We start from the raw sequence: 100,319 nt of genomic DNA, 5'->3' as shown, positions 1-100,319 counted from the left end.
AATACATCGAGTACTACAATACCAAACGTATAAAAGTGAAACTAAAAGGCCTGACTCCGATAGAATATCGAACTCAGGCCTTGAAAGCCGCTTAACAGAAATGTCCAACTTTACGGGGTCACTTCATGATTAGGGGCTTTGAACAAATATCATTGAGTCACTTTCGAGCTTATAGCTGCGCTATCAAGGTTATAGCTAAGCTATCAAGGTTATAGCTAAGCTATCAAGGTTATAGCTAAGCTATCAAGGTTATTGCTCGGCTATCAAGATTATAATTCGGCTATCAAAGTTATTGCTCAGTTTCTCCGATAAGCTCTTGCACCGGAGATGCTGGTTTGTTTTGAGCAAAACCGCGCAGGCCAACAACATGTACGTGTTCGTGGTCTTTGAAGACCTTACGAACCAGTTTGTAGGTTGTACCTTTCTCTGGGCTAATGTTTTCAGGTGCTGCAATCAGAAGTTGCATACCCAAACGGTCACACAGTTCAAACAGCGTAGAGATCGACTTAGAATCCAAACGTGCAGCTTCATCAAGGAACAACAAACGACATGGAACGATGTCTTTACTGCGAAGTCGACGAGATTCCTCTTCCCAGCTCTGAATAACCATCAATAGGATTGACTGACCCGTACCGATCGCCTCACCCGTAGACAATGCGCCCGATTCAGCTTGTAACCAACCGTCTGAACCACGGTTAACTTCAACACTCAGCTCTAGGTAGTTACGGTAATCCAGTAGCTCTTCACCAAGAACTTGTGGAGAACGTTGACCCATATCGATATGCGGGTTCACTCGTTGGAACAACTTCGCCATCGCTTCTGAGAAGGTAAAGCGCGTTGATTCAAACAAGTCTTTGTGTTGCTCTTGTTGAGTCGCTAGCCCTGATAGCAAGATCTCGTGGCTTTCACGGATCTTAACGTTCAGACGTACGCCTTTAACCTGACCAAAGTAAATGTTAGACAAACCTTGGTTCAGCATTCGAATACGGTTCTGCTCGCGCTGAATCGTTTTCTTGATGATGCTTGCTACTGACTCAGAGCTGATTGCCAGGCGATTTTCACGCTGCGTCAATTCTTCTGTTAGTCGAGCTAGCTCAACTTCCATCTCTTCGATTGCTTCAACCGGATCATCCGTGTGAATGATGTCTTGGCGAATACGCTCACGAAGGTGTTGGTAAACAGCAATGTAGAACAGAACTTTACGCTCTGGATGCGCGTTGTCTTCAGATAAACGCAGCGAATCACGCAGGTCGTCATTGTCGGCTACCGCCAGACGTAGCGCACCCAGTGATTTATCCGACATAGAGCGAAGCTCGCCCGCCGTTAGATAAGCCAGTTCACGTTTGTGTAGACGACGTTCAACGTCATTCTCACGAGCTAAGCGAAGTACTGAACACCAGCCTGCTTTCGCTGCAACAACGAAGGTACGAAGCTCTGTGTACTCTTTCTGAACTTTCTTAAGACGCTTAGCCAAGGCTTTCATCTCAAGTTCAGTTGACGTAATCGTACGCTCGTATTCGCTCTTACGGCTGCGAGATGTGTGCAAACGCTCTTGAAGCTCGTCACGACGACGTACAGCACGCTCTTCAGCGCCTTCATCAGCATTGACACCAAACTCTTGTAGCTCTTGCTTGAACTCTTGAACCGTTTCTTGCTTCGCTTGATGTGAGCTCTTCAGTGCTGCCAATACTTGGTTGTATTGGTTCATCTGTTCGCGAGCTTGCTTGAAGCCATCACGGCCTTTAGTTCGAGCTTGTTCAGCTTGAACCAATTTCGCTTTTAATTGCTCGCTCAGTTCGCTGCTCTTGTTTAGAAGATCAACAGAATCCGCATAGGCAAAGTAGTGACGACGTTCAATCAAGTCAGACAGAGCAAACACTTTACCTTTCAGGCTTTGTAGAGCTTGGTCAGCTTGTTGGTATTGTGCTTCTAGTGTCTCGAACTGTTCAGGGTCTGCGTCTAGTGCAGAAACAATCTGCTCTAACGAAGCAAGTGCTTTGCCATGGTTGTTCAAGTACGACTTAGCTTCGCTCAAGCGCTCTAGTTGCGCTTCTAATTCAGCGAGGCGTTCAGCCAATGTTTCGTCTTCTAAAATACGAACCATTGGGGCTAATTTGTCTAGCGCACCCAACGCTTGTTTACTCTGTTGTAGCTGACTACGTTGCTGTTGCTCTTTAGAATTTAATTCAGCCAAAGAACGTACAATCTGGTTACGCTTGTCACGAATAGACACTAGTGCCTGTTCAGGGTCAGCGTTAAATGCAACGTGTAGGTACTTAGCAACAAAGCTATTGAATGCTTGGTATAGGCGATTCAGCTTTTGTGCATCAAACGCCGCTTTCGCGTGGTTTTCCACAACAACATCACGCTCTTCACGCAATTTCTCTAATCGTTGTTCACGAGCCGCACGGCCAAACAGAGGAATCTCAGGGAAACGAGAGTAACGCATTTGGCGATCGTTCAGCTGAACACACACCGCGCCCTCTAACTCATCAGCATTGAATGAGCTGTCATCAAATGCATCGACATCGCCTTCAAGGATGTAAAGGTCATCTGGACAATCATCAAGATCCACCAGCTTCTCTTTAATACCATCAAGATCTGACACAACAATCGCATGACGAGCCGGGCCGTACATCGCACTGAAATACGGTGCATCACCAATGGTAATGTCGTCATATATTTCAGAAAGCAGAACGCCACCAAGCGTATCCGCTAAACCTTTCAAACGAGGATCGTTAGAGCCACCCGGAGAAGCTAAGCGTTCAATCTCTTGCTCAAGTTCAGAACGACGCGTCGCCAATTGATCTTTCGCTACCGCTTGAGACTTTTCGTCTTCAAGCACTTGCTGCATTTGAGTCATTACTGCTTGGCTATCTTCTAGCTCAGCATCTGTTTGATCTCTTAGGGCTTCAAGTGCGTCGTTCGCTGTGATCCACGCTGGAGCAATAGACTCAAGTTTTTGAATCTCTTGGTCGTGGTTTTGTTGCACACGACGTTGCTCACTCTTCGCTTCACGCAGCTCTTCTTGAGCGTACTCAAGAGACTCGATCTGCATTGCATGGCGTTCACGTTCTTCATCGAAAACCGCTTCGTCAGTCAGTGAGATGTTGTGTTGCTTTTGGTATTCAGTCGCAAGCTCTTTTGCTTGACGCTGCTGCGCCACATCACGAGCCATGTCGCGGTGCTGAGCACGCCACTGTTGTTCGTTTTCAACAACGTGTTTTGCGTTACGGCCTTTTTCTAACGCTTGCTTAGCACTGTTAGACGCTTCTTTACGCTCAACGTCACCAACGATGCTTTTAACAAGAGCGAGCGCTTTGTCGAACTGCGCAGACGCAGCAGAAGACATGTCTAGTTTATGCTTAGTCGACAGTAAAGTTTGAGTGCTTGATTCTTCTTGTGCTTTTAGCTCAGAAACCAGAGTTAATGCGCTTTCTGCAGTAATAGACTCATCACCAAGTAGCTGCTTAGTTTTCTCTAATGCTTGAACCGCTTGCTGGTATTGAAGTGCACGAGTCTGCTGAACATCCAACGCTTGTTGGTAGTCAGCAAGCTGAGTTTTCAGGCTATCCACTTCTTCTTCAGTAATGGTTGCCTGCTCTTCAGCAAGAAGTACTCGCTCTTGAGCTTCTTCAACTACCATCATCTGTTCTTCTAGACGCTCATTAAGCTCTTCTAAATCTTCACTGTAGCGAGCAATTTTCTCTTGCTGACGCAGTGCAGTTTGAACCAATTGAAGATGATCCGAAGCCGCTTGATAATCTTGCTCTAGTGCCGATTCTTGATCGACCAACAGCTCTAGTTCTTCTTGAACGCGGTTCAACAAGTTGTTTTGATCAAGCAAGGTTTCGCGAGAACCAAACAGTTCACCACGGAATTTCATAGTTTGATCAAGCTTGTTGCGACGATCGTTGGCATGGCGCATGTAATCTGCTGCCACGTAGTTCGTAGATTCAGTGATCAAGTGCTTGAACAAGTCACGATCCGACTGGGTCGTTTTGATCGCTTCTAGCGTCATGCGGTTTTCGCGTAGTGCTGATTCCATGTCTTGGAATGCTTTCTTCACGCCACCATTTTGCGGTAGAAGGTAATCACGCAGAGAACGCGTAATCGCACTAGAAATACCACCGTAAAGTGATGCTTCAATTAAGCGGTAGAACTTAGAACGGTCGCTGCTGTTACGCAATTTCTTCGGTACTACACCGTATTCAAACATCTGTGAGTGGTAATCAACAATCGAAGAAAACGCTTTAAAGTGCGCGCCTTCGTATTGTGCAACCGCCGCTTTTACGTCGTTTAACTGACACACGCGAGCATGGCTGTCTGAAACGTTCTGAATCAACACATCCGTTGGTTTTACATGGCTTGGAAGGCCTTGGATTACGAACGGTTTGATGTCTACTTTCTTATCACGACCCGCTACTTGCTGCAGTTTTACTGCGAACAATAGACGCTGATTACGAGAGTTCACAACATCTAGCGCGGCATAACATGCGCCCGGCTGAAGCTTACCGTAAAGGCCTTTATCACGAGATGACTGTGAACTGCCCGCTTCCGTTGTGTTACGGAAATGCAGAAGGCTTTGGTCAGGGATCAGCGCTGTGATGAATGCCGCCATTGTGGTCGACTTACCTGCACCGTTACCGCCAGAAAGCGTTGTAACCAACCCATCAATATCAAAAGTACGCGCAAAAAAGCCGTTCCAGTTGATCATGGTTAATGATTGATACTTACCTCTTTCAATCATGCTTCACCTTCTACTTTTGTTTGTTCGCCATCGTTTGACTCAAGGTCAAAGCCGGCTTGATCGTTAAAAATGTCTTGTTGACCGTTTTCATCTACGTCTAGGTCTAGTTCTGATACAGCTTCCGCTTGTTCTTCATTCAACAAACTACCTTGATTAGGCTCTTGGGTATGAACCACAGCTTCACCATCACGGATAAGACGTAATTGCGCTTCTTTCATGTCGTCGCCAACACGAACGTCAGCGCCAAAGCGGAATACCGCTTCGCTGATACGGAACTTGCCGGTTTCACCAATCGCAATCAGCATGCCGATACGGCGTAAACGACGCAAAGAAGTACGTACTTTTTCAAAGAGCTTTTCTTTGTCTAAGTCAGAACCAGATGCGCGGTTCGTTGCTAGCTTCATGAGCTTTTTCTCATCCGCTAACGACATCAATTCATCAAACAGTTCTTGATTGGTGAAGATACCTTCATGAGCAAGACGTTCTGGGCTTAGGTATAAGAAACACAACACCTTACCAACCAGCATGTCTAGCTCAGACAACACACTACGGCCAATCAGAGACGTAGAACGCGGACGCAGGTAGAAGAAACCCTCCGGCGCTTTTACCAGTTCCGTATTGTAGCGTTGGTAAAAATGCTGAAGTTCCACTTCGAAATCAGAAAGCAACGCGTGGTTGTCTAGATCTTCTGTTGAAACATGCTTACCTGAACGCAGCATGCTATCTAGCGCAGGGAACAACGGGTTCGCTATCGCTTTTACCAGTTTCTCTGGCATGTAATCATCAGTACTTGTTAATGACATTTGCTTGTACCTTTGCACCGAAATCGTTGATTGCCTGCCAATCCGGCTGAATAGCCTGATAGTCAGACGCTGAGTAACCTAAGCGCACGGCTTGGTCGACAACAATTCTGGCTAAATCAAAATGGTGTGTGCGAGGGTGTGCTGCGAGGTAATCGCGTAACACAAGGCCAAGGTCAATTGGCGCGCCTTGCTGTTTGTGAGCTTTTAACATCTCTGCAATTCGTTCTGAAAGCAGATCATTCACTTGCTCAAATTCTTCGTACTCAACGTCGATTGGCGCTTGTCCCATCACTTCATCATCACGAAGCACGAGCGCTTCATCACGAAGATCGGTCAGCTTCTCAGCATCGGCGTAAGTCAATAACCAAGGCGCATCAAAGTAGTCTGTGACTGACTGACGCAAGCGCTGGCTAAAGGCACGGTTTTTATCCATATCGATAGCGGTACGGATAAATTTGTGAACGTGGCGGTCATAGCCGATCCACAAGTCGATTGCTTGCTGACCCCAACTGGTGATTCGGTCAAGCTTCATTTGCAAACCGAACAGGGTTTCGCCAACGAACTCGAGTTCATCGTCACCGTAAACAATTTCTTGAATATCGAGGATCTGTGTTTGCAGTTCATCACCCGCCGCTTGCAAGGTATCTTGCAATTCTTTTAGCGTCGCAGAAGTTTCAGATAGCAAAGCTTCACAGTTATTAATCGCTTCTCGCCAGTCCTTATTTAAAAGGTCGGCAATTTGCTGCTTAACGGTTTGTTGCTGCTCATCCATAACACGTTGGTTAAGATCAATCTGATCGAAAATTTCACCAACTGAATATTTGAGCACGCCGTAAACGTTCTTTTTCCAATGCCCTGGTGTTCCGCCCTTCTGCGCAGCTTCAATGGCTTTTGCCATCTCATCGGCAACCATAGAAAGCTGAATAGACAGTTTTAATTTAGAGAACTGACGGTGACGTAAGTAATAATCCGAGATACCAACGGCCAACGGTGATAAGCGGTAGATGCTCGCACCATCGGTGATTTCACTGGTAAAGCGGCTGATCAACTTCTGTTTAACTAGCTCATTGATGGCATTGTTGGCACGAAACGCAGACGCTTCGCCAGTATCTTCAAACAGTCGAGTGACAATGGTAAATGCATCGTGCAGTTCACCTTCGCCCAACTCTTCATCGAACCTTTCATTGCTTAGTACTGCGATAGCAATCAAAAATGCTAAGCGCTCTGGTGGCAAGTTTAATGAAAAATCATGCTGCTTGACCCAGCCCACCAACTCATCAATTGGCTGCTCTTCGGCAGTTTGAGTCATTTCACTCATTGTGGTTCCTGTTACTGTTCTTCGTCATATCGAACGTATTAGATATGACGCCTATTTCTTTATGACGCGGGCTTATTACGATTGCATAGCGCATGTTGTGGCTTCTTTTACCACATTCACCGCTGTTATTGCGCAGGTTTTTGAGCCCAAACGTGAATATAACGGCCTAGCGACAGATATGGCTCTTGGCGACATAGCTGTTTTTCTAGTTCCAATACATCTTCAAATTGGTAATCGCCCATGTACTCCATATTACCTATGTAGTCACTGAAGGAACGAATGCCTGATTTACCACAGATTTCTAGACCGGCGTCTTCTATCCATTGATAAACCTCTTCTGGCTTCAAGCCTTTTTGTGGTTGCAGCTTAAACCGTTTTCGATGTGGCATCCCATTCAATACATGAGGAATGTTGCCACAAATCACATTTTTCAGGACTAATCCGTGGTGGTTGTAAAACATTATCGAGGCAACACCACCGGGTTTTACTTGTTCCAGTAATAAATCAAGCGCCTCTTTAGGATCTGCGAGCCATTCCATTACCGCATGAAACATCACAAAATCGACTTTTTCATCGAGATGTTCTGCGACTTTTTGTACCGGAGAATGGATGAATCGATACTGATCTAACAAACCCGCCTCGCTGATACTTTCTTCTGCTAGCTTCAGCATTTCAGAAGAGAGGTCACAAAGAGAAACGTTATGCCCAAGCGACGCAATTTTTTGCGACATCTGCGCAAGGCCGCCTCCAGCATCAAGCACATGCAGCGGCGAAGCTGATTGCTCAAATTTGCTCAAAGCTTGTTCTAAATCTTCCCATACGATGCTCTGACGGATCTCTCCTTTGTCAGAGCCGTAAATATTTTTTGCAAATTTGTGGGCAATATCGTCGAAATTACGGTCTTCAGTCACGGCTACTTGAGTTATTATGTCCTATCGTGCCTGCTATTCTGTCACAGGAATTTCAGGAATAAAGAGGCGATGTCTCTTTTTACTACTAAGTGATGTTTTTTCGGACTATTCGGATATGTTTGAGCTGAAAAAAGTAGTGTCTTCGTTACTGATGCCACTGCCAGCAATGTTAATTCTCGCTTTTCTGGGTTTAGCCCTAGTGATGTTTACTACCAAAAGGAAGACGGGTTGCCTAATCACCCTTTCAGCCCTATGTGGTATTTTCCTAATCGCTTTCCAGCCAGTTTCTAGTCAACTTTTAATGCCAATGGAAAGGCAACACACCGCTTTTTTACCTGTCGATGAAACCGTCGATTACGTGATGGTTCTCGGAAGTGGTCACGTCGTAGACGACCAAATCCCACCAACATCAGAGCTTAGTCGCACCGGTCTAATGCGTTTAAGTGAAGGGATTCGTATTCTACGCCTTTACCCTGGTGCAAAACTCATTTTGTCTGGCTATGGCGCAGGCACTGAAGTGAGCAACGCAAGGATGATGGCTAAAGTGGCTCTAGCTCTTGGTGTAGCAAAGCCCGATATCATCCTGCTTGAAACAGCCAAAGACACCTGGGAAGAAGCACGACAAGCGGCAGCGTTTGTTAAGAATAAAAGAATGGTACTGGTAACTTCCGCTAGCCATATGACTCGCGCATTGAATGAATTCCATGCAGCTGGCATGAAGCCATTACCAGCCCCAACCAATTACCTTGCACAAGAAGGGATTGTTGAACCTTGGAATAAGTACATGCCTAAAGCTCTTTACCTTGAGCAAACTGAGCGTTACTGGCACGAAACAATGGGGTTGATGTGGCAAAGCCTGCGTGATTGGCTTGATACAAGCAATGACACCGTTGAAGAACCCATTGTTGTTCCTGAAACATCTCGCTTAGTTGAAGATGACGGTGGTATTTCTGCGGCGCAGCCTCAATAAACTCAACCGAATCAGTAAACTGAATTTTATCAGTAGACATAGTCTTACCTGTAGAAATAGTCTTATCTGTAGACTCGGCCAGAGAGGCAAGACTGATTAACCAAGTAATTTGCAGGTTTCCAGTTCATAAACAATAAAAGCTAAGCAATAAAAAAGCCGAGACATCAATGATGTCTCGGCTTTTTACGTTTAAATATCGTTGTTGACTGGTCATCCCGAAGGAAATCAATCACCAGCGAACATGTAACCTTCACCGTGAACCGTTACAAAAATTTGTGGATTCTTAGGGTCAAACTCCATCTTCGCACGCATACGACGGATTAACACATCGATAGTTCGATCGTTTGGAGCATCCACTCGGTGACTGATCATATTCAGAATACGTTCACGACTTAATACCTGGTTAGGATAAGAAGAGAGCGCAACCAACAGTTCATATTCAGCTTTAGTCAGTTTTACCGGTTCGCCGTTTTTGCTTAGCGCACGACGAGGGATATCAAACGTCCACTCACCAAAACGAACCACAGATTCGTCTTCAGTCTCTTCAACCTTACCTGCTGCTGTTTTACGAGCGGCAGAAATGCGCCAAAGTAGGTTTTTAACTCGAACCAATAACTCGCGAAGTTCGAAGGGTTTAGTAACGTAATCGTCAGCGCCCATTTCAAGGCCAACGATTTTGTCGATGCTATCCGTGCGTCCAGTAACTAAAATAATTCCAATGTCTGATTGACTGCGTAATTCGCGAGTTAGCATCAATCCATCTTCGCCTGGTAAGTTGATGTCCAGCATAATGAGGTCAACGTTGTTTTCTTCTAACACGTTTCTCATTTGAGCGCCGCTTTCTGCTTCGCTTACTGTGTAACCTTCGTTCTGGAAGTATCCGACCAGTTTACTGCGGGTTACCACATCATCTTCTACGACTAATACGTGATAGCTCATCTACACCACTTTTCTTATTTAATAGTTTCAGTGACTATTCTATTCATAACTCGTAACAATTCTAGTGGTACACAAGATAAAAGCCAGAAACATGGATCTTTTTTGATACAAGACAATCTTAAACCTTGCTATTTATCGTCCATCGCAATTCAATATAGGCATTACTACTAACGAGTAACTTTGCGTTTCGCAAATAACCTTGTTATTCAGCCTTGGTGTGCTTATACACTAGTGACTTCAAGATGCATATAAGTAACACCACAAGACTAAATCAGGATCTAAGAAATGAAAGATACGAAAGCGTTCAACGAGCAAAGAGCAGAAATATACTGGTGGCTATCAAGCTTATTCGCTAAAGAGATCACTCAAGAAGAACTCGATCACTACCACTCTGTTGAAATTCGTTCTTTCCTAACTGGTTTAGGCGAAAATGAAACACTAAAGCCAGCGATCGATAGCCTAGTGGATGCGCTAAACCGCCTACAAACGCGTGAAGATGCTCAACTAGAATTGTCTGCAGACTTCTGTGACTTATTCTTAAAAACAGATAAGCATGGCGCACTTCCTTACGCTTCTATGTATATCGGTGAGACTGGCCTTTTGAATGATAAGCCAGCAAAAGATATGGAAGAGATCATGGCTAAGCACAACTTAGTGGTGAACCAAGACCTAAAAGAACCAGCTGACCATATCGCTATCGAACTCGACTTCCTTGGCAATTTGATCATCCGTTCTAATGAAACGGAACTTGAAGAAGAGCTAGAAAAATCGTTCATTGTTCAACAGCAATTTATCGAGCAACAACTTCTTACTTGGGTACCAAAGTTCAACGTTAAATGTCATGACGTTGACGAATTCGGTTTCTACGCATCAGTCTCATCTCTGCTACTTGCATTCTGCAAATTGGACACCCAATACCTCGCTGGTGAATAAGCTTATTGGATGACTCGTTAAATAAATTCAGAAGAATGTGACAATTCACCCGGATTTCCGGGTGAATTTTATTGCGAGTAATTTCTAGTCAGTCTAAAATTGTGACCGCAAACGATAAAATATGAAACATTCACGAAATGCTATGCTTATTATAGTTTTGAGCATTTCGGTGTTAAGACAAGCCGCTCAATAGCGGTTTTTTGTTTTTTAGCACTTTAGTACCCAAAGAGCCCTACAAATTTAAGCTCTTAGTTAGGTAGCTTAACGGCTACTTCATTCCGTACTTTGGGAAAGTAGCTTCTAATAGGATAAAACCATGGCCACTATAAAAGATGTCGCTCGCTTAGCAGGCGTATCAACAACAACCGTTTCTCACGTAATCAACAAAACTCGCTTTGTTGCAGAAGCGACGCAAGAAAAAGTAAATAAAGCCGTAGACGAACTGAACTATGCACCAAGTGCCGTTGCTCGTAGTTTGAAGTGCAATACAACCCGCACTATCGGCATGCTAGTTACTCAATCAACTAACCTATTCTTCTCTGAAGTTATCGATGGTGTTGAAAGCTACTGCTACCGTCAAGGTTACACTTTGATCCTGTGTAATACGGGCGGTATCTATGAGAAGCAACGTGACTACATTCGAATGCTTGCAGAGAAACGTGTAGATGGCATCTTAGTTATGTGTTCTGACCTAACTGAAGAACTGAGAGGCATGTTAGACCGTCACGCTGACATCCCTAAAGTGATTATGGATTGGGGCCCTGAGAGTTCTCAAGCAGATAAGATCATCGACAACTCTGAGGAAGGTGGTTACCTAGCGACCAAATACCTCATTGATCACGGTCACTCCAAGATTGCTTGTTTAAGTGGCCACTTAGACAAAGCGGCATGTGTTGAACGCATCGCGGGTTACAAACGCGCACTCAACGAAGCTAAGATTGCTGCCGATGATAACATGATCATTGAAGGTAACTTCGAGTGTGATACTGCGGTTCTTGCGGCAGAGAAAATCATTAAGATGGTAGATCGCCCAACGGCAGTATTCTGTTTTAACGACACGATGGCACTCGGCCTAATGAGCAGACTGCAAGAGAAAGGAATTCGTATCCCTGAAGATATTTCAGTGATCGGCTATGACAACATCGAGTTGGCTGAATACTTCTCTCCGCCGTTAACAACGGTTCACCAACCCAAACGTCGTGTTGGTAAGAACGCTTTCGAAATTTTGTTAGAACGCATTAAAGATAAAGACCATGAAAAGCGTGTGTTCGAAATGCATCCTGAAATTGTTGAGCGAAGCACAGTTAAAACGTTAAATTAATTGATAAATTCAGTTTAATATAATTAAGCGCACCTTTAGGTGCGCTTTTTTTATCAACAACATGAATGAACCTGGTATCATACTGGAAAGATCATTAATTGAAGCAATATCACATTTTGAAATAACAAGTGTGAGCCTCATTCAACAAAAACTTTATTCTATTCAATCAGTCACGCACAGGGCAAATCACTTGAAAGAGTGAGACGCAAAGCTTCCGGCCTAAACCACTCGTTGGTATGGTAGCGGGGTTACCGATGGCAAAATGCAGTAACTACTAATAATTTAGTAATTTACGGCTAATTGACAATTTAATTGCAACATTTTGCTAATCTCTCGGACCTGCTTATTTGGTGGCGTAGTTCAAATACACCGAGATAAATAACATGGATAAACCGATACTAAAGGATTCAATGAAATTATTTGAATCCCTAGGAAAAATAAAATCACGCTCGATGTTTGGTGGCTTCGGTCTTTTTGCTGATGACACTATGTTTGCTCTGGTTGTAAATGACCAGTTGCACATACGAGCAGACAAATGCACAACGAAACAGTTCGAACAACAAGGGTTTCAACCGTACGTCTACAAAAAACGTGGTTTCCCTGTCGTTACTAAATATTTCGCTTTACCCGAAGGCCTGTGGCAAGACCAAGAGAAAATCTTGCAGCTTGCAACGACGTCTCTGGGTTTTGCTAAAGAAGAAAAAGCTGAGCAATCTTCAGCTAAGCCTACTCGACTCAAAGATCTGCCCAACCTTCGACTCGCCACTGAGCGTATGTTGAAAAAAGCAGGGATCGATTCCGTAGAACGTTTATATGAATCTGGCTCTGTAAACGCATTTAACGCCATCAAAGAATCACATGCGTCTTCTGTCAGTATTGAACTACTTTGGGCGTTAGAAGGCGCGATCAATGGCACACATTGGTCTGTTATACCGCAGCAGCGTCGTGAAGAGCTTATCAATCGCGTCAATTAACATTGTCAGTGCAAATTATCTATATAACTAAGCCGCATTTACTGCGGCTTTTTTTATATCTGCTGAAAGTTAATCTATGCTTTGCCTGTCTATCTATACTAATGGTATACATTGAAAATTTAGAGGAAGTATCAATGAGTAAGAAAATGATATTGGGTATTGTGTTGGTCGTAACCATCGTCTTGTTAGGCGTCAATTTCGGCCAATACCTAACGCTTGAAAATGCCAAGGCCCAACAAGCCGTTTTAAATGACTACATTGATAGCAACTTCATTGCTGCCGCTGCTATCTATTTTATCGCGTATGTAATGATTACTGCTTTCTCAATTCCTGGTGCTGCTGTTGTGACCCTGTTAGGGGCCGCGCTATTTGGCTTCTGGAACAGCTTGCTGCTGGTCTCTTTCGCCAGTGCCATTGGTGCAACCCTCGCATTTCTAAGTAGCCGTTATCTGTTACGTGACTGGATTCAAACCAAGTTTGGTGACAAATTAGCAACGATTAACAAGGGCGTTGAAAAAGACGGAGCATTTTACTTATTTTCTCTGCGTCTGATTCCTGTCTTCCCGTTTTTCCTTATCAATCTGTTGATGGGTCTAACACCGATGTCAGTGAGTCGTTACTACATTACGAGTCAAATAGGGATGTTACCGGGTACTGCTGTTTTCTTGAATGCTGGTACTCAACTCGCGGAAATTGATTCACTTTCGGGTATCGTGTCCCCTTCAGTACTATTGTCATTTGCCTTACTGGGTGTATTCCCAATCATTGCTAAATGGTTGATGAATAAATTTCGCTCAGCACCTGTGGCTGAATAACGTATATCACTGAATAACGTATACTTATAATAGCTAAATAACGCATATAGCCAGATAAGGTTCTATCTCAATGAAAATCTTCAGTGCATCGAATCCGACAGAAGCCCACATCATCTGTGGATTACTAGAAAGTGTGAATATTGCGTGTGAAGTTCGTGGTGAAGGGTTGTTCGGATTGAAAGGGGAAATCCCATTCACTGAAGAAACTGACCCTTACGTATGGTTATATGAGCCAGAATTGGCCAGTAAAGCTCGCATGCTCGTAAATGACTACCAAAAGCAGCAAGATTCGATCATCTATGAAGAGTGGCGTTGTGGTGAGTGTCATGAAGTCAACGAAGCGCAATTCGGCTCTTGCTGGCAGTGCGGTGCTGCTTCACCTGAATAGCAAGGTTTCAGTGACCTTATAGAACGATTCGGTCAGATACCTCCTCCAAATAAAAACGGGAAGCTAAAGTTAGCTTCCCGTTTTTATTTCAATTCGATTAAATCATCATCTTTGATTTCACGCCTAGAAAATCACTGAATTTGTTTTTGAATAAACGCAATCGAACGCTGGTTAAACTCTTCAGGGTTTTCCACGTTACATACGTGCCCACAATTCGGAATCTCTACTAGCTCGCTCGACTCATGCGCTGCGACCATTTCTTTTACAGGCTTAATAAACATGTAGTCGCGTTCGCCCATCAAATACAAAGTCGGTATTGGTAGCTCTCTATCTTTAAAACATTTCATCAAGGGGTTTACATCAGCCGTTAAGATAAACCAGCGTTTAAACTCTTTTTGGCACAGCTTTTTGGCTTCGCGGATAAACAGGTGACGTGATTCTTTTTGGCTTTTTTGTGGCATCACAACGTAAGCAAAAAGGCTGTATAACCACATATAAGGAATGATGTGCTTACTCAAGTTACCCAACTTGATTAAGACTTGAGAGCGAGTGTTGAGTTTGGTCACGGCACCACCCAGTACCATTGAACGTACTCGGCCAGCCGCTAGCTCGGCAACATTACGCACAATAATCGTGCCCAAAGACATGCCAACGAAATGTGCAGAACGGATCTTAAGATGGTCTAACACTTTAAGAATATCAAGCGTCACCGATTTGAACGTATAACGATTCGAAATCAGCCCTTTAAGTATATTGTCTGATTTACCGTGCCCTCTCAGATCAATGAGAAGCAAGTTGAAGTGCTGTTTATACGCTTTGATCTGCTTAAACCAAATGGAGGAACTGCCTCCTGCGCCATGCACAAATACAACCCACTCATCGCTCGTAGGGTGAGTAAATGTTTTATGAAATAGTAAACTCTCAGACATACCTATCGCTTTAATTATTGGAATGGAGCTCTGCCTCATCACAAGGCGATGGCTAAGGATATCACGCAATCAAGAAATTTAAGTGATAATAGTGTCAAACCTAACATTAGTCATGTGAATACCTACCCCACCTTTTCTACCTGACTAAAATGAGTTTGCAAGTTTTCTCTTCCTAAACGTGATGTGATCTGACCAGAAAACAAAAAGGCACTCTACTATCAGAGCGCCTTCTACTATTAAGTTCAGTTGTTATACATCAGCTTATTTTACAGCTAATTCAGCACGTTAAAATGCAGAATGGTACATCGTAAGATATTCTTTTGCCGCATCTTCCCAACTAAAATCTTGTTGCATCGCGTAAAGTTGAACACGTTTAATTTCAGCGGGATTTTGTGCATAAAGTAGTAATGAACGATGCAATACTGCCAGTAACGCTTGCGGTGTTGGCTCTTCAAAAGCAAAGCCGGTCGCTATCTCGGGATCCTGATCGTAATCATTCACACTGTCTTTTAAACCGCCCACAGAGCGAACAATCGGTAACGTACCGTAAGCCATGCTGTAGATTTGGTTTAAGCCACAAGGTTCGAACTCCGAAGGCATCAAGAAGAAATCAGAACCCGCTTCAACTAAGTGCGCAAGCTCATTATTATACGCTTCTACAAACGAGAACTTATCTGAGTGAAGTGCCGACAGCTCTTTCAGCTGGCTAGCTAAAACTGGATCACCAGTACCGACAATCACGATCTGAAGATCGTTTTTCAAAAACTGTTCGATGATAGGCAGTAAGTAATGAACACCTTTCTGATTAGTCAAACGACAAACCATGCCATAAACCGCACAATCGGTGACGGGGAGGCCAACATCTTGTTGCAGTTTTTGCTTACAAGCTGACTTCCCACGAACCATGCTGTGCTTTGTCGATTTGAATTTACGAGGGAGGAAAGCGTCCGTTTCCGGGTTCCAAGCTCCGTAATCACAACCATTCAAAATGCCAAAAAGATCCGCGGATCTGTACTGGAATTCTGCTGCCATACCATGACTGCCTAATTCCGTTTTCAACTCCTCGGCATACGTTGGACTGACTGCGTTCACCTTATCAGCACACATCACGCCGGCTCTCAGCATTGTGACATGCGTGTCACTCACTGAAGCTTCAGGCACATTGTAGCTATGCATTTCTGGTAGAAATTGCAGTTCATCGTATGCAAACACACCTTTGAAAACTGCGTTGTGAATTGAGATAACACTGCGCGTATTTTCAAAGAAATCATGTTGTTGATAACGTGATTTAAGCAAAAAAGGAACAAAGCCTGTATGCCAGTCATTTGCATGAATGATATCAGGTTGGAAGCCAAGCTTAGGAAGCATATCAAGGCAGGCTGCACTGAAGAACGAGAAACGCTCTCCGTTATCTGCGTAAGCTTGATTATTTTCTGCGTACATTTCTGGACGGTCGAAATATTTGGCACATTCGATACCAAAAACTTGAACACCTTCTACACTCAGTTTTTTGACTTGGTAAGCGGTATGAGGCCAATGATCGAGCTCGGTCGATAAAATGACTTCGGCTGCAACAATGTTTGGAATGTTTCTATACGCGGGGATAGTCACTCGAACGTCCTGTTCGAGTGTTTGTAACGCTTTCGGCAGTGCCTTGGCTACATCAGCCAAGCCACCACTTTTAATCAAGCCTTCAACTTCAGACGCTACAAAAAGTACCGAGAGAGTTTTAGTAACCAACTCGTGCTCCTTTAGAAATAACAACTACACCATCGTCAGATACGTGGTAATGCTTTTTGTCTTCTGTCAGGTTTACACCAATTTGAGTGCCTGGTGCGATGTCTGCATCTTTATCAATGATAACGCGACGAAGTATACAACCCTCGCCCACCTTCACATCACCTAATAAAATACTCTCACTAATATCACACGCTGATGCGATATTGCTGCGGAAGCCTAATACACTCTTTTCAATACGCGAACCACGTACGTAACTACCGCTACACACAAGGCTATCAATGATCTGAATTCGACCATTAGCCGAGTCAGTAAATGTAGCTGGTGGTAGTGGCGGATAGTAAGTGTGTAGAGGCCATTTACGGTTGTATAGCGAGAATGGTGCATCTTTCTTAAGAAGGTCCATATGTGCTTGCCAGTACGCATCAATCGTACCTACATCGCGCCAGTAAACTTCTTCTTTCTCACCAGTAATACGGTTGGTGCTGAAATCATAAACAAACACATCACCACGTGGGAACATGTTTGGAATAATGTCTTTCCCGAAGTCATGTGAAGATTCAGGTTTATCTGCATCTTCCGTGAGTTCAGCAAAAAGTTCTTTCGCTTCAAACACGTAGTTGCCCATTGAAACGAGCGCTGACTCTGGGTCTCCCGGAATCGACTTAGGATTTGCAGGCTTCTCTTCAAAGCCAATCATGCGGCCTTCAGCATCAACCTCGATAACACCGAATTCTGATGCTTCAGCAAGCGGCATACGCAGTGCAGAAACAGTTAATGCTGCTTTCTTTTCTTTATGGAAATCAAGCATTTGTTTGATGTCCATTTTATAGATATGGTCAGAACCAAAAATACAGACTTGATCAGGTTCTTCCAGCTCCATAAAACCCATATTTTGGTAGATAGCATCTGCTGTGCCTTCATACCAACGCTTTCCTTTACGCATTTGCGCAGGAATTGGGTCGATAAAACGATCTGTGATGCCACTGATATTCCAACCTTTTTTCATGTGGTGGAACAGAGATTGTGATTTAAATTGTGTTAATACGTAGATCTTCATAAGATCAGCATTAACGAAGTTGTTCAAAGCGAAATCAATTAAGCGGTAACTACCACCGAAAGGAACCGAGGGTTTGCTGCGAGATTCAGTCAAAGGTCTTAAGCGAGAGCCTTCACCACCAGCAAGAATCATTCCCAATACACCAGCCATTTTATTCTCCATATATCTATAGCTTGTCGATGTCAGTACTCGTAGAGGTGTCTTCCTCTGGGGGATGAGCACTAACACTTATTTCGGTACTTAACGAATATTCATTCACATACAGTGACAATATCCTAAGCCAAACGTTGTTATGCGCGCACTATTCTTTGCACTTGGTTTTATATACGTTATCGACTTTTCGGTCGATTTCAATTTTTAATACGCCATTCTGTGCTATGTAAGCTGATTGCTTTCCTAAGACTTAAAGCAGCTCACACTACACCGTGCGGGCGAAACATTACATTAACACCCGTCACACATCAGGTATACAACTAAACACTGATCTTTGAGTTACAATATTTGAATTAAGTTACATTCTCGTTAAAGTTGCATAAGAAGATATAATTAATCATCTCCATTTATTTTATCCTGTGAATTTAAGATATTCTCGCAATCGACACACCAAATCAACCAGTTGCATAATTAGTCGTATTTTGGTCAAAAAAAAACAGCCTAATGGCTGTTTTTTTCAAATAACGTTCAGTTACTTCTCTTTAGGCTTTTTACGTTTATCCGTAATTTCCCACTTACCATCGATGTACAACGCAGTCCAACCAGATGGTTTGCCATCCGCTTCAGTACGAACGTAGTTCTCTTTTGTCTTACGACTAAAACGAACGACTGTCGGCTTGCCATCAGGATCAGCAACTGGTGCTGATGTCAGGTATTGGAATTTAGGTGAAATACGGTCTTTAAAACGCACCAGCTCTTCCACTAATGGCGCACGTGTTTCACGTGATTTAGGAAAGTTGCTCGCTGCCATAAATAGACCAGAAGCACCGTCACGAAGTACGAAGTACGCATCTGAGTTTTCACATGGAAGTTCAGGGAAATGCACTGGGTCTTCTTTAGGTGGCGCTACTTCGCCATTTCTCAGAATCTTACGAGTGTTCTTACAATCTTCACTCGTACAGTCCATGTATTTACCGAAACGACCGTTCTTCAGAACCATGTCAGAACCACATTTGTCACACTCAACAAGTGGACCATCGTAGCCTTTGACTTTGAATTCGCCATGTTCAACCACATAACCTTCACAGTTAGGGTTGTTACCACACACGTGCATCTTACGCTTATCATCAATCAGATAAGCATCCATTGCCGTTTCACAAATAGGACAACGCTTTTTCGCTCGAAGTGCTGCTGTTTCAACGTCTTCCTCAAGAACGTTGATAATACCTTCTTCATCACCAAGGTTGATTGTTGTCTTACAACGCTCTTTTGGTGGAAGTGCATAACCAGAACAACCTAGGAATACGCCTGTCGAAGCCGTACGAATACCCATTTTACGGCTACAAGTTGGACACTCAATATCGGTCTCTACGATATGATTTGGCTTCATGCCACCAGCGTCTTCGTCTAAATCCGCTTTTTCCAAATCGCCAGTAAAGTCTTCGAAGAAGTTATCTAGCACGCCTTTCCAGCTTGCTTCGCCTTCTGCAATTTGGTCTAACTTCTGCTCCATACGAGCAGTAAAGTCATAGTTCATTAGATCATTGAAACTGCCATCTAGACGGTCAGTAACAATTTCACCCATCTTCTCAGCATAGAAACGGCGCTGTTCAACTTTTACATAACCGCGATCTTGAATCGTCGAGATGATTGATGCGTAAGTTGAAGGACGACCAATACCGCGCTTCTCAAGCTCTTTAACCAGCGCAGCTTCAGTGAAACGTGCTGGTGGCTTAGTGAAGTGCTGTTTAGGGTCGAGTGCGATTAAGTCTAGCTTTTCACCAACTTGTACAGCAGGAAGAATAGTATCTTCATTTTTGCCCATTGGACGTTGAACGCGAGTCCAACCGTCAAACTTAAGAATACGGCCTTTCGCTTTTAGCGTGTACTCATCCGCTTTAACGCTTACTGTCGTTGAATCGTATTGCGCAGGTGTCATTTGACAAGCAACGAATTGATTCCAAATCAGTGAATATAGCTTGTGTGCGTCTGCGTCTACGCCGTTTAAGTCTTCCGACTTAACATCTACACTTGAAGGACGAATCGCTTCGTGGGCCTCTTGAGCGCCCTCCTTGCTGCCGTATACAAGTGCTTTAGGTGGAAGATATTGCTCGCCGTACTCAGAACCAATGTATTCACGAGCGGCTTCAACAGCTTCTGAACTCAAGTTGGTTGAGTCAGTACGCATATAAGTGATGTAACCCGCTTCATACAAACGTTGAGCCAACATCATGGTTTTCTTCACGCCGTAACCAAGACGCGTACTCGCCGCTTGTTGCAGCGTAGACGTGATGTAAGGGGCAGACGGCTTACTCTTAGTTGGGCGGTCTTCACGTTTACATACTTCGTATTGAGCTTTTTCTAAAACGCTAACTGCAGCTTGTGTTTGCGCTTCATTATCAGGTTTAAACGCAACACCGTCTTTCTGAGCGACTTGCAGTCTGAAATCTGTTTTCTCTGCTGTTTTGGTATCAGCATGCACATCCCAGAACTCTTCGGGGATAAAAGCGTTGATCTCGCGCTCGCGCTCAACCAGTAGTTTTACAGCGACTGATTGAACACGGCCAGCGGATAGGCCTCGTGCTACTTTCTTCCAAAGCAGTGGCGACACCATAAAGCCAACAACACGGTCCATAAAACGTCGTGCTTGTTGTGCGTTTACGCCATCAATGTTTAGCTCACCTGGAGTTTCAAAAGCTTGTTGGATAGCATTTTTGGTAATTTCGTTAAAAACCACTCGCTTGTATCGCGTTTCATCACCACCGATGATCTCACGAAGGTGCCATGCGATAGCTTCTCCTTCGCGATCCAAATCGGTTGCGAGATAAACATGGTCTGCGTTCTCAGCCAGTTTTTGCAATTCAGCAACGACTTTTTCTTTACCAGGTAAAATTTGGTAGTTCGCTTCCCACTCTTGATATGGGTTGATACCCATCTTTTTAATGAGAGCTTTGCGATCTTTTTCTTTCTTGATACGAGCTTTATCTTCTGGGCTCATACCCTTGGTTGAAACTGCAGCAGCCTTTTGACCAGTACTTTGACCCGCCGTTGGTAAATCACGTACGTGACCTACACTCGACTTAACGACAAAGTCTTTGCCAAGATATTTATTGATAGTTTTAGCCTTGGCTGGCGACTCCACTATAACGAGCGATTTACCCATATTGACTCTAACGTCCTTAATCACGATGCTTCAGCACCAACAATTTAGCTTGTGGGCTTTTACGCATGATATTCTAAATTCATTGCTTCTTTTTTTACTATTGTGCGAGATTACTAGAAGATCAACCGCTTTTTTCAAAATTGGATCTGATCGCTCGACAATTCGACGACTCATAGAGAAAAGGGGCACAATATAAAGAAGCTATAAAGTACTCACTAAGAATACTTGCAAGAGCCTATTCATCAGGCATTACGTCTAAACGGGCTCATACTAAGCTTGTCCGCGAATCTAACGCGAGCCCCATTCAATTATTTTTGCCGTAAATCACAAAATAAATTGTGGATGTTTGAAAAGACTCTCTTAATCGGTTGTGAAATCATTGAATTTCTAGTTCGACACCATAAACTCAACGTTATATTCAGTTATCAGAGATAAACTCATGACAAAGAAAGTAATAGCAGAATTTGATTTACTGCTTATCGCAAACCAAATTATCCAATCACATGATGACTACATTGAAGGCATGCGCGCAAACAGCGTAGTAGAAAAAGACGATGTCCTCATCTTCAAAGGTGAATACTTCTTAGACAGCAATGGAATGCCGACAGAGAATACAACCGCAGTGTTTAACATGTTTAAATACTTAGCGCACCATCTTTCAAAAGAATTTACGCTTCAGCAATAACGAAAAAGCTTGCCATTTAGGCAAGCTTTTTTACTTCCTGGACCGTTATATGTTTAGCATTTTTATTGACTCAGCATTTTCAGCTTGTCGAAGTAGTCAGGGAAAGTCTTTGAAGTACAACCTGGATCATTAATTGTCACAGGAGTATCGCTCAAGGCAACCAGCGAGAAACACATTGCCATACGGTGATCATCATAGGTATCGATCGCCGCATGTGTCAGTTGAGCAACAGGATTAACAATGATGTAGTCTTCACCTTCTTCGACCTCTGCGCCGACTTTACGTAACTCTGTGGCCATAGCCGCTAAGCGATCTGTCTCTTTCACACGCCAGTTGTAAACATTACGGATTGCCGTTGTACCTTTAGCAAACAGGGCTGTTGTTGCGATAGTCATCGCTGCGTCTGGGATATGGTTGTAATCCATATCGATGCCTTTCAGCTCACCACAACGAGAGATAACGTAGTCGTCACCCCATTCGATTTCGGCACCCATTTTCTCAAGCGCATTAGCGAATTGGATATCACCTTGGATACTGTTTTTACCAATACCCGTTACTTTAATCTCACCGCCTTTAATCGCTGCGGCAGCAAGGAAGTATGACGCAGATGACGCATCACCCTCAACCAAGAAATCACCCGGTGCTGAGTAAGATTGCCCAGTCGGAATTACGAACTCTTGGTAATCGTTGTTGATCACATCCACACCAAATTGTTTCATAATGTGTAGCGTGATATCGATGTAAGGTTTAGAAACCAATTCACCCTCAATTTTGATTGTTACCTCACCTTCAGCTAAAGGCGCAGCCATCAAAAATGCCGTCAAAAATTGGCTAGAGATAGAACCATCGATTGAAACCGTACCGCTTTTAAGGCCAGTACCCGTGATCTTCAATGGTGGGTAATTTTCGTTTTCTAGGTATTCAACGTCGGCGCCGGCTTCTTGCAGTGCAGTCACTAAGTGACCGATTGGTCGCTCTTTCATGCGAGGCTCGCCAGTCAGAACATATTCACCACGCCCCAAACAAAGTGCAGCAGCCAGCGGGCGCATCGCCGTACCCGCATTGCCTAAGAAAAGCTCTAGGGCTTTGTCACTTGAGAATGCACCACCCACACCCGTCACTTCACAGACGGTTTTATCTGCAGACAGCTGATAATCAACGCCTAATTGCGTCAAAGCATTCAGCATATGGCGAATATCATCACTGTCTAGTAAGTTTGTTAGGCGCGTGGTTCCAGTTGAAAGTGCTGCTAAAAGAAGCGCACGGTTGGAAACACTTTTTGAGCCAGGTAAGTTAACTTCCCCGCTCACTTTTTGAATTGGTTGTAACGTAAGGCTTTCCATTAAATCTTATAGTCCTTGTACCACCCGAAGTCACTGGCGCGTATTTATTTTCGGGTGATGAATAATTCTTCGTACTTGCAGACTAACGAACTTTTCCAATGAACTCCAGAGCTAATCCCCTCGATAAAGGCGATTAATTAGCCAACTAAACACATTTACATACTAGTACACTAGATCAACTCGAACGCCATCTGAAAAATAGAGAATTCGCACATCATCGCCTCGGTTAAACAACATCGAGTTATCGACGTCTTGAATGATGTTAACCAACTTATCATCTTTAGTTTTGACCAATAACTCGACGAGCTTATATTCCACTTTGTATTGTGTGTTACCTCGATTGCGAGCAATCCCGGCGCCCGCCACAGCACCAACGGCCGTTGCGACTTCTTTGCCGGTACCGCCACCAAATTGATTACCAATCAAGCCACCAATAGCCGCACCTAACAAGGTTTCCCAACCATTCGCTTTCGACTCTACGATCTCTTGTTGGGTAATGTATCTGACCGTGTCAATCTCACCATAAACGACCTCATTGACTGGTCGAGCTTGGTTTCTGTTGTAAGCTGCATTTGCCAACATGGGCAAAACAAGTAAAATCCAAAGCAACTTTTTCATGGTAAAACTCCTAAAGACCTCTTGGTCAGTGATTAATCTGTAACGCGGTACTTATGACTATATACCTAACCGAACTTGATACTACTAGTATAGAGTTTCCTTCGCCTTTCGACGCGCTTGATGAACCTAACGGTCTGCTCGCCTTCGGTGGTGATTTGTCACCCATGCGAATTTTAAACGCTTATAGCCAAGGTATATTTCCATGGTATGGCCCAGGGGAGCCTATACTTTGGTGGAGCCCAGCACCACGAGCGGTATTTAATCCTAAGACATTCGAACCGTCAAAAAGTCTTAAAAAGTTTCAAAAAAAGCATAATTACCGTGTCAGCATCAACCAAGCGACAGACAAAGTGATTGGCTACTGCTCCTCGCTAAGATCCGAAGAAGAAACTTGGCTAAACGGTGACATGCAGTCAGCGTACCGCGAACTTTCTTCATTAGGCTTCTGCCACTCCGTTGAGGTTTGGCAAGGAGACGAGCTTATCGGCGGACTTTACGGTTTACAAAGAGGCCAAGTCTTTTGTGGTGAATCGATGTTTAGTCTGAAGACCAATGCGTCTAAAATTGCACTGTGGTACTTTTGTGAACACTTTACACGATTCGGAGGAAAGCTCATCGATTGCCAAGTCATGAACCCTCATTTGGAATCCTTGGGCGCTATCGAAGTAGAAAGAGATGAGTTCCTTAGTGCTTTGAAAATACTTAAAGAAAATCAACTTAGCGATGGATGTTTTAAATCACAATGGCTAGAGGGAACGCCTTCATGAGTTCAGATTTACAACAAATCAGAATTGGATTGACCGATAACCATGCTTGCAGCTACCTGCCACATCTTCAAGAAAGAGTGGCGGTCACGCTTGATGAACACATGCATACTTCAGATAATTATGAAGTCCTGCTCGCCAACGGATTTCGCCGCAGTGGAGCGACCATTTATAAGCCACATTGCGATAATTGCTCTGCGTGCCAAGCTATTCGCCTCTCGATTCCCGAGGTCAAGTTTTCCAAAAGCCAACGACGAATCCTCAACAAAGCCAAATCACTACGTTGGGAGTTGAAAGACGAGATGGATGACAACTGGTTTGACTTATATAGTCGCTATATAACCGCTCGTCACCGTTCGGGAACCATGTATCCCCCCCAAAAAAAAGAGTTTCTACAATTCTCTAAAAATGAATGGCTTGCCACAAAGTTCATGCACATCTATGATGATAGCCAGTTAGTCGGCATCGCCGTCACTGATGTGATGTCTCACTGCACAAGCGCATTTTATACCTTCTTCGATCCTGATATCGACATCTCTATGGGAACACTAGGTGTTCTGTTTCAAATCCAGCACGCCCAGAAAGAACAGAAACAGTGGTTATATTTGGGTTATCAAATCGATGAATGTCCTGCGATGAACTATAAAGTACGATTTCAACGTCATCAAAGGCTAGTAAATCAGCGGTGGCAAGGGTAGAATACGCGACAACTTTACATATTTTGATTTTAACGGCACAATCAAGCCGTTGAAAACCGCCAAATTTCGAAAGAGGATTAGATGGCTAAAGAAGACGTAATCGAGATGCAAGGCACGGTCCTTGATACTCTACCAAACACGATGTTCCGTGTTGAGCTTGAAAACGGTCACGTAGTGACAGCACACATCTCTGGTAAAATGCGTAAAAACTACATCCGTATTCTTACTGGTGATAAAGTAACTGTTGAGATGACTCCATACGACCTTTCTAAAGGCCGCATCGTCTTCCGTGCTCGTTAATTTTTAATTACCGAATACGATAAGAAGCGGAGCTTGATGCTCCGTTTTTTATCGACCAAACAAATACTAAAGAAACACCTGGTTAGCTCTCCAAGAGCCCCAACAATACCTTCAGTCTCTCGTAACATTCCCCTGCAATACACTTTTCCCTAATAACTGTATCACCAATAACAGTGTCACCAATCGCTGTTTGTATATGCGTAGGTTAGCCAGCATAAACGGTTTATGGTCAAACAGTGCCACAACCCCAATCCACAGCTTTCTCTTTGTTTCAGCCACTCTATAACTAAAAAAAAACGCACAACCGAAGTCATGCGTTTATTATCGTGATTAGCTGTACCGCGCTCTCAATAAGCAGTCAGCAACAGCTTAAGCTGTTAAGAAATAGGCTTAATGCATAACCTCTTCTTTAGCACCAACATAGATGAAATCTAGATCGTCTTTAATCAGGGATACTTTAACCGTACCGCCGTCAACCAAACTACCAAACAGCAACTCATTAGCAAGAGGCTTTTTAAGCTTCTCTTGAATCACTCGTCCCATAGGACGCGCACCCATAGTCTTGTCATAACCTCTTTCAGCTAACCAATGACGAGCATCCTCAGAAACTTCTAAAGACACGCCTCGAGCGTCCAGTTGAACCTGAAGCTCAACAATGAACTTGTCGACAACTTGGTTAATCACACTTGGATCAAGGCTGTTGAACCAAATGACATTATCAAGACGGTTACGGAACTCAGGTGTAAATACCTTTTTGATTTCACCCATCGCGTCTGGCGCATGATCTTGTTGGATCAAACCGATCGATTTCTTCTCAGTTTCAGCAACACCAGCATTGGTCGTCATCACAAGGATCACGTTACGGAAATCCGCTTTACGACCGTTGTTGTCAGTTAGTGTGCCGTTGTCCATCACCTGTAGTAACAAGTTAAAGATATCTGGGTGAGCCTTCTCTATCTCATCAAGTAACACTACAGAGTGTGGATTCTTGATTACAGCATCAGTGAGCAGACCACCTTGGTCATAACCAACATAACCAGGAGGAGCACCGATCAAACGGCTCACAGAGTGACGCTCACCATACTCAGACATGTCAAAGCGCAACAGTTCAATACCCATCAACTTAGACAGCTGTACAGTCACCTCTGTTTTACCTACACCAGTAGGACCAGCGAATAGGAATGAACCAACAGGTTTATTGTCTGCACCCAATCCTGCACGAGTCAGCTTAATCGCTTCGCTCAATACATCGATCGCTGGGTCTTGTCCGAATACCAACATTTTCATGCGGTCATCCAGTTTCTGTAACGTATCTTTGTCTGAAGATGATACTGACTTCTCAGGAATACGAGCCATTTTCGCGACCATTGACTCAATATCAGCCACGCTTACCGTTTTCTTACGACGGCTTGCTGGTGCCAAACGACTACGAGCGCCGGCTTCATCAATCACGTCAATTGCCTTATCTGGAAGGTGACGTTCATTAATGTATTTAGCTGACAACTCCACAGCGGCACGCAACGCTTTGTTGGTGTAACGCACTTCGTGGTGAGCTTCGTATTTTGGCTTCAAACCGATCAGAATCTTGGTTGTGTCATCTAACGATGGTTCAATAATATCAATTTTCTGGAAGCGACGAGCTAAAGCACGCTCCTTCTCAAAAATGCTGCTGTACTCTTGGTATGTCGTTGAGCCGATGCAACGTAATTTACCGCTGCTTAGTAGTGGTTTAATTAAGTTTGCCGCATCAACTTGACCACCCGATGCTGCACCTGCACCAATAATGGTGTGGATCTCATCAATGAATAGGATTGCGTCTTCTTCTTTCTCTAATTGCTTAAGAATCGATTTAAAACGTTTCTCAAAGTCGCCACGATATTTAGTCCCAGCTAGAAGTGAACCAATATCTAAAGAATAAATCACACTACTCTGAATGATTTCAGGTACTTGACCTTCAACAATACGCCAAGCAAGACCTTCAGCGATTGCGGTCTTACCCACACCCGCTTCACCCACTAACAAAGGGTTGTTTTTACGACGACGACATAGAACTTGAACCGTACGCTCAAGCTCTTTATCACGCCCGATAAGCGGGTCGATATTACCTTGTTTCGCCACTTCGTTAAGGTTAGTTGCAAAGTTTTCTAGACGATCTTCAGAGTTAGCTTCTTCTGCATTCTCTGCACCACCAAATGAATCAGACGGTGATGAACTATCACCTTCGTTACTGGCTTTGGTAATGCCATGAGAAATAAAGTTAACAATATCTAAGCGACTAATGTCGTTTTTCTTAAGTAAATATGCCGCATGAGATTCTTGCTCACTGAAAATAGCCACAAGTACATTTGCACCTGTAACTTCGCTACGACCTGAAGACTGAACATGAAAAACAGCGCGTTGAAGTACTCGTTGGAAGCTCAGTGTAGGCTGAGTCTCACGAGTCTCGTCACTTTCTGGGATAAGTGGGGTTGTTTGATCGATAAAAATATCGAGCTCATTGCGAAGAGCATCGAGATCAGCCTGACAAGCTTGGAGCGCTTCCTTGGCCGCATCATTTTCTAATAATGCTAGTAGGAGGTGTTCGACAGTCATGAATTCATGTCGCTTGTCTCGCGCACGAGCAAATGCACCATTTAAACTCGTCTCTAATTCTTTATTTAGCATAAGTACCTCCTAAGGGAACAACAGTGTTGTTCGAGCAATTTATACTTGCTCCATTGTACATAGTAGCGGATGCTCATTTTCCTTTGAGTACATCTTTACTTGCGCTACCTTTGTTTCCGCTATTTCAGCACTGTATGTGCCGCATATAGCTTTACCTTCATAATGAACCTTGAGCATCACTTCCGTTGCTTGTTCGATATCTAGTGAGAAGAATCGCTCTAGGATCTCGATTACAAAGTCCATAGGCGTGTAGTCATCGTTATTCAATACAACGTTATACATCGCCGGTGGCTTTACTTTTGTCTCTTCTTTCTCCAGTAAATCTGAGCCTGGAGATGCCCATTCAAAGTTTCTGCTCATATCGCTTTGCTAAGAGTTATTTTTCGGAAGTCGTGAGTGTTACGTCATTCAAATTTACCACATTCACGCATTACGGTGTACTAAGAAACTGCACCGAGAAACAGTACCAAAAAATATTCCTCTATACTGAGCCTAATCCACCATTTCCATCGCTGCAAATAAAAGATCTCTATTAACAGGATTAACATATGTGATTGATTAAAAAGACACCATAACTATTGATGCTAACGATAATATTACCGCTAAGTTACTATTTAGTTAATAGTTTGCAGTTAATCTCGAATGTGATTTGTTATTAAAATTGATCACTTTTATACCAATTTACTATTGACTGCGCTCAATCATTAGCTACATTGGAGCTAAAAGGTTTTTCTGATACAACTTTATAACAAGATTCGAAATCGAGTAATACGCGTTAAGAATGACCAATAAGGAATAATTACGCAGGGTAGCGTTAATTTCCGTAAGCAATGTATGAGATTCAAGCTATCAGCTGAAATTCTTTAGTTGGTAGGAATGATATCAATCGCACTTACAACAATTGATATAACAACGTTAGTAACAAAATGCATGAGGGATGTATAGCATGGCTACAGGTACAGTAAAATGGTTTAACAATGCCAAAGGGTTTGGCTTTATTTGTCCAGAAGGTGAAGACGGCGATATTTTCGCGCACTACTCCACAATACAGATGGAAGGTTATCGAACCTTAAAGGCAGGTCAGCAGGTCGACTATGAAGTAGAAAGTGGACCTAAAGGCTCGCACGCTAGCTCTGTTGTTCCTGTAGAAGGCAGCGCCGCTAAATAGGCGATGGCCAAATCATGTTGACCTCCATCAGTCCTAATTAACGGCTGACAGGTAAGCAGAATATTGAAACCGCTCATTTGATACCTCTAATACAGGATTAAATGAGCGGTTTTTCGATCTAGAAGCTATAACGTTGCTCACAGTACAATTCGCTCGAGCGATGTTTGCCCCTAGGTCTAGGTCTAGGTCTAGGTCTAGGTCTAGGTCTAGGTCTAGGTCTAGGTCTAGGTCTAGGAAAGCATTATGAATAAACAAAAAAGACGCTTTAACGTTATCGTTAAAGCGTCTTTCGTTTTGTATTGGTCTATGACTTAACTGTCATACCAAGCCACTCGTTAGTAAATCATGACCATAATTTGCTAACGATGAGTCTAATCACTATGCGTCAATGAATGCGTTCAGTGTTGAACTTGGACGCATGAGTGATGAAACCAATGCATCATCAAGTAGGTAATAACCACCTAAATCGCCTGCTGGACCTTGAGCGTTATTTAGCTCAGCAACGATAGCTTCTTCACTTTCAGCCAATTGACTTGCCACACCTGCAAACTCAGCAGCAAGGTCAGCGTCAACCGTTTGCTCAGCAAGCGCTTTAGCCCAGTATGCTGCTAGGTAGTAATGGCTACCACGGTTATCAAGCTCACCTACTCGACGTGAAGGAGATTTGTTTTTATCTAGGAACTCGCCCGTCGCTTTATCAAGCGCGTCAGCTAGAACTTGTGCCTTAGCATTGCCAGTGACTACGCTTAGGTGCTCTAGAGATGCCGCTAATGCCAAGAATTCACCTAAAGAATCCCAACGCAGGTGGTTCTCTTTCTCTACTTGTTGCACGTGTTTAGGAGCAGAACCGCCAGCACCGGTTTCAAACAGACCGCCACCGTTCATTAGTGGAACAATCGATAGCATTTTAGCTGACGTACCAAGCTCTAGAATTGGGAATAAATCCGTTAGGTAGTCACGTAATACGTTACCTGTAACAGAAATAGTATCTAGACCTTCTTTGATACGAACCAATGAATATTGAGTTGCTTCAAGTGGAGCAAGGATCTTAATTTCAAGACCATTAGTATCGTATTCAGGAAGGTAAGCTTCTACTTTCTCAATAAGCTGAGCGTCATGTGCGCGAGACGCGTCTAGCCAAAATACCGCAGGAACACCCGATGCACGAGCACGAGTAACCGCTAGCTTAACCCAATCTTGAATTGGTGCATCTTTAACCTGACACATACGGAAGATATCACCTTCCTCTACGTCTTGCTCAAGAAGCACTGAACCTGAAGCGTCTACAACTTGAACCTGACCAGCAGCTTCAAGGATGAAAGTCTTATCGTGAGAACCGTACTCTTCCGCTTTTTGAGCCATTAGACCAACGTTTGGTACACTGCCCATCGTTGTAGGGTCGAAAGCACCGTTCTCTTTACAGAAATCAATAACCGCTTGGTAGATGCTCGCGTAGCTACGATCTGGAATCATTGCTTTCGTATCTTTTTGCTTACCTTCTGGATCCCACATTTGACCTGAAGAACGTAACATTGCAGGCATCGATGCATCAACAATGATGTCACTTGGAACATGTAGGTTAGTAATGCCACGGTCTGAGTCAACCATCGCTAGTGGAGGCTGAGTTTCGTATACTGCTTGTAGGTCAGCCTCGATTGCCTGTTTCTGATCTTGAGGAAGTGCAGCGATTTTTGCGTATACATCGCCGATGCCGTTATTTACATCAACACCTAACTCATTGAACAGTTGACCGTGCTTAGCGAACACGTCTTTGTAGTAAACCTTAACCGCATGACCAAAAATCACTGGGTCAGACACTTTCATCATCGTCGCTTTCATGTGAAGAGAAAGCAGTACACCTTGCTCTTTAGCCGATGCGATTTCTTTCTCAAAGAACGCAACCAAAGCAGCTTTGTTCATCACTGACGCATCAATGATCTCTTTATCTTGCAGTGCAAAAGCTGGCTTCAGTGTTTTCTTCGCGCCATCTTTGCCAACAAATTCGATGCTCACTTCTGTGGCACCTTCAATCGTTACTGACTTTTCACTACCGAAGAAGTCTTTGTCATCCATACTTGAAACGTGCGACTTAGAATCTGCAGACCATGCACCCATTGAGTGTGGGTTCTTCTTCGCATAGTTCTTAACAGAAAGTGGTGCACGGCGATCCGAGTTACCTTCACGTAGCACAGGGTTTACTGCGCTACCTTTGATTTTATCGTAAGTTGCTTTAACGGCTTTCTCTTCGTCGGTGTTTGCTTCTTCTGGGTAATTAGGAAGTGCGTAACCTTTTGACTGTAGCTCTTTGATCGTTACTTGAAGCTGAGGTACAGATGCCGAGATGTTTGGAAGCTTGATAATGTTCGCTTCTGGTGTCTTAGCCAATTCACCTAGTTCTGCTAATGCATCACCAATACGTTGCTCTTCGTTCAAATAGTCAGGGAAGTTGGCAATAATACGCCCTGCAAGTGAAATGTCGCGAGTATCAACGTTAATACCAGAAGAAGCTGTAAAAGATTGAATGATTGGCAGCAGAGAGTAAGTTGCTAGCGCCGGAGCTTCGTCTGTAATGGTATAGATGATCGTTGGTTTTTCAGTAGGCATGAAATTTCCCTATAGTTCTTACAAGCTCATTTAAAGTATTGAGCATGTTATAAATTGACCAGTAAGCCACTCAAAGAGTGAAAACTGCTTACTCGATAGTCGTACTCTATCTTATTTTTCATGCAATCTTGATGACAGCATGAACCAAATCCGTGAGTGCGTTGTTATAATAAAACACGAAGGTATAATTAAACAAATCAGGCTTAAGAGTCCATCAACTTGTTCTATTTTGTGTCTTTTAGGCGCGCAAATGATAGCTCAATTCTGTTTCAGTGAAAACTTTTCAGCACACTTCGTTTACATTTTTGCAAGGTAGTTAACATGTCTACTCGCTCACACAGCGTATCTCGTTCAGACAAACCAGCTCGTGCTGGTGCAACATTAAAACAAAGCGGTAATAGACAAAACCGAAGCAGTGATAAAAATAACACGGGTAGTTCGCATAAAAAATCGCACTCGAGTAAGCACCGATATAAAAGCAAACCTACCAACGTGAAACCTAAGGTGGCAATCGAAGATCGTAAAGTCATTTTGTTCAACAAGCCTTTCGATACTCTCAGCCAGTTCACTGATGGCGAAGGCAGGAAAACACTCGCCGACTTTATTCCGGTTAAAGATGTTTACGCGGCGGGTCGACTTGACCGCGACAGTGAAGGATTAATGGTCTTGACCAATGATGGCATCTTCCAAGCCAAATTGACTCAACCAAACTCAAAATCACCAAAGACTTACTGGGTGCAGGTTGAAGGCGCACCTTCTGAGGAAGATTTAGATAAATTGAGAAAAGGCGTGGAGCTAAAAGACGGCATGACACTGCCTGCCCAGGTTGAGGTGATGTCTGAACCTGTTGTGTGGGAAAGAACCCCTCCAGTGCGTTTCAGAGCAGCAATTCCGACAACATGGTTAGCGATTACTATCATTGAAGGGCGTAACCGTCAGGTAAGACGAATGACAGCAAATATCGGCTTCCCTACCCTGCGACTTATTCGCTATTCAATGGGCAACATGAACGTGGGACAACTTCAGCCTGGTGAGTGGAAAGAGATTTAAAATGCACCATTTGAATCAAATGACTGGCCGCTCACGTAGCGGTCTTTTTTTATATGCATTGATAAATTTTAGACACAAAAAAGCCAGTCATAAGACTGGCTTTTACAGCGTTACTTAACTAAGAGTTAGACTATTAGAAGTAGTAGTAAGCAGCTGCGAATACGAATGTCTCTTCATCAGAACTTTCAGCGCGAACACCGTTTGGTACGTCAAGTTCTTGTTTGATATCGATACCCATGTCCATGCGGTCGCTGTGCTTGTACATTACAGCAACGTTCATGTAGCTGTAATCTTTATCAGCTGAATTGTTTTGTTCAGTAGTGTTTGCACCGTAACCAGCAGCAACAGTTACTTGCTCAGAAGCATCGAATGCGCCAGATAGGTAGTAACCAGTATTTTTCTTATCAGTTGTGTCAGCACCAGATTTGTTGCCTTCATCAATCCAAGAGTTAAAGCCTAGTTTTACTGTATCAGCAACTTTAACGTTACCAGAAACAGAAGTTACTGTGTATTCAGCTTCGTCACGATCTTCGTAACCAGCGTAGATGTTGAAGATTTCGTGTTCAAAACCAACGTAACCGTTCACACCTTTGTCAGCAGCAGCGTGGCTTTCGTCTGTTTCAAAGTAAGAAACACCGTAAGCGAAACCAGAAGTAGCACCTTGGAACTTAACTACGTTGAATGCATCAGATGCATCGCCAGCAGAAGCGCCAAACTCGTAAGTCATATCACCAGCGCCATCAACTTTATCTAGAGCTGTATCGTTTTCCCAACCGAAAGATGCAACACCAAAACCAGTGTCAAAACCTAACCATGCTTTGTCTACGTCAGTGTTTGGACCAGACTCAACACCACCATATACTTCGTCTACTTTAGCGAAATCGTTAGTGTCAGAGATGTAGTTCATCATTAGGTCAGTTTCAAAGTAACCAACCCAACGGTTGTTTTTGAAGCTTACTGCTAGCGTTAGACCAGTAGCCCAATCATCGTAGAATGCGCCAGAGTAAGAATCGTAGTAACCACCAACGCCCCATGCACCAGAAACTGAGAACTGATCTTTGTGCATGTCGTCAAACTCAAACATTGGCTTAGAGTTTTGAGAACTTGTTTCAACTGCGAATGCAGAAGTTGATACCGCTGCGATAGCTAGCGCTAATAGAGTCTTTTTCATAATAAATCCACTGCCTTTTCTAAGAATGGGAGATCCTTGCCCGGTTCCCTTTTTATTTTTATGACTGGTCATTACCACTCTTTGTTGGTTAATCACCGTCACTAAATTTCGAGGTCTAGATTGCAAAAGATTATCCTGCGTGTCAAATAAACTAAAAATAGACCTAAAAAAAACACAAACCAATTACAATCAATAACTTACATTTTTTTTCATTGTTTTACGAGTAACTTACCCTTGGTTTTACCAGGAAATATAATAATATAAAAAAAGAACATGACAGAATTTAAAGCTATATAAGCCAATAAATAAACAACAAATCAGAACTTAACACCTATAAGTCAGTCTTTTTTAATATTTATATTTCACAACATAAATAAAATCGTTAAGTTCCTGATGGTTCAGTTTTTTTTTGTGAACAAGATCTACCTTTGATTCAAAAGCAAGCTATTTCGCCGCAAATGTACCGACTAGTGATATGTGCTACTATCCTCGCTCCGTTATGTAGGTCACAGTATGCTAACTACTAAAATTCAAAAATCCATTCGCACCAGTTATCAAAACCTCCAAGATCAGTTGGACAACTTTGTACCTCGACGTGCTCAAAATTACCTAGTTGCAGAAATAGCTAAGACACTTTGTGGTCAATACCACAAAAGCAATCGCATGATTGTTGCCGAGGCGGGAACAGGAATCGGGAAATCACTCGCCTATCTCATGGCAACGATTCCTGTCGCTGTGCTAAATAATCGAAAAATCATCATTTCGACAGCTACGGTTGCCCTACAAGAACAACTCGTCAATAAAGATCTCCCTCTATATAGAAGACTTACTGATAGAGAGTTCTCTTTTATATTAGCGAAAGGAAGACAGCGTTATTGTTGCTCCGAGAAGTTAGCCGCTGCTTGTGGGCTTGATGGTGGACAAATTGATGACGGTCAAATGGCGATGTTCGAATCTAAGCCAAAAAAGAAAGATATCGAACAACTCCAAACCATGTACCGCAGCCTAACCCAAGGCAAATGGGACGGTGATCGCGACTCCTGGCCAAAACCTGTCGACAATATGATCTGGCAGATGATCGTCAGTGATAAACACAGCTGTAACAACAGTATGCCGACTCATAGAGACTGCCCTTTCCAGAAAGCACGTTCAGAGCTTGATAAAGCAGACGTGATTATCGCCAATCACAGTTTAGTGATGGCAGATGCTGACCTAGGAGGCGGCGTGATACTGCCCGAACCAGAAAACAGCATCTATATATTCGATGAGGCTCACCACTTACCACACGTAGCCAGAGATCATTCCTCTGCGGCCGCAAGTTTAAAAGGAGCTGCATCGTGGTTAGAGCGTTTGAATCAATCAATCACCAAGCTTTCGGGCTTGGCGGATGAAAAGCGCGTGGGTCGATTCAGAAATGAATTGCAGGATTCTGTACAACAGCTGATTCCTACTCTTACTCAAATGAGCAAACAGTTTGATGCTAGCCACTTTGAAGACGGCTTGTATCGCTTCGAGCATGGCGACTTACCTGATTGGCTAGAGAATGAATCTAAAGATCTCAAGCAACTCACACAAAAGACGAGCCAAGCCGTTGCGAAGATTGCAGACCTGATTGCAGAACGAGTTAAAGACGGAGAGCTTTCAGCAAAACTGGCAGAGCCTGCGCTGGCAGAAATTGGTTTCTATATACAAAGGACAGAAAACCTTGCTCAGGTTTGGCGCTTAATGGCTGAACCTAAGAGAGAGAAAGGAGCGCCTTTAGCGCGTTGGCTTGAACTGAATAAAGAAAGTGAAGGCGATTTCGTTGTGAATGTTTCGCCACTAGAGGTGGGTTGGCAACTGGATCAACAGATCTGGAGTCGTTGTGTTGGTGCAGTACTCGTCTCTGCGACAATGAGAGCACTCAACTCCTTCAACTTTTTCTGCCATCAAGCAGGTATCAGTCAAAAAGCCGAAGACGGTGTACAATTTCTTGCTTTGGCATCGCCGTTTGATTATCAGAACCAAGCTGAACTGGTTGTTCCTGCAATGAAGTACGAACCGCAAGCACCTCAGTTTACTGAATATCTTATTGAAATATTGCCTAAGGTAATAGAAGACAACAAAGCCAATCTCGTTTTATTCTCTTCTTATTGGCAAATGAATAAAGTTGCAGAAGTTTTGGCAACAGATTTCGTTAAAAAGTCGTGGGCATTGCAGGTTCAAGGTGATACTTCACGAACCGAAACCCTAAAAAAACATAAAAAGCTGATAGATCAAGGTAAAACCAGCGTCCTTTTTGGAACGGGTAGCTTTTCTGAAGGTCTTGATCTACCTGGTGAGCTACTTGAAAACCTCGTTATTACCAAGATTCCTTTTGGTGTTCCTACCTCTCCTGTAGAGCGAGCACATTCAGAATATATTGAATCACGCGGCGGTAATCCTTTTATGCAGATTACTGTTCCAGAAGCGAGTAAAAAGCTTATTCAATCTGTGGGTAGATTGCTGCGTAAAGAACGAGATTCTGGTAGAGTCACGATCCTTGATAGACGCATAGTCACGAAGCGATACGGGAAATCCCTACTCGATTCGCTACCGCCTTTTAAAAGAACAATAAAATACTAATTTTACTGCCCTCAAGGTAGTTATGGGCCTGTCATCGCTAGGCCCTTGCATTCACAACCCAACATGACTAATCCATTGATTATTCATGTGGCTGCCCTAACAGCCGATAACGAGAACACTAGCTATTTATGGAAATGATTGAGCCAACCATGTTGGTCATACTTGCCTTGGTTGCATTTGCAGCAGGCTTTATCGATGCTGTCGCCGGTGGCGGAGGGATGTTAACGGTCCCAGCTTTGCTATCGCTTGGTTTACCGCCACATATTGCACTCGGAACTAATAAGCTGGCCGCAACGTTTGCCTCATCAACTGCCGCTTTTACTTACTATCGTAAGAAACTGTTCAAACCTGAATGTTGGACCAATGCATTCATATCGACATTAATAGGTGCAACAATCGGCACCCTAACTGTTGATGCCATTAGTACAGAATGGTTAGAGAAGGTATTGCCATTAGTTATTCTTGCCGCTGCTGTCTATACCATTTTTCATAAGACTCCGGATGTGAGCCATAATGTATCTCCTAAACCGTGTCCGGTACTTAAAAGAAAACAAAAGTACCAAGGATTCATTCTTGGCTTTTATGATGGTGTTGCAGGCCCAGGTACTGGCGCGTTTTGGACGGTGAGTTCTATGGCGCTTTATCGCTTAAATATCTTACTGGCTTCTGGTTTATCTAAAGCGATGAACTTCACTAGCAACTTCACCTCTTTGGTGACCTTTGCGATTCTCGGTCATATTGATTGGGTTCTAGGTTTAACCATGGGGCTTTGTTTGATGGCTGGTGCATTTGTTGGAGCACACTCTGCTATTCGCTTTGGTGCTACATTTATACGACCTGTCTTTGTGACTGTTGTGAGTGTCCTTGCGATTAAACTGGCTTACGAAGCGTGGTTTGTAAACTTATAGCCACCAGCCAATGGGAAGCGAAATGAACCATTTTTCAAATCTTAAAAGTGTACTGGATACCTTAATTGGGCACAGTTCTCAGGTCGACAAAGCCCGTGGTGCTTATCATCAAGCCTTGTTTGACCGAACCTTATTTAAGTGTAGCTCTTCTATTTTACTGCCCTACGCACTTGAAACTCAAACAACGTACAACACCATTATTCGTGAACAAACGACAAATCAACTGACCGCATCTCGAGCCAACTACCTGACGGAAAAGCTGACTAACCAGATAGCTGCAATCCAAAGGGAGCTCGCTAACCATGATTTACGCTTAGACCGAAAAAGTAAGTCAGGCAAGAATCTCAACGACCTATACAACGAACTCGCTCAGCACCAAGATTGGCAAAAACGACTGGTCGATTTAGTACGAGTACGAAAGTTAGCGTTTGATTCTGCGCCCCGCCACAGTAAGAAAAAAGCGGACGAGGCTTGGCAATTAGCAAAAGAACGATTAGAACGCTGTGAAGACTCAATGAAAAATATTGAGAGACTGATTAACTTAGAGAACCCTAAGCGAAATGAACACTGATAACACATCATCACCACTGGATAATGCGCCAGAAGAAGTTAAGTTAGCTGTCGACCTGATCTATCTGCTCGAAAGCAACGAAATCGACCCAAAAGTGGCGTTAGAAGCAATTAAGATTGTCCAACAAGATTTACAAGCCAAACTAGCATCTAGCATCTAGCATCTAGCATCTAGCATCTAGCATCTAGCATCTAGCATCTAGCATCTAGCATCTAGCATCTAGCATCTAGCATCTAGCATCTAGCATCTAGCATAAAAACATACAGGATTCACATGTACCAACTTAGCTTTTCTATGCCCGAATTTCTTGAAAACTACTGGCATAAAAAACCAACCATCTTAAAAGGTGGCTTCCAAGACTTCGTCGACCCAATTTCGCCGGAAGAACTTGCTGGTTTATCGATGGAAGAAGAAGTGGATTCTCGCTTTGTCTCTAACCTCGACAACCAATGGACTGCAGAACATGGTCCATTCTCCGAAGAGAAATTTGGCGAGCTAACTGAAACACATTGGCAATTGATCGTTCAAGCAGCGAACCATTGGCACCAAGGTGCAAATCAGCTGACAGAAGCGTTCCAAGCCTTACCAAACTGGTTATTCGACGATCTAATGATCTGCTACTCAGCACCAGAAGGTGGCGTTGGCCCCCATATTGATCAATACGATGTATTCATCATTCAAGGTCAAGGTAAACGCCAGTGGAAAGTCGGCGCAAAAGATGTGGGCCAATACCAAGAGACAGTCCAAGCTTCTGCACTTCGTCAAATAGACGGCTTTGAACCGATCATTGATGAAACCTTAGAGCCGGGCGATATCCTTTATATCCCACCGGGGTTCCCGCATGAAGGCAACACGTTAGAGCCGTCAATGAGCTACTCTATTGGCTATCGCTCCCCTAAAGAACAAGAGCTAATCAGCAACTTCGCCGATTTTGTACTTGCTCATGATATGGGTGACGTTCATCTTCACGATCCAGAATTCAAAACGCAAGATGGTTACGGCAAGATTCGTTCATCGGATTTAAGCAATCTAACTGACATGTTGAAATCTGCACTAGAGCAACCTGAAACCATCAGCGAATTCATGGGATGTTTGCTAAGCCAATCACGCCACCAGCTTGATATCGTCGCTCCTGAGCCATTATGGACAGAAGAAGAGATCGCTCAGCACTTAGAGTCAGAAGGCGAGATCTGTCGAGTATCGGGCTTAAAAGCGCTCTACCATGAGAATGAAACCAACACGGCTTACATCAATGGTGAAGTGGTCAAGGTTGAAGAAGCGGATTCATCGCTACTAAACGTACTGTGTGATGACTCGGTGATTAACTCAGCAACCACTTTGACTCCTTCAGGTGTCACTGTCGTGACTGAATTGGTAAACAAAGGTTACTGGTTTATCGAAGACTAACTTCGTTAATCGGTTTCGGTGGATATCATCGAGATCTAAAACCTTAGAACCTAAGAAAAACAAAAGGGACAAATGAAATCTTCATTTGTCCCTTTTTCTATTCAACAGTCAACTAAGCTTAAATAGCTAAACCGTGAACAACTAGACCTTCAACTACTAGACCTTGAATTGATTCACCAATTTCTGTTGCTGTTGAGATAGTTGCTCGATTTCGCTGCCCACTTGCTCAGAAGCTGCAGCTTGTTCCAAAATTTTCGCACTTAAGTCGCGAATGTTAACCACACTTTGATTCACTTCACCGGAAACCGATTGCTGCTCTTCTGCTGCTCTCACGATCTGGCTATTCATATCGCTGATCTCTTCAATTGAAGTGAAAATCGAACCAAGATCTTCAACTGCATTTTGAACATGTAACGCAGTATCATTGGCTAAGATATTACCTTCTTGTATCGCTTCGACAACATCTTGAGTTCCCGCATGAACCTTGTCGATCACCGCTCTGATTTCACCAACCGATGATTGTGTACGACTTGCTAAGTTTCTTACCTCATCAGCTACAACAGCAAAACCTCGTCCTTGCTCACCCGCCCTCGCCGCTTCAATCGCCGCATTCAATGCTAGTAAGTTGGTTTGCTCAGAGATCCCTTCAATAACACTTAAGATTTCGGTGATGTTACCGTTATTTTTAGCTAACTCTTCAACAATAGGAACAGCGCTCGACATACGCTCCACCAGCTTTCTCATTTCTCCAGCTGAGAGTTCGATGACTTGTTGCCCTTGTCGAGCAGAACGGTTCGCTTCACAAGCAGCATCAACTGCAACTTCTGCATTTTGTACCACTAAGCCAGCAGTCTGAGTCATCTCTTCTGCAGCTGTTGCCACTAGATCGACTTCTTTAAATTGAGATTCACTGCTTTCACGTGTACTCGATGCTGATGCCTTAGCTTGACTTGTCGTACTCGCTACTTGCTCAGTGGTTTGAATCACTTCTTTAATCGTGTGCTGAAGCTTGTCTAAGAACAGGTTAAACCCTTGTGATAACTGACCAATTTCGTCTTGAGATTTCACTTCCAAACGCTGAGTCAAATCACCTTCACCAGAAGCGATATCATTGAGCCTTTCGACTACCTGTCGGATAGGCTTAACAATAGACAATGAAGAAAACGCGATAATAGCTAAACCAAAAAGAATAAAGATGACGCCTGCAATCACTTCCGTTTGGATGCCTTCGCTTACTTTAGTACTAATGATTGAATCCAATCGGTTAGCATCGGCAACTACACTCTCACGCGGGATCTCAAACAACACGCCCCAAGTTTGGTTTGCCGCGGTAACAGGAGCAAATGCGAGTAACCACTCACCATTCTCACTCCATTGAGTCGTCACTTCACCACCGAAGATAAAATCAGTCATTAAATCACTGTTGGTATTGTCACTTTGAAAGACCGAGCCGACTGCAATACTTGAGTCATCTGAAGCAATAACCGAACCGTCTAGGCTGACAACATAAACGGCACCAGCGCCATCAAATAAGCTTTGATCTGATTGCGTGACCACACTGGTCAAGCCATCTAACCTTAGGTCAATACCCAAGAAGCCAATAGCAACATCATCAACTAAGATAGGTACTGAAATTGAAGAGGTAAGTAATGCAGTACCACCGCTGTTCACGACTCGTGGAGTACTTATACACGTTTGCCCTGAAGACAAAGGACAATAAAAGCGTTCGCTATTGCTATCATCGCTCAAGATAGGTTCTGACAGAACGTTCGCTAGAACATTTTCGCCGTTATCCGCCACCTTCCAATAAGGAGCAAAACGACCTTTTTCATTAGATCCAACATAGTCCGCATCGACATAATTCGCATCTTCACCATCAAGTAAATCAGGTTGGAAAACTAAATATGCACCTTGAATAGAATCAAAGTTCAAAACTGAGCGACGAACCATTTCATCTAACGCAGTACGAAGCTCTTCACTTGGGGTAAAGTTTTCATCCGCATTGTTCTTTAGAAACTGAGCACTGGCTGCTAACATTTCTGCGCGGTAAACCGCTTCGTCTACATAGCGTTGGGTTTCTTGAGCATTAAGCTGAGAAACAGACGCCAACAACTGCTGAGTTTTATTGATAACTGATTCTGAGCTTTGAGATTTGATGACTTGTTGGTTACTGGTCGCGTTATAGATTGAAAAACCAATAAGAGACAGTGAAGTAATGATTAGACAGCAGCCTGCAAGCAGGGTGATTTTCCACTGTACCGATAGTGAGCGCATTTAATATCCTTATTTAAGCCAAAAGACTTCCATAACCGTAACTACCACATTGAGATGAATTGAAGAACACAATGTAAATAAGTTTGACGAATAGCTTAGCGGATAATTACAGCACAAATTGCTTATATATAAAACGAAAGTTTACATAAATGTTAATAGGCCGTGTCTTTTGCCTTTTTTCTGTGATTTCAACTAAATGTATTCACGCCATCATGGGCCATGTAACTATTGAACTAACACTTTAGGCATAACCATAGCATCGAAATTTCTAGGAAAAACATTCCCCCTTTTGATCTTTGAGAACACAGTAACTTCGGATTAGTTTTAATAATCCAAACTATAGATTTTTATCTTGATCAACTTCACACTTTTTGATTGCTAACTCGGCATTCAAGATCTAATATCTCGCGCCTAGATTCCCTGAACACTTTATTCATTTGGCTCTCCTCAAAGGAGCGCTAAGGCTTTTTACGTCTTTATTTTTTGGAGAGATACGCAAATGTCCGCCTCGTTTCCATTAGCGAAACTTACCTTTTTAATCGCTATTCTGACTGCCGTAGGTCAAATGACTCAAACGATGTACGTGCCTTCTATCGGTCATATGTCAGGTGAGTTCTTGGTTTCGGCGTCTTCACTCCAAGCAGTGATGGCGTGTTACTTGATCCCTTATGGTCTGTCGCAATTTGTCTACGGTCCACTTTCTGATCGCCTAGGTCGTAAACCGATCATCGTGATTGGTTTGATCATCTACATCATCGGCACTCTGGTGGCATTGTTCGCTCACGAGTATGAATGGTTCTTAGCGGGTAGCTTTATCCAAGGTTTGGGTATCGGTTGTGGCGGTGCGATGTCTCGTACATTGACTCGCGACTGTTTTGAAGGCGCTGAACTGCACCGTGCAAACAGCTTAATTAGCATGTGTGTGATTTTCTCACCATTGATGGCTCCTGTATTGGGTGGTTACCTAACAGAAGCTTTCGGCTGGCGTTCTAGCTACTTGTTCCTTGCGCTGTTTGGTATCGCCGTTGTGATTACCATGATGACGAGCATGATGGAAACACTACCGAAAGAACGACGCAAGCATGAATCAGTTGCCAACAGCTACAAATTCGTTCTGTCTGACAAACGTTTCCAAGGTTTCTTATTGGTATTAGTCGCAACCTTTGCTGGTGTAGCCGTATTTGAAGCAGCGGCAGGTGTGTTGCTTGGCGGCGTACTTGGCTTACCTGCAACCACAGTAAGCTTGTTGTTTGTCTTACCCATTCCAGGTTACTTAATCGGTGCAGGCCTATCTAGTTACATCGCACAACGTCGCAGTGAGCGCCGTGTACTGAATGTTGGTCTAGTTGCTATCTTGGTAGGCTCAACAGTGGTATTGATACCGGGTCTATTCGGTCAAACAACAGCATTAACTTTGATTGGCGGTGCAACGATTTACTTCTTAGGCGCTGGTATCTTATTTCCAGCAGCAACAACGGGAGCGCTTTCGCCATTCCCATTCCACGCAGGTACAGGGGGCGCGATCCTCGGTGGTATGCAAAATCTAGGTGCTGGCATCGCAACACTATTGGCATCGTTCTTCCCTGCTCAAGACCAACTGCCACTCGGTTGCTTGATGATTGCAATGTCATTCATCGCCATGCTTGGTTTACGTTGGGTTAATCGTAAACCTGACCACTCAAACGAAATGCCATTGGCTATCTAAAGTAAAACTCGAACCCTACCCAAACAACGAAGAGGGACATACTGAAAAGTGTGTCCCTTTTTTGTTTCGCATTTATTCCTTCCACTCTCACGTATCAGCAATTTCATTTAACATTACTTTGATTTTTTGAAAACAATAACAGACACTTACGCTGAAAGTGCATATCCAGAATCCAATTATAAATAACATCACTGGAAGAAACCTAACCAACAAAGGATGCTGGCATTAAAACGAGTAAGGTGCACACTAAGGATATAAAGATGCGTTTCGCTTTAACCACATTAGCCGTATCGGTCGCGCTTGTCGCCGGATGCAGCAATCAAGGAATAACAACCATGAACCACTACTCTCCATCGCAACTTGTCGCCCAGCAAACACAAGCTCCTGTTGCTAAGAAAGTCCCTCATGCAATGACGATTCATGGTGATACCCGAATCGACGATTACTACTGGATGCGCGATGATGAACGCCAAGACCCAGAGATCTTGAAACAACTTGAGCAAGAGAATCAGTACGCAGATACGGTGCTTAAACATACAGAAGCGGCACAAAAACAATTATTTGAAGAGATCAAAGGGCGAATCGCAAAAGACGACAATTCAGTACCGGTTCGCAAAGGCAGCTACTTCTATTCGAATGAAGTCACAGGTGACAACGAATACCCCGTTCACTTACGTGCAAAAGACTTTGCAGGCGCAGACAAGCAAATCATTTTAGACGTTAACGCACTGGCAAAAGAACATGAATTCTTCAGTGTTGGTGGCTTGACGATCAGTCCAAACGAAAACTTGTTGGCCTATGGCGAAGATACGCTTAGCCGCCGAATCTACACCATCAAGATTAAAGACCTCACGACAGGTGAATATCTGAAAGATGAAATTGAAGGTGCCTCGAGTGCAATTGCATGGCAAAACGACAACCAAGCCTTCTACTACATCAAGAAAGATCCACAAACATTGCTGGGTTACCAAGTTTTACGACATGTATTGGGCACATCTCAGACAAGCGATGAGCTAATCTACGAAGAAACCGACAGCGCTTACTACACCTCTTTGAGTAAAAGCAAAGACGGTGAACAGGTCTACATTTGGCACTCGAGCACTGAAACCAGTGGTGTTTCGATCATTGATGCCAACAACCCAAACGCGAAAGCAAAACCTTTCTACCCACGAGAGACTGGCATCGAGTACAGCATCGCTAAGCTAGATGATTGGTATTACATCGACACCAACTACCAAGCCGTCAACTTCCGTTTAATGAAAGTAAACACAGCAGACATGCATGACCGTTCAAAATGGGTCGACGTCATCCCAGCAGACGACGACACTCAACTTGTCGATTTCGAACTGTTTGATGACCATCTTGTTTACGAGCAACGTGCGAATGGCTTGTCTACAGTGAAAGTTCGCCAACTCTCAACAGGCAACGAGTTCCCACTTGAATTTAACGACACCGCATTTGCCGCTTACCTAACGAGTAACTATGAATTAGATAACTCAAAAGTTCGTATCTATTACAGCAGCTTAACTACGCCAGGTACTTACTATGATTTCGATCTAAGTACAGGTGAATCTGAGCTAATGAAGCAGACACCCGTATTAGGTGATTTCGAAGCGGATAACTACCAATCAGAGCGAATCATGGTAACGGCTCGCGATGGTCAACAAGTTCCTGTGTCTTTGGTTTATCGTAAAGATCTATTCAAGAAAGACGGTACAAACCCTATCTACCAATACGGCTACGGCTCTTACGGCCACACAATCGAACCAACCTTTGGATCGGCTCGCCTCAGCTTACTTGATCGCGGATTCGTTTATGCTATCGCACATATCCGAGGTTCAGAGATGCTTGGTCGCCCTTGGTATGAAGATGGCAAGAAACTGACCAAACAAAACACGTTCAACGACTTTATTGATGTAACCAAAGGGCTTGTTGAAGAAGGTTACGGTGCTAAGGATAAAGTATTTGCGGTAGGCGGGTCTGCTGGCGGCCTATTGATGGGCGCAATCGTCAACCAAGCACCAGAACTTTACCGTGGTATTGGTGCACATGTTCCGTTTGTAGACGTGGTGACGACTATGCTTGATGAATCGATTCCTCTCACCACAAACGAGTATGACGAATGGGGCAACCCCAACGATAAAACCTACTACGATTACATCCTAGGTTACTCACCATATGACAATGTGAAAGTTCAAAGCTACCCGAACATGTTAGTAACAACAGGCCTGCATGACTCACAAGTACAGTACTTTGAACCAATGAAGTGGGTGGCGAAACTGCGTGAAATGAAAACAGACAATAATGTGTTGTTGTTCAAAACCGATATGGAAGCTGGTCACGGCGGGGCTTCTGGTCGCTTCAAAAGATTGAAAGAAGACGCACTTGAATACGCGTTCTTTTTAGACTTACTAAAAACTCAGTAGACTCAGCGTAACTGTAGGTATTCACACAATTTAACGTCGCCATTTAGTCTTTATAAAGTGGCGACAGAAATTATTAAGCATGGTTAAATACGATTAACTATGAAATCCACCAAATCAAAAAACCTTTAAGAACAAGCAGCGACAAAGGTTTCCGAGAGGTATAAAAACAAATGAAAGTCATTAGCTTCAACATAAATGGCCTTAGAGCCCGTCTTCACCAACTGCAAGCTATTATCGATAAGCACCAACCCGACGTGATTGGTCTGCAAGAGATAAAAGTGCACGATGAAGCCTTCCCATTAGCCGATGTTGAAGCTATGGGTTACAAGGTTTACTTCCACGGCCAAAAAGCGCACTACGGTGTAGCAATGCTGTGTAAGCAAGAACCTATCTCTGTGCAGAAGGGGTTTCCTACTGACAATGAAGACCATCAAAAACGCATGATCATGGCGACGTTTGAAGATGAAAATGGTGAAAAGGTTACCGTACTAAATGGTTACTTCCCTCAAGGGGATAACATTAAGCATGAAACCAAATACCCGTACAAGCGTGAGTTCTACAAAGACTTAATGACGTACCTGAACGATTACCACAACAAAGATGAACAAGTGATCGTAATGGGCGACATTAATATCAGCCCTACCGATATTGATATCGGTATTGGTGAGCCTAATGCGAAACGTTGGTTGAAAACAGGTAAGTGTTCTTTCCAACCAGAAGAGCGCGAATGGTTGAAAACACTGATGGATTGGGGTTTTGTGGACAGCTTCCGTTTACTACACCCTGAAGTGAACGATCAATACTCGTGGTTTGATTACCGCTCAAAAGGCTTCGTAGACAACCGTGGTCTGCGTATTGATGTGGTCCTCGCAACTCAAAAGCTTGCTGACAAATGTACTGAAGCCGGTATCGACTACGAACTGCGTGGCATCGAAAAACCGTCAGATCACGCTCCGATTTGGTCGACGTTTAAATAAAATCCAAATTAAATTTCAAATCAAAAATGCACAAGCTTTTGTTTAGCTTGTGCATTTTTTTTACGTAGCTCAAATCCACTCAAAAAGCTTGAGATAGTTCACATTCTCGCCACTGCCCATCTATACTATTTGGACAACCAATGGAGAGAGTTTTGTATGGACGCAAAGCCTTGGGCAGGTATAAATCCAATTAATCTGCGTAGTTTACTTCCGATGATGGTGGTCAGCGGAGCGATCAGCGTATTGATGTTAGTCGTTCCCTTATTCAGCCTTCAAGTGTTTGATAGAGTCCTCTCAAGTCAAAGTTTAGATACGCTTCTATTCTTGGCTTTCATTGCTGTGTTCCTACTTACAGCCCAAGCGTTCCTTGACGCGTCTAGAGCCAAGTATGCACAAAAGAAAGCGATCAAATTTGAATTTATCGCGTCTCAGCAGCTATTTGAACAAACCTCCTTCTCATCAAAATCAAAAGAAAAGCATCTGTTCAACGATATAAGTGAGGTAAAGAGCCTGCTCTCTTCTCCTGCCTACTTTGTCATGTTTGATCTACCATTCACTCCCCTGTTTCTTATTATTATGTTTGCTATTCATCCATATATAGGATTAGTCGGTGTGGGTGCCGTTGTTTTTATTCTCATGACAACATTGCTTTCTCATTGGGTTAAATCTAAGCACTTTAAAACCACTTACTTAAGCCAGCTCGCAACACAAAGAAAAAACGACGAGTGCTTTCAAAAACACGCCACGATCTTTAGCCAACATCAGCAACAAGGTCTAAGTCAAACCTACCAAGAAATTTTGGCGGAAAAAAGCTGGTCTCGAAGCCATTTAGATCAAGCCACCTGTTCACTGAGTGCATTTTCTCGTTACATACGTATGGTCCTTCAACTCATCATCATGGCTGTCGGAGCAAGCCTAGTCATTCAAAATGCCATGTCTGCTGGTGGCATGATTGCGGGTTCAATCCTAATGGCGAGAGCACTCCAGCCAATTGAGATGCTTTCTAGTGGTATTCAAGCATGGAAAACTGGTTTGGATGCAAACAAACGCTTAGCTAAGGAATTTGCTTCTCATACTAAACATGCCGAGCGAACCGAGTTAGAAATCATTAAAGGTGATTTGGTCATCGACAACGTCACATGGTTCGCCTCTGAAAACCTTAACAAGCCAACTCTTAATGGTTTGAAGCTAAGACTGGAATCTGGAAATCGAGTTGCATTGATAGGCCCTAGCGGGTCAGGTAAGTCTTCCATCTGCAAAATGATCATTAACGGCATATCGCCCTCAAAAGGTGGTATTTCTATCGATGGACTCAATGTTGAGTTATGGAATCTAAATCAGTTCAAACACACCGTCGGTTATGTCCCTCAGCACATCGACTTTCTGCATGGCACTGTAAAACAAAATATCGCCCGATTTGATTCCAACGTTACGGATAGCCAAATCGTCAGATCCGCTATTCAAGCCGGTGTACATGACGCTGTTGTCGCCTTACCGAATGGATATGAAACGATTATCGGTTCTTTTGGTCATCAGTTATCTGGTGGACAAGCACAGAAACTTGCCATAGCAAGAGCATTGGTATTCTCACCCAAACTACTCGTGCTTGATGAGCCCGATTCACATCTCGACAAAGAAGGCGAAGAGTTTCTTGTTTCGCTATTACAATTGGCGAAAGAGAAATCCATTTCTGTCGTGATGGTAACGCATAACCCAAGCTTACTCAGACATGTCGATTGGGTTGTTGAATTGAAAAACGGCCAGATAACGCAAGCAGGCGAAGCGAGTAAAGTGGTCCGGTCGCTCTTCAATGTCGCTTCGTCGGAGGTGTCGAATGGCTAGTATTCATCATAACGACAAAGGTATTCACTTCGACGATGGTAGAAAACTGGTCTTTTCTACATTCAAAATACAGGTGTTTATCTGGTTAGTTCTTGTGAGCACTCTTGGTGGCTTTGCTGCTTGGGCATACTTAGCCCCGCTTTCTTCTGCTGCCATTGCACCAGGCGTAATTATCGTAGAATCAAAGCGAAAACCCATTCAGCACTTAGAAGGCGGGATTGTAGAAATCGTCCATGTTTCTGACGGCGACCATGTTCAAAAAGGCGAATTGCTCATCTCGTTAAGTCACACACAAGCTCAGGCATCGCTTCTAAGGCTAAGAGCTCAGTGGCAAAGTGATTTAGCGCGGCTGAACCGCTTACAATCAGAGTTAGCGAGTCATCAAGAGATTCAATTTGATATGAGATTACTCTCCCTTATGAGTGACCCAAACGTATCAAGCTTACTTGATACGCAGAGTAAGCTTTTCAGCAAAAGACAATCGTTAAAATCCGGTGAATCAGATGTGTTACAGCAAAAAGTGGAGCAATCAAAACTTGATCTGCAAGGCTTCCAACAACGATTCTTAGCCGGAAATCGAAGCCTGAAGTATTTAGAAGAACAGGTACAAATGCACCAAGATTTGCTTGTTTCCGGTAACACATCCAAATCTCGGTTATTGGATTTACAGCGAGAACGCTCTCAATTACAAGGTAACATTGCTGACCTCAAAGCTAGGATTGGACACGCCAAACGCACCATCGCCGAAGCGAAATTAGAGCTGATTAACGCAGATTATACTTACGCCAAAACTCTCGGCGAAGAGATACAAGATTTAGAACGAAAGCTGAATGAAACCAGAGAAGCAATGGTCAATGCTCAAGATATTCTTACCCGGGTTGAAATAAGAGCGCCTCAAAGTGGTGTGGTAGTTGGACTTAATGTGGTCTCCGAAAATGCCATTGTTCCACCCGGTGAAACCTTAATGGAATTGGTTCCGCAAAACGACGAGTTGATTGTAGAAGCGTTAGTGAAGCCAGAAGACATCGAAGCCTTACGAATTGGCTTGGATACCCAAGTAAGACTGACCGCATACAGTTTCCGTAAAACACCACCGATTCGTGGAAAATTAGTCCATATTTCGGCTGACCGCATTAGCGATCAAGCCACAGGATCTTCTGCTTACTTAGCGAGAGTATCGTTAGATAAGTCTGAGCTAGAAGCATTAGAAAACATCTCATTGTATCCGGGCATGCCCGCAGAAGTGATGATATTACTTGAGCAACAAACACCGCTCGAGTATCTACTCAACCCACTATCTGTAAGCGCCTATAAGGCAATGAGGGAAATTTAACCAAGCGCGAGAAGAAAAAGCCAAACTCATCGTGAGGTGAGGACGGAAAGCGACAGGTCTCTCACGAGATGGCTGAGCTGCCTCTTATATCAAACCGATATATCAGAGGATGATAGCAATGGCTATTCAATTAACAAATAATGTAACTGGAACATTAGCCCAAGAGGCCGGAAATAAGGTTGCTGTTCCAAGTCAAGACCAGTCCCAAAACGGTATCGACAACCCTATTATTCTTGGAGACACCAGTGACGATGCCATTAGAGCAGGGAAAGGAGACGATATTGTCAAAGCCAAAGACGGTGATGATTTTATAGCCTCTGGCCGCGGTTCAGATGCGATTTTGGCTGGTGACGGCAATGACGTTGTTGAATCATGGAATCACTCTATCAACGCAAAAGATGAATCAGGCACATTAAGTATGCCTGATTCTATTCGATCCCGAGATTCCGAGATCGTGAATAATGTCGATGATGTCATTGTGGCTGGTTCTGGTAATGATTACGTTGAAGGTGGTGGTAACAATGATGTGATCTACGGCGACAGAGGAGCCAAGGTCGCTGGGGACAATCTAATCACCAATGGTAATTTTCAAGTTGATCAATCAGATACTAGTGCTGGAGGGCCTGGTTTAGGTGGAAGTTGGGGAACCTACTCTTCATTTAACGGCTGGGAAGCAGACAACGACAACAATGGCGTCGATGGCACCCCCGAAGGATTAATGGAAGTTCAATTTCAAAGTGTTGGTGGCGCTCCATCCGGCGACCACCCTACCAGCAATGTACTTGAACTTGATTCTCATAACCATAATGGCATTGGCAGCGACCAAACGAATACGACAGCTTCTACCGTCTTCACTGTTGAGCCCGACGCAATTGGCCGTGGAGGTACATTCCAGTTAACTTTTGAATACGCTAATAGACATAAAGGCAGTGAAACTGATACTAGCCCTTTTCAAGTTCTAATTGATGGTGAGGTTGTGGCCGAATTCGATAACAACGGAATCGGTAATGAACATCAATGGTACACCGCAAAACTCAACGTTGATTTGACACCTGGAGACCACACCCTTTCTTTCAGAGCCACAGAAACAGATACTAGCGAAGATACTTACGGTGCTCTCATCGCTAATGTTGAAATGTATCAATACGAGGCTAACGACTTCTTAGTTGGTGATGGTACACCTCGTGACACAAATGGTAATTGGGATGAAACTTCCGTTTCCGGCGACGATTTGATCCGTGGTGGTAAAGGCGACGACATCATTATCGGCGATAACTTTAATCCTCTCTATTACGATGAACAGCAAGGCGAATTTTTCCTAGATTTTGACAATACCTACAGTGACGAAGACAGTAATAATGTCGTGCTCGACAACGATAACCTTTCAGCTTATGCCCCAGATGGCAGCGAAGCTGATGTCTCCGTATCTAATGGAGGAGTGAGCTCTGGTGGCACGGGTTATGGTGTGGCTGGTTTAGCTCAAAGTGGTGTGAGTGCTCAGATAGGACTCTCATATAACCAAGACGGAACAACAAACGGCTCTGAAATGTTGTCGGTTTCCGTTGATGAACATACCATGGCAGCGAAAGTCGGCATCTCCAATTTGTACCTAAATGAAGGAGGGAGCGGAGTCCATGAAACAGGACATTGGGCTGCTTATCGTGAAGGTATTCTTGTTGCTGAAGGCGACTTTACGGCTAACGATTTAGTGAAAGATGACTTTTCTGAAAGTACATCAAACAATAACGGTTTTCTTATCATTTCACCTGTAGATACAGGTTTTAAAGCATTTGATGAAATCCAATTCACTGCTGTAGGTGAAGCCTTCGATAAAAATAGTAACAATACCGCTGATGATTCCAGTGACTACTTCGTTACCTCTATCGACTCTTTAGAGTTGAGTGGTGATGGTACAGATTACCTCGTTGGTGGTCACGGCAATGATGTTATTCTGGGCGGTCACAACAGCAATGGTTCACTCGTCTTAAATGACGACGGTACTTACTCTCTCAATGATTACTCAGGAACTCTCTCAATCACTTTGGAAAGCTCAGAGGCAGGCTACAATAACTCATATGGTTATTATACTGTCGACGATCAAGGCGGTGTAAATATAGACGTTGTGTGGGGAGATGTTCACGCAGCACTAGATAATGCGGGTCAAGAGAAACCGAGCTTTGACGTATCTATCGACGACAGTATTGAAACGCTTGGCTTCTTTATTGTCCCTGACGGTGGTGATAAAGGCGTGACCGACGGCAGCAGTCTTTCTTTCAATGTCGAAGACCTCCAAAATGATTCATCAGTCCAAACTCTATCCAACACCAACCAAGATATCTCTGTCGTAGCCGGAGATAACCTTCAATCTGTTGTTTTCAATCTGCAGACTGATACGCCTCCGGGCTATAGCGGTGTTGCTGGTGAAGGTAACCAACACTTTAATGATAATCCAGGCAGTGGCGACAGTGACTTTGATGATGTAGTTACCACTGTTGAGCTAGAAGCTGACGTAGAAACACTACTCGGAGGTAAAGGTGATGATTGGTTAGATGGAGGCGCGGACAACGACCTAATTAAAGGTGGTAAAGGCGACGATACACTGATTGGAGGTAGTGGTGACGATGTCTTAAAAGGCGGCAAAGGTGATGATGTTCTTGCCGGCGGCGAAGGCGAAGATACCTTAAAAGGCGGTAAAGGCGATGACATTATCGATGGTGGTGAAGGCAGCGACATTATAAAAGCTGGCTCAGGTAATGACACCGTTATTTATGATGCTGACGACGCCTTGATACATGGTGGTAAAGGGTTCGATGTGCTTGTCGCCAATGACCCTGGTGGTGTCGATATCGACATGTCGAAGGGGTCAAACATCAATGGGTTTGAAGCAGTCATAGGGGGAGATTCAGCTAATGACAAACTGACTATTTCTCTAGGTAAAACCTTCAATCAAAACCATGACCTTGATGGTAATAGAGCAAAGAACGACGACCAAGTTGCTGAATTCTTTGCTTTGGGAATTGAAGATATCGACGCAAGTCATCTTCAAGGTTTCCAATACCAAACCGCAACATCAGTGACGCTAGACCAAGATATGCAAGATAAACTTGGACTCGATGGAACTGAAACGATTACCGCTTATAGCTTCACCAAAGGAGGCAAAGAAGTCATCATCTACACTGATGCATCCTTTGATGGTGATTTCATTGGCGTTAATGAAGTTTAATTACTTTTTGAACTAGTAAATCAGAAACAAAGTTAAAGGACTTATTACTTGTGTAATAAGTCCTTTTTGTTTCAAAGAGCTACTCAACTATTTGGAATGCAGTCCCTAAATAAAAACGGCGCTATAGAAGCGCCGTTTTTTTAACTATGATTTGTACAAAGTGCAATTAGCTAAGTGGTCTTAAGTAAGCTAGGAAACGTTTCTCTGCGAATTTGAAAATCGCAATAATAATAAACGTTAACCCCATATAGAACAGGCCTGCCGTTAGGAACGATTCAAATGGTGCGTAGTAACGTGAGTTAACCAAACGGGCAGCACCCGTTAGATCCATAATGGTTACGATACCTGCTACCGCTGAGCCATGAAGCATAAAGATAACCTCATTACTGTAAGCCGGTAATGCTCGACGTAAAGCACTTGGAAGAATGATGCGGCGGTATGTCTTGGGTGTGCTCATACCGTACGCTTTTGCTGCTTCAACTTCGCCTTTCGGTAAGCCGTTGATAGCGCCACGAATGATTTCTGCTGTGTATGCCGATGTGTTAAGAATGAATGCCACCAAAGCACAAAACCATGCATTCTCCCATAGTGTATCTTTTACCGGGAAGAACTGATCCATTCCGTAGTAAATCAGGTACAACTGCACCAATAATGGCGTACCACGGAAGAAATAGATGAACGACCAAGCAGGAGCGTTAATCAGCATATTTGGGCTGTTACGAGCGATAGCTAATGGTATGGCTACACATAAGCCAATGATCAAAGCGACGCAAACCATCCAAGCCGTTGTCCATAAACCACTAAGGTAAATCGGCAGGCTTTCAATTATCAATGAAAAGTCCATAACTACCTCGCGTGGATACTGAATTTACGTTCAACCAACTTAAGCAAGCCCGTCGAAACACTGGTGAAGAATAGGAAAATAAGTGCCACTGTCATATAAAAGGTAAATGGCATTTTGGTTGAACCTGCTGCCAACGCGCTAACACGTACCATGTCTTCTAGGCCGATAATCGAAACCAACGCGGTGGTCTTTAGTAGAACCAACCAGTTGTTACCAAAACCCGGCAGTGCGTGACGAATCATTTGAGGTAATAAAATACGGCGGAACGCTAAAACGGGCCCCATGCCGTAGGCCTTTGCCGCTTCCATCTCACCGCTGTCGACAGCCATGATTGCACCACGAAAAGTTTCAGCCATGTAAGCACCAAAGATGAAGCCAATGGTTAAGACACCAGCAATAAATGGGCTGACATCAATATAATCTGGTAAGTAAGCGGTCCACTCGTGGTTAGGATCACTTGATGTGAACCACTCATTGAGCCACTCATTGATGGAATACAAACTGTTGTTTAAAAGGATTTGTCCACCAAAGAAAATCAGCATCATCAATACGAGATCGGGGATGCCTCGAATGACGGTTGTGTAGAGGGTTGCAATTGCACGAGCCCAGCGATAAGGCGCAAGTTTTGCTAAGGCACCTAGCATACCAAGAACCATAGCTAAAATTAGCGACAGCAAGGCAACTTCGATTGTAAGCACCGCCCCTTTCAGGATCGAAGCTTCATATCCTTGTAAATCAAACATAATGAATTCCAACAGAACTGCGAAAAAGTTGGTAAGACAGGGAGAGGAGAACCTCTCCCTTAAGAATTGACGCTAGATATTACTGACCGTATACGTCGTAGTTGAAGTATTTAGCCGCGATATCTTGGTAGATGCCTTTTTCACGTAGTGAAAGGATTGCCGCATCTAATTGCTTAGTCAGATCTTTGTCTTGCTTACGTAGAGCAATACCAAAACCATCGCCGAACCATTTAGGATCTGTTAATGATGGACCAACAAACTCGTAGTCTTCACCACCCGCTTTGTTTAGTACGCCTTCTTCTAGAGCAGATGCATCACCCAGTACAGCAGCAACGCGACCGTTAGCTAGATCAAGGTAAGCTTCATCGAATGAACCGTAACGAACGATTTCTACTGTGTCGCCGTAGTTATCTGTTAGGTACTTATCGTGAGTTGTTGCACGTTGAACGGCAATTTTTTGACCGCTTAGATCATCGAAGTTAAGGCCTGCACCTTTTTTAGCGATGAACTTGTTTGGGATAAGTGCGTATTTACCAGTGAAGTCGATCTTTTTCTTACGCTCTTCCGTGATAGACATTGCCGCGATGATCGCATCATATTTACGAGCAAGTAGAGAAGGAATAATGCCATCCCAATCTTGTGCAACGATCTTACACTGCACCTGCATTTCGGTACAAAGCGCGTTAGCCATATCAACATCGAAGCCTTTTAGTGAACCATCAGCTTCTGTCCAGCTAAATGGAGGGTAAGCACCTTCAATACCGAAACGTACTGTTTTCCATTCTTTTGCTTGAGCTACGCCCGTTGCAGCAGTTGCAGCAAGTGCCGCGACTAATAACCACTTTTTCATATCCCTACTCCTGTGATTTAGGTTTTTATGTTTTGCTAGTTCTAATATTGTGTTTGTTGTTACTTATTAACTTACTTGTTGTGTTTTATTGTTCATACCGTCGCCATTTTCCTTAGCGGCGGTATTTCAATTCTGATTAGTAAATCGATGAGATAAATTGTTGTAAACGCTCAGATTCAGGTTCCGTAAACAGTTTAGCTGGATCGCCCTGTTCTTCCACTAGACCTTGATGCAAGAACATCACATGGTTCGATACGTCACGAGCGAAAGCCATTTCATGTGTTACCACAAGCATGGTTCTGCCCTCTTCTGCTAGATCGCGCATTACACCAAGCACTTCGCCTACTAACTCAGGGTCTAATGCCGATGTTGGTTCATCAAACAGCATCACTTCAGGATCAACCGCTAGCGCTCGCGCAATAGCAGCACGCTGTTGTTGTCCGCCAGACAAGTGACCCGGGTAGTAATCTTTACGCTCATACAGGCCGACTTTCTTCAGTAGTAACTCTGCATTTTCAATCGCTTGTGCTTTAGGTACACCTAAGACGTGAACAGGCGCTTCGATAACATTTTCGAGAACGGTCAGGTGAGACCACAGATTGAAACCCTGAAAAACCATCGCCAGGCGAGAACGGATTCGCTGTACTTGTTTTTCATTGGCAGGAACTGAAACACCTTGGCGGTTGTTTTTCATTTGAATTAATTCGCCATTAACCCAAATCTCGCCGGCGGTAGGTGTCTCTAAAAGGTTGATACATCTAAGGAAAGTACTTTTACCCGACCCAGAAGATCCGATAATCGAGACTACATCGCCTTTATGCGCAGAAAGTGAAATTCCCTTTAAAACTTCATTTTGACCAAACGTTTTGTGTAGATCCTTTATGTCCAGCGCTGGTACATCTTTCATGCGCTTTCTCTCCCAAGTTTGTGAAAATGCAAGGTACTCCGACCTTTTCATGCGATACAAACTAGCACCACACGAAATAACATGCAACAAATTATTAACCTAATAGTTTAGAATAAATAGCGATTCACTCTGACTTATTATGCAAAAGGTAGCGTTTTCCTCTCAATTACATGAATAGCAGTTATAAACAAGCCCCGATTAACGGGGCTTATTTGTTTTATTTTTGTTAAGCAGGCGCTATTTTGTAAGCATCAAATAGTCTTGGTTCTGAACCTTTACACCCGTTTTGTTTAGTGTAACTTCATTAACAACAAGCCCATCTAAATCTTCATCTAAGTCCGTTACATTACCGTGCGCAAACGCAGTCATGAAATCATAACCTGTAATCTCCGACTCTGCTGTCTCAACAAGAACAGTCTGATGAATGGGATCTGAGGTAGGATCTAACTTCAATTCAGCCTTAACAGTATCTGAGTAGTCGTAGTAGTAAAGCTCTGGTAAAACAATTGTATCTTCCAAATGAGTAAATACTTTATGTGTCAATTTATGAAGGCCGCCACTTAGGCTTTCTGTTGTGTAGGCAACTCTCATTTTTCCGACTTCATCTGTAAAACTAAAATCAAGGTCTAAGTTATTACCAGCAAGGTTTGGTGAGTCAGTCGGCAACGAACTTAAGTCATAAAATGAGTCTGGAGCGATATCTACGTCCCAAGAACCTTCAACATATAACTTCTTGTTGAGATCAATATTCCAGCCATTAAGCGGAGTGTCTGATTCAACATTTAAGCTCCAGTGTTCAGTATTCGGCTCATCCGGACTTGTAAAGTCACCTTGCGTGCTTGGAATTGTTGCTATGCCATAACTAAAATCACCCTGACTAACCTTAATCTCAACATTCGAGTAATCAAAGTCATTTGTGTGCGTCAGTTGAGCTTTGTTTCCTGCCATATCAACCAGTAACAATGGATCGGCGTTACTCCAAGCTCTTACACCATATTGATGCAAATACCCATCTTTAAATTGCGTAACAATGGTTGATTCAGGTGTCCCATTAGGCAGAGCCCGTACATCTAACTTATCAATCGAATACGTCGGCACAGACTCTTCTTTTAGCTGGGATTGAAAGTTATAATCTCCACCACCAGAAGCTACGGCAAGGTAAGACAAGTCATTTCGTGTTGTCTTATCAAAGTTATCACCTTTATCGCAACTACTAACAGCTTCACGGTTCATACCAAACGTAGTTGTTCTCAGAGTAAGATCTTCCAAATATTCTTTAGAAAATGTATTAGCTGTGAAGTGTGTGTTGTTCGCTTCGCGAATTTGGAACGTAACAAAGCCACCATCAGGTATACCTTCCAAGGTAAACGAGAGCTTCAAATTACTTGGGACAATTAAATCACCAACCATTGAACCAGCCGCATCCGAATAGTATGCAACCACATTTTCATTGTTGAGCTGTGACTCAATTGCTGGTTGGTAAGTCAACACCGTCGCTTGCTGACTACTATTATCTCTTCGCTCGTATACGGTACAGTTCGAAGTGTTGCTACTTTCAAGGATTGTATTCGGGGCAGAGAACGAAAATTCAAACTTTGTTGATGGTGTACCGCCACCACCACCGCCGCCGCTTCCGCCGCCACAACCAACTAGTAGTCCTGAGATCATTGCCGCTAGTGGCAACATTTGTGTCTTTTTCATCGATTTTCGTCCTGTTTGTGGCAACAGCTCGCCAAAATTAAATATCTATCAGCGATTAAGCAAAAAGTAAGCCAATCATTAAAAATGGAATTTACAAAGGATAAGAACTGTGACAAGACGATGAAAACGTCAGTTTGTGAAAACAAATTACACTTTTTATCAACGGTACGTTAATGAACCGCTGCGTTTTGTAGCTTTCTTTCACATACACTCATAAAGTGATCAAGATCAATCACCCTAAAGGGTAAGCTTGTTAGACTCCTCAATACAAAATAAGGCATTAAAAATGCCAAACATTTCTTTTAACTTAGCTGCATAAAGCACATCAAAACCGTGCAACATAATGTTAATAAGTTATAACTAAGAAATAACGCAATTACGCGAACTTATTTAATTCAATTTTAGAATTACTAACATAAAAATATGAGGAATCTATGTCAGACGTTGTGAATAATGCGAACTCTGAAGTAGAAGAGAAAAGCTATAAAGAGCTACACCGCCCTTCTTCGGAATTTGAGAGCCGCTCAGATTATTTAGATCACGAACTTCAAATCATGAAGCCTCGCCGCTTCGGTTTAAACCTTCCAGGCCGTGATTTCCGTTTTGAACTTGAAGACCTTGTTCCTGCACTTGCTGGTACCATCGGTATCATCGCGATGTACTCAGCAGTAATGATGTCTTGGGCTGATGGCCTAACTCAAGCTTGGGATCACGTAAACCTAGGTAAAGACTTCGCAATTGAAGTTGCTCGTGTAGAAATGCTGATTCCTGCACTGCTGTTCTGTATTCTTGCCTCTGGTTTCTTCAACCCTAAAGCAAACCTTGCCGGTAACCACGGCCCAATGATTCCTCTTATTGGTACCATCGCTCTCGCTGGTGCTCACCCTCTTGCATTGGCAATCCTTATCGGTGTCTTCGGTCTAATCCTAAGTTTCCTAAAAGGCGGTTCCAAGCTGGTTAACCTGACTTCCGAAGGTACCGCTGGCGGCTTGCTCATTTTCTTAGGCCTAACAGGCACCATGAGCCAAATTAACTCGATTCAAGAATGGGCGGTTGGTCTTCAATCTTCTACTGTCGAAGCGGGTAGCATGGGTTACGTTGGTTTGATCGTTCTTGCTATTACGATTGCTATCTACGCTTTCTTAGCAAAAGTGAACAAGCGTTGGTTGGCTATCCCAGTTTGTGCATTCACAGGCCTTGCTATTGCATTAGCACTAGGTGCTGGTTTCGATATCGTATTCGAAACTGAAATGGGCATTCCAAACCTAAACCCAGTTTACTGGTGGGGTTCTACTTCTGAAGGTTGGATGCTTGGCTTGCCAAACGTTGAACACTTCATTGCTTCTTTACCATTCGCAATTCTTGCCGTAGCAATGTGGTCGCCAGATTTCCTAGGTCACCGTATCTTCCAAGAACTGAACTACCCTAAACGTTCTGAAAAAGTTCTGATGGATGTTGATGACACAATGACTATGTGTTCAGTTCGTCAAATGGTGGGTACTGCAGTTGGTGGTGGTAACATCACATCTTCTTGGGGTACTTACATGATCCCAGCAGCAATCGCGAAACGTCCAATTCCTGGCGGCGCAATCTTGCTTGGTTCTCTGTGTATTATTGTTGCGATTCTTGGTTTCCCAATGGACGTAGCTGTATGGCCACCAGTGATGCGTGTTGCGCTGCTTGTAGGTGTATCTCTGCCTCTACTCGAAGCAGGTATGCAAATGGTTAAGGATTCAAAAGATTCTCAAGCAGCGGGTATCTGTATCTTCGGTTCAGCTGTTGTTAACCCAGTATTAGCATGGGCACTGACTATGCTTCTAGATAATAACGGTCTAATTGGTGATAAAGAGCGTGCGAAGCGTCTATCATTTGTAGACAAGATTGTTATCCCAGTTGGCGTTTTAGTTATCTGTTTAGTAGCAATGCTTGCAGTTGGTATGCTAGAAAGTCAATATGGCCTAAAAGCTTGGCTATAATGGTTCTAACTACACAAAAGTAGTATTGGGATTAAAAAAAAGTTTGGGTGGCAACCCCTGCCACCCATTTTTTTTCAACTTTTTTTGGCATTTATTGATTTAGTTTAAGGTTTACAGAAATTTTTTAGCGTAGTCTTGAATACATAGAGTAAAGACAACATATAAAAGGTAGTGACAATATATATAACCATATGATGCGAATATGCTCATATATATTGTTATTAATAAGAGTGTACTACCCTTACGAGGGGCGCTGGCTCAACAGTGTTAATGTACGTATTTTTTCTACTAAAAAGGTAGGTATGTCATGGCAGAGCAATTTGCTAAAGCTTGGGAAGATTTTGCTGCAGGTGAGTGGCAAAGCGAAGTAAACGTTCGTGATTTCATTCAAAAGAACTACACGCCGTATGAAGGCGACGAGTCTTTCCTAGTTTCTGAGGGTACTGAAGCAACTAACAAGCTTTGGTCTTCGGTAATGGAAGGTATCAAACAGGAAAACGCAACTAAAGCACCTGTAGATTTCGATACTTCTGTTATCTCTACCATTACTGCTCACGATGCAGGTTACATTGAGAAAGATCTTGAGACTATCGTTGGTCTACAAACTGAGAAGCCACTAAAACGTGCAATCATCCCTAACGGTGGTGTACGTATGGTTGAAGGTTCTTGTAAAGCATACGGTGAAACTCTTGACCCAATGGTTTCAAAAATCTACTCAGAATACCGCAAAACACACAATGCTGGCGTTTTCGATATCTACACTCCTGATATCCTAAAATGTCGTAAGTCTGGTGTTCTGACTGGTCTTCCTGATGCTTACGGCCGTGGTCGTATCATTGGTGACTACCGTCGTGTTGCACTATACGGTATCAACTTCCTAATGAAAGACAAAGCGGCTCAATTCGCATCTCTACAAGAGCGTTTCGAGAACGGCGAAGATCTTTCTGCAACAATGCAATTGCGTGAAGAGATCTCTGAGCAACATCGTGCTCTAGGTCAAATCAAGCAAATGGCTGAAAAATACGGTTTCGATATCTCTGAGCCAGCTCAAACTGCTCAAGAAGCTATCCAGTGGACTTACTTCGGCTACCTAGCTGCTGTTAAGTCTCAAAACGGTGCTGCAATGTCTCTAGGTCGTACTTCGACTTTCCTAGACATCTACCTAGAGCGTGATATCGCTGCTGGTAAAATTACAGAAGACCAAGCTCAAGAAATGATCGACCACTTCGTAATGAAGCTGCGTATGGTTCGTTTCCTACGTACTCCTGAGTACGATGAGTTATTCTCTGGCGACCCAATCTGGGCAACAGAGTCTATGGGTGGTATGGGCATCGATGGTCGTACGCTAGTAACGCGTTCGAACTTCCGTTTCCTTAACTCTCTATACACTATGGGTCCTTCTCCAGAGCCAAACATCACGGTTCTTTGGTCTGAGCAATTGCCTGACGGCTTCAAACGTTTCTGTGCGAAGGTATCTATCGATACTTCTTCTATCCAGTACGAAAATGATGACCTAATGCGTCCTGACCTTGATTCTGATGATTACGCAATCGCTTGTTGTGTATCACCAATGATCGTTGGTAAGCAAATGCAGTTCTTCGGCGCTCGTGCTAACCTTGCAAAAACTATGCTTTACGCAATCAACGGCGGCGTTGATGAGAAGCTTAAGATGCAAGTTGGTCCAGTTGGCGACAAGATCACTGACGAAGTACTTAACTACGATGACGTAATGGGTCGCCTAGACACATTCATGGATTGGTTAGCTAAGCAATACGTGACAGCTCTAAACAGCATTCACTTCATGCACGACAAGTACAGCTACGAAGCGTCTCTAATGGCTCTTCATGACCGTGACGTTCGTCGTACTATGGCTTGTGGTATTGCTGGTCTGTCTGTTGCTGCTGACTCACTGTCTGCAATCAAATTCGCGACTGTTAAACCAATCCGCGACGAAGATGGCATTGCAACTGACTTCGAAATCGAAGGCGATTACCCTAAATACGGTAACAACGACTCTCGTGTAGATGACATTGCTTGTGAACTAGTTTCTACGTTCATGAACAAGATCCGTAAGCTTAAGACTTACCGTGATTCAATCCCTACACAGTCAGTTCTTACTATCACGTCTAACGTGGTATACGGTAAGAAGACAGGTAACACTCCAGACGGTCGTCGTGCTGGCGCTCCTTTCGCTCCTGGTGCTAACCCAATGCACGGTCGTGATGAGAAAGGCGCTGTAGCTTCACTAACGTCTGTAGGTAAACTACCGTTTGCTGATGCTCAAGATGGTATCTCTTACACTTTCTCTATCGTGCCAAACGCGCTAGGTAAAGAACAAGACAGCCAACGTGCTAACCTTGCAGGCCTAATGGATGGTTACTTCCACCACGAAGCTGGCATTGAAGGTGGTCAACACCTTAACGTTAACGTTCTTAACCGCGAAACTCTTGAAGACGCAGTTAAGCACCCTGAGAAATACCCTCAGCTAACGATTCGTGTTTCTGGTTACGCTGTACGCTTCAACTCTCTAACTACAGAGCAGCAAGCTGACGTAATCGCACGTACATTTACTGAGTCTCTATAAGCTCACGCTAAATAGACGGTAAATACTATTAGCCTCGCCAATGTGCGGGGCTTTTTTATATCTGCTGTAAATCACACAGAACTCACCTACCTCCCAAAATGTTAGGTTGAGCAAGAAAGCACCCAATCATTCACTTTTTTTCCACAAATTCACTTAAATTACGGTAATATCTCAGTTCATAATTTAAGAGTAACTGCTCCATGAAATACCTGCGTTGTTTACCCCTGATTCTTCTCTCTTTCTCATCTTTTGCCTCTGAGCGTTCTACGCTGACTTTTGCTTTAGATAACGATGGTATTTTTGGTGTCGACCAAGACTATACCAACGGCTTATTTCTGGGTTACACATCATCAAGTATTACGCCATATAATTGGGTAAAACCATTGAGTCTTTCCTACTGGGGCGCAAGCTCTCTAGACAAGTGGGAAATCACCATTGGCCATAAGATGTATACGCCTTCTGACATTGAGTTAGAAACACCATCGGCTAATGATCGCCCATACGCAGGTTACCTACACACAGAATTCAACTACATCAGCTTAAACCCACAGCAAGCCCAACGTTTTAACATTACATTTGGCACCACGGGCGAGCGCGCACTTTCAGAAGACGCTCAAAAGCTAGTTCACTCGATCACTAAATCTGATGAGCCTATGGGCTGGGAATATCAAGTTGATGATGAGTGGGCGGGGAGCGTTGGTTACTTAAGTCATTTCAACCTAATGCGTAATCAAGCACTAGCAAATACAGACTACGAGATCTCTAACGTTTCAGAGATCAATGTGGGTAACTTTAGAAGTGATATCTCGACTGGCTTTATGTTCCGTTGGGGCACTGACTTGGGCGGCAACTTTGGTGCAGCCAACATCACCACAGAAAACCCTTTCAAACCGGGCATGATCGGCGCATCAAACAGCGGTTGGTTTACCTATGCTGGCCTTGAGGGTCGTTACCGATTCAACGATCTGACTATCGAAGGCGATCGTTCTGGTGTTGATGAATACGCTAACAAAAACAATGAAGATCCCGCTATCTACGATGTAACTTTAGAAAACATTCAAGCTACTGCTGTGCTTGGTGTGGCATGGTATAACCAATACGTTGGTGCCTCTTTTGCACTAACAGCAAAAACACCGGATTACGAAGAAGCAAAAGAGTCAGTGTACACCACTGGCGGTATCACCATGTTTGCATTCTTCTAGCCACCAGTAAGGGCTTTCGTCCTTTACTTTTCAAGTTTAATAAAGGCAATCATCTTCACAGGTGATTGCCTTTATTTTTAAAGGTCTCGTTACCATTTGACCCTATTTTATGTACCGTTTTTGTAATAAAATAAACGGTATAAATTCCTCTACGAGAATAGCTCATGTCTACAACTGGTCGCATTCACTCATTCGAATCTTGTGGTACTGTCGATGGCCCTGGTATCCGCTTCATTGTGTTTCTTCAAGGCTGCTTAATGCGTTGTATGTACTGCCATAACCGCGATACATGGGATCTTCATGACGGAAAGGAAGTAACGGTCGAAGAGATCATCAACGAAGCAAAATCTTACCGTCATTTCATGAAAGCATCGGGCGGTGGTATCACCTGTTCTGGTGGTGAAGCGATGCTACAACCTGAGTTTGTTCGTGACTTTTTCCAAGCGGCGCAAGCTGAAGGTATTCACACTTGTCTTGATACTAATGGCTACATTCGTAAGCACACTGAAGTGGTCGATGAAGTACTAGAAGCCTCTGATCTAGTGATGTTGGATCTTAAACATATGCGAGATGAGATACACCACGATTTCATTGGCGTATCAAACAGACGTACTCTGGATTTTGCACGCTACCTGCACAAAATCGGTAAGAAGACGTGGATTCGTTACGTGATAGTTCCTGGCTACACGGATACGCCTGAAGATGCTCATCTTCTTGGTGAATTCATTAAAGACATGGATAACATCGAGAAAATAGAACTGCTTCCATACCACAAGCTTGGTGCTCATAAATGGGAAGCGCTTGGTTATGACTACCCTCTTGAAGGTACAAATCCGCCAAGCAAAGAGAAAATGGACGAGATTGTTGCTGTTCTAAGCCAGTACCATTCAAACGTAAAGTACTAATACTGCTAAAGTTCGAATAAAGACGGTGCTCAACCTCTATTTAAACGCCTCAATTTCGATTGGGGCGTTTTGTTTTATGGCTCAAACAATCCTTTCACTTTTCTTTACAACTTTTGTTTATCAATTCAAAAAATCATATTAAATCCGTGTTGAGATCATGTTTCCACTCGTAGGAATGCTGTTACTCTTACTGCAACAAAAGAATATAACATTTAGTTTTTTAGTGAGGCTCCTCCCATGGAAATGACCAATGCTCAGCGTCTAATTCTATCAAATCAATACTACCTAATGTCTCAAATGGATCCTGAGAACTCCGCTAAATACCAACGTCTACAAACGGTTGTAGAGCGTGGTTACGAACTTCAAATGCGTGAACTTAACAAAGAATTTGGCTGTTTGACTGAAGCCGAATGTCGCGAAGTTATCGACATCATGGAGATGTACCATGCCATGCAAGAGTCGAACAAAATGCTTGCAGAACAAGAACGTGCTGAAGTAGACCAACGTCGCCTACAGTTCCTAGGTTTTGATATCGCTTCTGAAGCTCAGAGCGTACATTACGTGCGTTTCCTTGTTGATTCTGAAGGTCTTTACCCTCAATTCGACAAAGCAGATCACCACTTCAATAGCCAAATGCCAATGCTAGAGAAGTACCGTCGCATGCTAACAACATGGCGCAACTGCCCTCGTCAGTACCACCTATGTGCGACAGAGCTATCTCAAATCTTTAGCGCTTAATACGTTAATAGATCAGCGATAACTTTTTAAAAAGTTTCAAGAAAAAGGGTTACTCATCATGAGTAACCCTTTTTTAATGTTCGCATACAAACAGAAACCGGGAATGATAAAGCGATATGGATATGACGTGAGCTTTATATACAGAAAACGCAATTAATCATGAAGATAAGATATTAAACATTGAACCATTTTCAATTAATTTCTCTGATATCGCCCATTAACCAACGAACACAAACCTAGACTTTATAACCAATTAAGTCATTCATCTTTATTAATTCCACTTCGAAACATTTAATACAAATTAAAAACCACCGATCCATTTTGAACGGTGTTTTTTATTTTAAATAAGATAGCTAGAATGCTCCCCGAAATTTATTAACCAGAGCGATAAACAAAATGAGAAAATTCATCCTTGCATCACTAGCTATCATGTCTACTTCAGCTTTCGCAGCTAACGAAATGTACGTACTTGGCGGCGTTGGCATTAACGAAGACGACACAGGCGCACAATTCACTGTTGGTTCACAAGTTCTTGATACAAACTTTTATTTAGAATCAACCATGAATTACATCGATTCAGATATCAGCGATGTTACTTCAGACGTAAACGGCGACCTAACTAAGCACAAGGGCGATTACCAACACTTCAAAATGTCTCTAGCGCCAATGTATAAATATAGTTTCGATGAATCTTTTGCTATCTACGGTAAAGTTGGTCTTGCTTACTCAAACTTTAATTCTAAATCAACGATCACTGATAAAGATGGCTCAGTGAATAACAAGCATTCAAATAGTGAATGGGGGGCAACTTACGGCATCGGTGCTGAATTTAAGTCAGTGCAACCAATGTTTGGTAACTCGAAGTTTATGGCACGTGTTGGTTTTGATTGGTACGACTTCAGCTCAGGTGGTCTAAATCTAGGCAGTGACGGCACTCTAGGTCTACAGGCCGGTTTCACTTTCTAAGGTATGAAGTAGAAAGATTTTACACTAATTGAGCTGATCATCGTTATTGCTATTCTTGGTATCTTAGCGTTAACCGCTGCCCCAAGTTTTTAAACCACTGGGTGAAGAGTTTGGTAGTACGTTGATTTGTAGAAAAGTCACTGGTGGGAGCTAAATCTAGCCATGTCATGCCTTTCCTTGATTTGATTTGATTTGATTTGATTTGATTTGATTTGATTTGATTTGATTTGATTTGATTACTGTAATAATCGGTCGGTACTTCGCATAAATAAAAAGGGTTACTCATCATGAGTAACCCTTTGTTAATGTCCGCATTTAGAGAGAGAAACCAAAGCAACTAGAAGACGTAGGCAACACCGACGTTTGCGGCCATGTTGATGCCACTTTCAAGTATTGGGCTGTTCTCAATATCACCTTCAAGGTTGGTATAACGAACGCCACCAGTGACCCGGATATTTGGCGTCACATGCAAGTAACCACCTAAACCAATAAAGTACTGACCATCCCAGTCTGCATCGAACTCATTCAAATTAGTTCTCGACGCTTCTGCTGAACTCACCCCGTATAAGTGGTTATTCAAGCGCTCACTGTTATAAGCATAACCAATAGAGGGTGTAATCGCCCACCCATTGCGACGAATCGGTAAACGCCATGCAGCTTCCGCATAGATACCATTATGCCTAAACCCTAAGTCAGAGCCTGCTGTCGCTTCAAACATCCCGACCAAGGTGATCACTTGGTAGCTAATGCCACCTAATACTGATGCTTTACGTTCATCTAACTTTTGAATATCAACGTTATCAGAATCACCCGGCTTCAATGTCCTCGAATCATAAACCGCTCGAAACACGATATTCTGTGGTGAGCCCGCAGGAAGTAAGCGATAACCCGCACTGAATCCACGCATGAAAAAGTGCTCACCTTCATAACCAATCATAGGGATCACAGCACGGTTTGACGGTGTATCTTTATAGATAGCAGGAGAATAAGAAGCGGCAACGCCCAGTGACCACTGCGAGATTTTTGCATGTGTTGCTGTCGAAGCCAGTAACGCAACACTGATAGCCACTATTTTTAATCCATAATTCTTCACTACATCTACCTATTTATTGAGCAATTTTTGATAACGCTGCGCATTATATGGTACTTCATTCCAGCAAATCAATAGAGCTCAGTTATACATCTAATACACATAAATCCAGTGTGAGTATTATTAAGCGACCTAAAATCACAAAACAAACGGCTAGATCCCCTCGAATGTAAAATAATTGGATTCTACACGCCTCAAGTTGCCTATTGCGCTCGCTAGGTTTTTGACACGCAAAATTGTAAATAAATACATAATTGTTAAGCAAAATTGTGCAAGCGGGTCTAACCTTAAAATGTAGGGAGAGCCTATTTTTCAATCGCTCATCAGTTTTGACTGGTTAACAAGGGGAATGTGACTATGAGTATTTTTGACCACTATCAATCACGTTATGAAGCAGCCAAGGAAGAAGAGCTCACATTGCAAGAGTTCTTAGGGCTGTGTAAAGACGATAAAAGTGCTTACGCTAACGCTGCTGAGCGCTTACTACTGGCCATTGGCGAACCGGAGGTTATAGACACCGCTCAAGACCCCCATCTAAGTCGTATTTTCTCGAACCGTGTCATCTCACGCTACAGCGAATTTAAAGATTTCTACGGCATGGAAGATGCGATTGAACAGATTGTTTCTTACCTAAAACACGCTGCACAAGGCTTAGAAGAACGGAAGCAAATCCTTTACCTGCTTGGCCCTGTGGGCGGTGGTAAATCTTCCCTTGCTGAAAAACTCAAAGCACTGATGCAAAAGCTACCAATCTATGTGCTGTCTGCAGATGGTGAACGAAGCCCTGTGAATGATCACCCCTTCTGTCTATTCGACGTAAACGAAGATGGCGATCTTTTGAAACAAGAGTACGGAATAGAGAAACGTTACATACGCTCTATCATGTCTCCTTGGGCAGCGAAACGCCTCCATGATTTCGGTGGTGATATCTCTAGATTCAAAGTCATCAAACTACGCCCTTCGATTCTCGACCAAGTTGCGATCGCGAAGACAGAACCTGGTGATGAAAACAACCAAGATATCTCTTCACTTGTAGGTAAAGTCGATATTCGTAAACTTGAGCACTTTTCTCAAGATGACCCTGATGCCTACAGTTACTCTGGTGCACTGTGTAAAGCAAACCAAGGTGTGATGGAATTCGTAGAGATGTTCAAGGCGCCAATCAAAGTCTTGCACCCACTTCTAACGGCAACGCAAGAAGGTAACTTCAACGGTACCGAAGGGCTTTCTGCACTGCCATTTGACGGTATGATTCTAGCTCACTCAAACGAATCCGAGTGGCAGACCTTCCGTAACAACAAAAACAACGAAGCCTTCCTCGACCGTGTGTACATTGTAAAAGTCCCTTACTGTCTGCGCGTCTCTGAAGAAGTTAAGATCTACCAAAAACTGCTTGAGCACAGTGAGCTATCCAAAGCCCCTTGTTCACCAAGCACACTCGATCTGCTATCGCAATTCAGCATCCTATCGAGACTGAAAGAGCCTGAAAACTCTTCTCTGTTCTCAAAAATGCGGGTTTACGATGGTGAAACTCTAAAAGACACCGATCCAAAAGCGAAGAGCTACCAAGAGTACCGAGATTATGCGGGTGTTGACGAAGGCATGTCTGGGCTATCAACGCGTTTCGCCTTTAAGATCCTGTCTCGTGTGTTTAACTTCGACCAAGCCGAAGTAGCCGCAAACCCAGTGCACCTGTTCTATGTGATTGAACAGCAAATCGAACGTGAGCAGTTCCCTCAAGAGACCGCTGAGAAGTACCTTGAGTTCTTGAAAGGATACCTAGTGCCACGCTACGTTGAGTTCATCGGTAAAGAGATTCAAACCGCTTACCTAGAGTCTTACTCTGAGTACGGTCAGAATATCTTCGACCGCTATGTCACCTACGCTGACTTCTGGATTCAAGACCAAGAGTACCGTGATCCAGAAACAGGCCAGCTATTTGACCGTGCTTCTCTGAATGGTGAACTAGAGAAAATAGAGAAAACAGCCGGTATCAGTAATCCTAAAGACTTCCGAAATGAGATTGTGAACTTTGTGCTTCGTGCCAAAGCCAACAATAACGGTCAAAACCCAGTTTGGACAAGCTACGAGAAACTGCGCACTGTGATTGAGAAGAAAATGTTCTCTAACACAGAAGAACTGCTTCCTGTTATTTCGTTCAATGCTAAGACCTCAACGGATGATCAGAAAAAACATGACGACTTCGTTGCTCGTATGATGGAAAAAGGCTACACCGAGAAACAAGTGAGACTGCTATCCGAGTGGTACCTAAGAGTTCGTAAATCCTCATAACCAAACCGTACTGAGCTGCTCAACTGAGCAGCTCGTACAAACCAATAACTTTATACCCTAATAAACGAATAGCTCTAATAAACCAATAACTCTTACAACCAATAAAAAGTAGGATCGCGACATCAGCTGAGAGGGAGTTCTTATGGCACAATTTATCGATCGGAGGCTCAATGGCAAGAATAAGAGTGCTGTGAATAGACAGCGTTTCTTACGACGCCATAAAGAGCAAATCAAAGAATCTGTGGCCGATGCAGTCAACCGACGCTCAATCACCAATACTGAAACCGGTGAAGACGTCACTATTCCCCATAAAGACATCAAAGAGCCAAGCTTTCACCAAGGTCAAGGCGGCGTAAGAGAACGCGTTCACCCAGGTAATGACCAGTTCATCACGGGCGATAAAATTGAACGTCCTAAAGGTGGCGGTCAAGGTGGTGGCGCAGGCCAGGGTGACGCAAGCCCTGATGGCGAAGGCCAAGATGAATTTACATTCCAAATTTCAAAAGATGAATATCTTGATATTCTCTTTGAAGATTTAGCTCTTCCTAATCTAGAGAAGAATCAGGTCAACAAAATCACCGAATGGAAGACACATCGCTCTGGTTACCAAAGCGCCGGGATTCCATCTAACATCGCTATCGTTCGTTCACTGCAGCAATCTCTGGCTCGTCGAACCGCGATGACAGCAGGTAAAAAGCGCGAGCTTAACCTACTGATGGAGCAGCTTGACCAAGTTAAAATGACGGAACCCGCACAACCCTTTGAAGAAAGTCGTTTAAAAGAAGAGATTGCCGAGTTACGTAAAAAAATTGAAAGCGTGCCATTTATTGACACCTTCGACCTGCGTTTTAAAAACTACGAGAAGCGCCCAATTCCATCTAGCCAAGCCGTTATGTTCTGCCTAATGGATGTATCTGGCTCAATGGATCAAGCCACGAAAGACATTGCGAAGCGCTTTTATGTCCTTCTGTATCTGTTCCTAAATCGCACCTACGAAAACGTCGATGTTGTGTTTATTCGTCACCATACTCAGGCTAAAGAAGTCGACGAACACGAGTTTTTCTATTCACAAGAAACCGGTGGCACCATCGTATCCAGTGCACTGAAACTGATGAAGGAAATTGTCGCAGACCGCTATCCTGCAAATGAGTGGAACATCTACGCAGCACAAGCTTCTGATGGAGATAACTGGGCTGATGACTCGCCTCGCTGTAAAGAACTGCTGGTCAATACGCTATTGCCGACTTGCCAATATTACTCTTACATCGAGATTACGCGACGTTCACACCAAACACTCTGGCACGAGTACGAGAAGCTAGAAGCGAGCTTCGATAACTTCGCCATGAAGAACATTAAAACGGTGGATGATATTTTTCCTGTGTTTAGAGAACTGTTCCAGAAAGAGACAGCGTAAGGGGGCTTGCCATGACAGCGAAATCAAACATTGCAGATAGAGACAAAGCGACACAGAAGAGAAACGACAAGATGCTGCCTGATGGTCCAGATTGGACATTCAACCTCTTGGAACAATATCACGTAGAAATCAAGCGTGTGGCGCAGCATTACCGTTTAGATACTTACCAGAACCAAATTGAAGTGATTACTTCTGAGCAGATGATGGATGCTTACTCGAGCATCGGTATGCCGATCAATTACAATCACTGGTCATTTGGCAAAAAATTCATTCAAACCGAGCAAAACTACAAGCATGGTCAGATGGGATTAGCGTACGAAATCGTGATCAATTCAGATCCTTGTATCGCATACCTGATGGAAGAGAACACGGTCACGATGCAGGCGCTCGTAATGGCTCACGCTTGTTACGGCCATAACTCTTTCTTTAAGGGCAACTACCTGTTCCAAACCTGGACCGATGCCAGTTCCATTATCGACTACCTATTATTCGCTAAAAAATACATTACCGACTGTGAAGAAAAATACGGTGTCGCCGAAGTCGAACAACTTCTCGATTCTTGTCATGCCCTCATGAATTACGGCGTAGATAGATACAAACGTCCTGAGAAGATTTCCATAGCTGAAGAGACAGCAAGGCAAGAAGAACGTGAAGCGTATCTGCAATCTCAAGTCAATGAGCTGTGGAGAACTGTGCCTAAAAATCAAGACAAGGAAAAAGAGACAAAAATCCGCTTTCCTAGCGAACCTCAAGAAAACATTCTCTACTTTATCGAGAAGAACGCCCCACTACTTGAACCTTGGCAGCGTGAGTGTGTTCGCATTGTTCGCAAGGTGAGCCAATACTTCTACCCTCAAAAGCAAACTCAAGTAATGAATGAAGGCTGGGCAACCTTCTGGCACTACACCATTCTTAACCACCTTTACGACGAAGGTTTGGTGAGTGACAAGTTCATCTTAGAATTCCTACACAGCCACACCAGCGTGGTCGCACAACCCGCCTACAACAGCCCTTATTTCAGCGGGATAAACCCTTATGCGCTTGGCTTTGCGATGTTTAGAGACATCCGACGCATCTGTGAAGAACCAACCGATGAAGACAAAGAGTGGTTCCCTGAGTTAGCCGGAAGTGATTGGTTAGAAGCGGTGCACTTTGCGATGCACAATTTCAAAGATGAAAGCTTTATCAGCCAATACCTTTCACCAAAGATCATTCGAGACTTTAAACTGTTCTCTGTGCTCGACGACGACCGCAAAAACACCATTGAGATAAGTGCTATTCACGATGACCCAGGCTATCGCTTGATTCGTGAAAAGCTTGCGGCGCAATACAACCTAAGTAACCTTGAGCCGAACATTCAGGTGTTTAACGTCGATGTTCGTGGTGATCGCTCGATGACACTGCAGTATGTGCCTCACGGCCGTATCCCGCTTGATAAAAGCTACGACGAAGTGATGAAACATCTCTATCGCTTATGGGGCTTTGATGTGATTTTGGAAGAGCTCAAAGATACGGGTCATAGAGAGATTCTGACGACTTGTCCAAAACGCAATGATTATGGAGCCAAGATTTAATATCAATCACAGTAAGTAAGTGCTTGGTATAAAACTCCGCTCCCCCTACAACATGGTGGTCACCCGCTCGGAAGTGGAGCAATAAAAAAGCGCATAAGTCTGATGACTTATGCGCTTTCTTTTTAAGGCTCAAACGTCTTCAATAGACGCAAGGCACTAAACCTAGATACTAGATACTAGAGCTAAAGCTAAAGCTAAATAAGCTTAAACAATCGGCTTTTGGCCGCGTTCAATCAGCTTCATCAGCACGCTGTCTGCAGATTTACCTGCCACGCCCGCTAGTTTGTCTGACAGCTTTTTCTTCTGTACGTAGTGAATCGCTAGAACCGTTTTGTCCTTACATGCCGCTACGACTAAATCATCAGAAGTGCTGATCTCATCCACCAGCCCAAGCTCATGTGCTTGTGTACCAAACCAGTGTTCACCCGTTGCTACTTTTTCAAGATCGAGTGCTGGACGATGGTCACGGATGAAGTCTTTGAATAGGCCATGTGTCTCTTCGAGCTCTTCTTTAAACTTCTCGCGTGCTTTATCGCTGTTCTCACCAAACATAGTAAGTGTGCGTTTGTACTCACCCGCCGTTAGCTGTTCGAACTCAATATCATGCTTTTTAAGCAGTTTATTGAAGTTTGGCAGTTGAGCAATAACACCAATAGAGCCAACAATAGCAAAAGGTGCAGATACAATTTTGTCTGCGATACATGCCATCATGTAACCACCACTCGCGGCTACTTTGTCTACAGAGATAGTCAGAGGCAGGCCTGCTGCTTTGATACGGTCGAGTTGAGAAGACGCCAAACCATAGCCGTGAACCATGCCACCGCCAGACTCAAGCTTAAGCAAGACTTCATCACCTTCACGAGCCACAGCCAACACCGCCGTTACCTCTTCACGTAGAGAAGCCACTTCTTTCGCATCAATGCTGCCATTAAAATCGAGAACGAATAGGTGTGGTTCACGCTTGCTATCAAGCTCACCCTCTTTCGCTGCTTTTTTCACTTCTTTGCCACGTGATTTTACTTTTTCTTTTTCCGCTTTCTTTTCTGCTTTATCACGGGCTTTGATGAAAGCATCATCGTGTAGATGGTGCTCTAATTGTTCAATCGTCTGTTTATGGTGCTCAGATAGGTTCGTGATTTCCAGCTCACCTTTAATCGCGCTTGATTTTCCACCCACCGATTTAGCAATCACTAAAATTGCAATGATGGCGATTACAACGGTCGCAATCTTGGCTAAAAACAAGCCGTAGTCCAACAAAAATTCCAATGTCATATCCCCTAATGTATGAATTAGTGTATTGTAACCATCTTGTCACGATTACCAAGAATTTCTCATCATTCCTGCGTTTATCTGTGTGATTAAACACCAATGGAATGACGAACATAATAAAAGAAAGAAGGATAAGCACAGTGGATTACCCAATCTCTACAGATGCCCTCAAAGATAAAGTAATTTTGGTTACAGGTGCCGGTGCTGGCATTGGTCGCCAAGCCGCACTAAGCTTCGCTCAACATGGTGCAACTGTCATTCTGTTAGGCCGCAATGTTAAAAACCTTGAATTCATTTACGATGAAATCGAAAGTGCTGGTTACCCTCAGGCTGCGATCATTCCGCTAGACCTCAAAGGAGCAACAAAGCAGAACTACATTGATATGGCTGAAACCATTGAATCACAGTTCGGTCGTTTAGACGGCCTACTGCATAACGCAGGTGTGCTTGGCACGTTAAGTCCATTTGATCAAATCGATGAAGAGACGTTTGATGGCGTTATGCAAATCAACGTTAAAGCTGAATTTCTAATGACTCAAGCATTACTGCCTGTCATTAAAAAAGCTGAAGCCGGTCGTATCGTATTCACCTCTTCTACAGTTGGTCACTCTGGCCGTGCATTCTGGGGCACTTATGCGATTTCTAAGTTTGCTACCGAAGGCATGATGCAAATCCTAGCGGACGAACTTGAAGACACCAACATCCGTGTAAACGCGATCAATCCTGGCGGCACTCAAACACGCATGCGTGCAAAAGCGTACCCAGGTGAAGATGCGAACAAGCTGAAAACGCCACTCGACATCATCCCGCTTTATCTACACTTAATGAACCCAAGTGTGACAGACATTAATGGCCAATGTATCGATGCTCAACCTAAGTAACTGATATCATTAACCAACAGTAAGAAGCCGCTTCCATAGCGGCTTTTTTTGTATCTAAATCAATCAACTAACACTTACTTCCGCTAATTTTCATCATTTCTCTTTGCATCTTTTCAATTGTTAAATATACTGTATAAATATACAGGTATTTAATTATGCATGAACTAATAAAAAACTTACAAGACCGCCAGCTAATCTGGACAGGGTTACAATCAACAGCGCAAGGAAGTACCACTTCAACAGGCTATCCTCAACTGGATAAACAGCTTGATGGTGGCTTTCCGACGCATGGTGTTATTGAGGTTGAATCGCAACAAGGGATCGGTGAACTTCGCCTGCTTATACCTTATTTAGCTCAACAAAACTCACAAAAATTGGCCATCTTCATTAACCCACTGGGGAAGATCTGTGCCGAGTTTTTTGGCAGCCAAGGTATTGAACTAGAGAACATCCTCGTTATCCAACCTCAGCGCGATCTCGATGCATTGTGGGCAGCAGAGCAGTGCCTTAAAAGCGGCGCCTGTCACTCGGTATTGCTATGGGGAGCCGATCTAGAAATACACCAAACCAAGCGCCTGCAAGCAGCCAGTGAAACCGGTAAGTGCCTGCAGTTTCATTTTAAAGCCACCAGCCATAATCAACTATCCCTGCCCGTTTCCTTAAGCATGAAACTATCTTCTCACGCCCAAGGGTTGAAGGTAGAGGTAACAAAAAGAAAAGGCAGTTGGTCGTATGGCAGCTTTGTTCTAGACATGACACACAACTGGCCATTACTCACAGAGAAAGTCGTTTATCAAGGCAATTCAGACCGTGCTTTGTCAGGTAACACTGTGCTGGCTTTTCCTATTGCGAAGCAAGGTTAGCGTATGTTGTGGCTTTATCTGCACTTTCCATCTCTGCAGTTGGATACCTTGTTTAATTCTGAGCTATCTAACTCCGAGAAAGTTCACTCTAATGAAGACTCACGCGAACAACCCATTATCATCGTGGATGAAAAAGATCACCGTGTGCTGCAAGCTAACCAAGCTGCGCTGCAATCAGGAATTTCACTTGGTATGGGCCTAGGGTCTGCGGCAGCGCTTTGCCATAACTTACACGTCCACCCTTACAGTATTGAGCTAGAAAAAAGCAAGCTTAAAGAGATCGCTCAATGGGCGTACTTGGTCACTTCTGACATGGCTTTACTACCACCGAATGGTTTGTTGATTAAAGCTTCTAATATGCTGTCACTTTACGATGGGTTAGATAACTACTGGCATGAGCTCAAAATCCACTTAGAAACGCTCAATATCCAGTTCAGCTTCGCGACGGGTTACTCACCACTTTCTGCGATCCTTTTGGGCAAGCAATCCATCAACCAAGTCACTAATAATGTTGAGCAAATGAAAGCATGGGTCAATCAACAAGCATTAAGTTCCAGCGAGCTGCCAACTAAGCAAGTGGAACGTCTGAACCGTGTCGGCATTAACTTAGTGGATGACCTATTGAAACTGCCTTTGCAAGATGTCGCACGTCGCTTTGATATCGATTTGGTGAATTATGTCGGTCGCCTTAACGGCCAGTTCAAGCACCCGATTGATTTCTACCATCCACCGGAGAATTTTCAGCAATATCTCGAACTATTGTTTGATATTGAAAACATCCTGTTTATCGAAAAGCCGTTACTGAAATTATTAAATCAACTCGAGTGTTTTTTGAAGCTACGCGACCGAGTTGCTTTCGAGTTAACGCTGACTTTGCATCTGAGAGATAAAGACGACCACCCTGTCTCTTTTTATTCAGCTCAAGGTGATTACCTTGCTGAAAAATGGGCGAACCTGACTCATCTCACCTTAGAGTCACTAAAGACCACGGCACCGATTCAGGGGCTGACCCTTTCCGTAATTCGTCATGGAGAACCGCAAATGGCCTACCGTGATCTTTTTGATGGCAATACAGGAACACTTGCCGCGTTAGATTTGCTCTCATTACTGCAAGCCAAGTTAGGACAAGCTTGTATTCAGACTCCCAAAATACAGCATGACCCAAGACCAGAAAAAGCCAATCAATACTCGCTTCCAACACTGAGTAAGTCTGTGGCAAAGAAGCAAACCCCCCCAGAGTTCGAGCAACAAACGACTGCTTTCAACATCAACCAACAGCGACTCAGGCCCAGTATTTTACTGCCAGAGCCCGAAGCCCTAACCGAAAATGTCACCTTATCCCAAGGCCCTGAGCGCATTGTTTCTGGCTGGTGGGATGGCGAGAAAATCATTCGTGACTACTTTATTGCTCACAGCGAAAACGGGCGGTGGCTATGGGTATTCAGAACGCCCGATAAGCAATGGTTTTTACACGGATTATTTAGCTAGCCTGTAAGAAAGTAAGTCAGTACGACTTACTGACGATTTCAACGTCCCTTTTCAATCATGTTCATCCGCAATGGTTAAGTGAGATTACGTTATGTCTCAGCAATACTCAGAGCTCTTCTGCCAAAGTAATTACTCCTTTCTAGAGGGAGCTTCGCATGCGGAAGAGCTTGTTTTACAGGCCGACTTCTTACGCTACAAAGCACTCGCTGTTACCGACGAGTGCTCGGTGGCGGGCATCGTTAAAGTTCACTCTGCGATCAAGCAACATAAACTGTCGCTCAAGCAAATTGTCGGGAGTATGTTTTGGTTAAATGAAGAGTGCCAAGTAGTGTTGTTATGTCCGAATAGAACGGCCTATGCAGAGCTGTGTCGTATTATTACCAATGCTAGACGTCGTAGCACCAAGGGACATTATCAGCTCTCTGAGTGGGATATCATGTCGGCTAAGCACTGCTTTATTCTTTGGCTTCCTCAACAGAAAAATGAAGACGCGCACTGGGGGCAATGGCTATCCCAACATCATTCAGGTCGGCTGTGGATCGGCTTACAACGACACCTAAAACAAACCGACCAGCAGTACACAGATTACTGCGTTGAGCTGTCACAACATCATCAACTGCCGATAACAGCTTGTGGTGGCGTGCTGATGCACAATGCTAACCGCTTACCCTTGCAGCACTCACTCACTGCGATCAAGCACCAAAAACCCATTACTGAAGTGGGTAGTCACTTACTGGCCAATGCCGAGCGCTGTTTACGAAGCATCAATAAGCTCTCACGTATTTTCAAAGCGGAGTGGCTAGAAGAGAGCAACCGAATCTCAGAACTGTGCGAATTTGAGTTAAACAGTTTGCGCTACGAATATCCAAGCGAGCTGATTCCTCAAGGTGAGACGCCCATGAGTTATCTGCGCATGTTGGTCGAAAGAGGGAAACAAGCTCGCTTCCCACAAGGTGTGCCTCGCGACATTCAACAAATCATAGATAAAGAGCTCGGGCTGATTGGTGAGCTCAACTACCCTTTCTTCTTCCTCACTATCCACGACATCGTGATGTTTGCTAAAAGCCAAGGCATTCTTTACCAAGGTCGAGGTTCAGCGGCCAATTCCGTGGTCTGTTATTGCTTAGAAATCACCTCAGTCGACCCAAGGCAGATCTCGGTGCTGTTTGAGCGTTTCATCAGTAAAGAGCGCGATGAGCCGCCTGATATTGATGTCGATTTTGAACACGAACGCCGTGAAGAAGTCATCCAATACATCTACCAAAAATACGGTAGAGAAAGAGCCGCGCTTGCTGCAACGGTCATTTCTTATCGCTTTAAAAGTGCGGTAAGAGATGTCGGTAAAGCATTAGGGCTACAAGAAACTCAGCTCGACTACTTCATTAAGAACACCAATCGCAGGGACAAAAGCCTAGGTTGGCAGGCTCAGCTCACTCAATTGGGGCTACAACCTGATTCTTTGAAGGGACAACAGTTTATCCACTTGGTGAATGAGATCATCGGCTTTCCACGCCACTTATCTCAACACGTCGGTGGCTTTGTCATATCTTCAGGGCCTTTGTATGAATTGGTTCCTGTCGAGAATGCCGCGATGCACGAACGAACCATAATTCAATGGGATAAGGATGATCTAGAAACCTTGGGACTGCTTAAAGTCGATGTGCTTGCACTGGGTATGCTCTCTGCGATTCGTAAATGTTTTGACCAAATCAAACGCATTCATGGTCGCTCGCTAACGATCGCAGAGATCACACGTCTCAAGGACGATCCTCAGGTTTACAGTATGATTCAGCGAGCAGACACGGTCGGGATATTCCAAATTGAGTCACGAGCGCAAATGAGTATGCTGCCAAGGCTTAAACCGAGGACTTATTACGACTTGGTGATTCAAATCGCTATCGTACGCCCAGGTCCTATTCAGGGTGATATGGTACATCCGTTTCTCAAGCGTCGAGATGGCATTGAGCCAATCAGCTATCCATCTAAAGATGTGGAATCGGTACTGTCGCGCACCTTGGGTGTACCGATATTCCAAGAGCAAGTGATTAAACTCGCGATGGTGGCCGCAGGCTTCACAGGCGGAGAAGCAGATCAACTCAGACGCGCGATGGCCGCTTGGAAAAAAAATGGCAACGTCTTTAAGTTTAAAAACAAGCTTATCGAGGGCATGCAAAAGCGTGGCTATGAGACAGAATTTGCCGAACAGATCTTTAAACAGATATGCGGCTTTGGCGAGTACGGTTTTCCTGAAAGCCATTCCGCTTCGTTTGCGGTGTTAGCGTATTGCTCAGCTTGGTTGAAATGCTATTACCCAGAGTGTTTCTACGCTTCTTTACTGAATAGCCAACCCATGGGCTTTTATAGCCCATCACAGTTGGTACAAGACGCACAGCGACACAATGTGGTGGTTCTTCCGGTATGTGTGAACGCCTCACAAGACAACCATATAATCGTTGAACATCAGAATGGTTTAGCGATTCGCTTAGGGCTGCGACAAATCAAAGGATTCAGCGAACATGGAATTCAAAGCGTGCTCGCCAATCGTCCACCATCCGGTTATCGACACCCTAGCCAAGTGAAACAGTTATCGATGAATAAAAAAGATATCGAGCTACTGGCCTCCGCAAATGCGCTGAATAATGTCTCAGGAGATCGTTTTCAGACGCGTTGGGCAATGATGGACTCAGCCTCTGATCTACCTTTGTTTAACCAAGTCGATGATTATACAGAAGATGATAATGGCGAGCTCTCATTGCATCAACCCAGTGAGATGCAAGATCTACTCGAAGATTTCACCAGTGTCGGGATTTCATTAAACAAACACCCAATCACTTTACTCGAAGAAGCCAATCGATTAGGTCGATTCACACACATGAAGGACTTAATACAACAGAGACACAAATCCATGGTCACCGTTGTCGGATTAGTCACGGGTAAGCAATCACCCGGCACCGCAGGTGGGGTCACCTTTGTCACATTGGAAGATAACACAGGCAATATTAATGTTGTGGTCTGGGGAGCCACCGCGCGCGCCCAACAACAAGCTTATCTCACAGCCAAGGCTTTAAAGGTACAAGGGATATTAGAAAAAGAAGGAGAAGTCGTGCATGTTATCGCGGGGAAGCTCATCGATATTACCGAGGAGATTGTTGGCTTGAACACCAAGTCTCGGGATTTTCATTAGCGATGTATCAACTGTTTTTCGATCGTCTATTGACTAAGAAAAGATAGACGGAGAAACGAAAAAAGAAAGAAACGAAAAAGGGAAGCATCAGCTTCCCTTCAATTCAATTTGTTGAGTTATGACTCAACTTCAGCTTCCGTACGTCTTTTCTTAAATTCCCTATACAGTAATAAGCTCAAAGTCATTACGACTTTAGAAGTCAACCATATCATTAAGAGGAACTACCTTAGATTGTGTGTGAAAAGTTACGCTAGTAGTTGAGCATATTTCGTTAAGAAAAATATGCTGCGTGAATATTAGCAAACGTTTTCCATAAGGTCACTCAAAATAACCGTACAGCAGTCTTAATTATAAAATCTGACGCATTCGTTCTTGAGTCACTTCAACCAGAAGGTCCGGTTGGAACTTAGAAATAAAGCGATTACACCCTACTTTCTCAACCATAGCTTCATTAAAACTTCCACTTAATGAGGTATTTAGCGTGATGAATAGGTCATGCATTCTTGGATCCGTACGCACTTCATGCGTCAGTTTATAGCCGTCCATTTCAGGCATTTCTGCATCGGTGATCATCAACAATATTTCTTGATTGATGTCTTTGCCTTCATCACACCAGCCCTTAAGTAAGGTCAGTGCTTCTAAACCATCACAACATTCAATAATGTTCAAACCCAATTGCGATAAGGTACCTTTGATCTGGTTACGCGCGGTTGAAGAGTCATCAACGATAAGTACATTACGTCCAACCATTTCATTGGCAAGTTGCTCATCTAATACACCGTCAGAAATCGAAACATCATAATCGATGATTTCAGCGAGTACCTTTTCAACATCAATAATCTCAACGATCTTGTGCTGCTCTTCTTCTTGAATATGCGTGATAGCCGTCAGGTAATTGGCACGACCCGTTGTCTTTGGAGGCGGCTGAATTTCAGTCCACGTCGTATTCACGATATTACGCACTTGTCCAACTAAGAAACCTTGTACAGTTCGATTGTATTCCGTGATGATCAAGTTATTTTCTTGAGTCTCATCTCGTGACGGTGGGAAGCCAATCGCGCTGCGCAAATCGATAACAGGCACCGATTCACCACGTAGAGACGCAACACCCGTAATATGGTGGTGAGAGCCCGGCAAGCGAGTGAGTACTGGCACTTTTAGGACTTCTTTCACTTTAAATACGTTAATCGCAAAAAGTTGACGACTGTTTAAGCTGAATAACAAGAGCTCCAGACGGTTTTCACCGACCAGTTTGGTTCTCTGATCAACCGAATTTAAAACGCCAGACATACAACACCTTAGTGACAAATAATAACTGTGGCTACAATAACCTATTTCAATAGGTTAAAGCAAAGCGCCAATGCACAGAATGCTTAAACTAAGTACAACAAATGATGTTATACAAAGCTTAAGTACATGGAAAGGTTTCGGGTGAGGCTAAAGGACGAGTATAAGGAGTTAACCTTCAACAACTTTCATTAACAGTTGGCCATCATATAAGGCTTGTTTAACAAGCGCAGCACCAGGCATGGTTGCTTGTTTATAGAATCGAGATTCCACCAGCTCTAAATCTTGATGGTAAACCGATAAACTCTGCTCTTCGATACACTTTTGAATCGCAGGGTACAACACGCTTTTAGCCTGATTGATAACACCACCCACCAAGATTTTCTCAGGGTTGAAAAGGTTAATCACAATCGCTATCGCGGCACCTAAGTAACGACCTAGCTGTTCAATAACTTCAACAGCCAATGGATCGCCATCAGCAGCGGCAGCACAGATCTGTTCAATAGTGACATCTTCAAACACAGTTAATGACGATGCTTCACCATTAGCCAGTCGCTCTTTCACTTGATCACGGATCGCCTGAGAACTCGCGACTGTTTCTAAGCAGCCTCGGTTACCACAATGACAAAGTTTGCCCTGCTTATCGATCTGAATATGCCCAAGTTCACCGATATTACCGTGGCGACCTTGCAACACTCGGCCGTCAAGGATGATCCCAGCACCGACACCATGGTGAATCGAGATAAGAACTGAATTATCGTTGTCTTGTGAGTGACCAAACAGCTTCTCTGCTAATGCCCAAGCTCGGGTATCATTGGCAATAAAAACAGGCAGACCGGTTTCTTTGTAAATCTCAGGACCCAACGCTAAATTTTTAACGTTGTAGTGCGGCATCTGCAACACAATACCTTGCTCAGAATTCACAAGACCCGGTAGCGTAACCGCAATGCTTGTTACCCTATCGAGTTGCTCAGCATAGGTTTGGAAAAATTCATCAATTTCATGTAGAAGACGCGCAAGCACATCATCTTGGTCACGTTCATGAATATCAATCTTGGTATCGATAAGCACGTCGCCGCCCAATTCATGAAGCGCGATCGTCAAGTATCCGCGACCAAGACGCATCGACAGAAACTGCCAACCTTCGTTATTGGTTTGCAGACCGACAGCAGGACGCCCACGAGTAGTGGCTTCTTGAACCGTCGTTTCGTGAATAAGGTGAGCTTCAATGAGTTCACGGGTAATTTTAGTAATACTCGCCGGAGCCAACTCACTTTGCTTGGACAGATCGATACGAGAAATAGGACCTTTAAGGTCAATTAGTTTATATACACGACCAGCATTGACCTGTTTGATATGATCAATATGGCCCGGTTGAGCCATGTACATTTTACGCTCCAGAAATCATCAACGAGTTAATTTTTTTACTTTGCGAAGTAATTGTGAAGTCACTTGGTATATCGCCGTGACCAGTATCACGTATATACATGAATCTTTGTGTATCGAGTCAAATAGTTCGAGGAAAATTAACACCAAAATCGATAAATTGAGACTTAATTTTCAGAATAAAACATCGTTATTGAGCCCTGAATTCAATAATTAGAGACAAATAATGAAATATCTCCCTAGCTCCCAATAAATAATCAATTAATGCATATACTTAATTCAGTCTTTTGAAAGATTACTTGGCCTCACTCTAGGAGTATTCATGACAGCCGAATTAAGAAAAACGAAAATCGTCACAACGCTAGGCCCTTCTACTGATAAAGGTAACGTGCTTGAAGAGATCATCAAAGCCGGTGCCAATGTCGTCCGTATGAATTTCTCTCACGGCACCAGCGACGACCATATACAACGCGCAGAAAACGTCAGAGCAATTGCAAAAAGACTTGGTACTCAAATCGCTATTCTCGGTGACTTACAAGGCCCCAAGATTCGAGTATCGACATTCAAAGATGGTAAAATCCAACTTGCTGTGGGTGACAAATTCACTCTCGACAGTAGCCTAGGTTTAGGTGCAGGCAACCAACAAGCGGTCGGTCTTGATTATAAAGAATTACCTAACGACGTTTCAGCTAACGACATCCTGTTACTCGACGATGGTCGTGTTCAGCTGAAAGTGACCGAAGTGGAAGGCTGTCGCGTTCATACAGAAGTCATCATTGGCGGTCCACTGTCAAATAACAAAGGCATCAATAAAAAAGGCGGTGGCCTTTCCGCAGAAGCGCTAACAGAAAAAGATAAGCGCGACATCGTCACCGCAGCCCAAATCAAAGTGGATTACCTCGCAGTGTCTTTCCCACGCAACGGCGCAGACATGCACTACGCTCGTCAGCTTGCACGAGAAGCGGGCTTAGAAGCTCACCTTGTAGCAAAAGTAGAGCGAGCAGAGACGGTAGCTACTGTTGAGAACATGGATGACATCATAATGGCCTCAGATGTGGTCATGGTGGCTCGTGGGGACCTCGGAGTAGAGATTGGCGACCCTGAATTGGTCGGAGTACAAAAACAGCTTATACGCCGTGCTAGAGCGCTTAACAGAACCGTCATCACCGCAACTCAGATGATGGAATCAATGATCTCAGCACCAATGCCAACCCGTGCCGAAGTGATGGACGTTGCCAATGCGGTACTTGATGGAACAGATGCGGTCATGCTTTCAGGTGAAACCGCTGCCGGTGATTACCCGGTTGAAACCGTAAAATCGATGGCAGAAGTCTGTATTGGCGCAGAGAAAATGGCGGGCATTAATAACCAATCCAATTACCGTATTGACCGTACTTTTGTCACCGCCGAAGAAACTGTCTCAATGGCAACCATCTACTCTGCAAACCATATGGAAGGCATTAAGGGCGTAGTCACTCTCACCGAGTCAGGCCGTACTGCACTGATGATGTCTCGTCTAAGTGCTGATATGCCTATCTACGCGCTGTCTCGTAACGAAGGAACACTTAATCGCTGCACCTTGTACCGAGGTGTGACACCTATCTACTTCGAGACAGAAGCCGAGGATAGCTTTGACATTGCCCTATCTACGCTCACTTGCCTAAAAGAGAAAGAGCATCTTAAGTTTGGCGATCTCGTGATCGTCACTCAAGGCGACATTATGGACGTGGCGGGCTCAACCAACTGCATGAGAATCTTGCCTGTCACTTAATCAGTTAGTGTTTGATTAGGTCAGTTCGTTGATCAGCGACCCAGCCAAGATCAAAAAAGGGTTATTGAACTAAGTTCAGTAACCCTTTTTCACTTCAGAACCTTGTTAGCTCATTACGTACTAACTTTCAAATTCGAGTATTACTTATCAATTTCGAATATTACTTAGCAATTTCGAATATTATTTATCAGCAGCGCAAGTCGCCAACTGTGGCATATGTGAGCTGCGAGCGTTTTCCGTTGAAGTATAGGTTTCTACAAATCGGTAACCCGCCTCTAAACCTAAGTCGTAATCGTACAGCAAATCTTCCTTGTCACTCATCAAAGAGCTCGACTTAAGCGGTTTGCTGGGTGCAATTTGAACAACAAACGCATCGTCCGGTGGAGAGTTCAAAAAGTTCTGAGTTAATGAGTAGGTCTGATAATGAACCATCAACATGTCAGCTAAGCCAGAATCAAACTTATCGCCAATCAAATGACTTAAACGATAAATATCATCAGCACCAAATAGCCATCGTCCACCATTGAGCAGATCAAGGTGCCCTCTATCGCGCTTTTGCTCCTTTGAACGGAGAATTTGCTGCTGAAAGAATGACGTCCAATCGGTTTTCCATTGTTCTACTTTTTGTTGCCAATGATCTTGCACACTATCAAACGACTCACGGAACCATTCCAACTCCTCAGCCGATATAGGCTTAGGTGCTTTCATTAAGGCATGTTTACCTTGAATCTCCTTGGATAGCTCGGCTCCCTCTTCCAATACAGGCTCAGTACGTATCACGACTATCGATCGAGCTTGCCTACGCCATGCTTCTTGCACAGGAATAGACGCAGACACGCCACCGTCAACATAAGCACTGTCACCAATGAAGATTTCATCATTGTACAGACGAGGGATGGCACAGGTCGCAATCATCACTTTGTACCAGTCTTCTCCCATCAGAGGAAAATAATGGTCTCGTAAATCTTTAGAATCCGTTACTGCCGCAGAGAAATGGCGATCACCTAAGGTTTGTCGTCCCAAATCAAGATCAAGTTTGTATGGGTAAGCCATGATCTGTTCTAAGGCCCACTCTAAACCTAAGTTCTGTCGCTTTCGTATATAAGAGAAAAGATTGAAGAATTCTGGAGCCGTCGTTAAATCGAGAACGAAAGAACGACCTAGCCCTTTATCACGGCACAGATAGGCACACAAATTAAGCGCACCCGCTGAGGTGCCAAAGAATTCGTCGAAAGGGTCAAAATTAGAAAGAAGAAATGCGTCCAGCACACCAGCCGTAAAAATACTTCGCTGTCCGCCGCCTTGGGCAACCAGTGCTGTTTTTCCAGCAATAAACTTAGCGTAGTAATCTAAGTCTATTGCCGAATCAATATTGGTTATAATCCCACTATTCATTATTCCCTGAGTATAAAAACTCAGCCTCGCAATAGATGGTATTAGCTACCAATCGCAATAAAGCCAAACGAAAGAATGATGGTGTAGATTACTACTGTTATTTGTAGCGCATTTTTCAGATTATGGTCCATAAACACCTCTGGCTTATTATTAATTTGTCGAGTCTCTATTTAAGTATTATCAGGTGTGTGAAGTATCTTCAAGAATCGTCGAAATTAGTCGCACAATATTGATGTAACCATCACAATTAGTAAGTGTATGGATAAGGATATACTCATGAATAACAAAGCAAATATGATTGCGCTTGTTGCGCTCATTTCCGCTTCAAACTTGTATGCAGCACCGGAAATTATTATCACTCCGATGATTGGTTATACAGGTGGTGGTAGCGTCGAAGACCAGGATGGTAATACTTATGATATGGAAGGTTCAGAAAACTTCACCTTCGCCATTGAAACTCCGCTTGAGAAAGGTCGTATCGGCTTTTTCTATTCCAATCAGAGCTCTGAGTTAGAAACGCTCAATCTAAGCTCCTCAATTCAATACCTGCACTTTCAAAGTAGTATCTACTACCCTGCTTCCTCTGCGTTGTCAGGCTATCTAGGGTTAGGTCTTGGTGCTTCTTACGTTGATGTAGATTGGGCGAAAGATAAATATGGGTTCTCAACTTCTATCTTTGGTGGCTTAGAGTACAAATTCAGTGACCGCTTAGCGTTAAATACACAAGTACGTTGGCTAGGTACTGTGGTCGACAACGACACCTCTGGTGTTTGTAACGTACCGAGCAATGGCCAAGACTGCATCATCCGCTTTGATACTGACTGGATGAACCAATTCCAAGCCAATGTCGGATTGAGTTTTACCTTCTAGGTTGAGTCCCCATATTGGATCAATCAGTCTTTAGACTAGAAGTATTCTAAGGAAATGAAAAAACCAGCTTGATGCTGGCTTTTTCATTATAAAAACGGTTTTCAGTTCAACTTAGAACTTGTAGGTCACACCTAGTGCGCCGCCTACTTGTAACTCAACACCTTTGTACATGTCGAGCTCAGGGTGAACTTGTGCGTAAGCATTCCAACCTTCATAGAAATTCACTTTCACGCCTAGCGGCAAACGCAAACCAAAGTCGTCATTCCATTCAGCCCAAGCACCAGCGCCTACATACCAGCTCAACGGAGCTTCAGTTTCAAACTGACCACGCTTAAAAATATAGTCAAATGCAGCGCCGTCATTGCCAATCGTAGCACGGTATTTCTGATCAAATTCCACAACGACACTCAGGTCTTGGTCGATGGCGAGTCCAACTTCCAAATCTGGGGCTTCAGAAGCGTGAGCAAACGAGGCTCCGCTGCAGCACATAAGGCCGATCAAGTAACGATGTTTCATAATATTCTCAGACTGTTTTGAAAAAACGGTAGGTTACTTGAATCATAGCTAAAGATGTCATCACTTGGTTAAAGATCGCAGCCATTAAACGATCAAGAACGAGTAACAACACATCGAGTTAAGTGGTAATTCACTGATTTAGAAAAGATGAAACGCAGAAAGGTCTTTCATAGAGCAGAAAACAAAAAAGGAGGCCTTTCGGCCTCCTTTCAATTTATTGAATCAGTGAATTAACCGTTGTTACGAATCCACTCATCCATGTCTGTCTTAAGGTTGTCAGACTTAGTACCGAAGATAGCTTGTACGCCACCAGCAACTACAACAACACCTGCAGCACCTAGTTTCTTCAGTTTGTCTTGGTCAACAGCTTCTGTATCAGCTACTGCAACACGTAGACGAGTAATACAAGCGTCAAGACCAGTGATGTTCGCTTTGCCACCGAATGCAGCAACTAACTCACCAGCAAGCTCAGTACCAGTTGCAACGATGTCGTCTTCTGACTCGTCTTCGCGACCTGGAGTTTTAAGGTCAAGTGCTTTAATCACAGTGCGGAATACAATGTAGTAAATTGCAGCGTAACCAATACCACATACAACCATTAGGCCCATCTTAGACGCGTTGCCAGATAGAACTAGGAAGTCGATTAGACCGTGTGAGAAAGATGTACCGTGTACAAAACCTAGAGTGTTCGCAAGAACGTATGCAGAACCAGCTAGTAGAGCGTGGATTGCGTACAGTACTGGAGCAACGAATAGGAATGAGAATTCGATTGGTTCAGTGATACCCGTTAGGAATGAAGTCAACGCAGCAGAAGCCATGATGCCCATTACTTTAGCGCGGTTTTCAGGCTTAGCTGAGTGTGCAATTGCGATTGCAGCAGCAGGTAGACCGAACATCTTGAACATGTAACCACCAGCTAGCTGACCGAAGCCATTGCCCGCTGCACGAGATGCGTCATCAGCAACTAGGTAACAAGTAAGAACACCGTTTTGAGTTTCGCCAGCAGCGTTTACACAAGTACCAGCTTCAAAGAAGAAAGGTACGTTCCAAACGTGGTGAAGACCAAATGGAATTAGAGAACGCTCAACGATACCGTAGATACCAAACGCCACTTGTGGGTTTTGGTGAGCAGCCCAATCAGAGAACGCAGAGATAGCGCCGCCAACTGGTGGCCATACTACAGATAGTAGGATTGCTAGACCAATCGCAGAGAAACCTGTGATGATTGGCACGGCACGCTTACCAGCGAAGAAGCCTAGGTACTCTGGTAGTTGAATACGGAAGAAACGGTTGAATGCCCAAGCAGCAACACCACCGACTAGGATACCACCTAGTACACCAGTATCGATTTTATCAACGCCCATTACACCAGCCATTACGCCAAGTGTAGCAGTCATGATGCCGTAACCAACGATAGCAGCTAGACCAGCTACACCGTCGTTATTAGTAAAGCCAAGTGCTACACCTACTGCGAACAGTAGTGCCATTTGACCGAATACTGAACCACCCGCTTGTTCCATTAAGTTTGAAACAATTTCTGGAATGAAAGGAAGGTCTGCTGCACCGACACCTAGCAAAATACCCGCAACTGGTAAAACTGATACTGGTAGCATCAGAGACTTACCAACTTTCTGCAGGTTAGCAAAAAGGTTCTTAAACATGTTTATGCTCCTGATAAAGATAAAATAATTATATGGGTTCTAACGGCACACCCCCGTAGCCTATATGTTAGCACCCAGTGAAAATGTAACCATGTATTGCATTATATTTTCTGCCGCTAAATATATATTGATGCGGAACTAACTTTCTAGTCACTTACGAAATTTAGTTTCAAAACACGTCTTGGATCACATGTCAAATCTAGAAATGCAATGCTTTACAAGTAATTAAATCATTGAAATATATCTATATTTTTTGGTAGGCGTATTATTTTACTGGGTAAATAAAATAGGAGCTAATGTTATTTTTAGTAACAAAATTACAAATGATGTAAATAGTGCTCTCAAGTTCAACATAATTAGTAAACATTAAAAAAAAACGTACTTTTGGTGATCAAAAACACAAAAAGGGAGCTTTCGCTCCCTTTTATTTGTTTAGTTAGTTTTTTATCGCAAAAAAAGTTTTCGGTAATTTTTGGTTGTTTGTTCAGCAACCTCTTTCATTGACAGCCCTTTCAACTGCGCGATATAAGCCGCTACTTCGACTACATATGCAGGCTGATTCTGTTTACCTCGATATGGAATTGGAGCCAAGTATGGCGAATCCGTCTCGATCAGCAACCTATCTAGCGGTAGGTTTTTCACAACATCTTTAAGTTCTGTGGCTTGTTTAAAGGTCACAATACCTGAGATCGAGATATAAAAACCTAACTCCATTGCCGCTTCGGCGAACGCTTGATCTTCAGTAAAGCAATGAATCACACCGCCGCACTTCTCTGCTCCACCATCGCGTAAAATAGCTAACGTATCTTCACGCGCGTTACGCGTGTGGATGATCAAAGGTTTATTAAGCTCAACAGCCAACTCAACGTGCTGCTTAAACCTAAGCTGTTGTAGTTCTGCCGTCTCTGGCTGGTAGTGATAATCTAAGCCTGTCTCACCTATCGCCACAACCTTTGGATTGCTCGCATACTCACGCATTCTTTCTAGACAGAAATCGCTCTCTACATCGAGAGGGTGAACGCCACAAGAAGCTTTAACGTTATCGAACGGCGAGATCATCTCAAGCATATTTTCAAACGAGTCTAATGTCACACCGACAGAAAGCAGTTGGTCTACGTTTGCTGCCTTCGCCTTATTAACCACGTCTTCTACACTGGTGTGTAAATCTTGGTAATCCAGTTTGTCTAAATGACAGTGGGAATCTACGAACATATTTCCTCGCAAGTGGCGATCAGCCAGTTCATTATGAGTAGCTCCGTATTGAGCCCGGGGTGTTGCTTTAACTGCTCAATCAATATCAACAGTTTATTCGATGCTGCGTAAGCACTTTGATAAGACATTACCTCAACCAAAGCTTTCGCACTCGGAGTCATCGCCTGATTCGCCAAACCAAAATGCAGCTTTTGCACGTCAGACAGTAAGTGCCATAGCCAGCCTAGTTGAACCAAAGGGTCTTTACTAAGCTCTGTGGAAAACTTCAGCATGTCAGGTTGAGTGCCTTTGATTACATTGACAAAGCCATCGAGCACTTTTGTTGAGGCTTCAACACCGCCTTGCTCAAACATGGCTTTCGCTTTCAAAGGCGCGTTGTCATTGAGCGCTAGAATATACTGCGGAACCGCTTTACCTACTTCCCCATCTAGCCAAGTCGATCCAGTATCCAACTGTGGGCTAACCACATTGAATTGCTGACAGCGGCTAATAATAGTCGGCATTAAGCGATTACTGTTACGAGTAGAAAGAATGAAGATGCACTTACTTGATGGCTCTTCTAGAGTTTTCAGCAATGCGTTCGACGCCGATTCGTTCATCGCCTCGGCAGGGTTAAGCAAGATAACGCGCAAACCACCTAACTGGGACGATTGTTGAGCCCAGCGGTTACTCGCACGTACTTGGTCAACGGTAATCGATTTACCTTCTTTCTCAGGTTCAATCACATGGAAATCCGGATGACTCCCCGATTTCATCAATTCACAACTGTGGCAAAATCCACACGACTCGCTTTCGTAATTAGTACACATCAATGCATCGGTAAGTTGGCTAATCAGCGCATCAACGCCGAGCCCTTCCGGTGCATTAACAATCACAGAGTTAGGAAAACGCTCTGCATCGAGACTTTTTTTCCACTCACTCCATACAGGTGTGAGCCAAGAATACACTTCAGCCATGACTACCTACTGTTTATTGAGCCAAGCACTTAGCGCGACTTTAATATCAGCGGCTACTTGCTCAATTTCTTGCTGTGCATTAATCACGAGTACAGAATCGTCTTGCCCTGCGATTTCTAGGTAGCGCTCACGCGTTCGGTCAAAAAATGAGATATCCATCTTTTCAATTCTATCAAGCTCACCACGGCCTCTCGCACGCTCTAGTCCGACTCTAGGGTCTAGGTCCAAATATAGCGTTAGATCTGGCTTAAAGCCGCCTAGCGTGGTTGCTTTCAGTGATTCCATCGTAGTGCGTGCTATCTGACGACCACCACCTTGATAAGCTTGAGATGACATATCATGGCGATCACCCAACACCCATTTACCGCTGTCTAATGCGGGCTTGATGACGTTCTCGACTAATTGAACACGTGCCGCGTACATCAGCAATAGTTCCGTCATATCTTGAAGCTTCTCACCTTCGTGTTCTTCTTTAACCAATGAACGCATCTTTTCAGCTAAGACAGTGCCACCCGGCTCACGAGTATTGACGATATCTTCAACACCCGATGCTTTTAATGTCTCAACGATGGCATTAATTGCTGTACTTTTGCCAGCACCTTCAAGGCCTTCAACTACGATAAATTTCGACTGATTCATAATTATTTCTTTATTTGTTTTTTCTTAATTGCTTTAAGTAAGCTCGTACTGCACGGTTATGCTCAGTCAAACTCTTTGAAAATACGTGACCGCCTGTTCCACTCGCAACGAAATACAGGTAGTTGCTCTTCTCTGGATTCAGCGCAGCATTGATAGACGCTTTGCCCGCCATTGCAATAGGCGTCGGTGGTAAACCACTCATTGTATAAGTGTTGTATGGCGTTGGAGTACGTAAGTCTTTCTTACGTATATTGCCTTTGTAACTGTCGCCCATGCCGTAGATAACCGTTGGGTCAGTTTGCAGACGCATACGCTTGTTCAAGCGATTAACGAACACAGAAGACACACGTTCACGCTCTGACGCTACTGCAGTCTCTTTCTCGATGATAGACGCAAGAATTAGCGCTTCATAAGGCGATTTAAGAGGCAGTTTATCGGCTCTATTTTCCCACTCATCATTGACCACGTTCATCAGATCTCGGTGGGCACGTTTCAACAAATCTAAATCCGTTGTGCCATAGGTGTAGTGGTATGTTTCCGCTAAGAAAAGGCCTTCTAGCTTTTCATTTTCAATACCAAGCTTTTGTGCGATCTCTTTTTCAGAGACATCATTCAACGTCTGCTGAATGAATTCGTTGTCTTTTAACTGAACAAGCCACTCGTCAAAACGACTGCCTTCTACGAAGGTAATGGTAAATTGGTGCTCTTTCCCTTCGACAAGCACTTGTAGCGCCTGCTCTAGGGTTAAACCGGGTTCAAGCAGAAATGTACCCGCTTTTACGTCTACAAGTTCAGGATGTAACTTACGAATTAATTTCTCGTAAGGAGAAGCCTCAAAAAGCCCCTCGTTAATCAACTGTGCTAGAACACGGTTAAAGCTGCTACCTGAAGCAACGGTAACCACCTGCGGTTTTTCTAATTGAATAACTTGTTTCAGGTTATCTTGCGCTTGGTTGTAAACATAAAAACCAGCAGCAGCGGCTGCGATTAAGCACAAGGTAATAAAAATAAATAACTTTTTGATCACGAGTTTAGTTGTCCTTGAAGGCTACGAGTAACGGTTCCAATGTTGAATTGGGTATCACTAATACGGGTAACGGGGGCAACCCCTAAGATGGAGTTGGTCATGAAAATCTCATCAGCTTGCATGAGTTGAGATAAGCAGTAGTCACTAATTGTAACGGAAAGTTCAGCTTGATTCAGCGCGGTTAACACTTGCTTACGCATAACCCCCGCCACACCACTTTGCGTGAGTTGAGGTGTATATATCATCTGACCTTTGCGCCAAAACAGATTAGCCATGGTGGTTTCAATCACATTGCCCGAGATATCAAGAACTACACCATCAGCTTCATCGGCCTGATCCATTTCATCTTTCATCAAGATCTGCTCAAGACGATTATTGTGCTTATGGCCTGCGAGCAATGGGCTCAAACCTAGTGCTTGTTGGCAGATACCGAGTTCTACACCAGAATCTTGCCACGCTGAATAATGACTAGGGAAATCAAATGTACTGATGGTTATCGTTGGCTTGGCGATATTCTTGGCACTGTAGCCACGACCGCCGGCCCCACGGCTAACGTGTAGCTTTATCCCAGCTTTTTGATTATGAGGCTTGTTTGTATCATGGAGGATCTTTGAACCATAAAGGCTCTTTGTTCCATGAAGATCGTTATCTTGGATATGTTGAAGTGCATTATCGATCCAAAGGCTAACTACATCCCAATCAAGTGTTGGAATACGTAACGCTTTAAGGCATTCGTCGACACGACATTGATGATCATAAAAATGCTGAACCTGACCCTCTTGGACAAGCATGGTGGTAAAACAACCATCCCCGTACTGAAACGAACGATCCAAGATATCGACAGTTTGCTGGCTTTCTCCATCAACCCAAAACATGTTTTTCCCCATAAAAAGAAACGGCTCAATGCTAAAGCATCAAGCCGTTTAAAAACAAGTCTAATTATGACTATCTACGAATGTTTACATCTTTAATAAGATGATTAAATCTTTTTGAAGATCAAACAGCCGTTTGTACCACCGAAACCGAATGAGTTACATGCAGCATATTCCATACCGCTAACTTTACGCGCAGTGTGGGGTACTAAGTCAATATCTAAGCCTTCTTCAGGATCATCTAAATTGATTGTTGGTGGAACAATTTGATCAATTAGAGACATCGCTGTGATAATCGCTTCAGCAGAACCTGCAGCACCTAGAAGGTGGCCTGTCATTGATTTCGTAGAAGAAACCAAGACTTGCTTGCTGCCTGCTTCGCCAAGAGCACGCTTGATGCCCTTAACTTCCGCTACGTCACCTGCAGGAGTCGAAGTACCGTGTGCATTAACATAACCGATTTGTTCACCAGTAATGCCAGCATCACGCATAGCCGCTTCCATTGCTAGTGCACCACCAGAGCCATCTTCACTTGGAGATGTCATGTGGTAAGCGTCACCCGACATACCGAAGCCAACTAGCTCACAGTAAATCTTAGCGCCACGAGCTTTAGCATGTTCATACTCTTCAAGAACCATCATGCCTGCACCGTCACCAAGAACGAAGCCGTCACGGCCTTTGTCCCATGGACGAGAAGCTTTTTGAGGCTCATCGTTACGAGTAGACAGTGCTTTAGCCGCACCAAAACCGCCCATACCTAGTGGTGTAGATGCTTTTTCAGCACCACCCGCTAGCATTGCGTCAGCATCGCCGTATGCAATCATACGAGCCGCGTGGCCAATGTTATGTAGGCCAGTCGTACATGCTGTAGAGATCGCGATGTTTGGACCGCGTAGGCCACGCATGATAGACATGTGACCCGCAATCATATTCACGATCGTCGACGGTACGAAGAACGGGCTGATTTTACGAGGGCCTTTTTCAGTTAGAGCCTTGTGACCGGCTTCGATCAAACCAAGACCACCAATACCAGAACCGATAGCAACGCCTACACGAGGAGCGTTTTCTTCAGTAATAGTTAGGGCTGAATCATCTAAAGCTTGAATACCTGCTGCGACGCCGTACTGGATGAACAAGTCCATCTTACGAGCATCTTTTTTAGTCATATACTCTTCGCAGTTAAAGTCTTTAACTAGACCTGCAAAACGAGTTGAGAAATTGGTTGCATCAAAATGATCGATATTAACGATACCACTTTGACCAGCTAGCAGGGCTTTCCAAGAAGATTCTACAGTGTTGCCTACCGGCGACAACATACCCATGCCAGTGACAACTACACGACGCTTGGACACGATATTACACTCCGGGGATTGAGGTGATTTAAGATGAGGATAGATGAGTTAGATAAAACACAGGCGGTCAAGGTGACCGCCTGGGAGAGATTATTACTGAGCGCTAGTTACGTAATCGATAGCAGCTTGAACAGTAGTAATTTTCTCAGCTTCGTCATCTGGGATTTCAGTGTCGAATTCTTCTTCTAGAGCCATTACTAGCTCAACTGTGTCTAGAGAATCTGCACCTAGGTCATCAACGAAAGAAGCTTCGTTTTTAACTTCAGCTTCGTCTACACCTAGCTGTTCAACAATGATTTTCTTTACGCGTTCTTCGAGGTTGCTCATTTTTTCTTTTCCTTTACAGAGTTCGCTTTATGCGATGTTTTCCGTAGTTTATTCAATCTATTGAAAGTTGCAAGGTCAACTTTTCTGGTCAAACCACAATTTTCACGATTTTAACCGAAATTACGTATGATCTTGACTTAAATCATGCACAAATGTTGCACATAATTTACACCATGTACATACCGCCATTGACGTGAAGTGTTTCACCTGTGATATAAGCTGCCGCAGGTGACGCCAAAAATACCACAGCTTCAGCGATTTCGCGAGGGTCACCTAGTCGACCTGCTGGTACATTCGCCAAAGTTGCTGCACGTTGGTCATCATTTAGCGCTTTAGTCATGTCTGTTTCGATGAAACCTGGCGCTACAGTGTTCACTGTAATACCACGAGACGCAACTTCACGAGCCATTGATTTAGTGAAACCAATCACACCAGCTTTTGCTGCTGCGTAGTTAGCTTGACCAGCGTTACCCATAGTACCTACTACAGAACCAACGTTTACGATACGGCCTTGACGCTTCTTCATCATGCCACGCAATACAGCTTTAGACATGCGGAAGATAGGCGTTAGGTTAGTATCAATGATGTCATTCCATTCATCGTCTTTCATACGCATGAGAAGGTTATCACGAGTGATACCTGCGTTGTTAACCAGAATGTCAATCGCACCGAATTCATCGTTGATGGTTTTCAGTGTAGCAGCAATTGAGTCAACATCAGTGACATTAAGAGCAAGACCCTTACCGTTCTCACCAAGGTACTCGCTGATTGCAGCAGCGCCGCCTTCAGACGTAGCAGTACCGATAACTTTAGCACCACGCTCAACTAAAAGCTCAGCGATTGCACGACCGATGCCACGGCTTGCGCCTGTAACTAGTGCAACTTTGCCTTCTAAATTCATCATAACTTCTCTATTAATTGGTTATTTACTTAGCAGCGTCTAGTGATGCAGTGTCATTAACTGCAGCAGCTGTCATAGTTTTAACAATACGTTTTGTTAGACCAGTAAGAACCTTACCTGGGCCTAATTCTAGTAGCTTTTCAACGCCTTGCTCATTCATCGCTTGTACACCTTCAGTCCAACGAACTGGGCTGTATAGCTGACGAACAAGTGCGCTTTTGATTTTTGCAGGGTCTGTTTCAGCAATAACATCGACGTTATTGATAACAGGCAGTGCCGGTGTGTTGAACTCTAGAGCTTCTAGAGCAACCGCTAGCTTGTCTGCTGCAGGCTTCATAAGGGCACAGTGAGACGGCACAGATACAGGTAAAGGAAGAGCACGTTTAGCGCCTGCTTCTTTACATAGTGCACCAGCACGCTCTACTGCTGCTTTGTTACCCGCGATAACAACTTGGCCTGGTGAATTGAAGTTAACTGGAGACACAACTTCGTCTTGTGCCGCTTCTTCACACGCTTTAGCAATCGCTTCATCATCTAGACCGATGATTGCGTACATTGCACCAACACCCGCAGGAACCGCTTCTTGCATCAGTTGACCACGTAGCTCAACCAGCTTGATCGCTTCTTTAAAGTCGATAACACCCGCACACACTAGTGCAGAGTATTCGCCTAGGCTGTGGCCTGCTAGGTTTGCAGGTTGCTCTAGACCAAGCTCTTGCCATACGCGCCAGATTGCAACAGACGCAGTGAGTAGAGCCGGTTGAGTACGGAAAGTTTCATTTAGATTTTCTACTGGACCATCTTGAACCAATGCCCATAGATCGTAACCAAGTGCTTCTGAAGCTTCAGCAAATGTCTTTTTAACAACATCATACTGTTCGCCTAGGTCAGCAAGCATACCGATAGCTTGAGAGCCTTGGCCTGGGAATACGATAGCAAATTTGCTCATTGTAATTTTCCTTTAAGCAAAGCAAAAAATTGAATAAGGCACATAAGTTATGTGCCTTGTTTGTTGATTATCGCTTGGGGTTAGAATTTAACTAACGCAGAACCCCAAGTGAAGCCGCCGCCAAATGCTTCGAGTAGAAGCGTTTGACCACGTTTAATTCGCCCGTCGCGAACAGCCTCATCAAGGGCCGTTGGTACGGTAGCTGCCGACGTATTGCCGTGCTTATCAAGAGTAATCACAACTTGATCAAGCGACATCGTCAGCTTTTTAGCGGTTGCCGAGATAATACGGTAATTCGCTTGGTGTGGAACTAACCAATCAAGCTCTGACTTATCCATATTGTTCGCCGCTAATGTGTCTTTAACTAGCTTAGAAAGCTGAGTTACCGCCACTTTAAATACTTCGTTGCCCGCCATGTGCAGCCATTTGTCTGCATCACCGCCACGCTCTGGAACTTCTAAGCTTAGAAGCTCACCATATTTACCATCAGAGTAAATGTGAGTAGACAAAATACCTGGCTCTTCGCTTGCGCCTACAACCACCGCGCCTGCAGCATCACCAAATAAGATGATAGTAGAGCGGTCAGTCGGATCACAGGTTTTTGACAGTGCATCCGCACCGATTACCAAAACGTTTTTACACATACCAGTCTTGATATGTTGATCAGCAACAGACAGTGCATAGACAAAGCCAGAACACGCCGCAGCTAAATCAAACGCAGGGCAGCCTTTGATACCAAGCTTACCTTGTACCTGACATGCCGAAGACGGGAATGTATGGCTACTGCTGGTTGTCGCAACGATGATTAAATCAATATCTTCTTTGTCGATACCTGCCATCTCAATGGCATTCTCAGCAGCGTAAAACGCCATATCCGCAACGGTTTCGTTTTCCGCTGAAATACGACGCTCTTTAATACCTGTTCTAGCAACGATCCACTCATCGCTAGTCTCTACCATTTTCTCTAAGTCTGCGTTAGTACGCACCTGAGATGGCAAGTAGCTGCCAGTACCTAAAATTTTGCTATACATGAAGACTAATAATGCCTCTCGAGTAAAACCGCTTCCAAACGATCGCTAATGCGGCTGGGGACTTGTCGTTTGACCTCGTGTACTGCTTCACCAATCGCGTTGACGACTGCAGACACATCAGCACTTCCATGACTTTTAATGACAATGCCGCGCAATCCTAACAAACTTGCGCCGTTATACTGGTCGGGGTTCAAGGTTTTTAATTCAGTAAATAGCTCAGAAAACAACATTCTGGCGATCCAACCCTTTATTGTTGAAGCCATCATGCGCGTTTTTAGCTTATCAATAAAGAGCTGAGCTGTACCTTCGCACGTTTTTAAGCAGACATTGCCCACAAAACCATCACATACGACGACATCAGCGGCATCTTGAAGTAATTGATTACCTTCAATATAGCCTATGAAGTTAACAGACTGAGTATTAGACAACATTTCCGCACATCGTTTCACAAGGTCATTGCCTTTGATTTCTTCTGCACCGATATTCAAGATAGCGACACGTGGAGCGCGACCTAAATGTTGTTCTGCTAATGCACTGCCCATTACAGCAAACTGAAACAGTGAATCTGCGTCACTAGAAACGTTCGCTCCTAAATCAAGCATCCATGTACGGTTGCCAGAAGCAGTAGGCAAAGCTGAAACCAATGCAGGCCTATCAATACCGGGAAGGAGTTTGAGTCTGAAACGAGATAACGCCATCAGTGCGCCAGTGTTACCACCACTCACACAAGCATCAGCCTGTGATTCGGCAACCAAATCGATAGCAGCACGCATAGAACTACCCTGACTATTACGTAAGGCTAGTGAAGGTTTTTCAGAATTGGAAATGACTCGATCACAATGCTGGATACTCAAACGAGAATCAGGCATTCGACCTAATGAAGATAATTGAGATGTGATCGCATTTCGATCACCTATGAGAATGACTTTTAGCTCTGGGAAATACGACAGTGCCTGCACGGCGGCAGGCACTGTTACACGAGGACCGAAGTCCCCGCCCATTGCATCAAGCGCAACGGTTAGATTTTGCAAAGGTCAACCTTACTTGTTGATAACCTTTTTGCCGCGGTAGAAACCTTCGGCAGTCACGTTGTGACGTAGGTGAGTTTCACCTGAAGTTGCGTCTACAGAAAGTGCAGCTGTAGTTAGCGCATCGTGTGAACGACGCATGCCACGCATTGAACGTGATTTCTTGCTC

Annotated in this window: 81 protein-coding genes, 1 pseudogene and 2 riboswitches (1 of these 84 only partly in view); of the genes and pseudogenes, 40 read left to right on the top strand and 42 right to left on the bottom strand. The window is 43.7% G+C overall.

The genetic code is table 11. The annotated features are described in order from the left end of the window. Positions 1-95 (top strand): IS3 family transposase (locus L3V36_RS19260; RefSeq protein ID WP_133146159.1); only part of this gene is annotated, 95 nt, incomplete at its 5' end. Positions 96-289: 194 nt separating this feature from the next. Here L3V36_RS19260 and mukB read toward each other — a convergent pair. The 4 genes from mukB to cmoM form a co-directional block, all read right to left on the bottom strand. Further along, complete coding sequence (gene mukB, locus L3V36_RS19255; protein WP_208775292.1) at positions 290-4,750, bottom strand: chromosome partition protein MukB; 4,461 nt, start codon at positions 4,748-4,750, stop codon at positions 290-292. After that, complete coding sequence (gene mukE, locus L3V36_RS19250; RefSeq protein WP_017085861.1) at positions 4,747-5,553, bottom strand: chromosome partition protein MukE; 807 nt, start codon at positions 5,551-5,553, stop codon at positions 4,747-4,749. Before mukE ends, mukB begins: the two co-directional genes overlap by 4 nt. After that, positions 5,534-6,871, bottom strand: a complete 1,338-nt coding sequence (gene mukF / locus L3V36_RS19245; protein WP_017083938.1) for a chromosome partition protein MukF — start codon at positions 6,869-6,871, stop codon at positions 5,534-5,536. The genes mukE and mukF overlap by 20 nt, the downstream gene beginning before the upstream one ends. 125 nt (positions 6,872-6,996) lie before the next feature. Beyond that, the gene (cmoM, locus tag L3V36_RS19240; protein WP_208775290.1) at positions 6,997-7,782 is read right to left on the bottom strand and encodes a tRNA uridine 5-oxyacetic acid(34) methyltransferase CmoM; all 786 of its coding nucleotides are present in this window, start codon (positions 7,780-7,782) and stop codon (positions 6,997-6,999) included. Between the two features lie 115 nt (positions 7,783-7,897). Between cmoM and elyC the strand changes: the two genes are divergently transcribed. Beyond that, positions 7,898-8,752, top strand: coding sequence for an envelope biogenesis factor ElyC (gene elyC, locus L3V36_RS19235; protein ID WP_029222038.1), 855 nt, complete (start codon positions 7,898-7,900; stop codon positions 8,750-8,752). Between the two features lie 225 nt (positions 8,753-8,977). Here the strand turns inward: elyC and torR are convergent, their stop codons facing one another. Next, positions 8,978-9,691 (bottom strand): two-component system response regulator TorR, encoded by a 714-nt coding sequence (gene torR, locus L3V36_RS19230; RefSeq protein ID WP_004736453.1) that lies wholly within the window; start codon positions 9,689-9,691, stop codon positions 8,978-8,980. 285 nt (positions 9,692-9,976) lie between these two features. Between torR and torD the strand changes: the two genes are divergently transcribed. From torD to L3V36_RS19205, 5 genes are all read left to right on the top strand, one after another. After that, the gene (gene torD / locus L3V36_RS19225; RefSeq protein WP_004736450.1) at positions 9,977-10,624 is read left to right on the top strand and encodes a molecular chaperone TorD; all 648 of its coding nucleotides are present in this window, start codon (positions 9,977-9,979) and stop codon (positions 10,622-10,624) included. A 316-nt stretch (positions 10,625-10,940) separates the two neighbouring features. Continuing rightward, a complete protein-coding gene (gene purR, locus L3V36_RS19220; RefSeq protein ID WP_017078168.1) occupies positions 10,941-11,945 on the top strand; it encodes an HTH-type transcriptional repressor PurR in 1,005 nt (334 codons plus the stop codon). Between the two features lie 170 nt (positions 11,946-12,115). Continuing rightward, a riboswitch (cyclic di-GMP riboswitch) is annotated at positions 12,116-12,201 on the top strand. 127 nt (positions 12,202-12,328) lie between these two features. Beyond that, positions 12,329-12,919 carry a TfoX/Sxy family DNA transformation protein gene (locus tag L3V36_RS19215; protein WP_004736448.1) on the top strand — a complete coding sequence of 197 codons (591 nt, stop codon included), beginning with the start codon at positions 12,329-12,331 and terminating at the stop codon, positions 12,917-12,919. A 134-nt stretch (positions 12,920-13,053) separates the two neighbouring features. Further along, positions 13,054-13,734, top strand: coding sequence for a TVP38/TMEM64 family protein (locus tag L3V36_RS19210; protein WP_102447643.1), 681 nt, complete (start codon positions 13,054-13,056; stop codon positions 13,732-13,734). A gap of 70 nt (positions 13,735-13,804) precedes the next feature. Continuing rightward, complete coding sequence (locus tag L3V36_RS19205; RefSeq protein ID WP_102447642.1) at positions 13,805-14,122, top strand: DUF2007 domain-containing protein; 318 nt, start codon at positions 13,805-13,807, stop codon at positions 14,120-14,122. 131 nt (positions 14,123-14,253) lie between these two features. On the opposite strand, the gene L3V36_RS19200 is transcribed toward L3V36_RS19205, so the two are convergent. From L3V36_RS19200 to topA, 4 genes are all read right to left on the bottom strand, one after another. Next, on the bottom strand, positions 14,254-15,051 hold the full coding sequence (locus tag L3V36_RS19200) for an alpha/beta hydrolase (RefSeq protein WP_102447641.1): 798 nt from the start codon (positions 15,049-15,051) through the stop codon (positions 14,254-14,256). A 285-nt stretch (positions 15,052-15,336) separates the two neighbouring features. Further along, on the bottom strand, positions 15,337-16,791 hold the full coding sequence (gene glgA, locus L3V36_RS19195) for a glycogen synthase GlgA (RefSeq protein WP_102447640.1): 1,455 nt from the start codon (positions 16,789-16,791) through the stop codon (positions 15,337-15,339). After that, a complete protein-coding gene (gene glgC / locus L3V36_RS19190) occupies positions 16,781-18,010 on the bottom strand; it encodes a glucose-1-phosphate adenylyltransferase (protein ID WP_076648142.1) in 1,230 nt (409 codons plus the stop codon). Before glgC ends, glgA begins: the two co-directional genes overlap by 11 nt. Before the next feature lie 523 nt (positions 18,011-18,533). Further along, a complete protein-coding gene (gene topA / locus L3V36_RS19185; protein ID WP_017095683.1) occupies positions 18,534-21,164 on the bottom strand; it encodes a type I DNA topoisomerase in 2,631 nt (876 codons plus the stop codon). A gap of 439 nt (positions 21,165-21,603) precedes the next feature. On the opposite strand from topA, the gene L3V36_RS19180 reads away from it, so the two are divergent. Beyond that, positions 21,604-21,849 carry a YciN family protein gene (locus tag L3V36_RS19180; RefSeq protein ID WP_004736440.1) on the top strand — a complete coding sequence of 82 codons (246 nt, stop codon included), beginning with the start codon at positions 21,604-21,606 and terminating at the stop codon, positions 21,847-21,849. A 62-nt stretch (positions 21,850-21,911) separates the two neighbouring features. On the opposite strand, the gene aroA is transcribed toward L3V36_RS19180, so the two are convergent. Continuing rightward, a complete protein-coding gene (gene aroA / locus L3V36_RS19175) occupies positions 21,912-23,192 on the bottom strand; it encodes a 3-phosphoshikimate 1-carboxyvinyltransferase (RefSeq protein ID WP_017085852.1) in 1,281 nt (426 codons plus the stop codon). Between the two features lie 162 nt (positions 23,193-23,354). Beyond that, on the bottom strand, positions 23,355-23,810 hold the full coding sequence (locus L3V36_RS19170; protein WP_004736438.1) for a glycine zipper 2TM domain-containing protein: 456 nt from the start codon (positions 23,808-23,810) through the stop codon (positions 23,355-23,357). 53 nt (positions 23,811-23,863) lie between these two features. On the opposite strand from L3V36_RS19170, the gene aat reads away from it, so the two are divergent. The 3 genes from aat to infA all read left to right on the top strand — a co-directional run bounded on the left by aat (position 23,864) and on the right by infA (position 25,572). Continuing rightward, positions 23,864-24,577, top strand: coding sequence for a leucyl/phenylalanyl-tRNA--protein transferase (gene aat, locus L3V36_RS19165; RefSeq protein WP_102447639.1), 714 nt, complete (start codon positions 23,864-23,866; stop codon positions 24,575-24,577). Beyond that, entirely contained in the window at positions 24,574-25,272 is a 699-nt protein-coding gene (locus tag L3V36_RS19160; RefSeq protein WP_102447638.1) for an arginyltransferase, read from the top strand. The genes aat and L3V36_RS19160 overlap by 4 nt, the downstream gene beginning before the upstream one ends. Before the next feature lie 81 nt (positions 25,273-25,353). Beyond that, a complete protein-coding gene (gene infA, locus L3V36_RS19155; RefSeq protein WP_001040192.1) occupies positions 25,354-25,572 on the top strand; it encodes a translation initiation factor IF-1 in 219 nt (72 codons plus the stop codon). Positions 25,573-25,962: 390 nt separating this feature from the next. On the opposite strand, the gene clpA is transcribed toward infA, so the two are convergent. Together clpA and clpS are read right to left on the bottom strand one after the other, a co-directional pair. Beyond that, positions 25,963-28,236, bottom strand: coding sequence for an ATP-dependent Clp protease ATP-binding subunit ClpA (gene clpA, locus L3V36_RS19150; protein WP_017089556.1), 2,274 nt, complete (start codon positions 28,234-28,236; stop codon positions 25,963-25,965). A gap of 39 nt (positions 28,237-28,275) precedes the next feature. Beyond that, positions 28,276-28,596 carry an ATP-dependent Clp protease adapter ClpS gene (gene clpS, locus L3V36_RS19145; protein ID WP_004736549.1) on the bottom strand — a complete coding sequence of 107 codons (321 nt, stop codon included), beginning with the start codon at positions 28,594-28,596 and terminating at the stop codon, positions 28,276-28,278. 586 nt (positions 28,597-29,182) lie between these two features. Between clpS and cspD the strand changes: the two genes are divergently transcribed. Continuing rightward, positions 29,183-29,404: a cold shock domain-containing protein CspD gene (gene cspD, locus L3V36_RS19140; protein WP_004736548.1), complete on the top strand. Its 222-nt coding sequence runs from the start codon at positions 29,183-29,185 to the stop codon at positions 29,402-29,404. A gap of 33 nt (positions 29,405-29,437) precedes the next feature. Here cspD and L3V36_RS19135 read toward each other — a convergent pair whose 3' ends face one another. Both L3V36_RS19135 and L3V36_RS19130 read right to left on the bottom strand, forming a co-directional pair. Then, positions 29,438-29,659: a hypothetical protein gene (locus L3V36_RS19135; protein WP_208775288.1), complete on the bottom strand. Its 222-nt coding sequence runs from the start codon at positions 29,657-29,659 to the stop codon at positions 29,438-29,440. Positions 29,660-29,782: 123 nt separating this feature from the next. Then, positions 29,783-32,008 carry an NADP-dependent isocitrate dehydrogenase gene (locus tag L3V36_RS19130; RefSeq protein ID WP_017083947.1) on the bottom strand — a complete coding sequence of 742 codons (2,226 nt, stop codon included), beginning with the start codon at positions 32,006-32,008 and terminating at the stop codon, positions 29,783-29,785. Between the two features lie 321 nt (positions 32,009-32,329). On the opposite strand from L3V36_RS19130, the gene L3V36_RS19125 reads away from it, so the two are divergent. After that, positions 32,330-33,058: a pseudouridine synthase gene (locus tag L3V36_RS19125; RefSeq protein ID WP_016768423.1), complete on the top strand. Its 729-nt coding sequence runs from the start codon at positions 32,330-32,332 to the stop codon at positions 33,056-33,058. 133 nt (positions 33,059-33,191) lie between these two features. On the opposite strand, the gene L3V36_RS19120 is transcribed toward L3V36_RS19125, so the two are convergent. After that, a complete protein-coding gene (locus L3V36_RS19120; RefSeq protein ID WP_102447637.1) occupies positions 33,192-34,229 on the bottom strand; it encodes a porin in 1,038 nt (345 codons plus the stop codon). Between the two features lie 513 nt (positions 34,230-34,742). Between L3V36_RS19120 and dinG the strand changes: the two genes are divergently transcribed. The 5 genes from dinG (at position 34,743) to L3V36_RS19095 (ending at position 39,719) form a co-directional block, all read left to right on the top strand. Next, the gene (gene dinG, locus L3V36_RS19115) at positions 34,743-36,833 is read left to right on the top strand and encodes an ATP-dependent DNA helicase DinG (protein ID WP_102447636.1); all 2,091 of its coding nucleotides are present in this window, start codon (positions 34,743-34,745) and stop codon (positions 36,831-36,833) included. Positions 36,834-36,961: 128 nt separating this feature from the next. After that, the gene (locus L3V36_RS19110) at positions 36,962-37,741 is read left to right on the top strand and encodes a TSUP family transporter (protein WP_004736543.1); all 780 of its coding nucleotides are present in this window, start codon (positions 36,962-36,964) and stop codon (positions 37,739-37,741) included. A 22-nt stretch (positions 37,742-37,763) separates the two neighbouring features. Beyond that, a complete protein-coding gene (locus L3V36_RS19105; protein WP_102447635.1) occupies positions 37,764-38,312 on the top strand; it encodes a primosomal replication protein in 549 nt (182 codons plus the stop codon). Then, positions 38,302-38,472 carry a pleiotropic regulatory protein RsmS gene (gene rsmS / locus L3V36_RS19100; protein WP_004736541.1) on the top strand — a complete coding sequence of 57 codons (171 nt, stop codon included), beginning with the start codon at positions 38,302-38,304 and terminating at the stop codon, positions 38,470-38,472. Before L3V36_RS19105 ends, rsmS begins: the two co-directional genes overlap by 11 nt. Before the next feature lie 113 nt (positions 38,473-38,585). Then, on the top strand, positions 38,586-39,719 hold the full coding sequence (locus L3V36_RS19095; RefSeq protein WP_102447634.1) for a cupin domain-containing protein: 1,134 nt from the start codon (positions 38,586-38,588) through the stop codon (positions 39,717-39,719). A 156-nt stretch (positions 39,720-39,875) separates the two neighbouring features. On the opposite strand, the gene L3V36_RS19090 is transcribed toward L3V36_RS19095, so the two are convergent. Continuing rightward, positions 39,876-41,993, bottom strand: a complete 2,118-nt coding sequence (locus L3V36_RS19090; protein ID WP_017078152.1) for a methyl-accepting chemotaxis protein — start codon at positions 41,991-41,993, stop codon at positions 39,876-39,878. A gap of 499 nt (positions 41,994-42,492) precedes the next feature. Between L3V36_RS19090 and emrD the strand changes: the two genes are divergently transcribed. The 6 genes from emrD (at position 42,493) to L3V36_RS19060 (ending at position 53,499) form a co-directional block, all read left to right on the top strand. After that, on the top strand, positions 42,493-43,698 hold the full coding sequence (gene emrD / locus L3V36_RS19085) for a multidrug efflux MFS transporter EmrD (protein WP_029222513.1): 1,206 nt from the start codon (positions 42,493-42,495) through the stop codon (positions 43,696-43,698). Positions 43,699-44,033: 335 nt separating this feature from the next. After that, positions 44,034-46,124, top strand: a complete 2,091-nt coding sequence (locus L3V36_RS19080; RefSeq protein WP_208775294.1) for a S9 family peptidase — start codon at positions 44,034-44,036, stop codon at positions 46,122-46,124. Positions 46,125-46,294: 170 nt separating this feature from the next. Next, entirely contained in the window at positions 46,295-47,101 is an 807-nt protein-coding gene (gene xthA, locus L3V36_RS19075; RefSeq protein ID WP_017078150.1) for an exodeoxyribonuclease III, read from the top strand. A gap of 156 nt (positions 47,102-47,257) precedes the next feature. Then, positions 47,258-48,943, top strand: a complete 1,686-nt coding sequence (locus L3V36_RS19070; protein WP_208775286.1) for an ATP-binding cassette domain-containing protein — start codon at positions 47,258-47,260, stop codon at positions 48,941-48,943. Continuing rightward, positions 48,936-50,276, top strand: coding sequence for an HlyD family type I secretion periplasmic adaptor subunit (locus L3V36_RS19065; protein ID WP_017095695.1), 1,341 nt, complete (start codon positions 48,936-48,938; stop codon positions 50,274-50,276). The genes L3V36_RS19070 and L3V36_RS19065 overlap by 8 nt, the downstream gene beginning before the upstream one ends. A 9-nt stretch (positions 50,277-50,285) precedes the next feature. Further along, positions 50,286-50,361, top strand: a riboswitch (cyclic di-GMP riboswitch). A 33-nt stretch (positions 50,362-50,394) separates the two neighbouring features. Then, positions 50,395-53,499 carry a hypothetical protein gene (locus L3V36_RS19060; RefSeq protein WP_017095696.1) on the top strand — a complete coding sequence of 1,035 codons (3,105 nt, stop codon included), beginning with the start codon at positions 50,395-50,397 and terminating at the stop codon, positions 53,497-53,499. 166 nt (positions 53,500-53,665) lie between these two features. On the opposite strand, the gene L3V36_RS19055 is transcribed toward L3V36_RS19060, so the two are convergent. The 5 genes from L3V36_RS19055 to L3V36_RS19035 all read right to left on the bottom strand — a co-directional run bounded on the left by L3V36_RS19055 (position 53,666) and on the right by L3V36_RS19035 (position 58,544). Then, positions 53,666-54,343, bottom strand: coding sequence for an ABC transporter permease (locus L3V36_RS19055; protein ID WP_004736535.1), 678 nt, complete (start codon positions 54,341-54,343; stop codon positions 53,666-53,668). A 2-nt stretch (positions 54,344-54,345) separates the two neighbouring features. Beyond that, complete coding sequence (locus L3V36_RS19050) at positions 54,346-55,086, bottom strand: ABC transporter permease (RefSeq protein WP_004736534.1); 741 nt, start codon at positions 55,084-55,086, stop codon at positions 54,346-54,348. Between the two features lie 79 nt (positions 55,087-55,165). Next, the gene (locus tag L3V36_RS19045) at positions 55,166-55,936 is read right to left on the bottom strand and encodes an ABC transporter substrate-binding protein (protein ID WP_017078148.1); all 771 of its coding nucleotides are present in this window, start codon (positions 55,934-55,936) and stop codon (positions 55,166-55,168) included. Positions 55,937-56,072: 136 nt separating this feature from the next. Continuing rightward, complete coding sequence (locus L3V36_RS19040; protein WP_004736532.1) at positions 56,073-56,843, bottom strand: ABC transporter ATP-binding protein; 771 nt, start codon at positions 56,841-56,843, stop codon at positions 56,073-56,075. Positions 56,844-57,080: 237 nt separating this feature from the next. Beyond that, on the bottom strand, positions 57,081-58,544 hold the full coding sequence (locus L3V36_RS19035) for a hypothetical protein (protein ID WP_017095698.1): 1,464 nt from the start codon (positions 58,542-58,544) through the stop codon (positions 57,081-57,083). Between the two features lie 434 nt (positions 58,545-58,978). Here L3V36_RS19035 and L3V36_RS19030 point away from each other — a divergent pair, with 434 nt between their 5' ends. From L3V36_RS19030 to L3V36_RS19000, 7 genes and pseudogenes are all read left to right on the top strand, one after another. After that, entirely contained in the window at positions 58,979-60,520 is a 1,542-nt protein-coding gene (locus L3V36_RS19030) for a DUF3360 family protein (RefSeq protein WP_004736531.1), read from the top strand. 307 nt (positions 60,521-60,827) lie between these two features. After that, positions 60,828-63,104 (top strand): formate C-acetyltransferase, encoded by a 2,277-nt coding sequence (pflB, locus tag L3V36_RS19025; protein ID WP_102445107.1) that lies wholly within the window; start codon positions 60,828-60,830, stop codon positions 63,102-63,104. Between the two features lie 200 nt (positions 63,105-63,304). After that, the gene (locus L3V36_RS19020; protein WP_208775284.1) at positions 63,305-64,306 is read left to right on the top strand and encodes a lipid A deacylase LpxR family protein; all 1,002 of its coding nucleotides are present in this window, start codon (positions 63,305-63,307) and stop codon (positions 64,304-64,306) included. A 164-nt stretch (positions 64,307-64,470) separates the two neighbouring features. Further along, a complete protein-coding gene (pflA, locus tag L3V36_RS19015; RefSeq protein ID WP_004736528.1) occupies positions 64,471-65,211 on the top strand; it encodes a pyruvate formate lyase 1-activating protein in 741 nt (246 codons plus the stop codon). A gap of 237 nt (positions 65,212-65,448) precedes the next feature. Continuing rightward, positions 65,449-65,949, top strand: coding sequence for a YfbU family protein (locus tag L3V36_RS19010; protein ID WP_004736527.1), 501 nt, complete (start codon positions 65,449-65,451; stop codon positions 65,947-65,949). Positions 65,950-66,345: 396 nt separating this feature from the next. Continuing rightward, on the top strand, positions 66,346-66,915 hold the full coding sequence (locus L3V36_RS19005) for an outer membrane beta-barrel protein (RefSeq protein ID WP_004736526.1): 570 nt from the start codon (positions 66,346-66,348) through the stop codon (positions 66,913-66,915). Positions 66,916-66,942: 27 nt separating this feature from the next. Further along, positions 66,943-67,005 (top strand): annotated as a pseudogene (locus tag L3V36_RS19000) (prepilin-type N-terminal cleavage/methylation domain-containing protein); the annotation flags it as partial. A gap of 247 nt (positions 67,006-67,252) precedes the next feature. Here the strand turns inward: L3V36_RS19000 and L3V36_RS18995 are convergent. Beyond that, on the bottom strand, positions 67,253-68,008 hold the full coding sequence (locus L3V36_RS18995) for a MipA/OmpV family protein (RefSeq protein ID WP_017085837.1): 756 nt from the start codon (positions 68,006-68,008) through the stop codon (positions 67,253-67,255). A gap of 354 nt (positions 68,009-68,362) precedes the next feature. Here L3V36_RS18995 and L3V36_RS18990 point away from each other — a divergent pair, with 354 nt between their 5' ends. From L3V36_RS18990 to L3V36_RS18980, 3 genes are all read left to right on the top strand, one after another. Beyond that, positions 68,363-70,297: a PrkA family serine protein kinase gene (locus L3V36_RS18990; protein ID WP_004736581.1), complete on the top strand. Its 1,935-nt coding sequence runs from the start codon at positions 68,363-68,365 to the stop codon at positions 70,295-70,297. Between the two features lie 142 nt (positions 70,298-70,439). Next, positions 70,440-71,711 carry a YeaH/YhbH family protein gene (locus tag L3V36_RS18985; RefSeq protein WP_102512516.1) on the top strand — a complete coding sequence of 424 codons (1,272 nt, stop codon included), beginning with the start codon at positions 70,440-70,442 and terminating at the stop codon, positions 71,709-71,711. A gap of 11 nt (positions 71,712-71,722) precedes the next feature. Further along, the gene (locus tag L3V36_RS18980) at positions 71,723-73,285 is read left to right on the top strand and encodes a SpoVR family protein (protein ID WP_208775282.1); all 1,563 of its coding nucleotides are present in this window, start codon (positions 71,723-71,725) and stop codon (positions 73,283-73,285) included. A gap of 204 nt (positions 73,286-73,489) precedes the next feature. On the opposite strand, the gene sohB is transcribed toward L3V36_RS18980, so the two are convergent. Continuing rightward, positions 73,490-74,557, bottom strand: a complete 1,068-nt coding sequence (sohB, locus tag L3V36_RS18975) for a protease SohB (RefSeq protein WP_012603584.1) — start codon at positions 74,555-74,557, stop codon at positions 73,490-73,492. Between the two features lie 137 nt (positions 74,558-74,694). On the opposite strand from sohB, the gene L3V36_RS18970 reads away from it, so the two are divergent. From L3V36_RS18970 to L3V36_RS18955, 4 genes are all read left to right on the top strand, one after another. Beyond that, complete coding sequence (locus tag L3V36_RS18970; RefSeq protein WP_004736577.1) at positions 74,695-75,435, top strand: YciK family oxidoreductase; 741 nt, start codon at positions 74,695-74,697, stop codon at positions 75,433-75,435. A gap of 155 nt (positions 75,436-75,590) precedes the next feature. After that, the gene (gene imuA, locus L3V36_RS18965; protein ID WP_208775280.1) at positions 75,591-76,298 is read left to right on the top strand and encodes a translesion DNA synthesis-associated protein ImuA; all 708 of its coding nucleotides are present in this window, start codon (positions 75,591-75,593) and stop codon (positions 76,296-76,298) included. Positions 76,299-76,301: 3 nt separating this feature from the next. After that, the gene (locus L3V36_RS18960; RefSeq protein WP_208775275.1) at positions 76,302-77,786 is read left to right on the top strand and encodes a DNA polymerase Y family protein; all 1,485 of its coding nucleotides are present in this window, start codon (positions 76,302-76,304) and stop codon (positions 77,784-77,786) included. A 91-nt stretch (positions 77,787-77,877) separates the two neighbouring features. Beyond that, positions 77,878-80,970, top strand: a complete 3,093-nt coding sequence (locus tag L3V36_RS18955) for an error-prone DNA polymerase (protein ID WP_208775273.1) — start codon at positions 77,878-77,880, stop codon at positions 80,968-80,970. A gap of 348 nt (positions 80,971-81,318) precedes the next feature. Here L3V36_RS18955 and L3V36_RS18950 read toward each other — a convergent pair whose 3' ends face one another. Next, the gene (locus L3V36_RS18950; protein WP_004736572.1) at positions 81,319-82,260 is read right to left on the bottom strand and encodes a chemotaxis protein CheV; all 942 of its coding nucleotides are present in this window, start codon (positions 82,258-82,260) and stop codon (positions 81,319-81,321) included. A 168-nt stretch (positions 82,261-82,428) separates the two neighbouring features. Continuing rightward, positions 82,429-83,646, bottom strand: coding sequence for an ROK family protein (locus tag L3V36_RS18945; RefSeq protein ID WP_017084008.1), 1,218 nt, complete (start codon positions 83,644-83,646; stop codon positions 82,429-82,431). A 319-nt stretch (positions 83,647-83,965) separates the two neighbouring features. Between L3V36_RS18945 and pyk the strand changes: the two genes are divergently transcribed. Continuing rightward, positions 83,966-85,414 (top strand): pyruvate kinase, encoded by a 1,449-nt coding sequence (gene pyk / locus L3V36_RS18940; protein WP_004736568.1) that lies wholly within the window; start codon positions 83,966-83,968, stop codon positions 85,412-85,414. A 180-nt stretch (positions 85,415-85,594) separates the two neighbouring features. Here the strand turns inward: pyk and L3V36_RS18935 are convergent, their stop codons facing one another. Then, positions 85,595-86,809, bottom strand: coding sequence for a DUF6363 domain-containing protein (locus tag L3V36_RS18935; RefSeq protein ID WP_017088593.1), 1,215 nt, complete (start codon positions 86,807-86,809; stop codon positions 85,595-85,597). Positions 86,810-86,850: 41 nt separating this feature from the next. Beyond that, complete coding sequence (locus L3V36_RS18930; RefSeq protein WP_099165371.1) at positions 86,851-86,940, bottom strand: YnhF family membrane protein; 90 nt, start codon at positions 86,938-86,940, stop codon at positions 86,851-86,853. Between the two features lie 145 nt (positions 86,941-87,085). Here L3V36_RS18930 and L3V36_RS18925 point away from each other — a divergent pair, with 145 nt between their 5' ends. Then, entirely contained in the window at positions 87,086-87,679 is a 594-nt protein-coding gene (locus L3V36_RS18925) for a hypothetical protein (protein WP_026012218.1), read from the top strand. Positions 87,680-87,790: 111 nt separating this feature from the next. Here the strand turns inward: L3V36_RS18925 and L3V36_RS18920 are convergent, their stop codons facing one another. The 14 genes from L3V36_RS18920 to rpmF all read right to left on the bottom strand — a co-directional run. Beyond that, entirely contained in the window at positions 87,791-88,195 is a 405-nt protein-coding gene (locus tag L3V36_RS18920; RefSeq protein ID WP_004736563.1) for a hypothetical protein, read from the bottom strand. A gap of 230 nt (positions 88,196-88,425) precedes the next feature. Next, positions 88,426-89,856 carry a PTS glucose transporter subunit IIBC gene (ptsG, locus tag L3V36_RS18915; protein ID WP_004736562.1) on the bottom strand — a complete coding sequence of 477 codons (1,431 nt, stop codon included), beginning with the start codon at positions 89,854-89,856 and terminating at the stop codon, positions 88,426-88,428. Positions 89,857-90,300: 444 nt separating this feature from the next. After that, positions 90,301-91,068 (bottom strand): YchF/TatD family DNA exonuclease, encoded by a 768-nt coding sequence (locus L3V36_RS18910; RefSeq protein ID WP_017093784.1) that lies wholly within the window; start codon positions 91,066-91,068, stop codon positions 90,301-90,303. Further along, positions 91,059-92,024, bottom strand: a complete 966-nt coding sequence (locus tag L3V36_RS18905; protein ID WP_208775271.1) for a DNA polymerase III subunit delta' — start codon at positions 92,022-92,024, stop codon at positions 91,059-91,061. The genes L3V36_RS18910 and L3V36_RS18905 overlap by 10 nt, the downstream gene beginning before the upstream one ends. A 6-nt stretch (positions 92,025-92,030) precedes the next feature. Further along, on the bottom strand, positions 92,031-92,663 hold the full coding sequence (gene tmk / locus L3V36_RS18900) for a dTMP kinase (protein ID WP_065605493.1): 633 nt from the start codon (positions 92,661-92,663) through the stop codon (positions 92,031-92,033). A 10-nt stretch (positions 92,664-92,673) separates the two neighbouring features. Next, the gene (gene mltG / locus L3V36_RS18895; RefSeq protein ID WP_017078128.1) at positions 92,674-93,690 is read right to left on the bottom strand and encodes an endolytic transglycosylase MltG; all 1,017 of its coding nucleotides are present in this window, start codon (positions 93,688-93,690) and stop codon (positions 92,674-92,676) included. Further along, positions 93,687-94,565 carry an aminodeoxychorismate lyase gene (gene pabC / locus L3V36_RS18890; protein WP_102442256.1) on the bottom strand — a complete coding sequence of 293 codons (879 nt, stop codon included), beginning with the start codon at positions 94,563-94,565 and terminating at the stop codon, positions 93,687-93,689. Before pabC ends, mltG begins: the two co-directional genes overlap by 4 nt. 104 nt (positions 94,566-94,669) lie before the next feature. Then, positions 94,670-95,914 carry a beta-ketoacyl-ACP synthase II gene (fabF, locus tag L3V36_RS18885; RefSeq protein WP_004736554.1) on the bottom strand — a complete coding sequence of 415 codons (1,245 nt, stop codon included), beginning with the start codon at positions 95,912-95,914 and terminating at the stop codon, positions 94,670-94,672. Positions 95,915-96,007: 93 nt separating this feature from the next. Continuing rightward, positions 96,008-96,241 (bottom strand): acyl carrier protein, encoded by a 234-nt coding sequence (gene acpP / locus L3V36_RS18880; RefSeq protein WP_012603569.1) that lies wholly within the window; start codon positions 96,239-96,241, stop codon positions 96,008-96,010. A 166-nt stretch (positions 96,242-96,407) separates the two neighbouring features. After that, positions 96,408-97,142 carry a 3-oxoacyl-ACP reductase FabG gene (gene fabG, locus L3V36_RS18875; RefSeq protein ID WP_010437280.1) on the bottom strand — a complete coding sequence of 245 codons (735 nt, stop codon included), beginning with the start codon at positions 97,140-97,142 and terminating at the stop codon, positions 96,408-96,410. A gap of 25 nt (positions 97,143-97,167) precedes the next feature. Then, the gene (gene fabD, locus L3V36_RS18870) at positions 97,168-98,091 is read right to left on the bottom strand and encodes an ACP S-malonyltransferase (RefSeq protein ID WP_017078125.1); all 924 of its coding nucleotides are present in this window, start codon (positions 98,089-98,091) and stop codon (positions 97,168-97,170) included. 80 nt (positions 98,092-98,171) lie between these two features. Then, the gene (locus tag L3V36_RS18865; RefSeq protein ID WP_010437276.1) at positions 98,172-99,122 is read right to left on the bottom strand and encodes a beta-ketoacyl-ACP synthase III; all 951 of its coding nucleotides are present in this window, start codon (positions 99,120-99,122) and stop codon (positions 98,172-98,174) included. Between the two features lie 5 nt (positions 99,123-99,127). After that, positions 99,128-100,153 carry a phosphate acyltransferase PlsX gene (gene plsX / locus L3V36_RS18860; RefSeq protein WP_017062152.1) on the bottom strand — a complete coding sequence of 342 codons (1,026 nt, stop codon included), beginning with the start codon at positions 100,151-100,153 and terminating at the stop codon, positions 99,128-99,130. Between the two features lie 9 nt (positions 100,154-100,162). After that, positions 100,163-100,319 carry the 3' portion of a 50S ribosomal protein L32 gene (rpmF, locus tag L3V36_RS18855; protein WP_004737376.1) on the bottom strand. The gene runs 14 nt beyond the window's last position, so the window shows 157 of its 171 coding nt (coding positions 15-171); the start codon falls outside the window, past its right edge; it ends in the stop codon at positions 100,163-100,165.

This window comes from Vibrio sp. G-C-1 (genome assembly GCF_021728015.1).
GTDB lineage: Bacteria > Pseudomonadota > Gammaproteobacteria > Enterobacterales > Vibrionaceae > Vibrio > Vibrio splendidus.
Note: the sequence above shows the minus strand (reverse complement) of the source record. Positions and strands in the feature narration are given on the sequence as shown.

Bases quoted from the DNA above. Each gene is read 5' to 3' on its own strand.
- L3V36_RS18990 (WP_004736581.1), top strand. From the start codon at position 68,363: ATGAGTATTTTTGACCACTATCAATCACGTTATGAAGCAGCCAAGGAA.
- L3V36_RS19020 (WP_208775284.1), top strand. From the start codon at position 63,305: ATGAAATACCTGCGTTGTTTACCCCTGATTCTTCTCTCTTTCTCATCT.
- L3V36_RS19125 (WP_016768423.1), top strand. From the start codon at position 32,330: ATGTCTACTCGCTCACACAGCGTATCTCGTTCAGACAAACCAGCTCGT.
- L3V36_RS19080 (WP_208775294.1), top strand. From the start codon at position 44,034: ATGAACCACTACTCTCCATCGCAACTTGTCGCCCAGCAAACACAAGCT.
- L3V36_RS19060 (WP_017095696.1), top strand. From the start codon at position 50,395: ATGGCTATTCAATTAACAAATAATGTAACTGGAACATTAGCCCAAGAG.
- L3V36_RS18985 (WP_102512516.1), top strand. From the start codon at position 70,440: ATGGCACAATTTATCGATCGGAGGCTCAATGGCAAGAATAAGAGTGCT.
- xthA (WP_017078150.1), top strand. From the start codon at position 46,295: ATGAAAGTCATTAGCTTCAACATAAATGGCCTTAGAGCCCGTCTTCAC.
- L3V36_RS19090 (WP_017078152.1), bottom strand. From the start codon at position 41,993: ATGCGCTCACTATCGGTACAGTGGAAAATCACCCTGCTTGCAGGCTGC.
- L3V36_RS19210 (WP_102447643.1), top strand. From the start codon at position 13,054: ATGAGTAAGAAAATGATATTGGGTATTGTGTTGGTCGTAACCATCGTC.
- L3V36_RS19200 (WP_102447641.1), bottom strand. From the start codon at position 15,051: ATGTCTGAGAGTTTACTATTTCATAAAACATTTACTCACCCTACGAGC.
- L3V36_RS18925 (WP_026012218.1), top strand. From the start codon at position 87,086: ATGAATAACAAAGCAAATATGATTGCGCTTGTTGCGCTCATTTCCGCT.
- L3V36_RS19055 (WP_004736535.1), bottom strand. From the start codon at position 54,343: ATGGACTTTTCATTGATAATTGAAAGCCTGCCGATTTACCTTAGTGGT.
- pflA (WP_004736528.1), top strand. From the start codon at position 64,471: ATGTCTACAACTGGTCGCATTCACTCATTCGAATCTTGTGGTACTGTC.
- ptsG (WP_004736562.1), bottom strand. From the start codon at position 89,856: ATGTTTAAGAACCTTTTTGCTAACCTGCAGAAAGTTGGTAAGTCTCTG.
- emrD (WP_029222513.1), top strand. From the start codon at position 42,493: ATGTCCGCCTCGTTTCCATTAGCGAAACTTACCTTTTTAATCGCTATT.
- L3V36_RS19005 (WP_004736526.1), top strand. From the start codon at position 66,346: ATGAGAAAATTCATCCTTGCATCACTAGCTATCATGTCTACTTCAGCT.
- fabD (WP_017078125.1), bottom strand. From the start codon at position 98,091: ATGAGCAAATTTGCTATCGTATTCCCAGGCCAAGGCTCTCAAGCTATC.
- torR (WP_004736453.1), bottom strand. From the start codon at position 9,691: ATGAGCTATCACGTATTAGTCGTAGAAGATGATGTGGTAACCCGCAGT.
- L3V36_RS19160 (WP_102447638.1), top strand. From the start codon at position 24,574: ATGAGTTCAGATTTACAACAAATCAGAATTGGATTGACCGATAACCAT.
- L3V36_RS18930 (WP_099165371.1), bottom strand. From the start codon at position 86,940: ATGGACCATAATCTGAAAAATGCGCTACAAATAACAGTAGTAATCTAC.
- pyk (WP_004736568.1), top strand. From the start codon at position 83,966: ATGACAGCCGAATTAAGAAAAACGAAAATCGTCACAACGCTAGGCCCT.
- L3V36_RS19095 (WP_102447634.1), top strand. From the start codon at position 38,586: ATGTACCAACTTAGCTTTTCTATGCCCGAATTTCTTGAAAACTACTGG.
- torD (WP_004736450.1), top strand. From the start codon at position 9,977: ATGAAAGATACGAAAGCGTTCAACGAGCAAAGAGCAGAAATATACTGG.
- L3V36_RS19035 (WP_017095698.1), bottom strand. From the start codon at position 58,544: ATGAAAAAGACACAAATGTTGCCACTAGCGGCAATGATCTCAGGACTA.
- L3V36_RS19010 (WP_004736527.1), top strand. From the start codon at position 65,449: ATGGAAATGACCAATGCTCAGCGTCTAATTCTATCAAATCAATACTAC.
- mukB (WP_208775292.1), bottom strand. From the start codon at position 4,750: ATGATTGAAAGAGGTAAGTATCAATCATTAACCATGATCAACTGGAAC.
- L3V36_RS19170 (WP_004736438.1), bottom strand. From the start codon at position 23,810: ATGAAAAAGTTGCTTTGGATTTTACTTGTTTTGCCCATGTTGGCAAAT.
- L3V36_RS19180 (WP_004736440.1), top strand. From the start codon at position 21,604: ATGACAAAGAAAGTAATAGCAGAATTTGATTTACTGCTTATCGCAAAC.
- L3V36_RS19130 (WP_017083947.1), bottom strand. From the start codon at position 32,008: ATGCCTACTGAAAAACCAACGATCATCTATACCATTACAGACGAAGCT.
- L3V36_RS19120 (WP_102447637.1), bottom strand. From the start codon at position 34,229: ATGAAAAAGACTCTATTAGCGCTAGCTATCGCAGCGGTATCAACTTCT.
- L3V36_RS18960 (WP_208775275.1), top strand. From the start codon at position 76,302: ATGTTGTGGCTTTATCTGCACTTTCCATCTCTGCAGTTGGATACCTTG.
- clpS (WP_004736549.1), bottom strand. From the start codon at position 28,596: ATGAGCAGAAACTTTGAATGGGCATCTCCAGGCTCAGATTTACTGGAG.
- mukE (WP_017085861.1), bottom strand. From the start codon at position 5,553: ATGTCATTAACAAGTACTGATGATTACATGCCAGAGAAACTGGTAAAA.
- rsmS (WP_004736541.1), top strand. From the start codon at position 38,302: ATGAACACTGATAACACATCATCACCACTGGATAATGCGCCAGAAGAA.
- aat (WP_102447639.1), top strand. From the start codon at position 23,864: ATGACTATATACCTAACCGAACTTGATACTACTAGTATAGAGTTTCCT.
- L3V36_RS18980 (WP_208775282.1), top strand. From the start codon at position 71,723: ATGACAGCGAAATCAAACATTGCAGATAGAGACAAAGCGACACAGAAG.
- infA (WP_001040192.1), top strand. From the start codon at position 25,354: ATGGCTAAAGAAGACGTAATCGAGATGCAAGGCACGGTCCTTGATACT.
- sohB (WP_012603584.1), bottom strand. From the start codon at position 74,557: ATGACATTGGAATTTTTGTTGGACTACGGCTTGTTTTTAGCCAAGATT.
- L3V36_RS19045 (WP_017078148.1), bottom strand. From the start codon at position 55,936: ATGAAAAAGTGGTTATTAGTCGCGGCACTTGCTGCAACTGCTGCAACG.
- L3V36_RS19205 (WP_102447642.1), top strand. From the start codon at position 13,805: ATGAAAATCTTCAGTGCATCGAATCCGACAGAAGCCCACATCATCTGT.
- L3V36_RS19050 (WP_004736534.1), bottom strand. From the start codon at position 55,086: ATGTTTGATTTACAAGGATATGAAGCTTCGATCCTGAAAGGGGCGGTG.
- L3V36_RS18905 (WP_208775271.1), bottom strand. From the start codon at position 92,024: ATGGCTGAAGTGTATTCTTGGCTCACACCTGTATGGAGTGAGTGGAAA.
- acpP (WP_012603569.1), bottom strand. From the start codon at position 96,241: ATGAGCAACCTCGAAGAACGCGTAAAGAAAATCATTGTTGAACAGCTA.
- glgC (WP_076648142.1), bottom strand. From the start codon at position 18,010: ATGGAGAATAAAATGGCTGGTGTATTGGGAATGATTCTTGCTGGTGGT.
- L3V36_RS18950 (WP_004736572.1), bottom strand. From the start codon at position 82,260: ATGTCTGGCGTTTTAAATTCGGTTGATCAGAGAACCAAACTGGTCGGT.
- fabG (WP_010437280.1), bottom strand. From the start codon at position 97,142: ATGAATTTAGAAGGCAAAGTTGCACTAGTTACAGGCGCAAGCCGTGGC.
- L3V36_RS19105 (WP_102447635.1), top strand. From the start codon at position 37,764: ATGAACCATTTTTCAAATCTTAAAAGTGTACTGGATACCTTAATTGGG.
- topA (WP_017095683.1), bottom strand. From the start codon at position 21,164: ATGGGTAAATCGCTCGTTATAGTGGAGTCGCCAGCCAAGGCTAAAACT.
- cspD (WP_004736548.1), top strand. From the start codon at position 29,183: ATGGCTACAGGTACAGTAAAATGGTTTAACAATGCCAAAGGGTTTGGC.
- L3V36_RS18955 (WP_208775273.1), top strand. From the start codon at position 77,878: ATGTCTCAGCAATACTCAGAGCTCTTCTGCCAAAGTAATTACTCCTTT.
- L3V36_RS19070 (WP_208775286.1), top strand. From the start codon at position 47,258: ATGGACGCAAAGCCTTGGGCAGGTATAAATCCAATTAATCTGCGTAGT.
- clpA (WP_017089556.1), bottom strand. From the start codon at position 28,236: ATGCTAAATAAAGAATTAGAGACGAGTTTAAATGGTGCATTTGCTCGT.
- tmk (WP_065605493.1), bottom strand. From the start codon at position 92,663: ATGAATCAGTCGAAATTTATCGTAGTTGAAGGCCTTGAAGGTGCTGGC.
- L3V36_RS18935 (WP_017088593.1), bottom strand. From the start codon at position 86,809: ATGAATAGTGGGATTATAACCAATATTGATTCGGCAATAGACTTAGAT.
- L3V36_RS19110 (WP_004736543.1), top strand. From the start codon at position 36,962: ATGGAAATGATTGAGCCAACCATGTTGGTCATACTTGCCTTGGTTGCA.
- L3V36_RS19215 (WP_004736448.1), top strand. From the start codon at position 12,329: ATGGATAAACCGATACTAAAGGATTCAATGAAATTATTTGAATCCCTA.
- pabC (WP_102442256.1), bottom strand. From the start codon at position 94,565: ATGTTTTGGGTTGATGGAGAAAGCCAGCAAACTGTCGATATCTTGGAT.
- purR (WP_017078168.1), top strand. From the start codon at position 10,941: ATGGCCACTATAAAAGATGTCGCTCGCTTAGCAGGCGTATCAACAACA.
- L3V36_RS18920 (WP_004736563.1), bottom strand. From the start codon at position 88,195: ATGAAACATCGTTACTTGATCGGCCTTATGTGCTGCAGCGGAGCCTCG.
- elyC (WP_029222038.1), top strand. From the start codon at position 7,898: ATGTTTGAGCTGAAAAAAGTAGTGTCTTCGTTACTGATGCCACTGCCA.
- L3V36_RS18945 (WP_017084008.1), bottom strand. From the start codon at position 83,646: ATGTACATGGCTCAACCGGGCCATATTGATCATATCAAACAGGTCAAT.
- pflB (WP_102445107.1), top strand. From the start codon at position 60,828: ATGGCAGAGCAATTTGCTAAAGCTTGGGAAGATTTTGCTGCAGGTGAG.
- L3V36_RS19030 (WP_004736531.1), top strand. From the start codon at position 58,979: ATGTCAGACGTTGTGAATAATGCGAACTCTGAAGTAGAAGAGAAAAGC.
- L3V36_RS19065 (WP_017095695.1), top strand. From the start codon at position 48,936: ATGGCTAGTATTCATCATAACGACAAAGGTATTCACTTCGACGATGGT.
- L3V36_RS18865 (WP_010437276.1), bottom strand. From the start codon at position 99,122: ATGTATAGCAAAATTTTAGGTACTGGCAGCTACTTGCCATCTCAGGTG.
- L3V36_RS19040 (WP_004736532.1), bottom strand. From the start codon at position 56,843: ATGAAAGATGTACCAGCGCTGGACATAAAGGATCTACACAAAACGTTT.
- aroA (WP_017085852.1), bottom strand. From the start codon at position 23,192: ATGGAAAGCCTTACGTTACAACCAATTCAAAAAGTGAGCGGGGAAGTT.
- dinG (WP_102447636.1), top strand. From the start codon at position 34,743: ATGCTAACTACTAAAATTCAAAAATCCATTCGCACCAGTTATCAAAAC.
- imuA (WP_208775280.1), top strand. From the start codon at position 75,591: ATGCATGAACTAATAAAAAACTTACAAGACCGCCAGCTAATCTGGACA.
- L3V36_RS18910 (WP_017093784.1), bottom strand. From the start codon at position 91,068: ATGTTCGTAGATTCCCACTGTCATTTAGACAAACTGGATTACCAAGAT.
- mukF (WP_017083938.1), bottom strand. From the start codon at position 6,871: ATGAGTGAAATGACTCAAACTGCCGAAGAGCAGCCAATTGATGAGTTG.